This window comes from Synechococcus sp. PCC 7335 (genome assembly GCF_000155595.1).
GTDB lineage: Bacteria > Cyanobacteriota > Cyanobacteriia > Phormidesmidales > Phormidesmidaceae > Phormidesmis.
Genome location: NZ_DS989904.1, coordinates 595,822 through 711,164, shown reverse-complemented (window position 1 = coordinate 711,164; position 115,343 = coordinate 595,822). Strand labels below are relative to the sequence as shown.

Here is a 115,343-nt window from a genome sequence, read left to right as displayed (position 1 = left end):
GGCTCAATCATCGCCATGGTGGCGCTAGTGGGTACTTTGGGAATCTACGCAGTGCCCGGTGGTCCGCTCAGTCCCGGAACGCAGGCGGCGGTTGTTGATGAGCCGGGTGTAGGCCCACCGGTGACGACTCCCTCTGGTGAAGCTGAAGCTTTGCTAGCTCAGCACCTAACTGACATTGATGCGAAGATGTACGGCGCTTACTGGTGCCCTCACTGCCACGATCAAAAGCAGTTATTTGGTCGAACTGCTTATCAAGATATTCCGTATGTCGAATGTGCCCCTGACGGCAAGGCGTCTCAAACTGCACTTTGTCAGTCCGTTCCAGAGATTACTGGGTTCCCTACCTGGGAGGTAAATGGTCAGTTCCTCTCTGGTTCCCAAAGTCTACAAGCTTTAGCTGAGGCTTCCGGCTATGACGGTCCGACTAATTTTGTCAATACTGACGGATAGTAGAGGCTAGCTCATTGACAGGCGCTCACTAATAGACAAAAAGCCACTAGCCACAGGGCGACTATACACAGAGCGACTTCACCTCGTAATCATACCGCTGACCCCTAACGGTTCAAAGAATCGCTAGGGGTTGCTTTTTGCCCATCTTTGTAGCTCTAGTTTTGTCGCTAGCTCTTGACGTATCTGCTGCATGATCGAATCTTCGTCTAGCTCACTAAGAATCTGGGCGACGACAGCTTTAGGGCCGCCCTTGCCCCAAGTTGCCCCGTTGGCTAGATAGGTTTTAGTGACTTGTGCGATCGCATAGGTAGATACCCCCGAAACTGTTGCCTGGGCCAGGGCTACTGACACATAGGGGCTAGCCGTCAGTCCACCTGTGGGGATCGCTGCTGCCGCCAAAACGCTTTTAAGCCCGCTGAGTCCAAAGGTAATAGCCAGCTCGCTAACCGTGAGTCCACCCAATGAAAGCGCAATCTTCTTCAATAGCTGGGCCGCACCTTTTTGCGTCATTTCAATGCCATATAGCTTGGCTAAGCCAACAATCAGCGCAATGTCAATCGCGGCGCCGCTGAGCAAATCGACGACTGTTAGCGGGTTGAGTGCAACTGCAACAGATTTGGTTAGAACGGTTTTCCAAATGGTGTCATCCGCAGCGCGATCACGTAAAGCTAGCTTTTTTTCTACGACCTGTTGATTGATATCATCCGCATACAGCAGCGTATTGAGCGCGACTAGTGCTTTACCCTCCTTCTGCAAGATCTCTAGGATTCTTAGCTTCAGAGCGCTAACGTCTGCAGGTCCTCGTTCTGTCAGTGTGATTAGCTGACCGTCTGACTGTCTAAGCGCTTTCTTGATCAAAGGTGCCGCAGCAGCAATGACAATATTTTCGGCTGGCAAGCGATCAGTAACATGAATGGTCTGAATCTTTTCTAGAATTTGGACACGATCACTTTGGGCATACTGATCGCTCTTGTTGAAGACCAGCAGAACCGGCTTACCGGCTTGGTAAAGTTCTATCAGCGCGTCGTGTTCTAGCTGGGTGAGATCGCTAGCTACTACAAAGAGAATAAGGTCGGCCTGGCGGGCGATTTTTTGGGCGATCACTTGCCTTTCACTACCTGCTACCTCATCAATTCCTGGCGTATCAATCAGTTCCACTCGCGCCGCTGCTTTACCAGAAGCGAGTTGATTACCCGTTTGATTGGACGAAGTATTTGACAGCGTAGCTGAATAGATCTGCTGGTCTTCTTCTACTTGCCAGGTAATCCCTTCTGCCTGCCGCGTTACCCCATGCAGCGGTCCAGTCTGAAAAACCGGTTGTCCTACTAGCGCATTGAGTAGAGAAGACTTGCCCCGACCGACCATACCAAACGCCGCAATATGTAGCACTTGGTCTTCTAGCTTTTGCAATACACTGTGCAAGTGGCCAATTTCTGCTTCTAGGCCCGCTTGCTCACGAGGCGAGAGATCCAAAGAAGCAATCAGTTTTTTGACAGATGCGATCGCCTGCTGATAGCGCAAATCATCGGTTAGCTGATCAAAGGTGTCCATAGCAAACGCGGATCTTCCCATAGCTCAAAGTATAGAAGTCTAAACACGAGATCGAGGTAGGGTTAACCCCCTCTAAGTCTTCGAAGACCAAGCATTTAATTCAGTATGGGGACGCCAAAGTAATTCAATGTGAAGTGATCTGATTAAACAGTGAGAGAATAAAAGTAGTTATTCACAACCTAAGTGTCCCTATGGAGTTTGAAAGTACTGCTCAAAGGGCCTGCTACAACAGAATCGTGCCCTGGATGCAGGATTTATTTGGTGAGGCGGCGGTCCTGTTTGAAGATGAGCCTTTATTCATCATCACTATCGGTTCAGCAGTTGCTTCTACTCGGGTCGTTCCTTGGGGAGAAAACGATGCGCTTATCACCACGCGCTCGTTTGTTGTCACTGACGTCTCGGTCACGCCTGAGCTCAGCTATTACCTGCTGAGGGCAAACAATGGTATTCACTTTGGCCGATTTGCACTTGATGGTGAAAACGACATTGTCTTCGAGCACAGCTTAGTCGGTTCCACTTGCGATCAAATTGAACTTAAGCACTCGGTTACCACAGTCATTCGCCTAGCTGATGACTACGATGACGAAATCGTGGCTCGTTGGGGCGGCCAAAGGGCTTTGGAACGCTGGTCTTCGTAATAGTCTTCATGGCGGCCAAATAGGCCATGCGAATGAGATGGAGGAAAACTTTGCTGGTCAAAGACTAACGGGGCGTTCGTTTAAGAACGAAGATCTGACTAGGGCTAACTTTAGGGGCGCTCAGATTCAGGGCACGAATTTTGCCGGCGCTATACTTACTAGCGCAGATTTCAGCACGGCTAGAGCTGGTGTGGGCTTTGGCCGTTTCGCTAGTGTGCTAGTACTAGTGGGTTTGAGTGGTTTCCTTTTGGGCCTATTTGGAACGGCGATCGCTGATACCGTCAACACCACCTACTTTAGGTTCTTAGGTCCTGTAGATGGCATTGTTGCTTTCTCTACGGTTGGCTTCTTTAGCGTTTTGCTGCTCCGTTGGGATCTTACCGTGGCGGTTTGGGGCACGATTCTAGCTGGTCTGGTCAACTGGATTGTGTTGTTTTGCTGGGAATACTTTCACTCTTTTGATTTTATAGATGCGCTACTGAGCCCTGATTCTGTCACAGGCGATGTGATTACTACCATCATCACCTTTTGGATTGGCACGAGCGTGATTACGAGTGCCAGCGCTCTATTGCTATCAATCGCCCACTTCCGCTCTAATCTACGCAGTCGATTTGGCTTGCTTGAGTATGCAGTCGCTACGGCGGCTGCCGTAACGGCTTTGCCTGGAACTATAGACCACGCTGGTTGGTTAGCAAAGATCAACACCCCCTTAGATACGGGTCTGCTCTTTTGGCTATGCTTACATACAACCCGGCGAATTTTGGCAGATCATCCTCGCTATCGCTGGCTGCGCGAACCTGCCTTGGCAATTGCCAGTATAGGCGGTACTTGTTTTCGAGGAGCTGATCTATCTCTGGCGAATTTTTCTAGAGCCCAGCTCAACGCCGTTGATTTTGTCGGCGCTAACCTATACAGGACAAAATTTTGGCGAGCACAGTCTTTAGACTATGGGCGGGTAGGTAAAACGCTTTTACACCCCACAGCGGTGCGATCACTGCTCACTAGCCTCGAAGGCAGTAACCGCTCGTACGCTGGCTGTAATTTACGCGGTGCCTATCTACAAGGAGCTGATTTGAAATCTGCTGATCTCACTGGAGCCGATCTGTCCGATGCAGACTTGACAGGGGCTGATTTATCGGCAGCGGATCTTACGCGATCGCAGCTAGCAGGAACTTGTTTGCACGGCGTACGGCTAACCGGTAGCTGCGTGGAATCTTGGAATATTGACACCTCCACTCAACTTGAAAACGTAGAGTGTGACTATATCTATCTCTTGGGCAATCGGCATGAGCGTCGCCCTAGCTATGGCAATTTTCAGCCAGGCGATTTCACTAAGCTGTTTCAAGATGTGCTGCACACGGTAGATCTTATTTTTCGTCAAGGCTTAGACATCTCTGCTTTTATGAGCGCATTTCAGCAGATGAGCGCTACTGGCGAAGTCATGACTGTACGCAGCATCGAAAATAAGGGTGATGGCGTAGTGGTTGTGAAGGTGGAAGTACCGGCCGCCGCTGATAAACCACAGATTCAGGCCGCGCTGACTCGCGAGTATGACCAAGCTTTGCAGCGATTGGAAACGCGCTATCAGGCGGAGCTAGCGGCAAAAGATGCACAGATAGACCTGTATAAGCAGCACCAGAGTGAGATCTCACAGCTGACTCAGCTATTGACTCAGAAAGCACCTCAATCGCTTTTACCGAAGGAAAAGCGAGTAGTGCTTAAGATAGCTCGGCAAGAGCAAAAAGGTATTCCAGTCACTGTGCAAATTGGTGACGAAGGGGCAACGGCTCAAGTAGAGCAATCGGCTTGGCTACCGAGTGCAAACCGATTACTAGAGAGTCACTGGCGTTGGCAGCAGGCTTATTGCCGAGCAGCAGAGCAACTGTCCCAGGATCTTCGAATCAGCGCGCTACCGGAGCAAGTGACTAACGTTAGCTACTTAGAACTATTCGATCGCTGCTCAGCCTTAGAGCAAGATTTATCTGAGCGTATCAATGACTGGCTAAACTCTGATTCATTTCGACCCGTGCGTGAAGCGTTGATGATGGCACTAAGGCAGGAAGATTCTACTCGGTTCTTTCTGCAGGCGAGCGATCTGCGAATTCGAGCGCTGCCTTTACATCTGTGGAGGTGGTTTGACTATTATCGACGCTCGGAGCTGGTACTCAGCGAGCTAAGCTACCGGCAGCTATCTACAGCTGATACTGAAGCTGATAGTACAGTCATTAGACAAAATGATCGCAAGGACAATTGCCTAGTAAGGGTACTGGCGGTTTTTGGCGACGGGCGTGGTTTAGATATCGAGCAAGATCGCCTACTCTTAGAACAGCTTACTGATGTCGCGTTAACTTGCGTGGTAGAACCAGGGCGATCGCATCTAAATGATGTTCTCTGGTCGCAGCCCTGGGACATTCTCTTCTTCGCCGGGCACAGTGCTAGTACTGGCGGCAAGCAGTCCCTTCGACTTAGTCCGACCGAGAGCTTGACCCTAGGCGAACTTAAATACGCTCTTAGAAAAGCGACAGAACGCGGCCTTAAGCTCTCTATTCTCAATGCCTGTGATGGTCTTCAGCTGATCCAAGACTTACAGGATCGTAGCGACCTGCCACCTACGATAGTTATGCGCTACCCAGTACCAGATGCCGTCGCCCAATCCTTCCTCAAGCATTTCCTCACTGCCTTTTCTCAGGGTAATCCTCTGCATCAGTCTGTAAGAGATGCTAGAGAGCAACTGCAAGGGCTAGAGTCTCGCTTCCCTTTTGCATCCTGGCTTCCTGTTCTGCATCAAAATCCGGCAACGCCACCACTAACCTGGTCGATGTTGAAGCATTAATAGCGTGTATCTGATTCATTAGGGACACGCGAGTCACGTCGCAGACGCTATTTTGTCGTAGTAATTGAATTTGGCCATAGTTTTGACGCCGCAAGATTACCCACGGTAGGTTTCTCTAAGCAGCTCGCCGGGCGATAAAGACCATCTATCGTGGCACTTCCAGCTAGTCGTGGAGGGCGATGTGGACTTCTCGCTCAGCCGTTCATAAAACCTCAGCTCCCGAGCGACCTTCGACGCGATATCAAAGGTCATTCGCTAGGGGCCTTAATAGAAGCGACTACTCGAAGTTGTGGTTAAGGACGCCCATAAAAAGCTCCATACTTCTTCTAAAGCATGGAGCTGTAAATCCGAATCTTGTCAGTCAGTCTAAGTCGGACAATAAGTAGGGTGACAAGCCCAAGTTGTTGGCCTACCGACCAACGCCGATGTACTGGAAGCCTGCTGCTTCTAGCGCTCTCTGGTCAAGAAAATTGCGACCATCAATCATCACCGGTGCGTTCATCAGCTTGGCCATCTTGCTGTAGTCCAAATTCTTGAACTTAGCCCAGTCAGTGACTAGTACCAGTGCGTCGCAGCCGTCTGCTAGCCGCTCGGGATCAGTCTCGACGATGACGCCAGAAAGACCTTGGCTAACGCCGCTTTGCGACACGATGGGATCGTAGGCCTTGACCTTGGCGCCAAGGCGATTGAGATTGTCAATCATGATCAGCGAAGGCGCATCGCGCATATCATCTGTATCTGGCTTGAAGGTAAGGCCTAATAGGCCAACGGTCTTACCTTTCAAAATCTTCAGCACTTGCTGGAGTTTTTCAACGGTTAGCAGGCGCTGCCGAGTATTGACGTTGATAGTGGCTTTTAGTAGCTCGGCTTCGTAACCATAGTCATCAGCGGTGTGAACCAAAGCCGATACGTCTTTGGGAAAGCAAGAGCCACCCCAGCCAATACCTGCTTGCAAAAACTTGCTGCCAATGCGAGAGTCTAGGCCGATGCCCGCAGCCACTTGAGTAACGTCTGCACCGACGCGATCGCAGATATTTGCTACCTCATTGATAAAGCTAATCTTGGTTGCCAAGAAGGCATTAGACGCATATTTGACCATCTCTGCAGAGCTCAGATCAGTCACTACGACAGGGACTGGCGGTGCAGAACTGTCTTCGGAGAACTGCCGCTCTACCAAAGGCGTATATAGCTCTTTCATCATGCCAATCGCTTTATCGCTGTTGCTACCTAGCACAATGCGATCAGGATTGAAAGTGTCATAGACGGCTGAACCCTCTCGCAAAAATTCAGGGTTGCTGACCACATCAAAAGCAGCTTCGCCACCCTCTCCTTTCTGCCGCTCATTCAACCCATCGAGCACAATCATCCGTACCCAGTCACCTGAACCGATGGGTACTGTTGATTTGTTCACAATCACCTTGTAGCCACCATTGAGGTTTTCGCCGATGCCTCTTGCTACCGCTTCTACATAGCGGGTATCGCTTTCTCCAGTCGGTAGTGCTGGCGTTCCGACCGCAATGAATAGAATCTCGCCGTGAGTTACCCCAGCATTAAGATCAGATGTAAACTCCAGATGACCAGATTCCATCGATGACTTCATCAGATCAGATAGGCCCGGCTCATAGATTGGTGATTGCCCAGACTTCATCAGCTGGACTTTCTGCTCGTTGTTGTCAACACACATTACATGGTGACCAATATGGGACAAACAAACCCCAGTTACCAATCCTACATAGCCCGTTCCGATGACACACACACGCATAGCGATACCACTCTTTTGATTACTGGTTAAATGAATGACTAGTGAAATGAATACTGGTCAAATGACGCCCGATGAGCCTGACTAACGACTCTACAAAAGAGGGTCAGGCTATCTTTGAATAAGCTGTTTCTAAAGGGAAACTTGGAAGACACTATTTTGGGATGAAATGAGCAGAGCTGCCAGAGAATATAGCTCTGTCTACATCTATGGCTATATCTGCGAATGCCTCTAATATCTCTGAATGCCTCTATTCCTACGACTTATGTCGATGCCTTTAAACTCTCGCTTAAGGTGCCAGCAGCGTCCATCCGGCTTCTAAAATCGGCAATGGTTTTTTCTAGCCCGGCTTCTAAATCTACAGTTGGCTGCCAACCTAACAGCTTCTCGGCTTTGGTAATATCAGGCTTTCTTCGTTTTGGATCGTCTTGGGGCAAAGGACGATACTGGACTTCTACATCTGGATTCACCATCTTTTGAATGGTTTGAGCTAGCTGAAGGATGGTGTACTCTCCAGGGTTGCCAATGTTGATAGGGCCTGTGTGCTCGCTGTTCATCAAGCGGATGAACCCTTCTACTAGATCGGAGACGTAGCAAAAGCTGCGAGTCTGTGAGCCATCGCCGTATACCGTCAATGGCTGACCGCTCAACGCTTGAACAATGAAGTTGCTGACTACCCGGCCGTCGTTCTCTAGCATGCGGGGTCCGTAGGTATTAAAGATACGCACGACTCGAATGTCAACGTCGTTTTGACGATGATAGTCAAAAGAGAGGGTCTCGGCCATGCGCTTGCCTTCGTCGTAGCAACTGCGGATGCCGATGGGATTGACACTACCTCGATATTCTTCGGGCTGAGGATGCACTTCGGGATCGCCATACACTTCAGAAGTCGAGGCAAGGAAGAAGCGAGCTTTAACTCGTTTGGCTAGCCCCAGCATGTTGAGCGTTCCTACCACATTTGTTTTGACGGTCTTGACAGGATTGTATTGATAGTGGACAGGGGAAGCAGGACAAGCCAAGTGATAGATCTGATCCACTTCCAAGCGAATCGGCTCGGTGATATCGTGACGAATTAGTTCAAAGTAGGGGTTGTCCATCCAGCGCAGAATATTGCGCTTGTGACCGGTGTAGAAGTTATCAAGACAGATAACCTCATGGTTTGCTGACATCAGTCGGTCGATCAAATGGGAGCCGATGAAGCCAGCACCCCCTGTGACTAGAATTCTCATAGGTTTCGATGTCTAAAGGTCGCTAGCTATAGCTCTCTACATACGTGAATAACTGCATAACATACTAGAGTAGGGATTAGGCTCTTGTATAAGAAGATTCCAAAAGCCTGATAGGAGTTGGCCAAGCTGACTAAAAATGTATCAAAAAATTGTTAAATGTACTTAACAGTAGTTTTAGGTTTTACTAAAACTTCAATTGATCTTATCTATCCCCAAATGGCTTATCTGACGATCAAAAATTCACAAAAATGACTCGTCTACTGTGATTGACAAGGCGATCGCTAAGATCTAATCAGTGTCATCAAGATGCATTTATTGTGAATATTGTGAAGCTGCTCGACTCAACTTATCGACTTAGCTTAGCTTTAGGTCAATTTTAAGACGGCCATAAAGGCTTCTTGAGGAACATCGACAGTGCCAATAGATTTCAACCGTTTTTTACCTTTGGCCTGTTTCTTCAGCAGCTTTTTCTTTCTAGAAATGTCGCCACCGTAGCATTTTGCCAGCACGTCTTTACGTAAGGCCGGAATGCTCTCACTAGCAATAATCCGGCTTCCGATCGATGCCTGGACTGGAATCTTGAACTGGTGACGCGGAATGAGCTCTTTGAGCTTTTCAGTCAGCGCACGGCCGACATAGTAGGCTTTATCGCGATGAACGATGGCTGCCAACGGATCGACGGTATCACCGTTGATTTTGACATCTAGCTTGACGAGGTTGTTCTCTCGGTAGCCAATCAGCTGGTACTCCATACTGGCATAGCCACGCGATCGCGATTTCATCTGGTCAAAAAAGTCTGTCACCACTTCTGCTAGCGGTAGTTCATACACCAGCGTTGTCCGTCCTGGCGTTAGATACTTCATATCTTGGAAATCTCCTCGGCGCGTTTGGCATAGTTCCATCAGCGTGCCGACGAATTCTTCGGGCGTAATGATATCTACCTTCACATAGGGCTCTTCAATTTTCTCTCGATACTGCGGCTCAGGTAGCAGACTAGGATTATCAACCTCAATGACTTCCCCTTGAACTGTGTAGACCCTGTAGATAACTGACGGCGCCGTCGTAATCAGATCGAGATTGTACTCGCGCTCTAGCCTTTCTTGCACAATCTCCATATGCAATAGGCCTAAGAACCCGCAGCGAAAGCCGAAGCCCATAGCGCTAGATGTCTCTGGCTCATACTGTAAAGCTGCGTCGTTGAGCCGGAGCTTGTCTAGCGCCTCGCGCAAATCCTCATACTGATCAGAATCGGTAGGGAAAAGGCCGCAAAAGACCATAGGTTTTGCTTCTATATAGCCAGCTAAGGGCTCTTCGGCAGGTGTCTTAACTAGCGTAATCGTATCGCCAACGCGTGCATCTTCTACCGACTTAATTGAGGCTGCAATATAACCCACTTCGCCCGCATGCAGCTCATCTACTGGCACCTGGTTAGGTGAAAGCACGCCGAGTTCGTCAATGTCGTATTCTTTGCCAGAAGCCATTAGACGGATGCGATCGCGACTTCTGATCGCACCATCCATCACCCGAAAATACACAATTACCCCGCGATAGCTGTCGTAATAACTATCAAAAATTAAAGCCCGCACAGGTGCTTGCGTATTGTCTGCTGGTGACGGTACCAAATACGTAATTGATTCCAAGATCTCAGTAATGCCAATGCCTTCTTTCGCCGAGGCCATCACCGCATTACTACAATCAAGTCCAACGACTTCTTCAATTTCCTGCTTCACCCTTTCAGGATCAGCGCCCGGGAGATCCACCTTATTCAACACCGGGATCACTTCTAGATCGTTTTCAATCGCTAGATAGACGTTGGCTAGCGTTTGAGCTTCTACCCCTTGTGAGGCATCGACGACCAACAACGCTCCTTCACAAGCAGCCAGCGATCTAGATACTTCATAGGTAAAATCTACGTGCCCAGGCGTATCGATCAAGTTGAGCACGTACTGCTCGCCATCTTTGGCGGTATATCTCATTCGGGCAGCTTGTAGCTTGATAGTGATACCGCGCTCTCGTTCAATGTCCATTGAATCGAGAAACTGTGCCTTCATATCACGAGCACTGACTGTGCCTGTTTCCTGTAGAAGCCTATCAGCCAGGGTGGATTTGCCGTGGTCAATGTGGGCGATGATAGAGAAATTGCGCAGTCGTGAGACAGGTACGTCAGTCATGAATGGGCCAATAAGGAAAAGTTGAAAGGAAACAGATAAAAAAGCCGTCGAGCGAGCCTGAACTTATACTAAGTCTTACTGCCAGTGTCTGAAAACAGAGATAGCCCTCAGGGCCTTTAGAAAGATTGAGTCGAAAGAGCAAATGAATGAATGAGTTCTTTCTATGGGCTTTATAGAATTCTATGGGCTTTATAGAAATGTGTAGATCGCTTTCACAAGTACACTAGATAATTTAGGTAACTGTCGTAGCAAGCGCAGTAATAAGCGATAACCTTGCATAACAGGTTGGTTCATATTCAAGCAGGAATAAGAATGAAGCGTTGCCAGTTATAAGGAGTTGCTAGTACAAATAGCGACGAGTTAAGACGCTAACTAGCAACTAAGCTTAGATATCACACCTTCCACAAGCTGCTTTGCGTTTCTATAGAACACATAGAATACAAAGATAAAGCACAAAAGTAAGCGTTTACCCCGTCTATAATGTCTCGGTCTGTCCATCCTCCCTCTAACTCAATCGATTTAGCTGTGGTCTCTGGTATCGGTTCAGCTACCAAGACAGCGGAAACTGGTGAGCAGTTAAATACGCTGGTCGTGGTTCATACGGTAGAAGGTGAAATTCTATCTATGCACTGGCCTCAGGCGGCCGACTGTATCGAGTACGTAGGCGAACAAGGCTCGGTAGATCAGTCGGTAGAGCAGTCGGTTGAAGTGCTGTTCGGGCCAGTTGCTGTTGTGCCTTATATGGAGCATGTCCGACAGGTGGTTGAGCAGCAATCACCCCAAGAATTTCAATGCGTTGTCCGCTGTGGGCATCAGCCAGTCGGATTTGATTTCGTGCTCAGCCCCTTGCCTGCCAATTCAGCAATTCCAAGGGGCGATGGGTTGCAGGTAGATGGAAATTCAGCTGTTGTGGTGGGCGTTGGCCGCCGCACTGTCCCTCAGCCCCTGCCAATCGTAACCACTAATTCTGTTTCTAACAATGGTGGCAGTGGTTATTATGCACTGCTAGCTAGCGTTGCCTCTGATATTCGTAAGACGCTAGATCTCAAGACAATATGGCAGCAGACAGTCAATGGTTTGGGGAGTGTGTTCAAGCTAGATCGCTGCCTAGTCTGTGATTATTCACAGGAAATGCAAACGGTAACGGTCGTCGCTGAATACTATCAACCGAACTTGCATCCTTGCCTGGGCAAAACGTTTGCGCTATCGGCCAAGGCTGACTTTTTGAATACGCTGCAAAGCTTAAAGCCGGTGATCAAAGATTTTAGACAAAGTGAAGGTGAGCTACCCTACACCGTATTGACTATTGCTACTTGCTATCGCGAGCAGCCTAATAGCATTTTGGTTTTGCAGCAGCCGCCTAGGCAGCCGTGGCAGTCATTTGAAATTGATCTGATTCATGAGCTGACAGATCAGGTAGGGACTGCGATCGCCCATGCCAAACTCTTTAGCGAAAGTGAAGCCATCACCCGTGAGCTGCGTACCAAATCTAGAGCCCTTCGCCAAACCAATAGCGAACTTACTCGCAAGCATCAAGAGCTAGAAGAAGCCAAGCGTCAAGCAGAAGAAGCCTCTCGGCGCAAAAGCGACTTCCTCGCGAATACTTCTCACGAACTGAGAACGCCTTTGAACGGCATGATTGGCTTTTTGCGTTTGGTCTTAGACGATATGGCTGACGATGAAGAAGAGCAGCTTGAGTTCATTCAAGAGTCACATAATTCCGCGATTCATCTGCTGAATTTGATCAATGACGTCCTAGACATTGCCAAAATCGAAGCCAACAAGATGGAGCTTGAGCTAAGCGCTGTCAGCTTGAAAGAGCTAATGGAAGAAATCGATAAATCGCAGCGGACTCATATTGAGAACCGGGGGCTAGAGTTTAATATTGTGCTCCCCGCCACCCTAGATGAAATTAAGCTCTACAGCAATTATCAAAGGCTAAAGCAGGTGCTGTTGAACCTCGTGAGTAACGCTAGCAAATTCACCCACGAAGGCAACATTACGATCACCGCCGAGATCAACCCTCAGTCATTTGAGTTCGACAAAAAGACGTGGCCCGGACTCGTCAAGATCAGTGTGGCAGATACCGGGATCGGGGTTTCGCTAGAAAAACAGGACCGGTTATTTCAAACCTTTAGCCAGGTGGATAGCGCTCGAACTCGGCAGTATGAAGGGACTGGCCTTGGGTTAGCAATTTCTCAACGACTCGTTGAAGCCATGGGTGGGAAGGTAAAATTTATCAGTATGGGTGAAGGGCTAGGCTCGACGGTGTCTTTTACGACAATTTTGTATCAAGAGCCAGTCATGGAGCTAGGGGCGACGTAGCGCATTCTTGCCAGCTTGGTTTCGTTTAGCTGATTGGCGATCGCACTCCAATCTTCTATTTCTAATGCTTGGATGGTGTGGTCGATAGCCTGGCGGTACTGCTTGAGTGCTCGTAATATTTCGTTCCGGTTGTACTGAACCATCATTAATCCTAGCTCTGGATTGCCACCGCCTACTCGACTGGTGTCTCTAAATCCAGAACTAGCAAATTTTTCAGCGAGTTCTCTGACGGTATCATCAGGTTCGCTGCTGGCTGAATGAATCAGATTAGAGCTGACCATCACAGGCAGATGAGAGATCCAGGCGACTGCTCGATCATGAGCTGTTGGTGTGCAGCGGTAGATCAGTGAGCCAAGTTGCGTCGCTAGCTGCTCAACCAGTGCGATCGCAGCGCTGTCGGTTTGTGACGAAGGTTTCTCTAAGGGAGTAATGACATAAGAATTTCCTTGAAATAAGCCCGCTTCGGCTGCCTCCAGTCCATTCTCACTTTTACCACTCATGGGATGACCGCCAACAAACAAAGGCCAGTGGTCTGTTGCTAGTTCAACGACCGCTGCTTTCACAGACCCCACATCCGTCACCACAGCCGTGGGCTTTAAGATCTTAGCGAGCGCTATCACTGTGGGCACTATAGTGGCAATCGGTGTGCATATGAACACAACATCGCAAGCAGCAAGACTTGTGAGGTGAACACTGGCATAGTGGACAATGTTGCGATCAAGCGCCTGCTGGCAAGTTTCTACTCGCCGAGCTACTCCGTATATCCGATGGCCAGCCGCCTTTAGGTCTATTCCTAGGCAGCCGCCGATCAACCCCAATCCAATAATTCCAATTTTCATTTCAACCCTCTATTGAGTCGCACTTTATTGACGCGATTCTCTCTGCTCGATAGCGCGCTTTCCCTTCAGCTAAATAGGCTCGATCCCAAGACGCTACTTCTCAAACAATGTGTCACAATAAAATCCACCCGAAGCCGCCGTCAACCAAGCGGTTCTGCACGCTTGCCACTTTACTTATACGCCTGTGATCGAAACAGAAGTTCATCAGCGCCTTCGGGCTTATCTACGAGAGCAGGGACATACTCAGTGGCCGCATCATCTGACTATGGCCCGGTTAGTGGCTAGAGCGCTAAGAGTAGGACGTAGCGCTTTGATCCAAACGGATAGCTTGAGTGCTTATCAGGGCACCCATCGCCTGAGCTACCTCATTCCAGCGCTACTGTGGCCTGAGCCTGCGATATTAGCACTTCCTGACAAGCTGCTAAAGCTGATGTTGCATCAAGACATTCCTGATCTGCAACAGAGACTGCCTGTGATCAAGCCGGTCCAAACTGGAGATAGATGGCCGGGGGAGTCTTTTCGAGGACTGCTGGTGACCTCGACTCAGGCATGGCTATGCGATCGCCTCTCTAGCGATAGGGTTTCTGGTCTGCCGACTACATCTGCTAACTTGGTCAGTCGCTTCCCGGAAGGTATTCCCACCATTATTGAGGGGGCTAGCGATTTAGAAACATGGATTAGGACCACACTGAGCACGACCTTATCTTCTCAAGACTGGGAGTTACTGACGCTTGCCTATCCAGCCCACTGCGAGCTGATTCGTGATTTGCGAGTGCGACTGACTCACACTATCTTGCAACATCCGGCCAATCCTTATGGCTGCCATTTGATAGATGTTCCTGAGCGGATGCTATTGAATGAACTACGCGATTTGCTAATCACCCACGGCGATGGTGATCAGATGCCTGTAGCCTGGCAGGTCTTTTGGCGTCAGTTCGACCAGCCTAGTCAGCTAGCCTGGAGCCAGATGAATCGCCAGGTTGGTAGCTTTGTACTATGCTGTGGCCCTACGGACATTGATTCCACGTTAGCCCCAATTTGGCAAAGGCAACCGATTGTCTTGGTCGGCGCAGCGCTAGATACGGACACTCGAGCCGTGCGATATCGAGAACGTCTCGGTCTTGGCGAAATGACCTGCCTAAGTTTTGGCCCAGATCGACATAATGATCTCATTCAGCTCTATCTTCCCGATCGCTTGCCCATGCCTAATACCAGCCACTTTAAGGCGGCTGCACTAGAGGAGATCAGGCGATTGCTCGGTGCCAAGCAGCTTATGGACGATAGCTCAACGGCTGGTCCGACAGTGGTGATTGTAGGTGATGTGCCTTTGAAGATACAGTTTGCATCTGTATTGGCCGCTGAGTTTGGCTCTAGAGTTCAGGTTGAATCTGAGGTAGATAAACACCAGGGAGTATTGATTACAGGCTGGGAGTACTGGCGATCGCACCAGTCTCAGTTTGCCACCCCAAGTTTGATGATCGTGACAACTTTACCTATTCCGTCTTTAGAAAATCCATTGGTAGCAGGGCGAGTAGCAATGTACAAGCGGCGACAACAAGACTGGTTCAAAGCCTATCTACTTCCTGAAGCACTCAGCACGTTACAGCATGCGGTGGCACCAGTGCGAGCATATGACTATGTCGGGAGTCCATCGCACTATCACCACCTAGACGATTTAAACGATTCCCATCTAGATAATCACTCCCTAAACAACTACGCCTTGCCTAGATACGCCGCTGATAGTGATGTCTCGGAACATAGGTTACCAAACGGGTCAACTCCTGGTGTGGTCGCAATTCTCGATAACCGCATTAACCATCGTAGCTATGGCAGACAGATTATCGCCGCGCTTAGTCCTGCTGCTCGCAGTAGCTATCTTGATGCCAGTTGGTTTGCACCTCATGCAGACTACTCTAAACATTTGCTTTAACTATTCCTTTGAGGGAGTCTACCTTTCTCTCTAGTAGCCTGCTCTCTAGTAGCCTGGTATTAGAATTTTCTTCTGAACTCTCTAAACAAATGATAATTTAGCCAGTCCTGATAAAAGCTCAGCAAGCAGGGCCGCTATGATGAACCCAAAATCAATAGCTAGTAAAGATAATTGACTCATGGGAGAATCCAGACGCCGTAAGCAAGAGCTAGGCGAAAAGTATGGCAAGCCCGAACCGATTATGCGTGGCGTGCCAATCAGCAAAGAAACTGCCGCTAAGTTTGTGACTTGGTCTAGCAGGGGCGCGTGGGCGGGTATTGTATTGATGGTCGCTGCCTGGTTAACAATTCGCTTCATCGGCCCGGGCTTTGGTTGGTGGACGCTTGCAAATTAGTGTTGTTGGCTAAGCAGGGTACACTTTTGGGCAGCAACTGCCTTAGATAGCAGCCATCATGTAATTTTGAAGTCTGGCTCTAGGACTTGTAGTGCCTTAGAGCACTATAGATCTTTGCCAAAGGTTTTCTCACTTGCCATAGACAAGTAAGGTGAGCATGTCAAGTTTTGTCATTTTTTTTGATCCCGTTCGCTCTATTTTCATCAATTGAACACAATTGCGTTAGAACGAAGTGACAACTTTTACAGAGCGATAGTCGAGCAGAGCGAAAATCTATATGTCCTTTGACGGATATTTTGGGCGACTTTCTGCAGGATTTGTCATTTTGGATTAGGATACAGGCGCTAGAAGTTAACATAACTTAAGATGCTAAGCTAGGACTGATAGTTTGAAACTGAGAGCGGGTAGGTTCAGTAGCGAGTGATTTGGTATCTACGAAATCCGCTCAGGCTACGAAAGGCTCAAACAGCCTTAATAAAATTATCGAGGCTATTCGGTTTTCAATTTCACCGCTTGCAGAACATTAAAAAAGTATTAAGCAAACCGTGTAAGATTATTTAGTGGTGTAGGAGACAGTCAATGTTTGTTAGACTTGCAGATCAGCACCGTCAGTTTGTTCAAGACCTCGTATTGAACTTGAAGGCAATGGCGATCGTGTTAGAGAAAAGGGGATACCTAGCCTCTTGCTACACATGTGGAGATGAGCTAAACAGTGCTTCCTTCATGGTGAGCTTAGGGGGGGATCATCTAATTAGATTCCTAGTCTCTGACTATGGAATTACGTGGACTGAGATGCGTGATGATCGCGAGCTGATGAAGCTAGAAGGAGCCGAGGCCATCAATCAGCTTCAAGAGCTTGCCAACTTGATTAAGTATCAGGTAAGTCCTGCTGAATGTGAGGCCATTGCCTAGTCGTTAGCTAGGTAGTCACTAGCTGAGTGGTCGTCTGAACGATCTGTTCATAGGTACTGTAGAAAGCACCATTATCATAGACATCTTTGCAAAGTCTAGACGAACTGTTGGTCTGGGCTTTTTTTATGTATCCACGACTGCTCTTTAGTCTCCCAGCGCTAAACAAAACACTGGATCTAGCGTTTCGAACTACTGGCTACTCGTCTTGTCCTCGGTTTTGTATCTAGTGCATTTTCTGTAGTTAGCACTGCTTGATCGTTTATAAAGATGCCAAAAGTTGAGACATAAAATCTCAATAGAAAGATAAGAAAACCTGTGAGAGATAATATATACGTACTAATATGGCTTTGATTTGTTTGATGCTATCTATTTGTTTGATGCTATCTAGTAGGAGAGGATTTGCTTTCTGAGCAGCCTCTAATGGTCGATACTGCTTCTCAAGAAGACTGCTATCAGCTATCAGCGTCTCGCAAATTCTGGTAGGTATAGCAAGTAAAGATGTAGAAGGAAAGATATATTCTTACTTTTCCAGTTAAGTTAGCTGTTAGCACTTGAGGCCATCATAGATATCCATTTCCTTAACCAAACTGGTAGACGCAGTAGAAAGTAAAAATATCATGGATCAACTTGCCAAGACGACAACCGAGCTAGCCATTGGTGTCGCAGGGCTAACTGACTATTTGAAGCTATTGCTAGAAGAAGATGCTCACCTGCACAAAGTATGGGTGGTAGGAGAGGTTTCGAGTGCTAACCACCACCGCCAGGGTTGTTTCTTTACGTTACAAGAGCCGGATGGATCGGCTGCAATCAGTTGTGTCGTTTGGAAGTCACAGCTACCTCGTCTGACTACGGCGCCGAAAGTTGGTGAACAAGTTACGGTCTTAGGTCAGATTCGCCTATATCCAAAACGAGGTACCTATCAGCTTACTGTTTGGCAAGTATTACCTGCTGGTGAGGGCTTGCAGGCGTTGCGCTACCGTCGGCTAAGGGCACGTCTTGCGGCTGAGGGACTCTTTGATGAAGATCGAAAGCGTCCGCTTCCTGCTTATCCTCGGATGCTGGCAGTAGTTACCTCTATCCAGGCTGCTGCCTGGGGAGATATTCAACGGACCTTAGTCCAACGTAGTCCTGGACTGAGGGTGCTACTTTCTCCAGCAGTTGTTCAAGGTCCGCAGGCGCCAGCTTCTATTGCAAAGGCGATCGCCCGAGTAGATAGAGATGGCAGAGCTGATGTATTGATGCTAGCTAGAGGTGGGGGCGCCGTAGAAGATCTTGCCTGCTTTGATGATGAGCGGGTGGTGATGGCGATCGCGGCTTCCCCTATTCCTGTAGTTACTGGGATAGGCCATCAGCGAGATGAATCACTCGCTGATCTAGTCGCAGATGCCTGTGCTCATACTCCAACTGCTGCGGCTGAAATGATTACGCCTAGCTTAGATGAGCTGTACCAAGAACAGGTGAATTATTTGCAAAGAGCTGGGCAGGTAGTGGCTAGGCGGCTGCAGCACGCTCAAGCGCAGGTACAATCATTAAGGACGAGACTTCAACGTCAGCGTGTGGACCGCCAGCTAACTCAGCATCAGAAATCACTAGTATGGCAGAAGCAGCAGCTGATCTCAGCTATAAATCAGCGATTACAGCACCAGCAGCACCAGCATCAGCTTTTGCAAGAGATACTCGTGACATTAGATCCTCAGGCCGTTTTGAAGCGAGGGTATGCAATAGTCAAAACGGCAGGAGAAATTGCTACAGATGCCAACCAGCTTCCTCCTGGTACCGAATTAGAAATTCAGTTAGGTAAAGGTAAAGTCAAAGCTACGGTGTCTGCTAATCGTTAGCCAGACTGTCTTAACTAAGCTGGCTCTCGTAAGCAAAAGTTGGCTTTGCCTAATTCTTAGCTGTTCCTTACACTCCTTATCTCCCATGCTTCTTGTTTCCTACGCCTACTGTTCCCTACGTCCACTGTTCTATGCCTCGCCAAAAAAAGACACCTTCTCTGCCTGACAATTGGGATTACGAAGAGACGTTAGTTCGCATTGAGTCAATTACCCAGCAGCTAGAGGGGGGAGAACTCTCTTTAGCTGAGGTGTTCGATCAATTTTCTGAAGCTGTAGGCGCATTGCAGCAATGCGATCGCTTCCTTCAAGAAAAGCAAAAGCAGGCCGCCTTGCTAATTGAAACATTGGTGGCCGAAGACGAGGCGCCTTAGTCCTGGCTGCTTCTTATGTTTGGTGATTTCTGATGTTTAGGAGACCAAAGTTCTATAGCTTTTGCCACTTCGCTCTACACATTTTCTAGGGCTGGAAACCTTTAACAGAAGCGCTAAGTAGTCAGCGATAACTGTAGGCTTTGCCTTCTCGCAGAGTATGCATCCAGCCCCGTTGCTATACGAGATCTCTATGAGATGGCAGCGGGTGTCTGTGCATTTACAGATTGGTCATTTACAGATTGGTCATTTACGGATTGATCATTTATAGACTGGCTGTTAGTCGTTCTAGCAGGCCCAAGACTTCTTCTGACAAAGCGATCTGCTTGCGCTATCGGTTTGGAGGCAGCTATCCGCGCTGATGAGGGTGGCTGAACGGGAAGTGCAACTTTGAAAAGGGTGTCTCGGTCTGGCGGACTTTCTACCATAATCTGTCCACCCATCCTCTGCACTAGTTGCTCTACTAGCATGAGATCTAGGTTTGCTATATCACTGTTAGTAGATGGGTGCGTTGATGGGTGGAAAGGCTCGAAGAGCCGATCGATTTCGGATTTGGGAATATGGCTACCTGAATCTTGGACGGTAAGGACGATAAAGTTCTTGCCATCAGGGACAGCGCTAACCCAGATTCGACCACGCTTAGCGATTCTTTTGATACTATTTTTGATCAGGTGAACAACAACTTGCTTGAGCTCGGCTTCTACTCCTAGAACGGTCGCGAGCCGATCGGGGATAGTATAAGCCAGCATAATATCTCGCTCTTGAGCAATGGGCTGATAGATACTAACAATGCCAGGCAGCAGTTCGCTAAGGCCAATAGGTTGGGGTGACTGGCTTGGCGTCATCTGGAGCTGCAAGAGTTCAATGATGCTATTGACAAGATTCTTCTGGCGATCGCACTGAGTCGCAATCATCTCTATGTAGCGCTGTCGTTGAGCCAGCTTGAGCGTGGGCGAACCCAAGAGCGTTAGGGCCGTTTTGATAGTGGTCAGCGGCGATTGCAACTCTTCTCTTGCTTGCCCAAGAAAGTCGGCATTGATCCTACGGGCACCAGAATTGCTCTTAGCCTCTTTGTGACTGCTACGACTTCTGTTGAGCTGGGATCGCAGGTCTTCTTGGCGCTGCAGCTGCCAGCTCAAGAAAGCGTCGGATAGCGGCAAGGTCCCCTGAGTCCATAGAGCCTTTGGAAAGTAACGCTCCCACTGACTAAGCACAGCGGCGCCGGCGATGGTCTGCTCGCATGAGCTGTCTTCAATCACAGCTTTGATATTGGTAGATAAAGCCGCGATTGTGCGCAGAGAAGTTGAACTATATAGCCGTAGTGTTCGCTTATCAGAAGCTGTTCCGGGTGCTACTCTAGCTGCCACTAGCGAGCCTACGAACTGATCACAAACAGCTAGGCACAGGTATTCACGCCTTAATTCAGGGGTCTGCTCGATAGGAATCGGTCGTAGACTAGCTGCTAAGCTGTCGGGCGGATCACCCGTTTGCTCGCCCAGGCTATAGATAGTACAACCTGCTGCCTGCTGAGCATATTGCCAGATATCTTGCCACCAAGCGTCGTCTTTTGGTAGTTTCACCCATAGAGTCGCACGAACCTGATGGGTGATTAAGAATTGAATGAAAGATTGGAGTGCGGCTTTAAACCCTCTTGGATCAACAATCGCTCCTGATGAAGGCGATAGGTTGACCGTGTGAGCTAGTAAGGACGGTAACGACATAGTATATTTGCTTGATTTATGAATATCCGCTCAGCAGCCCTCAAATGCTGATTGGGATAAATGCAAAGTTCCAAATCAGAAGTTGTGGAGCAGCGACCTGACGTATCAGTAGCTTCAGTTCTTTATAGTGGTGTGGGTAGCATGCAAAGTCTCTCTACGTCGAAACGCAGATTCTTGCTAAATGATGCATCCGATACTAGCTGTATGAAGGTCTGTGAAACTCTACGAGAAGCTTGTCGGATGGGATTTTGTTAATAAACACCTATTGGCTAATCTTGCTCTTACAGGAAACATCGAACAGTAGGTTGAGTTTATCTACTCGAATATGCCCACTTATCCGGCCATCTTTGCAATGGGTTCCGCAGTTTTGCTCTTAGGGTTTTTGTAAGCGCTCTTCAAGCGCTGCTCTAGCGTGTTCTCGATCGTCAAAATGAATTTTTTCGGTTCCTAAAATTTGATAGTCTTCGTGTCCTTTACCGGCGATGACAATGCCGTCTCCCGGCTGGGCATTCAAGATAGCGCTACGAATAGCGGCGGCGCGATCGCCAATTACCTGCTCTTCATCTAGCGGCCCTTCAATTCCAGCCACGACGTCTTCTAGTATCTGTTCAGGCGATTCTGTACGCGGATTGTCAGAAGTCACAATTACGAAATCTGACTGTTCGTAGGCAATGCGACCCATCTTAGGTCTTTTAGAGCGATCCCGATCTCCCCCACAGCCAAACACACAGATCAATCGACCCTCGATAAAGGGGCGAGCGGCCTTGAGCGCATTCTCTAAGCTATCTGGTGTATGGGCATAGTCCACGATCACACTAATATCTTGCTCTGCAACAGTATCTGGCTCTGCAACAGTATCTAGCTCTACAACAGCCTGTGCTGCCATACCGGTTGAGATTTGTACTCGCTCCATTCGTCCAGGAACGCCTTTAAATTCAGGGAGCGCCACCACGATTTGGTCTAGGGAGACGCCTAAATGTAGCGCCGCGCCAACGGCAGCTAGTAGATTTTCTAGGTTGAATTGACCGACAAGGGGTGAGCTAAAGCTAGCGTTTCCAGCTGGCGTGTGGATAGTGCCACTGACTCCTATTGGGCTGTATCTAAGATCAGATGTATAGAGATCGGCGCTTCTATCCGTGATGTCATAGGTCAAAGTTTTGTGCTTGCCAATTCGCTCAATCAACTTCTGCCCGTAGGGATCTTTTTGATTAACGATGGCATGCCCCTTCAGGTAGTCAGGGCTAAACAGTAGCGCCTTGGCTTCGAAATAGTCGTCAAGATCTTTGTGATAGTCAAGGTGATCTTGGGTGAGATTAGTAAAGACAGCTACCTCGAAGGGAATGCTCCAAGTTCTATGTTGAGCGAGCGCATGGGAGCTAACTTCCATGACGACGGTTTGACACTCTGCCTGGTGGGCGCTAGCTAGCTCTGCTTGCAAATCAATGGAAAAGGGCGTCGTGTGAACAGCGATCTTCTCGTAGCCTGGCCAGCGAGTGTAGAGAGTGCCAAGAATGGCAGTTTTTTGTTGGGCGTGGTTGAGAAAGTATTCGATTAGATGAGTTGTTGTCGTTTTGCCATTGGTGCCAGTAACGCCGACTATGTTCATCGCTTTGGCTGGCTGAGCGTAGAAACTCGCAGCTAGTTCGGCGCAGACTTTAGCAATATTACTAGTGGTAAGGACTAGCGCGTCGCTGGTGTTGGGTTTGCTAGCAAGAACAGAGGGTGAAACGAGCGCTGCGATCGCGCCTTTCTCAATCGCACTTTGCCAAAATTCACCGCCATCGACCCTAGTTCCAGGCATCCCAATAAACACCATGCCAGGTTCAATAGCCTGAGAATTGGTGGATAGGCCAGTGACTGCCTTAGTCCAGTGAGAATGATCGGCGATCGCCTCAGGAAGTTTAAAATCTTCTAGCTCAGATGCTTCTAGCCCAGTCAAAAGATCTCTTAGCAGCATCACAAAATATCCCCTAGCCAAAATTGATGCTGAAATTATGCCTCAAAGGGGCCAGCGTGCGTCTGTATTGTTTTGGCTACTTGCGTGGCTGATGCCCGTGGAGAAACCCGAGGCAAGGAGCGCTCTATAGAAGCACTACCAGATGTTTCGGTATAGCAAAGAACCGGAATCTCGTACTGATACTTTTGAAACCAGTCTTGGTTTTGGGTAATATCTCTGATCTCTAGATGGACAGGCAGCGTTTCTAATTTTTCCTGAAGTCCTTCGCAAAGATGACACCCGGGTTTGCTATACAAAATGAGCGTTTTCATAGGCATGCAAAAAGATCGTAAGTCTATTTCTATTTTTGAACGTTTGATTTATTGTCGGTTGATTGCTGTGTGGCTGGCCATAAAAAACTGAGAAATAGGTCAAGAAAACTAATGGCCGGTATTCCGATCGGAATACGGGTGTTTATTGGGGTAGGATTGTGAGGGAAACTTGGCGCGACCACTCTTAGGCGCAGGGGTTAAACAATATGGTTCAGTGTATAGAGGCCCCTGTAAGCGATCTATCTGCAATTGATGCAGTAGCCGCTTGCAACCCTAAACGATTTATTCAGCAGTTGGATCTAAACTTACTCAATCGGCGGTTTGCCCAGGCGAGCCCGCAAGAGATTTTGGCTTGGTGTACAACCCAGATTCCAACAGGACTAGTACAAACTACGTCTTTTAGTTTCTTAGCCATCTCGCATATGCTCTACGAAGAGCTAGATCAGCCAGTACCGGTCGTTTTTCTAGACACGCTGCATTTATTCCCCGAAACGCTAGAAACTGCTCGCAAAGCGCAGGTGCGTTATCAGCTTGATCTACATACCTATTCTGCTGTAGGTGCGAGTTCGCGTGAGTCTTTTGCTGCCCGCTATGGTGAAAACCTGTGGGAGACTGACATCGATAGATTCTATGAGCTAACCAAAGTAGAGTCCTTGCAGCGGGCTTTGAGCGATTTAAATGCAGTGGCTTGGATCACTGGGCGGCGGCGCGATCAGTCGGAATCTCGTAAAGATTTGCCTATCTTCGAGCGAGATGATCAAGGCAGATTAAAGATCAATCCATTGGCCCACTGGACACGCAAAGATATTTGGGCTTATATCTTTAAGCATGATGTGCTCTATAACCCCCTACACGACCAGGGCTACACTAGCATTGGCGATCAGCCACTGACGACTCGCACGAGCGCGGACGAAGACGAGCGAGCGGGACGCTGGCGCGGGACTGAAAAGACTGAGTGCGGTATCCATCTATAGGCTTTCTATTAACCGTTAGCTCGATCAGTTAGCTCAGTCAGTAGCTGTCTGCTCAGCAAGCGATAGTGCTTTTTGCTGCATCGTTTTGAAGATGTTGTAAAAACCATTGGCTCTAGATGGCGTTAGGCTGACATCTAACTGGGTCTCTTTGATGAAATCTGGGGAGAGCTTGATAATTTCTGCAGGTGAGAGGCCTTCTAAAGCAATGATCAGCATTGCTAGCAGTCCTTTTGTAATCTGCGCATCCGAATCACCTTGAAAACTGACTTTATCCTGATCGAGACTAGCCGTGACGTATACCTGCGAAACGCATCCTGGCACCTTGTTTTCAGCAGTCTTTCCCTCGGCTGGAAAAGCTTCTAATTTCTTGGCATACCAGAGCAACTGCTCATATCGACGTTTAGGGTCGTTGATACGGGCAAAGCGTTTGACAAGTTTGTCGAGTTGGGCAGGACGGGCAGCAGTACTCATTCGATGCGGCAAAAATTGCGGTATGTAACGAACCTCTCTCAACCATAGCGTGTAAGGCCTTGAACTCGCAGCGTTTCTATCCCACCTTTTGCTTAGTCCGTTTCCTGGCTGCTGCTAATGGCGACCACTAGGTTTGTCAGAAAACGGCGTTTCTAAACCTAATTCTGAACCTAATGTGGATAAGCTATATGTCTCTACAAGATTGTAGTGGGCTAAGCGGGTAGTAAGACGGGTTTATAGTGTTTTAAGGATCTAGCGAAACTTGGTTGATAGCTTGAAATGTCCTTAAACAGTTATGTCTGTGACCTGGTATCTCTGTCCTAAACGATGCCTTTCTTGCTGGCTTCTAGATTTGTAGCTAGCTTTTCTTTTACCATTTGTCTGCTATTTGTCTTATTTCTAATGCCCCTACTGTCCCAAGAGGTGCTTTGTGCAGCCAGTTGATTACACGACTCTATCAGCCGCCAGAGCAGGTCTGCGTGCCCATTGGCTGCCCGCTCGCTGTGAGCAGGTTTATCAGCGCGATCAATACACGCTGTTCATCGCACTCAGAACTATTGAAGAAAAGGGCTGGTTAGCAATTTCTTGGCATCCGCAGGCAGCGCGTATCCATATGGCCTCCCCACCGCCCAGGCAACCGGACACCTTTACCTTCTCTCAGCAGCTCAAGCATCAGCTGGGTGGATTAGCGCTCACTCAGATCAATGTCTTATCGCCGTGGGAGCGAGTGTTAGATCTACAGTTTGCTCAGCGTCCTGATGAACCGGCGCTGTGGCATCTCTATGTAGAAATCATGGGCAAATATAGCAATGTGATCCTAACTACCGCAGATAAATTGATTGTGACCGCAGCTCATCAGGTCAGCGAGCAGCGCTCTAGCGTTAGGCCGATTCAAACGGGTCGACCCTACGTGCATCCGCCGAGGATTCGAGGTAAGCTCCCCTCGCTAGCAGAAGGGTTTGAAGATTGGCGCGATCGCATCTCTTTGATTCCTGGCAAGCTCAAGAAAATGCTGGTAAAAGCCTCTAGTGGTGTTAGCTCGTCAGTTGCTACCCAGCTAATTTGGTCTGCTGATCTATCGGTTGATATTAGGACTTCCGAACTAACAGAAGACAACTGGCAGCGTCTATTCAAGGCGTGGCAGCATTGGTTGAGCTGCCTATCTACCGAAACATTCGCTGCAGCCACCATAGAAACTGGCGGCTACACGGTTCTATCAGATCTGCTGGTCAACAGCGACCAGGTTGTTCTATATCCTGTTCAAAATGAACAGACGCTTCTAGAAGATTATTATCGCTATCAGTTCAATCAGGAAGCGTTTCGCCGACTGCACCATCAGCTTAGTCAAACGCTTAGACATCGCCAGGCAAAACTTAAGCAGAAAGCCAATACGTTTACCGCTAGGCTACAGCAGTCTGACCAGGCAGAAGCGTATCGCCGACAGGCCGACTTGCTCATGGCGCATCTATCCAAGTGGCAGGTAGGGATGAGCGAAATCGAGCTGCGCGACTTTGACTCTGATCAGCCGGTTGTGATTTCACTAAATCCTGAGAAGAACGCGGTGCAGAACGCGCAGGCTTTATATAAAAAGCATCAGAAGCTAAAGCGATCGCGGATTGCGATCATGCCGCTGTTAGCTGAAGTCAAGGCTGAAATCGATTATCTAAATCAAGTCGAAGACAGTTTATTGCAAGTGCCTGCCTACCAGAGCGAGGCCGATCTAAAAGCGTTGGAAGAAACTTACTTAGAGCTGATAGCCCAGGGGTATTTGCGCGATACGAGTGGGCGATCACCATCTACCCAAGCCGCTCAAGCTAAGAGTCGTCATCGAGAAGACATTGTAGATTTTCGTCGCTATACGGTTCCTCAGGGTCTCGAAATTCTTATCGGTCGCAACAACAGTCAAAATGAACAGCTCACCTTCAAGCAGGCCAGCGACTACGACCTTTGGTTTCATGCCCAAGAAATTCCAGGAAGCCATGTGCTGTTGCGCCTGAATGCTGGGGAAGTGCCCACAGACGAAACCCTACAGCTAGCTGCCAGTTTCGCTGCCTACTACAGCCGCGCTCGTCAATCGGACCAGGTGCCCGTCGTCTATACCGAGCCCAAAAATGTATACAAGCCCAAAGGCGCACTCCCTGGCATGGTGATTTACAAGCACGAACAGGTCCTATGGGGACAACCGCAGCAGGCGCTAGACTTTATGAGTAAGTAACCAGATGAGTAAGTAATCAGCTGCCGCCTATGCATCTTTTGAGCATCGCTCCCATGATGGATCGCACCGATCGCCACTACCGCTTCTTCATGCGGCAGATCACCCGGCGTACGCTGCTCTATACCGAGATGGTCAATGCGCAGGCAATCTATTACGGCGACCTCGACCGGTTGATTGGCTTTACGCCTGATGAAAATCCACTGGTACTACAGGTGGGCGGTGATGACCCGAAGCTGCTGGCGAACAGTGCGCGGCGGGCGGCTGAATTTGGCTACAGTGAAATTAATTTGAACGTTGGGTGTCCGAGCGATCGCGTTCAGAGCGGCAACTTCGGTGCGTGTCTGATGGCGCAGCCAGAAAGGGTAGCAGATTGTGTCTCGGCGATGATAGCTGCCTCAGCGCTACCGGTAAGTGTGAAGCATCGCATCGGCATCGACGATCAAGATAGCTATGAAGACATGGCCAACTTTGTCACCATCGTCTCGGCAACCGGCTGCCAAAGGTTTAGCGTTCACGCTCGCAAAGCCTGGCTGCAGGGCCTAAGTCCGAAAGACAATCGCAACATTCCGCCGCTGCGCTATGCCGATGTGCATCGACTTAAGCAAGAATTTCCTCATTTACAAATAGAAATCAATGGCGGATTCAAAACGCTTGCCCAAGTGAAAAATCAGCTGCGAGCAGTTGATGCGGTAATGATTGGCAGAGCCGCCTATGATATTCCTTTTCTGTTTGAAAAGGCCGATCAAGAGATATTTGGTGAAACGACTGAGCCTCAGACTCGATATCAGGTAGTAGAGTCAATGCTGCCCTATATTGACTACCACACCCAGAAGCTAGGAACCCGATTGCACAGCATCACTCGCCATATGCTGCATCTATTTCATGGACAGCCAGGAAGCCGCATTTGGAAGCAAACATTAACAGAGGAGGCTAGGCAGCTGAACTCAGGTGTGGAGGTTGTAGCAGATGCGCTAGAAAAGGTGCGTGATGCCGCCGAACTAGCTTTATACCATCATCAGAACCATCGTCAGATAGCGGACCACCGTCAGATGGCGGATAGTGCGATCACGTTAGACGTGATCGCCTCTAAGCAGAACGTCGCGAGAGCTGCCAGAACAAACTAGACGCAAAATTAGTCACTATGTGCGCGGTAATTGGCACCAGTAGATTACCGGTTGCGATTACGCTTGCCCCTAACAATAGCCCAACTACCGAAGCCCAAATTGCGTAGGCCCACTGCTCACGCCCAGACATGTGCAAAACGCCAAAGCACAGGCTAGATACGACTAACCCTGTTGCATTTAACCCAACGGCTGGAAGCATCACCCCTCTAAATAGAAGCTCTTCACTCATTCCTGGCAATAACCCGATCCATATGGAGTCAGAAAGAATCAACGGTGCCAGCACAAATTCTAAGTAAACATCGGCGCTCCTTTTATACGTCGGCCACAATCGATAGATCAGCGCACTCGTCGTAGAGATACCCAGTCCAAGTGCCATACCGAATCCCAGCACCTGCCAGGTAAATATCAGAGGGAAACGAAACGTTTCGAACAATAGCCAGACTCGGGCTACTAGCAGCAAGATAATCGCCGTCGCTGCCATTGCTACTAGCAGCTCAACCCTACCCAAAGGCTCTATTTCTGGATGTTCTGGAGAGTACTTAGCCACCCAATTTCCTATATCTACGACGTGCTGTAATTAGTCACTCTTGAATCTTACTACCCAGTCAACAAACACACTGGGAAAAACGTTCTACTGAGTAATATAAGCGACACAAACAAATCTAACAGAAATCTAAAGAAATCTATTCCAGTTGGCTTTAATCTAGCAAAGCAAAGCTCTTAGAGCTTACATACGCTACCTTCTTTCAATAAAAGCTTTCTAAAAACTAACCGCTAAAAGTGGCCACAACCGTTCTATATACGGACTTATGAAAGTATCTATCTTTGTCCGTATCTATTTATATACTGTTTCAAAAAGACATCTATGACCATTGACATACTTGCGTATTCAAAACAGTCTATCTAGGGAATGACAGCATTTTGTCTTGTATAAAATAGTCACCGAAGATTGTACTTATTAATGCATTTTTAGAGCAGGAAATATTGCCTATATCAAGTTAATAAAGTGTTATCTATCGCTTTCTTAAGGGAATTCAAAAAGTACCTGAATAAAACATTTATGTATGTTTGAAAGTGCCTTCTCAAGTTCAATTTATGTGAACTTAATGCTTAGAGATTTTTTTAGACGTACTCCTCTTGAAACCTACTTTTACTAACCATGAACAGCTCACCAGATTTACCGCCTGATAATGATGTTGGCATCTACGAGTGCGAGGTCCGCCTTAAATTTCGCATTATCGAGGAACAGGTAGCTATGACTGACAAAGAGCAACTGGTGGAGACGTTAGTGGATGCCTTTGCTTACGGAAGCGACGATTATTTAGAGCCATTAGATAGTCAAGTAGCGATCGCACATATTCAGGACGTTGCTCAAGCCTCGCCTAAAATGCGCAGACAGCTTATCCGCTTACGTAATTCCAGCCGTTTGTTATAGACATGCTGGTTGACAGGCTTAGTCGAGCCCATGGAAGAAGGTGAATAGGAAAGCCGAATTAATCTAAGCCAGCGTTAACATCTACTAGGAGCTGACGCCTCTATTGCGTAACTACACTGTGTAACTACTAAGTGCACACCTGACGCTGGCCTCAAGCAGAGAAAACGAAGGTGATCGAGGCTGATTCTAATGCATGTGATTAGGTTGAGATGTGCTGCATCCTGGGGTTCAAGAGAGTTCTTTGGGTGTGGCTCTATGACTTTTCTATCTTTGTAGATTTACGCTAGTTGTCTGTCGACTTTTCAGCAGGTGAGCGCTGCTGCATTTAGTTTGACACTTGGTGCGAGCACCGGGTATCTTTATATAGGTCCAATGACATACGCCCCCATCGTCTAGAGGCCTAGGACACCTCCCTTTCACGGAGGCGACGGGGATTCGAATTCCCCTGGGGGTATGTAAAAAGGGAGCTCACTAAACATAGTGAGCTCCCTTTTTGTGCGTGCTGCTAAGCGAAAGACCTAGGAATGCTCTACATAACCATAAACTCTATATACTCTGAATACTCTGAGCATAATCTGATCGCTTGTTGTTAGTACTATGAGCTGACCTCAAGCGTCCTTTTGTGGATTGCCAACAAGTTAGTGATAAGGTTGTTGCGAAGATGACGCTCAATCAGCGAAGCTGGCATAGCTGCAGGCGGTTTGACCAGCAGCTCGTAGGATAACCGTGTTCCCTGGTCAGTAGGCTCTAGCCGCCAGGCACCTTCAAAGCGCTTGAAGTCACCTTCTCTCATTAGAAAACCGACTTCATAAGGAAAGTTTTCGCGCATGTCTAGGACGACGCGAGCGCAGAACTTGACCTTTAAAAAGCACTGAGAACCGACTTGCTCTAGGCGAGTGCAGCCTTCTGAATTAGGTATAAGCTTACTGATAGTAAGACTTGGGATAAAGTCAGCAAGTTTTTCGTAATCGGTAATAACCTGCCATACGTTTTCGATTGACCGAGGAATGATCACAGAGGCTAGAATCCTGCGCTCCTTTGCAGGTCGTTTCTCTGTAGAAACATTGACGACTGCTGAGCCCAAAAGAGGTGAGATAGCGCTATCACCTTTGATCGGTAACGTCGGCGCATCTACTAGCTGCCCATCTGCGTCAGACGAATTGGGATAGGATAGCGTGTTGTTTGTCACAGGCTTTAAAGACTTTTACTTATTCTAAGGTTAGGTGATTGCTCGATATATCCCTTTGTACGCCTTGTCTATAGCGTTTTTATATCGCTGCAAGATTGATCCGGTCTGCACTGGCTGATACAAAGGTATTTTAGATGGAGTAAGCATATTTGCTTAGACTCATTGTAGTAGCTAGTGTAGGTGATGTGCCTTCCGCAATCACACTACACTTCATTCCAAGTAATTGTGAGAAATACAAGGCTCTATACTAGCAGTTAGTAACTATGTATTTATAAAGCGTGCGAACCCTTGCTATAACTGCTATAAGAATCTAGAGAAACGTTGTGTTCGATTAGGTTGTCATGGTTGGAACGGTTAAGTCTTCGATGACGAGTCAAGGCGCTTTAAAAACTGGCGTGATTGGAACGGTGAAGGGACCGGGTGAAAATGGCAATCAATATGTTTTTATAACATCAGATAGTCGCCAGGTGAAGATTGGCGAGTTTGTCTACTATGAGGTAAATGCGCCGAATGGTGAAAGTTCTTTTCAAGGTGGCTCTCTACAGATACTAGGCAAGATTTCTGATCGTCGCTTGAGCGATCACTTGCCGGATCGGATGTTAGCAGATGCCGAGATTAGTCCTGATGCGATCGCGGCTCTGATTGGCTTTTCACACCCTAACCCCGAAATCTATGAGGTTACTGTTGATGTCATCGGCTATTTCAATCCAGCCTTAGGCTTTATCAATCCGCGCCTAACGCCCGCCCCTGGCTCTAGAGTCTCTATCACTGACGACGATACCTTACGGCAGGTGGTGAACAAAAAACAGCCAGGTGAGATTGGTTCAGCGCAGGTAGGTTCTTTGCTGTTACGTCCAGGCAATGCGGTGCCTGTTGCGTTAGATGTGAAAGAACTCGTCAGTACGCACATGGCGATCTTGGCCGGTACGGGCTCTGGAAAAAGCTACACGGCCGGTGTACTGATTGAGGAGTTTCTACAGCCGTACAACCGAGCGGCAGTGCTGATTTTTGACCCCCATGGCGAGTACGGTACGTTAGCTGAAATGCGCGGCCATCCTGCGTTTGCCTCAACAGATGGCTACGCGCCAGACGTGCGAATTCTAACGCCGGACGATATTACGATTCGGATTTCGTCTTTGGACTATCACGACGTACTGACCCTGCTACCGGAGATGAGCGATCGCCAGCAGGCTATTCTCAACAAAGCTTTTTTGATCTTGAAGCGGCATCGCAGAGGTGACTACCGCTGGAATGTCGATGACCTGATCGCTGCTGTCAATGAGGCGGATACCTCTGAAGACGATGAAGGCAACTTAAAGATTGGCTCGTCAGCGCCAGCGATTGAGTGGAAGTTAGATCGCTTTGCTAGTTCGCGATATTTTCATCAGACAAATCATCTATCACCACAGGATTTGTTTGAGCCGGGGCGGGTGACGGTGCTACAGATGAATGAAATTAGCCAAGAAGAGCAGCAGGTGATCTGCGCGGCGGTGCTGCGACAGAGCTACCTAGCCCGGATGAATACGGCCAAAGAGAAGAATTCGCCAGGAGATGAGAATTATCTTCCCTACCCTGTCTTCACGCTGATTGAAGAGGCCCATCGGTTTGCACCTGCAAAGGAACCAGCTAGATGTAAGGCAATCTTGCGAACCATTTTGAGTGAAGGCAGAAAGTTTGGTCTAGGGGTAGGGTTGATCACGCAGCGACCCGGCAAGCTAGATTCGGATGTACTCTCGCAATGCATGAGTCAGTTTCTAATGCGGATTGTGAATCCGGTGGATCAAGAAAGTCTAAAGTATGGCGTAGAAGCAGCAGGCCGCGATCTACTTAAAGAGCTGCCGGCGCTGACAAAGGGGCAGGTGATTATCTCTGGTGCCTGTGTGAATACGCCCGTCATGTGCCAAGTGAGACAACGATTGACGAAGCATGGTGGCGAAACGTTGAATGCACCCACTGAATGGCAAAAGCACTTTGATAGAAGCCGGGTGCGATCGCAAACCATAGAACGAGCCCCGGTTACTGCTAAGCCTAAAGCAAAAACATTACGTGGAATCAGCTTGGAATAATCAGCTATAGAGCCGCAGCCCTTTCGAGTGCGGTTTTGCTGTTAGCTGAATAGACGCTAACCCGATCTTGAGCGATGGCGTATTGCTTAAGATCGGGTGGGATCTGAGCCATGAGATCGGCTGCTCGCTGCCAGCGAGCGGCTAGATCTAGCCACTCAGCCGCCGTCGCTGCTGTTTGCCCATCGATAGACGCCTTTTGCGCAATGCGTACGGCGGCTGTGAAAGCATCGGTGCTATCAGCAGAATCACCAGTTTGACTGGCCTTTTCTGCTGGCGCCGTAAGGATTTCGACGGTCGGTGAGGCAGCAGGTGATGGTGTATCAGGGGTTCTGTCTGCGGCGTCTGGAGCGGGAATGGACCCAGTAGTGGCGGCAGTCTGGGCAGGCGAGGCGCTCTTTGAGCTAGTCACCTCAGTTTTCGTAACTACCAGGTCAGGGTTGCCCTGCTGAAGCTGCAGGATATCCTCTCGAAATGTCCACCCTGTCACTAGCGCTAGCGCCGCAATACCAACGCTACCAATACCAAGCAATTTGCTAGGAAGACTATCCGGCATTTTGGCATGAGTGGTTCTGCCCAGGAAGAGGGCTTTGGGCATAAGATGGCGATCGCGAATCCATCGCTGCATAGCGAAAGGGTGCTGCAATGTGACGACTTCAGACCATAGCAGTGTGTTCTCTGGGTCTTTGCTGATTTCATCTAGCCATAGCAACTGCTCTTCTTTGACAATGCGGCTATTGATTTTGACCTTTTTGATATGGCGAGGGCGGATAGTCTCTAAAACTCGACGTACTTTTTCAACGACAGCTTTCTTTTCTAGTTGATCTGGTGAAGCCGCTTCGCATAAGAGCTGGAGTATGCCGCTATCGATAACTGCACGAATGCGAATGCCTGAATCGGCCAGACGTTCATTGAAGACTTGAATAATGGCAGCAACGCTTCCCTGGCGTGCCTGCTCAAGCGTCTCAGTGAGGGGGTTGCTCATGGAAGTAGCAGGTAGGTGCGGAAGGTCTTGATCCCTTTATTGAGGATGATACCCGATCTTGGGGGACCAAGCTTCAACGTTGCTTATTTGCCCAAAGCTGAAAAATTGCCGGTCAGGACTAGCCAGTCAGGATTAGCCAGTCAGGATCAGCTAATTAGGTGAGAGTAGTCGTTAAAGCGATGGATTATCCAGTGTTCAGGATTGAACTGGTCTGCGTCTAGGTCTGTTCCTGGCTCTGTGCTTGAGCTCTGCCAGTAAGTTTGAGATAGCCAGAATTCGAAGCGGGCAGTGTGATGGATAGGAATTTTCCAGGTGCGATCGCATCCTAGAATTACCGACACTATCTGCTGCATGATACCCGCGTGAGAGATTGCCCAGATGACTTCTCCTGGCCGATGCCGATGTCGAATTTTATCGACCCAGAGGTTAGCTCGGTTTCGAGCAGCTGCCGGAGATTCAGCGTGAGGGACAGGTTGCCACTTTCTAGTGTTTAGAAGTTGATGGCAAAGCTGAGGATATTGTGCTTGCGCTTCTAGCCAAGTCAGTCCTTGAAAAATTCCTTGGTGAATTTCTTGAAGATCGCTAGAAAGCTGGTATGAATCTTGAGCCAAAGACGCTGTGAGAATTTCTGCGGTCTGAACAGCTCTAAGGCTAGGGCTGCTGTAGACAACAGACGGTCCTAGCGCAGGCTCAGTGTGTAGGGTGGCACTAAGCTGCTGGGCTTGGTGAATGCCTTGGTTTGAAAGTGGAGTAGAGCTTTGGCCTTCCATGATTTTTTGAGCATTACCTATAGATTGCGCGTGACGAACGAGGATGAGCTTTAGATAGGTCAATACAGTCAAAGGGTTAGGGTCCGTGTGCTCTAGTCGGTGTGCTCTATATGATTGGGGCTCTAATTGGGGCTCTATATGAATATATCAAGCAGCTATTGAGCATTCGGTATATCTACTGGTAGCCAAGACACGTATTGTCTGTAGCGTAGATAGATGCAGTAGACAGGCGAGCGTCTACAATAATTACTTACAAAGATGATTGATAGAGCAGCTACTATCAAGCGCAAGTTCTGGTAGTAGGCTGATGTTTATCTGCTGAAGAAAAAAGCCCTAAGAGTCTTTATTTATGCTGCTAAAATCCACTACTCGCCACATTTTGATCTATGCGGCCACAATTCAGAACAACGAGATTGTTCCTAGCGATCAGCAACTGACGATAGATGTCGATCCTGAAAACGAGTTTAACTGGAGCGATGAAGCCCTACAGAAGGTCTATCGCGAGTTTGATCGGATGGTTGATGATTACGCTGGAGAAGCACTGACGGACTACAATTTGCGGCGAATTGGCTCTGATCTAGAGCATTTTGTTCGGGCGCTGCTACAGTCCGGTGAAATCAGCTATAACTTGCAGAGCCGTGTGCTCAATTACAGCATGGGCTTACCTAGAGTTGTGGATGAACCACTATCTGATCAAGATGCGTCTATAGAACCAGCGGCCAAGTAGAAATGGCTACGAAGTACCTGTGCTGGCGCTATGACTATGTGGGCACTTTAACTCTTCAATGTATGTTGTGGTCTAGGTCAAGTGTTTAGTGATTAATTGCCCCAATCCTAACTGTAATACGGATAATTCTGAGGAGGCCGTTGACTGCCGGGTTTGCTCTTCGGCGCTGCCTCATTACTATTTGTGGGGGGCTGGCGAAACGTTGGCTACGTTGAAGCCAGGGGCAATGCTGAATAATCGCTATCTGCTAAAGCATGATCGCATTTTTTTAGACACAAAGCCCGGTCTTGTCCCCGAAGCGCCAGTAGACATTTCGGGGATGGCGCTGCCCTACTTGTACTTGTCCGTCTATCCACTCCATGTGCCGCGACTATACGCTGCTTTCGAAACGTCAAAAGGCGATCCGGTGCTGCTGTTGGAGTCAAGTGCCTTCTCAATGGCGGACTCGACGACTGCTAATGTCAGCACTCCTATGCTTTTGCCGACGCTAGCGACAGCCTGGACCAATGCGCCTCCTCTACGGCAGCTAAGTTGGCTATGGCAGATTGCTCAGATGTGGGAAAGTTTCCAAGATGAGGGGGTAGCGGCGACGCTACTAAACGACCATCTGGTGCGAGTGGATGGATCGGTGGTGCGGTTGCTAGAACTCACAGCCGACTTAGGATGCTTAGCGCTAGATCAAGATGGATCAGGCGCACCCACACTGGTGAGTTTGGCCCATACCTGGCAGCCCTTGGTGACAACCGCTCATCTATCTGTGCGTGCTTTTTTAGCCGAGCTGTGTGATTGCCTAGAGCAGGGGCAGCTCAATGCTCAGCAGCTATGCGACCAGTTAGCGCTAGCGATCACAATCTGCGCCGAAGAACAGAGCGTCGCCTATGACTTGGCCGTCTATACTGACCAAGGGCCTACTCGAAAGCGCAACGAGGACGCCTGTTTCCCAGAAAGTGGAACCAGTTTGACGTTGAAGAGCGACCAAACAACAGCTGCGCCGCAACTGCTGATTGTCTGTGATGGTATCGGCGGACATCAGGGTGGGGATATCGCTTCCAAATTGGCGATCGCAACCATCAAGGTCCAGCTAGCGCCAATCATGTCATCCGCGCTGTCATCCGATAGTACAGATCTCAGCTCGATAGAGATTATGCTGGCGATTGAACAGGCAATCTGCGCTGCGAATGACGAGATTTCAGCCCAGAATGATCAAGCGCACCGGCAAGCTCGCAATCGCATGGGCACGACTCTAGTTTTAGCACTTATTAGAGGCGCAGAGGTCTATATTGCTCATCTTGGCGACAGCCGAGCCTATCGGATCAGCCAGCATAGCTGCCAGCAGGTCACCCTCGATGACGATGTCGCCTCTAGGCAAGTTCGTCTAGGCGGCAGCCTTTATCGAGAAATGCTGATTCAGCCGGGCGCCGGGTCGCTAGTTCAAGCGCTTGGTATGGGTCCCTCAAAGATGTTGAGGCCAACGGTGCAGCGGTTTGTGCTTGACGAAAGCTGTGTCTTTCTACTGTGTTCGGATGGATTGAGCGATAGCGATCGCGTAGAGCAATTTTGGGTCAGCGTACTGAAGCCTCTAGTCGATGGAGGGAAAAAAGTAGACGAGGTCGCTCAGCAGTTGGTTTCACTAGCCAACGAGTATAACGGTCATGACAATGTCACCGTAGGACTGCTAGCTGCTCGGGTTCTACATAACTCTGAGCGAATGGTTCCGACCACCTTAGCTACCCAGCCAAAGGCAGCGCACGCGCCAGGCGAGACGGTTGCTTTGCCTCATCCTCACTCTAGCCAAATGCAGCTTGAGCAGCCAATCACCAAGCGGCTAGAGCCTCGATCGGTATCTTCTCAGCCGCCTGCTGAATCATCTCCTGTAGAAGGCGCTGCTCTAAATCGAAAGACTAGCCAGGTCATCCTACAGAAGGTCGGGCTGATTGTTTTGCTGCTAGGTGTTTTGGCCGCGTTAGCTTACACCCTACTGCCTGGTCTAAGGCGGTACCTACTGCCTGCGAGCCCCGATGAACCGCCTGCTGAGACTAGCAATGCCGATGCTGGACCGTCCATCCTCCCTGTTCCAGAGTCTCCTATTGCCAGCATTGACTTTGTGGTAGGCGACTATCTACGCATTCGTCAGTCTCGCTTTGCAGAGCCTATTACCGATTTGCAATCTGAACAGATAGGAAGTTGTAACTGATGGCACGTCAGGATGCTTTAGGCCTGTGGGTCGCAGTAGATAGTCTACGGTTACAGCGCGATCGCTTTGCTATTTGGGTGCTGCGATCGCCCCACCCTAGCGGTCATGTTCACTACGACTGTGACTGGAGCCCGCAGCTAGCCGATGCCTGGCAGAGCTGGCAATCCGTTTTTTCACTACGGAATCTACCTCAGGTGCCGCATATTCCTTCGGCCTATATTCCTCAGTTCTTGAACGAAGGCGATCTATCGACCGCAAACTCGGTTGCTCCTGTCACGAATCAACCGGCCAGCTACAGCAGTCGCTACATGCAACATCTAGGCATGAATCTTTGGCAGTGGTTGTTTTCAGGGCCTGTCAAAAGTAGCCTAGAACGGGCGCAAGGGATTGCGATTGGTCAAGATTTACCGCTGCGATTGCGCCTAGAGATTCGCGATCCAGAATTGATATCGCTGCCCTGGGAAATTATGCAGAGGCAAGCGGGTAGCCGGGCCCTCTCACTGAAGCGCAAGATTCTATTTAGCCGGACTAGCAGCGATGTTGATTCGTTAGAAGCAAGACCGTTGGATCGAGCGCTAAGGATTTTGTTGGTCTTAGGAAAAGACAGTCCAAACGACGCTGAAGAAAGATCCACAGCTGGCCAGCTCAAGCTAGATCAAGAAGCAGCGCTGCTAAAAAAGATTCTAGAGAAAAACAGTCATTTGAATCTGCGTCCGACAGCTCGGCGGCGGGTGGATATGTTAGTGCAGCCCAGCGCCGTCGAACTATCGAATGCGCTAGAAACAGGTAGCTACAACGTCTTTTTCTATTCGGGGCATGGGATGCCAGGACCAGATGGGGGTCTACTGTTTTTATCGGATACGACCTTAAGTGGTACTGAGCTATCGCAAGTGTTGCTAAGGGCGAAGGTGCGGCTAGCCGTATTCAATACCTGTTGGGGAGCACAACCAGAAGAAAGCCAGGCGCGATCGCTGCCTCGGAGCAGTTTAGCTGAGGTCTTATTGCATCACGGGCTGCCAGCTGTAATTGCCATGCGGGATTCGATTGCTGATGAAGAGGCTGTTAGCTTTATTCAGGCATTAGCTCAGGCATTAGCAGAGCGGATGGCGGTGGATGAGGCAGTTGCGATCGCTCGCCAGCACCTGCTTACCCTCTATCATTTCAATCAGCCAGCCTGGACATTACCTGTCCTCTACATGCACCCTGACTTTGACGGCAAGCTGTTACTCTCCGAACAAACCACCCAGATCAATCAGCACACCGCTTTTCGGCTACCCGCTCGGCAGGCCATGCTCAGAGATGCCGATGATCCTAAGAAAGTCTGGCCAATCTACAGTGACGTTATGCGCATCGGCCGTAAGCCAGGACTAAACGATCTAGTTATTTCTGATCCATGGGTATCTAGTAGCCATGCTGAGATTTTTCATCGTCGGCAGCAGGCTAGTGACGGTTTGGCGATGGCTTACTTCCTTCGAGACAACTCTCGCTACGGTACATTTTATCGACGAGACGGCAGCTGGCAAGAAGTTCATCGCCAGGAAGTTGCTCTACGTCCTGGCACTCAAATTCGATTTGGCAGTCAGTCTGACGGTCAACTTCTAGAATTTGTCATCGAGTCTTAGCGTAGATGCGGAGCTTCATCTTTAGTTAAATCTTTGATGTGGCGTTGCAGGTTTTGTCATAAATAAGGCGAACTATGCGGAACAACCAAAAGCCTCGATGTATCCTTCCTTTGTCACACAAGCCATTCTCAACCATCAGGTAAGCGCGAATTATGACCCATGTATCTTCATCTCCCGGCGATATGGATAAGTCAACCCCATCTACTACTGAGTCTGAACTGCTACAAACCATTTTGGATCCGGAGCAAAGTTCGCCTTGGGTAGCGGTAGAGATAGCCGCTGAGTACGAGCAGAAACTCTCGGCTGCTGGCGCGTTATTAGAAATTTCTGACGCAGAAGCGGCGCAAGGTTGGGAAAGCCTGTCAGCTCAGCTCGATAGCGTGTGGAGCGGCGTGGAAAATAGTTTGCTGGTTCGGCTACAGCAGAAATTTGCACAGCGACTGCCCGCTGATCTGCTAGCGATAATTGCAGAAAAGGCACAGCAGATGGCTAGTAGCGGTCAGCCGATGATGAAGCAGATGATCGGCTGTGTGCAAGACTGTTTGAGTGATGTAGCAGAAGCAGACCTGCGAGTGGTTGCTAGACCGATGGCATTAGCAATGCGTGGCAGTAGCGCTGATGAATTTGTAGAAGCGACTATCTTGTCGGTACGTCAGGCCAACTGGGCAGACTTATCGGCAATTGAACAAGCTAAATTAAGCTTGGCGGCGGCTAGATACGCAATTTCTGAACTAGATTCTTAGTACTGCTCTCTAATTATGTTCTCTAATTCTAAGCACTCCTTCGCTTGAGTAAATGAGTCAAGATTGGAATGGGAAGGCTTAAGAAGATGGCATCTCTAGGTTCTATGAGCGGCTTTCGAGGATATAGATTGATGTCTATATAGGTGACTACGTTCAAGACGATATCCACGCGAAGGCATCAAAAGACGTTGTGGCCTTGCTCGTCAGCCGGTAGTGCGCCGACTTAGTCTAAGTGCAGGCCCAATCGTTGGCTTTGAAATCACCCAGTTTTTGGCCCGGTTGACCCATTGATAGTCGAGGGTCTCGACTGTGGTTTGCGGCGGATTCCAAATATCTGCGGGTGGATCGCCAAAATGTTGTTGATAAAGCGTCAGTGCCCTATCGCACTGACGATAATATTTCATGCCTTCTTCTTCACCGCCGAGCCCTGGGGTATGGTGAATCTGGCGCTTGAGCAGCTTTTCGCAAAAGTCAATCCAGTAAGACTGGGTATAAAGGATGTGTTGATGCCATACGCGATCGATTACGGTGGCCGGGGATAGGCGCTGCTCTGAGACCATGATCAGGAAAATGAATTTCTTGTATTCACGAATGGCCCGAAGGGTAAAGACGCCTGACCAGCCATATTGCCAGGCGAGTTTGGTAGAAAAAGGACAAAGTACGCCAGGCTGATCGAGTTTGAATTGGACGATTTGGTCGTACAGTAGCTTTTGCTCAGGAGTCATGTTGCTCAATTAACCTTTTATAGACTGAAGAAAGACAAGTTAGGAAAGAGCTAGCTAGAAAAAGGTTGAGTTAGCAGCCGCACCCGCCTGTGCTGGTGGCGGCAACGGTGACGATGGGCATGGGATAGATGGTTTGTAGCTCTAGATCTAGGAAGTCGCTGAGCTCTTGACCAAGCCACCAAAATTCGGCAGCGGACAGACGACTGTGACCAATAGGATATGAGAGTGTACCTGCGTGAACGGATAGTTCAGGTGGGACGCCCCCTTTGCTCTGCGTAACAGTGTTATCTCCTTCTTTGTAGCTGTTGAACTTATAGCCAGGGTTGTATGCCAACAGGTCGAGGGCCTCGTAGCGAGAAGTTCGCTGGTCCCACTCCACGGCTGTTCGGTCTTTTCTTTGAGTGCCTGTACGAATGCCTTGCTTGCGATCGATCTCAACTATCGTTTGTTGCTGGTTCGAGTTTGGTCGGCTTCTAAAGTAACAGCTTAAAGATGACTCAACGCCTGCCCTCAGGACAAGAGATAGAGGCATAACAATAAAACGGAGGACTGGAACATAGGAGACTACAACTATGCCTATCTTTAGAGCAAAAGTCAGAGGCAGAATGTTAAAGAGTAGGACGGGGAAATAGAAAAGTGCAACTATATAGGTTAAGGCAAAAACACCATTTCCTGCCTGCCTGGGTAAGCGACTTTTGGGTTTGTCTATTGAAATTCGTAAGCGATCGCGCGTTCTCTCTACAACTATTTCTGTTCCTTCAGGCTTCAGATGCTGATAGTGCCCCTGATTATGTTCTTTTGCCTCCAGCATAGCCAGAGCTTGCTCGGCAGACTCTATTCTCTGGTTGAGGCTGGGATGAGTCATTTTCTCTAACCATCGAGTGAAGGCAGGTTGAACAGAGTGAGAAGGCAGCTGAACTTTGCCGTTGATATGAGCCATATCAGCAGGATGAGTACCTGTGACCAGATAGATCAGAGTCATCCCTAAGCTGTATAGATCAGAAGCAGGAACAGCCTGTCCAGCGAATTGTTCTAATGGGATATAGCCGTAGCTGCCCACAATGGTAATGGTGTCACTCTCTTTTGTCAGCTCTGTATGGATTGAGCCAAGGTCAATTAAATAAACATCACCAACGTGATCGTCAGCACTATCCTTGGATGATCTAATCTCTTTAGATGAACCGATCAAGATATTGCTGGGTTTGATGTCGCGATGGACGACTGGCGGTACTTGCATATGGAGATAGTGCAAAGTGGTGAGCAGTTGCTTAGCAATGTCTAATACTTCGCTTTCTGAAAATCGTCTGCCTGATTGGAGAAGCGCTTCTAAAGAATCTGCTTCGAGATAGCTTTGCACCAGCACAAAGCTACGAATGCCCTCAACGTCTGTTTCAAAAGCGTCTTTGTACTTTGGTAGCGCTAGATGATCTAACGTTTGCAGAATGTTGCTTTCTCGTTCAAAAAGCTTGAGTTCTACCCATTGATCGGCGGTGTGAATAGCTTGATCTAACCGAATGATTTTGACGACAACAGGTTCTTGCGTATTGGTATCTCTTGCTAAGAAAGTCTGTCTACCGGCCTTTCGTCTTTCTTCCGTACTTAGCTCTTTTTGTAGACTATATTGTTCTATCTTTTGAATGACAGTTTTCATCGGTTCCCTTCTATTCGCGCTGAATTTCTGTTCGAGGTTGGCTTTACTTTGCCTTTCCTTTTATCCTTCTGTTCTTTCTCCGTTCAACCTGACCACTACATCTGGTCTACTTTCCCTGGGCCAGTAGGGTGAATTCTTTGCAAAGGCAGCCCTAAAAAACTGTCTAGTTCTTTGTCAATCCATAGCTGTTCTGCTTTAGAAAGAGATTTGCCTTCGATAGAGTATTCTTGCTTCTCTGCATGAATTGATAGTTTGGGCGGTAGATGAATGTGACTAGGTGAGACAGTAAGCTTTTTCTTGTTGTAGTAGTGGGTGAAGGTATAGCCAGGGTTATAAGTTAAAAGCTTGATGCTGCTAAATGGAGAAGGTACGCATATTGGCTTAATATCAGACAATTGACTGTGGTGATGTCCTCTTGCCGTTCCTACACAAATGCCTGAAGCGCGGCTGATAGATATCACGTTGTATTCATTTGCGCCCTGCCGGTGCCTCTGGAAAGCGTCTAACAGAATACTTCCGTTCAAGATAGAGAAAATAATGATCGCTGCAGGCGTCCCTGTGAAAGGAATTACCATTGAAACCAAGAAAGGCGTAAGGAGAAGGCAACCTAATGAATCAAGGTATGGGTTTCGAGACGATGATTTAGAGATAATCTTGAGTTCGTCTTTTTGGCGGTAGATATGCAGATGAGACGAGTCAGGTCGCAGATGGGAAAAATAGCAGCCAGACCCATCGTCTTTGGAGTTGAGTGCTAAAAGGGCGATCGCAGCCGACTCAAAGCGCTGATCCGAATAAGGTGCGCTCATCTGCGATAGCCAACGAATAAACCAATTGCTTAGACCTACCGTTCTACCTACTTGGTCAATCTGAATGCGGCCATCTATTTGGGGTAGTTCTGACGGATGCATACCAGTTACTAAATAAAGCAATGTCATTCCTAGACTGTAGAGATCTGACACAGGCGTAGTTTGTCCTAAAAACTGTTCTAATGGCATGTAGCCATAGCTGCCGACGACGGTGACTGTACCGCTGCTTTTACTAGCGGTGACCTGTACAGCGCCAAAATCAACTAGATAGACGTTTCTTTCTATGACATCTGCGGTCTTAGCAGCAGCTCTAGGAGAAGGTTCGCTAATAAGAATGTTGCTAGGCTTAAGATCGCGGTGGATAACCGGGGGTAGCTGTTGATGCAAGTAGCTCAGAGTTGTGAGGAGCTGTTGGGCGATCGCAGTGACTTCCGCTTCGGAAAATAATTTGCCCGTTTCGACTACCTTTTGCAGTGACGGCGCTGGAATATAGGTTTGCACGAGAACAAAGCTATGCACGCCATCGATTTCAGCTTCAAAGCTGTCTTTGTATTGAGGAATAGCGGAATGATCCAACTGTTGAAGAATGTCAGCTTCCCTTCGAAACAGCTTTAGCGCATCCCATTCAAACGCTCTATCGAACTGAAGAATTTTGACGATGGCGGGCGTTTTGGTATAAAGATCTCTGGCTAAAAATGTTCGTCTACCAGCTTTGTGGCTCAGCTCTTGCTGAAGGGCATAGTGACGGAGCTTTTGGGTGGCTAGTTCCTTCATGCAAGCTTTCCTGAGAATAAAACAGTGCTGTCTAAGTAACGATTGAGTAAATGCTATTTGATTGACTAATGTTTGTCAATAAATTGCCAACATAAAGGCTAAGTGAGTAATGAGCGATAGGATGAAGCGGTGGAGTTTTAGGGTCTTATGGCTAAGCCTTCTTTGCAGGCTTCAAAGGAAGGACAGCGGCTGGCAGCGCAATCGCTGACGCTGGCTGGACTGACTAAGACTAGCCTAAGTAATGCGGTGGGCTGTAGCCGCCAGCCGGTGACGAATTTCTTTCAGGGGGTGGCAATTGAGCAGGGGTTGTTTTTACGACTGTGCGATCGCCTCGATTTGGACTGGCAGGTGATTGCAGGATTGACCCAGTGTCCAGATGCCACAGTAACGCCTAAGTTATCCCAGGAAACAAAGAAGGTAGAAAGACTCGATGAGCTAGAAGAGACAACAGATATTGACTGGCTGGTGCGATCGCTTCGTCAAACCGCCGCCGAAAGCCTCTATGAGCGCTGCGGCACTATGCGCGTACTCGACATGTCCCAACCCGTTGGGCTGGGGGAACTCTACACCAACGTCAACATCCTTGAACAAATCAGTAGCCACCAGCGCCGACCGCTGCAAGATTTGCTTGTCCAAGCTCAAGCCGGAGACTTTGACCGCTTAGGATTCGGTCAGGTTTTGCAGCCGCGTGTCCCTGTGATGGAGGCAGTCGCTCAACACAAAAAGCTGATTGTGCTAGGAAAACCCGGTGCCGGTAAAACCACCTTTCTAAAGCACCTGGCCATTCAGTGTATCGATGGCCAATTTGAGCCGGATCGCCTGCCCTTGTTTATCAACTTAAAACAGTTTGCTGAGAATCCAAATCGGTTAGGATTGCTCTCTTTTTTAAGTCACCGGCACTTAAAAAGTCGGATAACGGCTTTGAGCGAGACAGAAATTGAAAAACATCTGTTGCAACTAAAACAGGTGCTTAGTGCCGGCCGAGCACTGTTGCTGTTGGATGGTTTAGACGAGGTAACCCAAGACGCGCATGACTGGGTACTGCGTGAAATTCGGATTGTATCTGAAGAGTTCCATGACAATCACTTTCTAATGACCTGCCGAGTCGCTGCCTGGGAATATACCTTCGAGCAGTTTACAGAGGTGGAGATTGCCGACTTTGATGCTGATCAGGTAGAAGCGTTTGCCCATCGGTGGTTTGCGAACAAGCCAATACTACCGCAGACGTTTTTACAAAGTTTGTCTAAGCGGCCTCGACTAGTAGAGCTAGCCGTAACGCCTTTGTTATTGACGCTGCTGTGTTTGGCCTTTGAAGTATCAAGTTCGCTACCTAGTAGCCGCAGTGAACTGTATCAGGAAGGGATTGAAACACTGCTCAAAAAATGGGACTCATCACGGGGAATCCATCGCGACCAGGTGTATAAGAAACTATCGCTTAGGCGCAAAGAAGATCTGCTCAGTCAGATCGCACTAACCACATTTCAGCAAGCACAGTACTTTTTTCGTCAGCATGATTTGGAATATCTCATTACCCACTACATTCGCAATTTACCTGAGGCGAGCGATGATTTAGAGGTGCTACAAGTAGACAGTACAACAGTGCTGCATTCAATTGAGGCGCAGCATGGTTTGCTGGTGGAGCGGGCAAAGCGCTGCTACTCATTTTCTCATTTGACGTTTCACGAATATTTTGTTGCCAGAGAACTGACGCTGAATAGCGCTAATCTTAAAGAGACAATGGCACGGCTAGCCGATGAACAGGCGCTACAGCCTCGCTGGAGAGAAGTCTTTTTGCTGGCCAGTGAGCTGCTAAGAGATGCGAATCTGCTGCTGTTTCCGCTAGCGGCCAAAGTGTCTTCTCTTCTGGCAGAATCATCTAGGCTACAAGCGTTCTTAGCAGATGTCACTCAGCAGGCCAATCAGCCATACTTTGAAAGCTTCAAACCATCAGCGGTACGAGCTTTTTTGTTTGATATTGATTTTGATATTGATGAGAATCGGGCGGTGGCAATTCGGCTAGACCAGCGAGCAAATTTGCTGGTTTGTGCAAGTTTTTTGACCCGAATGCTCGAAGGTGTAAGTCTAGAAGCTGCGATCGCCCGCGTCAAGCAATACGATCAGCAAGTCAGTGAGCCGCTCAAACAAATTGCCCAGTGCAAGTCTGCAAATGAGGCCATGATGATTGCCATTGGGATTGTACTCGATTCTAAAAAGTTGAAACCTAGTGAAGATAAAAAGTTGAAAGATATTATCGAGCGCTTTCACATCGAACAATTTTACCCAGAAACGGCTGAAGTTGAAGCGATCAAAGACGTCGCTGATGCAGCCCGCCACGTCGCCAAAAATCGCCATCATATTCGTCAAAAATGGACCTTCAGCGATGATGAAAAACAACTGCTCAAGCAGTATTATCGCGCTGCGAAGTTGTTGGTGGATTGTCTCTACAGCGACGGCTGTATGCTAGAACCAGCTCGTCGCCGAGCGATCGAGAAAATTTTGTTTAGTCCGGCGGTGGTAAGCGATGTCGATTAATATCTGTTCTTTTGATACCCTATCATCTGTTCTTCTAGATCAGCCTCTTGTTAATCAAACGGATCACGCTGATTGTGCCACCAGAGTGACCAGTAGAGCGGACCGATCGACACAGGTAAGCTTCTGGAAAAACGAAACGTTGATGCTACCGGCAAAGGGAACGCATTTTGGCTTTGTATGGCAGGGCAAAGCGCAGCTAAAGCAAGCGACGCAGCCACTAACTTTCCCGCTGTTAGCTGGAATGTATTTTTCTACAACTGGAGCGACTACCGTTGGCGGTCACAATACGACGGGAATAGTCATTAGCCAAAAGACGCACTCAGGGCAGTTTTTGATCGGTGGTCCGATCGAATCGACAGGCCGCTTTCCCTATATCGATGGTGGCACGACAAGCCTTTTGGTCGCACCGATGGCGGTCGGTGATCCTTGCTTGCACGCGCTGTACATGCCGCCAAATGTGGATCAAACGATGCACGCTCATCCAAGCGATCGCATTGGCATCATCATCAGAGGTAGCGGTCAATGCTGCGATCATGAAATTTGCCATGACCTAACACCAGGCAATTTGTTCTACATTTCATCTGACCATCAGCATCGATTTGTAACGGACAGTCAGGGATTAGATTTAGTGGTGTTTCATCCAGATAGTGATATGGGGTTTAGCGGTCGCAGCCACCCGATGCTCAGCCGCACCCTAGTCGATGGCATTCGCGCCACAGAGCTACCCCAGATTCAAACGTCTCCCTAGGCTTGTGTCAGTCATCTAAATCATCAAGCTAATGACCGAATTTCGATGGTCCCAGAGCTATGTGCTGTCTCTGTCGATTAGCCAATCCCACGCCCGCTCGAAAAGTGGTTCCCCTATGCCCACGACAATGGCCAAAAAGAAAAGAAATTGCCTCATTGATTGCGGAGCCGTCTCGGTATCGTAGAGTCCTAGAACAAAGGCTCCTGCACCGAATGTGATCGCTTGGATCGCACCGCGACTAAGTGAGCGAATGATAAGTTCGCTTTGACTGACCGCCGCTTCTTCGTTCCACCATATGAGCGCAACCTGGGTGTAACCGCTGAGTAATCCACTGAAAAGACCAGCTGCTATACCAAAGAGAACTGTTTTATCGGCTGCGGTGAAATATTCCATCGGCGACTCAGTAGAATTTACGGCTGGTTGCTGTCGTCAGAGACGGTTTGGCGCTGAGCTAAAGCGACTCTAATTTGGCTACTGATGGGTGTGACAACACTGAGGAAGATGGCGGTTTTGAAGAAGAAGGGAACAATGCCTTCGGGAGCTATATTGAGCGATCGCACAGGCTCCCAGTTCGCAATCAAAGCACCCCCTAAGCTGAACAGCGCTGCTAAACTAAGCGTACTGAAAGCGAATTTGCGGATGGTAAGCGTCCATCCTAGCCATTCTTTGTTGATTAGATAGTCCAAGCTGACTTCTTGTATTGTAATCAAGAAACCACTGATAAATCCGAGTGCCGTGACTATCAGAAGGGACTGTGTGATTGGCATTGGTATCTACCTAGAATGCTTAGGTTAGAGGGCTTGAGCTAGCGTGCTTAAAAAAGTCACAGCTGTAAAAAAGCATACATCTACAGACGGAACTTTATCTAGCAACCAAACCAAGTTACTGACGAGTCAAAATAGTTTTATTGATAGCGCGCTAAGCCTAAAGATTCTTGTCGAAATCTCTTTGGTAGTATCAACCAGCACAAACTTGGACCAATCCGTCTTCTAGCTTGTTTACAAGTCAGCTGCTCGCTAGCTCAGCAGAATCGGACAAGCTTATGCATTATTCGTTTGATTTCTCGGTCATCTGGGATAACTTTGGCGTCTTGATAGCAGGGGCGTGGCTAACGCTAAGACTATCGCTACTGGCCGTGGCATTTGGTCTAGTGATCGGTATCATAGGGTCTTTGTTTAGAACGTCTGGTAACCGCTTGCTCAATGGTATTGCCCTGGCCTATGTAGAGATTATTCGCAATACGCCTTATTTAATTCAGCTCTTTTTTATCTTCTTTGGTTTGCCAGCGCTGGGGCTAAAGCTCTCGGCAGAACAAGCGGCGATTGTTTCTTTAGCCATCAACTTTGGTGCCTATTCGACGGAGATCGTCAGAGCGGGCGTAGAAAGCATCCCAAAAGGACAAGTCGAAGCAGGTCTGGCCATTGGCTTCAATAAGCTAGATGTGTTTCGTCATATTGTGATTCCGCCTGCCCTTGCCAACATCTACTCTTCGCTAGTGGGGCAGGTCATTCTAGCAGTTTTGTTTACTAGCGTGGTTTCTCAAATCGCGGCTGAAGATCTCACCTATGCCGGCAACTATCTAGATGCTAGAACATTTCGTAGCTTTGAAATTTATTTCACCTTAGCGATTCTCTATCTTGCAATTGTTTGGATTGTCAAAGCGCTAGCCTATGTCATAGAAGCTCGCTTTTTCGAGTTTGCTAAGTATAGGCAGTAGCCGTCGTAGACGGAGAGCAGAGTATCTAAAATCTAACTTTACTTGTAAAAATCTATTTCCCTAACAACCAACTATTAAGGAAGGTAGCCATGGATGAGTTTACGCTATCTCGTATTTTTATCAATCTCGTGATAGCTACTAAGTGGACAATTATTCTATCCCTGATTGCATTTGTTGGTGGCGGACTAGTCGGCGCTTTGATCACACTGATGCGGATCTCTTCTAACAAGCTGCTGAGTCGAATTAGCTGGCTATATATTGAATTTTTTCAAGGAACGCCTTTACTCCTACAGCTATTTCTAGCCTTCTTCGGTTTCTCGGTTGTCACTGGCATCAACCTCTCACCGCTAGTCGCCGCAGCCATAGCACTCACCGCTTACACCAGCGCCTTTCTAGGTGACATTTGGCGTGGCTCTATTCAAGCTGTACCCAGAGGTCAGTGGCAAGCAGCCTCTGCGATTGGCTTTGGCTATTTCGATCAGTTGCGGCTAATCATCTTGCCGCAGGCGGTGCGATTGGCGATCGCGCCTACTGTCGGTTTCTTGGTTCAGGTAATCAAAGGCACCTCACTCGCCTCTATTATCGGCTTTACCGAACTCTCTCGGGCGGCCTCTTTAATCAACAACGTCACCTTACAATCGCTGCTTATTTTCGGCTTAGCTGGGTTAATTTACTTTGCCCTTTGCTATCCGCTTTCGACCTGGAGCCAGCGGCTAGAGAAGAAGCTGGCCTATAAGTAGACGTCCGAGCACTTTAATTGGCCAAAATTAATCAGCCAAAAACCTAGAAAGAACAACAGCTAGGAGAAACCCGGAGATAGAGATGGTATTAGAACTGCTAAGTGCGATGTTTTCAAAATGGCAGAAGTTTGTTGCATTCTGCCTCTTTAGCTTTTTTCTGACCGTCAGTATTGCTGCATGCGGTGGTGAACCGACTTCAGTGGGTTCAAAAGCTCAGATTACGCCTGAAGATATTGCTCGGCTTCCGGTCGAAGCCACCTTAGAACAGATTCGAGAATCCGGCCAGGTTAAAGTCGCGGTGCCTTCGGATTTTCCACCCTTTGGATTTGTGAACACTTCTATGGAGCCGATCGGCTATGACATTGATATGGCCAAAGAAATTGCCAAGGGATTGAATGCTGAGCTGGAGATTATCCCTGTCGTCGGTGGCTATCGGATTCCATTTCTCCAAACTGACCGGGTAGACATGATTATCTCTAGCCTAGGAAAAAACGACGAACGCGATTTGATTATTGATTTCTCTGAACCCTACGCACCATTCTTTTCTGCAATCTACGGTGGGCCAACCGCAGATATCTCTACTATCGAGGATCTCTCAGGGCGATCAATTGGAGTGGCACAAGGGTCGTTAGAAGATCTAGAAATCTCTAGTCTGACCGAGGATATCAGCAATGTGGATATCAAGCGATATGCCAACAACAGCTTGACTGCCTCAGCGCTGGTGTCTGGTCAGGTGGATGCGATCGCTACTGGAAACGTCGTAGCAGCCAAGCTCATTCGCGATAATCCTGGCAGCGAAATTACTAGCAAGTTCATCTTGAAAGATTCTCCCTGCTATGTCGGTGTTAGAGAAGGCGATACCGAATTTGTTGACGAAATCAACGAAATTATCGCGTTTACCAAACGCTCAGGGCGACTCAACGAAATGTCAAAAGAGTGGTTTGGCGAGCCGCTACCTGAGGCGATCGCTCAAACGGCCTGAGTCCAAACTATACGAGATTCCAAAAGATATCCAAGGTCGAACGATGTACCGGTTCAACAACCGAATTGACAAAACGAGCTGACGGTATCTTTTCTGCTACTCCAAGCCATCTATTACAACAGGAGCCCCACAATGACAAGCCTACAGCCCGGTTTGAACAGCGCAAGCACAGCCACCTTAGAAAGGTCGCCGATTATCGTCGCCAAGGACGTTGAAAAAACCTATGACAACGGCTTCAACGTTCTAAAGGGCGTGAGCCTAACGGTTCATAAAGGAGAAGTGGTCGTACTGATGGGGCCGTCTGGCTCAGGTAAATCCACCTTTATTCGGACATTCAATGGCCTAGAGCCCTATCAAAAAGGCAGCATTGAGATCGATGGCACGCCGATCTCTCATGGCAAGAAAGGAATTGAGCTGGTTCGCCGCGAAGTCGGTATGGTCTTTCAACAGTTCAATCTATTTCCGCATCTCACGATTCTCAAAAACATCACTATCGGACCCATAAAGCTGCGCGGCTTGTCCAAAGCTGACGCTGAGCGAGATGCGATGGAACTGCTAGAAAGAGTAGGTATTGGCCGCCAGGCTGAAAAATATCCAGGTCAGCTTTCTGGCGGTCAGCAGCAGCGAGTGGCGATCGCCAGAGCCCTAGCGATGAAGCCCAAAGTGATGCTATTCGACGAGCCAACGTCTGCGCTCGATCCTGAGATGGTGCGCGAGGTGCTAGACGTGATGAGATCGCTCGCAGAATCTGGCATGACAATGGTGTGCGTCACTCACGAAGTTGGGTTTGCTCGCGAAGTTGCCGACCGTATCATCTTCTTAACAGAAGGCAAGCTCATTGCCGATACTACCCCCGATCAATTTTTCAACAACCCCGAAGAAGAGCGGCTAAAGATTTTCCTCTCCCAAATACTGCATTAGAGTTACTGTGTTAGGAATGCTGCATTAGAGATTGGGTTTCTTCGCCAGGAGTTTTCGTGCCGCTCCAGACATAACATTAAACCTTCTCATATGAAGGGTGAGAACTAGTTTTGGTATCCAATTTGACAACTTTTTACACTGTATTTAGTCGTCAAAATAAGGAACCGAACAAATGAAAACTGCCGCTGCTCCCGCCTTCCAACTTAATCAGGCCTACTGGCCCCTACGTCGTACTTCGTACACATCAAATCAAGGCCAATCAAATCTCTGGCGCCAGCTGAAAAATCTGTTCAGCACCCTCCTCGCCCAGATGGAAGGAACTGCTGGCCCGCGAGTATGGGTCACTAGAGATGCTGCTGGCCAAACGCTGTGGAACGCCTACGATAGTGCATCTGGAAGAACTATCCACCAAGTGTCAGAGACAGAGCTAAGAGTTTGGTTAGAGAGTCGCTATCAGTTTTGATTCTTAGGTGAAGTGAGTCTCAATAGACTAGGTTTAGTCTCTTGCAGGATAAGCTGACTAACGCTCAGTAGAATCAAGCTTTGAAGAATCAAGTTCTGAAAGCTCTTGGCTAACCCCTTCTATCTGCTCTGTAAAATAATCCACTCGTAGATCTAGTCTGTCGGCGAAAACTAGACCCTGCTGAAAGCTTTTAAGGGCTTCGGATAGCTGACCCCGCTCTCTGTAGATTTGTCCTAGGTTGTCGTAAGCGTTCATCATGCCGTAGTCGTTGTAGGCTTGGCGCTCGACTAAGATCAGCAACTCATAGGAGAGCAGGGCTTCCTCTAGATTATCGACAGCTCTATAGAGCTTGCCAAGTTCGCGCAAGGCTTTTGCCGAAAAGCTGTACTGCCCTAACTTTTGGGCAGTAACGTAGGCAGAACGATAGTATGTAATTGCGTTGTTGGGCTGGTTTATCGCCTGGTAGTTTTGGGCGATCACAACTAACAGATTAGGGAGTTTCTCTTCTTCGCCTAGCGCTAAGTACCTATCCAACAAGTCGGTTTGCGATCGCAGTGCGTTCGATAAAGACTCCGCCTGCTGATAGCTATATGCAAGCCTCTCAAGATAAAAGATCTCTCTATCCGTTTTGCCCTCTGCTCTTGCTTCAGCCAGCAGATCCAAATAGACATCCGCTGCATCCGCAAACTTAAACCATTCTAGATTCAGCTCCGCTAGTGCGATCTGCTGGGAGGTAGTCGTTTGCCCCTCCGCTTTGTCTAATGCAATGAGCTGCTGATACACGCCCACTGCCGAATCGATGTCTCTTAGCGTAATAAAAATCTCCGCTAGCGAGCTCAGCGCTATCTTATCCGCAGACAGTACGCCAGTGATTGGCGAATCTTCTGGGCTACCTAAATCCACACCTCCAAAGGTAGGCTCAAACTCAACGCCTAAGTCGGTCTGTGCGGCATTCCAAATCTCTCGGGCTCTTAGCGTCAATAGCTGTATAGCCACCGGACGCTGTCTTTGCCATGCTAGCGCTGCTACACGCTCAAGGGCTTCTAGTTCCGCTTCTAAGCCAAACAGTCGTCTTAGCTTGACCTCTCGCAGTAATAGATCAAAAGCTGGATCGAGATCCAGTTGGGTATTTCCAGCTTGCAGCAAGGCATTAGCCTGGCGCTGAAGCTCTTCTAGATCGGCCGCCAGCGTTCTTAGTTCTAGCGGGCTAAGAGATCTCTCGACGACTAAAACCGGTAGCAGCGGGTCGCGTGGCTCATCTAGAGGATCTGCTAGAAAATCCTGTCTTGCTTGAGGATCAAGCTGCTGCGCCTGCGCGACTAGAGTCCCTAACCCTATGGCAATTACTTTTGATCCTATTGTTTTTGACTCCCTATCCGATTGACTACGATATCTACCTGCTATACCGCCCAGCAGCAGGTTGTTGAGGGGCACACATAACCAAACGATGCTTGATAGCACGCCGAGAATTACAGCCCTCTGTATTCGTTCTGTTTGTAAGGGAGTGTTCACAGTTGTTTATAGAACTTTATGCTTTAGCAATAGCGCGCGCTCTAATTGGGATATTCTGGTGATCTTGCGCCAAAAAGCCGCAGCCAAGTCACCATAGCAAACGCCCGCTTTAGTATGTCTTCTAATGTTGCCACTCGGACCATCCGGATCGGTTCTCGCAAAAGCCAGCTAGCCCTGGTTCAAACCCACTGGGTCCAAGCTGAGCTTAGCAAAGCGTTTCCAGATATCACCTTTGAGGTGAGCACAATGGAAACTCAAGGCGACAAAATTCTAGACGTTGCCCTCTCTAAGATTGGCGATAAAGGTTTATTTACCCAAGAGCTAGAAGACGATATGCTCAGCCACAGAGTTGACTTTGCAGTGCATTCGCTCAAGGATTTACCAACGCAATTGCCAGAAGGATTGATGTTGGGATGCGTGACTGAGCGCGAAGATCCAGCAGATGCTTTGGTGGTACACGAAAAGCACAAAGATAAGCAGCTCGATACGCTACCAGAAGGTGCGGTAATTGGTACGTCTTCTTTACGCCGTCTAGCCCAATTGCGTCATCATTTTCCGCATTTCCAGTTCAAAGACATTCGCGGTAATGTCAATACCCGTCTGCGTAAGCTCGATGAAGGTGAGTACGATGCAATTGTGCTAGCAGCGGCTGGGCTCAATCGATTGGATATGAGCGATCGCATTCATCAACTCCTACCTGCCGAGATTTCTCTGCATGCAGTTGGCCAGGGTGCACTTGGAATTGAGTGCCGTAGCGGTGATGAGGATATCTTGACAGTCATCAAAGCGCTAGAGCATTTGCCGACTGCCCAGCGCTGCTACGCTGAACGTGCCTTCCTAAGAGAGTTAGAAGGCGGCTGTCAGGTGCCAATCGGCGTGAATACCCGCATCGAAGGTGACACGTTGACCTTAGTCGGCATTGTGGCTAGCCTAGATGGACAGCAGCTCATCAAAGATACTGTGCAAGGTGCGCCTGCGGATGCGGAAAGTATGGGTAAAGAACTAGCAGAGCGTTTGCGTGAGCAGGGTGCACAGAAGATTTTAGATGTCATCAACGCAGAGAATCGGTCGTAAGTTAAGCTTCGAGTAGCCTTAACTCGACCTATGGGGGATGCTTTGTAGAAGGCGATCGCCCAAATTAATAAGACTGTAAGCCAACCGTTTTATCCAAACTATTTTATCTATGAGAGTTCCTCCCGAAATTTCCTACCGAGGCGTCAATAAAACTGAGGCTTTAGAAACCCTAGTTGCCGAAAAGATTGCCAAGCTAGAAAAGTTTTACAGAGAAATTAGCAGCTGCCATCTGGCGATCGAGAAAGTTCATGATCACCCTAATAGCGGCTCTCCCTACCGGGTTCGGCTTGATATCACAGTGCCCGAAGATCGAGAAGTCGTTGTCGATAAGAGCCCTGATAAAGGTGTGCAATACCAGCCGCTAGAAGCGATCATCCGTGACACCTTCGACATTGCTAACCGTCAGCTCAAAGAACTGAACGAGCAGCAGCACAACCACATGAAAACCCATATCCCTGGAGAGCGAGAGATCCTTCTAGATGAGCTAGAAGAAGAAGTCGCTATTAAAGCACCTCCGGCTGATACTACTGTCGAATAAAGCCACTAACAAAATCGTTTGAGCTACCACCAAGCCAACAGCTAGCCTCTTAACTCTTTTTATAGATTGGATCACCTCACTATAAACTTGAGATGAGAGGCAGTGATCTATATAAATAAGGCTTGGATATGAAAATTTTGTTTGTGGCCGCCGAAGCCGCACCGCTTGCCAAAGTGGGCGGGATGGGTGATGTCGTCGGAACATTACCCAAAATCTTGCGGGCGATGGGCCACGATGTTCGCGTTTTTATGCCTTACTACGGGGGGGTATCTAGCCAAGTTGACGTGCCCGCTGAGCCAATTTGGTGGGGCTATGCCATGTTCAACTCGTTTGCGATATACGAGAGTAAGCTGCCTGATAGCGACGTGCCGCTCTACTTGTTTGGTCATCCTTGCTTCGATCCTGAAAACGTCTACGGCGGTGATGACGAAGGCTGGCGGTTCACTTTCTTTTCTAATGGTGCGGCTGAATTTGCCTGGAACCATTGGAAGCCCAACATTATTCACTGTCATGACTGGCATACCGGGATGATTCCAGTCTGGATGCACGATACTTCTGATATCGGCACCGTTTTTACAATTCACAACCTGGCCTACCAAGGACCTTGGCGCTGGTGGTTAGAGCAAAACGCCTGGTGCCCTTGGTATATGCAGGGTCACAACGTAATGGCCGCAGCTCTACAGTTTGCTGATCGCGTCAATACGGTCTCGCCTACCTACGCCCAGCAGATTCAAACACCTGAGTATGGCGAAGAGTTAGAGGGACTGCTTTCTTTTATCAGCGGACGGTTAAGCGGCATTGTCAATGGCATTGATCTAGATTCCTTTGATCCTTCAAAAGATAAAAAGATTGACCATCCCTATAGCGTAAAGACGCTAGATGTGCGCGATAAGAACAAAGCGGTCGTACAAAAAGAGATGGGGGTAGAAGTCAACCCGGACAAGTTTTTGATTGGGATGGTCAGTCGTCTGGTAGAGCAAAAGGGGATTGACCTGATCTTGCAGACGATGGACCGCTTTTTAGCCTACTCAAACGCTCAGTTTGTGCTGTTGGGCACAGGCGATCGCTATTACGAGACTCAGCTTTGGGAATTAGCCGCTCGCTACCCAAATCGGGCCTCTGCTTATCTGATGTATAGCGATGCCCTAGGTCGCAAAATTTATGCTGGCTGCGATGCATTTCTAATGCCGTCTAGGTTCGAGCCCTGCGGTATTAGCCAGATGATTGCAATGCGCTATGGCTGTATCCCGATTGTTCGTCGAACTGGCGGGCTAGTAGATACAGTTAGTCACAACGATCCGATCAACGAAGCCGGGACCGGCTACTGCTTTGACCGCTACGAGGCGCTAGATCTTTTCACCTCTATGGTTAGAGCATCAGAAGCCTACCGATTCAAACCACAGTGGAAAGCGCTACAGCAGCGGGCAATGGAAACAAGCTTTAGCTGGGAGAAGTCGGCCGTAGAGTACATTAAGCTGTATAGCGACGTAATGAACTTGCCCCACGAGACTCAGCTCCCGCCAAAACACGGCGGTACACTAGAAATGTAAGTGATATATTCAGTGTCGTAAACGGGCCTGACGGGATTCGAACCCGCAACTTCCGCCGTGACAGGGCGGTGCTCTAACCAATTGAACTACAGGCCCTCAGCAGGGAAAAGGCTTTCCTCTCTCAGGCGATCTCCATTGTGCGGAGTTGAGGCCGCTTTGTCAAACGAATTCCCAAACGATTTTAATCCCTTCACCTGAAAGCACAAAGAAAGCCCAGAGCGATCACCTGGGCTTGATAATCCATTGTGACTACCTTTTGCTTTGTGCAAGGGCAAATGGAACTCATGCTTGAAGTAGAGTGGCTAATGTATCTCTACGCGCCGCTTCTCTACGTACCGCTAGCTGACTAGTTTTTAACAACCTCTTTCATGTCGTCGCTACTGGCTTTTTCCATTGGATTCTCAATGTATCGGAAGTTCTCGTCAGAGTTCCAAGGTCCTCGATGATCCGTGCCATCCTCGCCTTCAGTAGATAAATTGTAGTAGATGTCTACTGTCTCGTCGGGCTGCACATTTCCAAAGAAAGGATCGTCTAGTTTACCCAACGAATCCAGTGCCTTCATGAACATCTTCGTATGAGAAATCTCACGGGTCAGCAAATGTACCAAGGTATCTTTGGTACCAGCATCAGGGGCAATCTTAATTAGCGACTCGTAGGTTTGACGAGCGCCCGCTTCAGCGCCAATGTTAGCGCGTAAATCACGAACAACATTCCCGCCTTCGTTTAGATAGGTCGCTGTCCAAGCCGAACCCTGTGAATCCAAGAAGTGAGGACCAATGCCTCTTACTGCGAACAAGCTACTGTTAAAGGCCGCTTCTTGGCCAGCTTGCTTTGCGTTTTTCGTATGGACTTCGATCAATTTGCCCACCATTTCCAAATGGCTAAATTCTTCGATTGCAATGTCTTGTAGCATGTCTTTAATGCCTTTATTCTCGACATGAAAAGACTGTACCCAGTACTGCAAGGCGGCAGTTAGTTCACCTGTTGCACCGCCAAATTGTTCTAATAAAAGCTGAGCAAACATAGGGTCGGGCTCATCTACCTTCACCTCTTTCGCAATCAACTCTTTTTTGTGAAAAAACATAGTTTAAATCCCTAATAATCCATAGGCAGTCAGCAGCTTGGTCATGTCAAAGTTCAAGCCTAACTTTACCGGTGGTGATGCTCTAAGCGTAGGAAAGCTAGCTGACTATTTCCTCTACCTCCAGGAGCACGTTCAGGTTGCCATCTTTTAGAAACGGTCTCTTAAGAGGTAGAAGCAAAAGAAAAGTATAATCGTCAAAACTCTCAACCCCTGCGATAGAACCATGGCGCTTAATACTTCTCCTCGCAGGTTATCAATAGGTGAAACCCTCTCCATTGATTGGAATGCCGACTGGAACTCATAGCGAGTACTTGACTTTCTTTCTGTCTAATCATGGATGCAAAGAGATTAATCTAATGGCAGATCTTCCGAACCACTTTTATCTTGTAAGACGCTGTAGATATCAATCTCTAATGAAATCTGATAGATCTCTCTTTTGGATAAGTCGCTATGTTGAGCTAGGTTGCGACTGGCTTCTGTTCGAGATTGGCCCTGTGCTAAGAGGCTTTTCAATTCTGTTGTGATTTCTGCTTTTGAAAGAGAGAAAGGTGTAGACGTTGGTGCGAGCAGCAGCGTGAATTCTCCTTTTGAAGGGACGGATTGATAGTGGGTAATTGCCTCCTCAATGGTCCCTCGCCAAAATTCTTCGTAGCGCTTGGTGAGTTCGCGGGCAAGAACAACTTGGCGATCGGGTCCTACAACAGCTTCTAAATCCGTTAGCGTTTTCAGCAGACGATGGGGGCTTTCGTAAAAAACAGCAGTGCGAGGTTCGCTCTTGAGTGCTTTGAGGCGAGCCTTTCGATATTTGCCCTTCACTGGCAAGAACCCTTCAAAGACGAAGCGATCGCACGGTAATCCAGCAGCGGTGATCGCTGTGATGACTGCCGACGGTCCCGGAATCGGTACTACCGTAATATCGGCTTCTACGCAGGCGCAGACGAGTTCGTAGCCAGGATCGGAGATACCGGGTGTGCCTGCATCAGTAACCAGGGCGATCACTGCCCCCGCCTGTAGTTTTTTCACTAGCTGCGGAATTCGCTGTTGGGTATTGTGATCGTGATAGCTAATCTGCGGTGTGCTCACCTGAAAATGATGCAGCAGCTTACCTGTGTGCCGCGTATCTTCAGCCGCAATTAGATCTGCCTGTTTTAGCACTCGCAACGCCCGAAAGGTAATGTCTTCCAAATTGCCGATAGGCGTACCAACCAGGTAGAGCGTGCCGGAAGCAACCGAGTGCGTTTCTGTCTCCAAATCTATCACCAGAACGAGCCTAGATAAGCTTTATAGTAAAAAGCCTAGCAGCAACCACCGTCTTACATCACGCGACCATACGCCATAGACCATTCATCACAGACCAGCTATGACAGGCAATCAACCAGGCAATCATGGGCTTTTTGTAGGCGTCACTACGCTGGACTGTATCTACCAAGCCGACCATCCGCCTAGCGCTAACGAAAAGGTAGCCGCAACGAAAAGCCTGATAGTGGCCGGCGGACCTGCGACCAATGCTGCGGTTGCCTTTGCTCAGCTCAACAGCCGGAACCGAGCAACCCTAGCTTCTGTGATTGGATCGCACCCGCTTACTGGCCTAATTACTGAAGACTTGCTGGGTCAAAGGGTGATTCTAGCTGATCTAGACCCACAGCGGCTAGCGCCGCCGCCGCTGTCTTCTATTGTCGTATCGGCAGCAACTGGAGAGCGCGCAGTGGTGTCGCGCAGCGCCGAGGATGCCAAAATCGTGGCAAGCGGTTTTTCTGCTAGTAGCCTAGATAATGTCGATATTGTACTCATCGACGGGCATCAGATGGCGGTGGGGGCGGAAGTTGCCCAGTGGGCGAAAACGAAGCAAATCCCAGTAGTGGTGGATGCGGGTAGTTGGAAGTCGGGTTTTGAGACTGTTTTGGCGCTAGCAGATGTGGTGGTAGCCTCTGCTAACTTTCTGCCCCCAGGCTGCGAGACGGCGGCTGAGGTCATGGAGTGGGTGCGATCGCTGCACTCTGCCACAAACAGCTCCATCACAAACAGCTCCACCACAAACGGCTCCACCACAAACGGTACCAAAGCGGACAGCCCTCAGATCGCCATTACCCAAGGCGCTGCCCCTATTCTCTACCAGACAGGCGATACCATCAGCGAGCTTGAGGTGCCGCAAATCCGCGCGGTAGATACACTTGGCGCTGGCGATATTTTCCACGGCGCGGTTTGTCACTTTTACCTAGCTCACACTTTTGAAGAAACGCTGCTAAAGGCCAGTCGAACGGCTTCTATGGCCTGTCAGTATTGGGGCACCCGGGACTGGGCGAAAATTTATCGTATAGCTGAGGATACTGACGATGAAGAAACCACAAACTAAGTGCTACCTTTTTTGAAGTTCGCTCAGTGGCTCGTAGACTAATGAAGGTTTTTGGTCAGGATGCCTATCTCGAAGTGCTCAAGTTCTTTATGAGATAGGTCCTCAAAATCGACCTTTCGTGAAGCACTGTAATTAATTTCTATTATCAGGGAGAATTTCTATGGCTTTTGAACAAGAAAAAGAAGTTGCCGTGGCAGCTGCTACCGCTGCTGCTATCGTCTGTGAAAAAGTCCGCGCAACTATGGTGCCAGAAGCCATTGAAAAGAAAGATAAGAGTCCGGTAACTGTCGCCGACTTTGGCGCTCAAGCAGTAGTCTGCAAGGCGCTGATGGAATCTTTCCCAACCGATCCTGTCGTGGGCGAAGAAGATGCCGCTGAGCTAAAAGCGCCCGAGATGGTTGAGCGGCTAAAACAGGTGACTAGCTACGTTCAAGAAGTCATTCCCGAAGCTTCTCCAGATGAAGTGACTCGCTGGATCGATCATGGTAATGGCGCAGTTGCCAATCGCTACTGGACGTTAGATCCAATTGATGGCACTAAAGGCTTCTTGCGAAAAGACCAGTACGCAGTGGCTTTGGCGATGGTGGCCGACGGTGAGATAAAAGTAGGTGTCTTAGCTTGTCCGGCGCTGACACTGGAGCTAAAAGGTGGTTCTGCGACCGGTATCTTGTTTGTCGCAGTGCGGGGTGAAGGTGCGACAATGCAGGCAATTGACGGCGGTACGCCTGAAACGATCAAGGTAACTAGTTCTGAAGACAAGGCGCATTTTCGCTTTGTCGAGAGTGTAGAGTCTGGGCATGGCGATCAGAGTTTGCAAAGTGCGATCGCTCAAGCTGCAGGCGTCACCACCGAATCTATGCGCATGGATTCACAAGCCAAATACGGCGCAGTCGCCTCTGGCAATGCAGTCCTGTACCTACGCTTACCCTCTCCAAAATATCCTGGCTATCAAGAGAAAATCTGGGACCACGCTGCAGGTGTGATCGTGGTTGAAGAAGCCGGTGGTCGCGTTACCGATATGTATGGTGAAACGCTAGACTTTTCCAAGGCAGATAGACTGAGCACCACAGGGGTTGTGGTTAGCAATGGAGAGATTCACGACAAAGTTTTGGCAGCGTTGAAGGCGGCTGGATAGACTCACACGAACTCTACGACTCATATCGATAGAAGAAACGCCCTTCCTTGATGAAAGTACGGGCGTCACAGGAGAAGACATGCCTCGGCCGCCTCATAACAAAGATAGTCGTTATCTGATGCGAATTGGAGAACGACTTAGAAAACTATCAAACATACTGGTAATCCCAATGGTTGTTGGGCTAATTGTGTTCGGCTTAGCCTACCTAAGTACTAGTCCGGTGGCGGGCATTTTTCTGTTGATATGTGGCGTAGTCGGTACTATTGGACTACTTTTGGTGAGTCGACAAAGCGGTGGCTAGCAATTACTCTTCTACCTATTTTTTTATTCACTCTCTTTTCCTATTCACTCTCTTTTCCTATCACAGCTACTCTTATTGCAGCTACCCATTGCGGCATCCCCTGATGGAGCTGGCAAAATCCTTCCTGGCAAAGTCCTTCAATAACATAAAGTCCTCGAATACGCTACGCTGGTGAAGTAGTTTCCGGTCTTTAGTCAGTTTGTCAACTGCACGGCGCGATTTGGCCAACTCCGTCAGTACAGCGCAGCTTGAAATAGCGCAGCACAAATCTGCCTTTGAACCCTTGTGGATCACTGACCACATGCTGTTTCAATATCACCGATGTCGCCGCCGCGTTTACCTTGACACCTACGGTGATCTATCCCAAAAAGACCCTCCCAGTGACTATTTTATTAAACTGCGACAAGACAGCGCTGCCCATCGGCAGTCTATCCTAAACCAGTTTTCGCCGCTTAGTCGCCCTGTCTATGAGCGCCATGACTGGCAAGCGGCGGCGGCGGCTACCTACCAACTAATGAGCGATGGTGCTGATTCGATTCATCGCGGCGTCCTCACTATCGAAGGTCCCAATAGAACCTATTACCGGACCGAGCCTGATCTGTTAGTTAGGCAACCTGGTGAGTCTTGGTTAGGCGATTGGTACTACGTTCCCTACAATATAAAATTCGGCAAAAAGTCTAAGCCCGAATATCAGCTTGCTGCTGCCTTTAGCGCCTATCTTCTCGCCGAAGTTCAAGGTGTGTGGCCTGAAACGGCTTGGCTTTTCCTCAAAGATAAACAATACAGCGTCAACTTAGAACGCTACGTGCCTAAGCTTCAAGCGGCACTAGACGATTGTCATAAAATTATGACGTCTAACACTGCTCCAGAAGTTTTTATTTCTCGCAACCGCTGTGGCCTATGTCCATGGCTTAGTCACTGTTACGCTGAAGCAAAAGCGACTAAGCATCTCTCATTACTTCCAGGTGTGACACTGGCTCGCTATCCTACGCTAGTAGAGCTAGGTCTGACGACAGTAGAGGCCCTTGCAGACGTCAGTGCGCCTCGGCTCACAACTGCGCTTGGCACTGATCACCACATCAGCGAAAAGCTAATCTATCAAGCCCAAGCAACTGCTCGCAATACTGCCATCCCCCGACTTCATACTGGGTACTTTCCACTAGAAGCGTACCAGGTCCCAACTGCTGATGTGGAGCTGTATTTTGATATCGAAGCTGCCCCTGATAAAGATTTGATCTATCTTCATGGTGTGCTTGTTGTGGATAACCATAAACAACAACAAAATTTTCATGCGCTTCTTGCCGAACACCCAGAAGAAGAACAGAAAGCTTGGTTCGAATTCCTCTCTCTGGTTAATAGCTATCCTGATGCTCCTATCTATCACTTTTGTCCTTATGAGGTGCAGACAGTTGCTCGCCTAGCTCAGCTCTATGGTACGAATGGAATAGATATCAGTGCGCTGCTGAACAGGTTTGTTGATATTCACAAGCGAATTATAGATTCTGTTGCATTACCGGTAGAAAGCTACGCGCTCAAGCATTTGGCCCGTTGGATGGGCTTTGAGTGGAGAGATGAAGATGCCAATGGAGCGCAGTCGATCTGTTGGTATGACGACTGGCTGACAACAGGCGATCGCACTCACTTAGACACTATCTTGCGCTACAACGAAGACGACTGCCAAGCCACCTACCGGGTCAAAGACTGGCTAATAAAATTCGCCAGGCCCTTCTGGCAATAGCTGCCTCACGCCATTGTCATCACATCGTGAAGGTGAAGATATAGATGTGGCCTGTCTGCGCCGAGACACCGACCCAACCATGTGCCCTACCGGATAGAACGCTAGGTTCGTAAAACTGTAGCGCAGTGAAATCGTCGCTAGCAATCCACCAATCTACAGGTTGAGCTGGGGCCTGATCGGGTGCGTTGTAGTTGGGCGTTGTGGTAAGTGGTGTGAGAAGTTGTGTCCACTGTGCGATGTCTTTGGGGGCTACCTCGATAGAGTAAAACGCCCAGTAATCTGATGGCCCGAAGTTACCGTCTCCCAACTGCTGTTGGAGGAAGTTTGCATCTAGAATGGCGGTTGGTGGCGCCGTATGCTCGCCGATAATGGCTGATACGCTAGCGATTCTTTCAGTGCGATCGCCTTCAATCTCATAAACCGAAACCTTAGCCGCCCTGCTTTGGGCCGTGCTAACCTGACCACAAGCTGCCAGGATTACAAGACAAGCGATGATAGTGAGTCTGAACATAGCACTCTTATAATCAGCAGGTCATGGTCAGCAGAAACATCTGGAGTAGCACGATGCTAAGCATAACTACTCAATAAAAAAGCAGAGCCATAGCTCTGCTTTTCAAGTTTAAACTATTAAGAAGACTCAGCTTTTAGCCTAGCGCCTCAGCGCCGCCGACTACCTCAAGAATTTCTTGGGTAATCGCTGCCTGACGCGCTTTATTATAGGAAAGCGTTAAAGACTTCATTAGCTCTTTAGCGTTATCGCTAGCGCTGTTCATCGCAGTCATTCGTGACGCAAGTTCACTAGCCGCAGATTCTTGTAGCGCTCTAAGGATCTGGTTGTTCAAATAGAGCGGTAGCAAAGCATCTAGAATCTGGGCAGGGTCTTGCTCGAAGATCATGTCTTTGGGGAACTCACTGACTTCTACGCCAGGAGCCTCACTGCGTTCTACAGCTAGGCGACCCTCTCGGCTAGTCAACCGGAAAATCTCATCGTCTTTAGCTTCTAATCCTTGAGGATCTAGTGGCAGCAAAGTTTGTGTGACCGGGCGGTTACTCACCAAAGAAATAAACTTGGTGTAAACCAGCTCTACTCTATCGACGCTTTCTGCTAAGAACAAAGACAGTAGCTCATCTGCTATCGACGCAGCTTCGTCAGCGGTAGGGATTTGCTCTAAGCCGATATACTTTTCGTCAATTGGCTGGCTGCGACGCTCAAAATATTGAACGGCCTTGCGGCCAACTAGGACATAAGTGAAATCCACGCCCTCAGCTTTAAGCTCTTTGGCGCGGTTCTCGGCTCGGCGAATAACGTTGGAGTTGTAGCCACCACACAGACCTCTATCACCAGAAATGACAAGTAGCGCTACTTTTTCAACATCGCGCGTTTGCATGAGTGGCAGATCAGTCGTGTCTTCAAACTTAAGACGACTTTGCAAACCGTAGAGCACTTGGGCCAAACGGTCGGCAAAAGGGCGAGTCGCATTCACCTGAGCTTGGGCGCGGCGCACTTTGGCTGCAGCCACTAGACGCATCGCTTCGGTGATTTTTCGAGTATTTTTGACCGACTTAATGCGATCGCGAATCAGTTTCAAATTAGCCATAATCGTTTCCTCACAAGGCCGCTTGCTCCATCACTAAAAAAGTTAGCTGCTCATCTAATGAAATTAGCGACCTTGTCTATGCGTCTCCCTACGCTGCTAAGAATGCTTGCTTGCTTTCGTCAATTGCTTCTTCCAAAAGCTTGACGGCATCATCTGTTAGCTTCTTAGTGTTCATAATCTCATCGACGTAAGCCTTCTTACTCGTATTGACATAAGCGATCAGCTCACTGACATAATCGGCTACTTTATCTACTGGAATGTCGTTGAGCTTGTCATTGACCCCTGCATAGATAACTGCAACCTGCTCAGCCAAAGATCTAGGAGAGTACTGCGGTTGCTTTAGAATCTCGCGTAGACGCTGACCCTTAGCCAGTTGCGCTTGAGTGGCAGGATCAAGGTCCGATGCAAACTGAGCGAATGCCTGCAATTCATCAAACTGAGCTAGCTCCAGCTTCACCTTACCAGCAACTTTCTTGATTGCTTTCGTCTGTGCAGCCGAACCTACCCTAGATACTGAGATGCCAGCATTGATCGCTGGGCGCAAACCCGAGTTAAACAAGTCAGAAGAAAGGAAGATCTGACCGTCGGTAATCGAAATTACGTTGGTAGGAATGTAGGCTGAAACGTCACCTGCTTGGGTCTCAATAATGGGAAGCGCGGTCATGCTGCCTTCGCCTAGTTCGGGGCTGAGCTTAGCAGCACGCTCTAGCAACCGTGAGTGTAAGAAAAACACGTCACCAGGATACGCTTCACGACCGGGTGGACGACGAAGCAAGAGAGACATCTGACGATAAGCCTGAGCCTGCTTGGTTAAGTCGTCGTAGATGATTAAGGTTGCTTTGCCTTTGTACATAAAGTACTCAGCGATCGCCGCGCCCGTATAGGGAGCCAGGTACTGAAGTGCTGCCGGGTCATTAGCATTCGCTGCAACGACAACGGTGTAATCTAGCGCGCCTCGCTCTTCTAGCACGCCGATGACTTGGGCAACAGAAGAAGCTTTCTGTCCAATCGCGACGTAGACGCAAATCACGTCTTGGTCTGCCTGGTTGAGAATGGTGTCGATGGCGATCGCCGTTTTACCTGTTTGTCTATCACCAATAATTAGCTCGCGCTGACCACGGCCAATCGGAATCATCGCATCAATTGCGGTAATGCCTGTCTGCAAAGGTTCATATACCGATTTGCGCTCGATAATGCCAGGTGCCATTGATTCGATCAAACGACTCTCAGACGTATTGATATCCCCCTTACCGTCGATCGGACGACCTAGCGTATCGATTACACGACCCAACATTGACTCGCCCACCGGAACAGAAGCGATTTTACCGGTAGACTTGACCGTACTGCCTTCTAGAACCTGGCGACCGGTTCCCATCATCACCGCGCCGACGTTGTCTTCTTCAAGGTTTAGGGCAATGCCGATAGTGCCATCATCAAACTCTAATAGTTCACCAGCCATGGTGTTATCGAGTCCATAGATGCGGGCAATCCCATCACCTACTTGTAGGACAGTACCAACACTATCGGCCTTAACGTCTTGGTCATACTGCTCTATCTGCTGCTGAATAATGCTGCTAATTTCGTCCGGTCTAATACTTACCATTAGGAGTCGCTCTACTAACTACGGATATGTACAAATGGAAAAGGCTGATTGGAAGGCGGTTCTGTGACTAACTGCTCTAACGAGACACTTCCTTAATTATGGTTTGAATCAATCAGTGGTTTTAGTTCAATAGTTTCTGATAAACAGCTCTGATCAAACGCCTAGCTGTAAGCTGATGCGGCGAAGCTGTCCGCGCAAGCTAGCATCTAAAACCTGAGAACCGATCTGAATAATAACCCCACCTATCAGGTCAGGATCTACACTTGTTTCTAGATCGACGGCCTTTGCCTGGGTTATTCTTTGCACTTTTTGACGAACGGTTTCCCTTTGTTCGTCGCTAAGTTCTACGGCTGAAATGACTTCAGCTAGAACCGTTTGCTTCAGTTCACGCACCTGAGATTGAAACTGTTTCAAAATCGGTTCTACTAGATAGATGCGATCCTTATCTACTAACAAGAGCAAAAAGTTTCTCATCTGAGCATTAGTCTCATCGCCTAACACCTGATTGATCACGCCTTTCTTAGCGTCCGCATTCGCAATGGGGTTTGTCAAAAAGTCTGAAAGACCTTCTGATTCTTTGATTAAAGCCAAAAAATCAGATGCAATTTGACTAGTTTCGTCAACGGAATCTTTTGACTTAGCAATCGAAAGCAGCGCTTGGGCGTAAGGAGCGGCAACCTCTGAAGTAGCAGTACTCATTGTTTCTATTCTCCTAGCTGGGAAATACTTTGATCCACTAGCTTAGTCTGTACGTCCTGGTTGAGGATATCAGGTAGACGCGATCGCACCTTTTCCATTGCCATTGCCGAGACTCGTCGCCGCAATTCCTGCATCACCTTATCCTGTTGAGAAGACAAATCCTGGGCAGCAGACGCTTTAATCCGTTCAATGTCTTTGGCAGACTGCGCTAAAACCGCTTCACGAGCCGCTTCAGCATTTGTCTGGGCTTCTGCCTTGATACGTTCAGCCTCTTTCTTTGCCATCTGAAGCTTTTGCTGCTGCTCAGCTAGAGATGCTGCCGCTTTCTTCTGACGCGCTTCCGCATCCTTGATTGCCGTCTCGATTGCTTGGCGACGCTCTTGGAGTTTGCTACCCAAAAAGCCCTTACCAAAGTAGATAAGAACGCCAATAACAATAGCCAGGTTGATGATATTCGTTTCGAGGATGTCGAAATTCAACCCGAACCCTTTAGTTTCAGAGGCTAGCAGCCCCCACGCTTGCGTTAACACTTTCGATACCTATACTGCTTCGTCTCTTTTTGCTTGTGTCTGCCGCTAGACGGTTCGTCCTTTAGCGATCAATCTCTTTCCAACTCAGCTTTTCGCCAAGTCCCCGCAATTAAGCTGCTGAACCTAGCAACTTACCTAGAATCTGATCGCTCAAGGAATCGACCTGCTGCTCCAGCTGACTGAGCGCCGCTGCTTTCTGCTCGTCTAATTCCTTCTGTACTGCTTCCCGCTTGCTAGCTGCTTCTTGCTGAGCCTCTGCCTGCTTTTGCGCGGCAATCTGCTGCGCGTCTGCCTGGGCTGCTTCAATGACGTTGCGAGCTTCTTTGCGAGTATCTGCCAAAGACTGCTCATACTCAGCGGCTAGCTTTTCGGCTTTAGCCAGACGCTCTGAAGCGCCCGATTTTGCACTACGTATGTAGGCATCTCGCTCATCAATAGCGTTGCCTAAAGGCTTGTACAAAATAGCATTGAGTACCGCCATCAAAATCAAAAACTGGATCGCCATCAAAGGAAGCGTGGCGTTTAAATCAAATAACCCGCCCGCTTCTTCAACTGCTTCAACGCTTTCAACAGCTAATAGTGTCAGTCCTATCCACATGTTCTTTACTTACCCTCGCTGAAACTTACTCAGCAAGTAACTCCCGATTGAATAAACAGGCAATTTTGACTGTGGCCGTTTCTTGCTGACTTATCCTAAGCGAATTGGCCCATTTGGCCTCGATAGATAGTAGCAAGCTGGCACACATGACAAAGCTGGGTAGAAAAGAAAGGGGCTTCTTACTCTTCCCAGCTTTATGAATGCTTATGCAAAGGGGTTAGCAAACAAGAGAACAAGCGCGACAACGAGACCGTAAATAGTCAATGCTTCCATAAATGCCAAGCTAAGTAGCAAGGTGCCACGGATTTTACCTTCAGCTTCAGGCTGACGAGCAATACCTTCTACAGCTTGGCCTGCTGCATTACCCTGACCAATACCAGGGCCGATAGCCGCTAGACCGATAGCCAAAGCAGCCGCGATAACAGATGCACTAGCAATAGTAGGATTCATGATGTTTTTCCTTGTGATGTTAGAGTGTCTTGTCCAAGCCTTTTACTATTTCAAACCAAAGCCAAGAGAGTTCTCCAGCGATGTTCTCCATAAATAGGACGGCTAGCCCAGAGTGAGATTAACGAGAGTCTCCATCTCTCAAGACTTAAAATACGAAAAATACAGAGTTTAGATGCTTAGAACGTAGCAAACTCTAATGACCCTCCATGGCCTCACCAATGTAGGCAGCCGCCAGCGTAGCAAAGATCAAAGCTTGGATGGCACTAGTGAACAGACCTAGCACCATCAAAGGCAGCGGAATAAATAGAGGAACTAGCAGTACCAATACACCGACCGCCAGCTCGTCTGCAAGGATGTTTCCAAAAAGTCGGAAGCTGAGTGAGAGCGGCTTGGTGAAGTCTTCAAGAATGTTGATAGGCAGCAAAATCGGCGTTGGCTCAATGTATCGTTTGAAGTAGCCTAGGCCGCGTTTGCGAAATCCTGCGTAGAAGTAGGCTAGCGAAGTCAGCAAAGCCAAAGCGACAGTTGTATTGATGTCGTTGGTCGGTGCTGTCAATTCACCGGATGGAATGTGAAATAGTTTCCAGGGCACTAGCGCGCCGGCCCAGTTAGACACAAAGATAAAGAGGAATAGCGTGCCGACAAACGGAACCCAGGGGCGATATTCCTTTTCTCCGATCTGATCTTTGGCCAAATCGCGAATGAAATCCAGAGCATATTCCATCAGGTTCTGCAAACCAGAGGGAACGCGCTCTACTTTGCGAGTAGCTAGAAAAGCGACACCAATCAGAGCAGCAGCCACAAACCAAGAGGTAATGAAAACCTGTCCGTGAATGTTTAGACCGCCAATTTTCCAATAATAGTGCTCACCTACTTCTAGTTTGGCTAGGAGTGGCGCGTTGAGGAAGTGAAAGGTGTTTAGCATCGCCATTTAGATCTCTAGATTGCTGTTGGCCACTTTGGAGTCAAACTTTGTTGTCTGTGCTACAAGGCCGATGAATTGAACCAGTTATTAAACTAGTGGAAACTTGATAAAGCTGCTTGGGTATTCGACAGTTGATGCTCGACTATTGAAAAACTCTACAGGTTAGCCGCACAGGCCAGCAGGGTCAGCTAACGACTACACTAGCTCTTCTGAAGCTACTGACTTGTCTGGCATCACGGCCGTCCACAGCACAAAACTAATCAACGCAGCTTTGTAAGTTAGGAAGCCTAGAAATACCGGTAGTACAGAAAGCTGCTGCCATTGGGTAGCAACCACCATAACGCCGATAAAAATGGCTATCCTACCGCTGCTTGGCCCACTAGAAGTCGTCGGCTGCTGGCGGCCGATGTTACCTACGCTCTTCGCTAGCATTCTGAAGTAGACGATACCGGTGACTGAGCCCACTATATAGTTGAGCGCAGTATTAAGCGAGTAGGTGCCCCAAACAGCTAAGAAGATGACGACGGTGAAAACCAAGGTCAGCTTGAGCAAGTCTTGCTGTAGTCGGTAATACTCCTGCATCGAGGTTTCAGACGCGGGTGGTAGCGGCGGGCGACCCGACACTGCTTCGGTCTCTCCTTGAGCGGCAGCGGCTTGAGGAGCTGCTTCAATCGTCTCTAGCTCAGCGATGGCTGAACCAATATTCTCTTCAGCGGTCGCCGAGAGATTGAGAGAAACATCAGCTGTTTTTTCCCCAGAAGTCACGTTAAAAATGGTGCCAAGAAGTATTAATTGCCTGCTGATTTGTCTGCCTCTTCCTGTTTGCTTTTTTGCGATCGCCCGAAAGAAAATATCGATCAAACGGAACGCTTCAAAACAGTTGAGTAGCTAGAGTTAAGTTCTGTGAAACCAAGGGCAATCATATCACGGCAATAATACTTATTACAGAAAGATTTAATAGCTAGCAGTGGTTTATTTCTCAGTCGTCGCTAGCATGATCAGCTGCCGATTCTGCAGCGATCGCACCATATCTAGTCCCTCAGTTCGTGCCTGAGTGTCTATCTGCGTCAGAATTTCAGCGACCGATTGACCCTGATCCGGATCGCACTTTTCCATAAAGGCGAACTCCGCTTCGCCAATCGAGACCACCTGATAGTCATAGTTGAAAAAACTACGGCTAGGCCAGCCCTCTATACAAGGGTGCCGCTCGGGAATAGCTGTTAATAGCGTCTCATCATTATCCCAGTCGATTTGCTCCAAAGGTGGGCGGCTCAAAAAGAACTCGAAGTGAGTCAGTTCTGGATCGAGAACTTCTATCAGGCGATAGCGATCACGCTCCTCCATTTCTGCTGCTCTGTCCATTAGATCGGGCGCTGACCCAATTAGTCTAGATAGATCCCAATACTGCGGATTTGAAAAGCCTACGAAGTCTAGTCCTGAGGCATCTATGAGATCAAAAAGCGTTTTAACGTTGTAGTCGATCTCTTGAGGGTGGACATACATATCGGCAAAGCACTCATCGCGCTGATTTTCCAATGCCCAGCGTGTCTCTTCTCGTTGGCGTAGCCGATTTTCTTTGGGTAAGGCGGAGAAGAGGTTGCGACCAATAGCGACGCCATTTTTGTAGTCACCGCGTTGGTCGCCTTGCAGCAGCGCGATCGCCTCTTGAGTCAGCTGAATCTCCCAGCGCCCTAGCTCGGCGTAGACAAAGATATGAAAAATGCCGCCGGGCTTGAGCTTTTTAGCGAGGGCCTGAATGCCACGAATAGGGTCCGGCAGGTGGTGAAGTACGCCTACACAGTTGATTAGATCAAACTTACCGGGGATTTGTTCAACGTCGTAAATGCTGGTGTTGTAAAAGCTAGCCCTATCTGCACCGGAGCGTTGACAGCGTTCTTTCGCAACCGCAATTGCGCCTGCACTTAAATCGATGCCTACGACCTCTGCTTCTGGATTTAGATGCACCAGGTATTCCGTGCTTACTCCCGTCCCGCAGCCCGCATCTAGAATCCGTACGCTGTTTGTTTCGGGCTTCCGCCCTGTGCAGAAACTGTATGCCGCAGGCCAAGTCCAGCGCCAGTTGTAGCCGGGAGGAGCTTCATCTAGCAAAGGCTCAGGTGGAAAGGGATAGGCGTCATACAACTTCGCTACCGCAGAACTTACGGTTGCGGTATCAGTCTCAGTCTTGGACGAATTGGATGAAAGTCCAGGCAGGTTAGTTTGTGGGTTGGCAGGCGGCTGAGTGGACTGCATATAGAGTTATAAGTTTAAGGATATTCTAAGTTGAGACATGAATCTCAAAGGTGGCTAAGGTGGCTCAACGGAAAAGAATACAGATGAGCCTGCTCTTTCTAGCATCGCCTATTTATCCAGTATCCAAAAAGCTTCGCACAGGTGTACCGAACGAGACACACCAGACAAAATCAAACATTACAAAAGTTCACACTCTTCTCAGAGAACGCTACTAATCTTTTATGATCGGCTAGGCTGATTCGGTATCAAAGGTATCAAAAAGCGTGCTTCACCTATCAGCTCCTGGCTTTTGGGCTTTTTGTGTTCAACAAACGTCCAACAAACAATACGGTTCTTAACAATCCAGGATTTGCGATTCCAAATCGTTTTAATCTGAGAGCAGAACCTCAGGAAACACAAACTTTTTAACGAATCCTAAGTACTTAATATAGGGAGTCTTTGAGAACCCATGACAGTGACAGCTAGCGGCGGAAGCTCTGTAGCACGGCCCCAACTTTACCAAACCTTGCCTGCTTCCACGATTTCTCAGGCGGAGCAAAAAGACCGCTATATGGAGAACACCGAACTTGGTGAACTCAAGACTTTCTTTAATTCTGGAATGAAGCGAGTGGCGATCGCCCAAACGCTTACTCGCTACTCTGAGCTAATCGTATCTCAAGCGGCCAATCGCATTTTTACGGGTGGCTCTGCGCTAGCTTATCTAGAAAAGTCAGCAGACGATGCCCCTCAAGAGATGACGCGGGGTGGCGTTCCACTTGACCAAAAAGAAGCTTCTAAGCTAGGAACGGCCACCTTTGTTGCGGCTAACAGCGATGGTAATGGTAGCAGGGGCGGCATCTTTAGCGGTCTTCGTAATCTGCTAATTAACGATCCCGATGCCGGCGTCACCCCTCCCAACTTCAGGCCGATCAATGTGGCTCGCTACGGCCCTAGCAATATGCAAAAGTCTCTTAGAGACATGAGCTGGTTCCTGCGCTATCTCACGTATGCCGTTGTCGCGGGCGATCCGAATATTTTGAAAGTAAATGTCCGGGGACTACGAGAAATTATTGAGAATGCCTGTTCAACCCCGGCTACTATCGTTGCGATTCAAACGATGCGTGGAGCTTCAGTGGGTTACTTCAAGGGCGATCCAGAAGCGCAAGATATTCTGCGTCAGTACTTTGACATCATGCTGAGCGAGTTTAAAGGGCCAACCCCTTCAAAGAAACTCCGTCAGCGTTCCTCAAAAGATCAGCAGGGTCTGCAGCTACCGCAGATTTACTTTAACGCTTCAGAGCGTCGGCCTAAGTACGCGATGAAGCCTGGGCTTTCGCGGCTAGAAAAGAACGAAGCGATCAAGGCTGCCTACCGTCAGGTATTCGAGCGAGATATTACTCGTGCGTATTCGCAGTCCATCTCCGATCTAGAATCCAAAGTCAGAAACGGCGAAATTTCGATGAAGGAATTCATCCGTCGCCTAGCGAAGTCTCCTTTATATAGAAGGCAGTTCTTCGAACCGTTTATCAACAGCCGAGCCTTAGAGCTGGCTTTTCGTCATATTCTTGGGCGCGGGCCAAGCTCTCGCGAAGAAGTTCAAAAATACTTTGCTATTGTCTCTGAAGGCGGCTTGTCTAAGCTGGTTGATGCTTTAGTTGATTCGCAAGAGTATGCCGACTACTTTGGCGAAGAGACCGTTCCCTACATTCGCGGTCTGGGCCAAGAAGCTCAAGAGTGTCGAAACTGGGGTGCGCAGCAAGAGCTATTCAACTACAGCGCACCGTATCGCAAGATCCCTCAGTTCGTTACGCTGTTTGCCTCTTACAATCAGCCCCTACCTGACCAACATGTTTATGGCTCTGGCAACGATCCGCTAGAAATTCAGTTTGGCGCAATCTTTCCGAAAGAGACTCGCGATCCGAGTTCGAGCCCGGCGCCGTTTAGTAAAGACACTCGTCGGATTCTAATTCATCAAGGTGCTGGCATCAACAATCAGCTCAGCAATCCTGCTGCTCGTCCTGTTGCGCCGGGTTCTTTGGGCGCGAAGGTGTTTAAGTCTTCTGAGGCTAGCAAACAGACAATTATTAGCGCGGTTTACCGTCAGGTGTTTGGCCGTCCGGTTTATGCAGGCCAAGAAATTAGTAAGGCAGAAAGTCGCTTTAACAATGACGAGATTAACGTTCGTGAGTTCGTTAAGGCAGTTGCAAAGTCAGAATCGTTTAGAAAGATCTACTGGACTTCACTATATGTGATGAAGGCGGTGGAATACATTCATCGGCGTTTGTTAGGTCGTCCTACTTACGGCCGACAGGAGACTAACCAGTACTTTGATATCTGTGCTAAGAAAGGTTTCTATGCGCTGATTGACGCCATTATTGACTCTCAAGAATACACTGAGTGCTTTGGTGAGGATACGGTTCCTTACGAGCGATATTTGACGCCAGGTGGTCAGGCGATGCGATCGCTCAGAGTTGGCAGCATCCAAGAGACGGGTGCTCGCCCAGAAGAAAAGACGACGCCTCGATTTATAGAGCTAGGTGCTGTCGATAAGAATCGGCCAATCCCTGAGGTGCAGCAGCGAGTTAACCAAGGGGTGAGCGTACAGCGTGAACAAACCAAACGCTTTAAGCTGACTACTCAGGAAAAAACCGCCGTATTAACTGTTGCTCAAGCTGCCTATCGTCAGATATTCGAGCGTAACATCGACCCCTACGTAGTCAAAGGCAGTGAATTCTCTGAGCTAGAAAGCAAGCTGGTCAATGGTGAGATCAACGTTAAGGAATTCATCGAAGGCTTAGGTAACTCCCAACTTTATATCAAAGAGTTCTATGCCCCTTATCCCAATACCAAAGTTATTGAGCTAGGGACCAAGCACTTCTTAGGCCGTGCTCCTCAAGACCAAGGGGAAATTCGTAAGTACAACAGAATACTGGCATCAGAAGGCATTCGTGGCTTCATCCGCGCCCTGGTTGACACGCCAGAATATGCTCAGTACTTTGGCGAAGATACCGTTCCCTATCGCCGTTTCCCCACGCTACCGGCTGCGAACTTCCCTAATACGGAAATTCTATACAACCGTCTAACCAAGCAAAGTGACGATGTTGTTGTTCCTAGCTTCGATGCGTTAAATCCCTCCACATCGGTCTCTGAAAAGCTACCGCTGATGGCTGGTGCGTTAGAAGACTAGCTGATAGCTTCTTGAATCGTAACAGGATGCACATTCACCCTCTGTGCATCCTGTTTTGCTTACCCAAGGAAAACCATCTTTTGTCGACCTACCGAGCGATCGCCTTTCGGAAAACTGAGGATTTAGATTACGAAATGTTTCTAAACCTCTAAGAAGGTAAGCTAAATACTGGAAAATGTTTACAGAAAACTGTTGCTGAGCAAGGCCAGAGCAGCTTCTTAAAAGGAATATTTCTGTTGCTTCTTCTCTAGTTTGTTCGCAGGCCAGAAAAGTAACAAAGTTTATACCTTTCGCTGCTCGTAAGACTTCATAATAGTGTTGTCGGTACCGCATACTGTGCCCAAAGCTTTGGCAAGGGCTATGTGCGATTACCTTAGAACAGCATCGAAGTCTTAAAACTAAGGCTCAGCTGTTTGATCTTTCATCTGTTTTTACACAGAACCAGTGAAACTCATCTGGTTTATTCTTTCGGAGGAATCCATTAATGAGTATAGTCACGAAGTCAATCGTGAATGCTGATGCTGAGGCCCGCTACCTCAGCCCCGGTGAATTGGATCGCATTAAGGGGTTTGTGACCTCTGGTGAGCGTCGTGTTCGTATTGCTCAGGTCTTGACTGAGTCTCGTGAGCGAATCGTCAAAACTGCCGGCGACCAACTTTTCCAAAAGCGCCCTGATGTTGTTTCTCCTGGCGGCAACGCTTATGGCGAAGAAATGACAGCCACCTGCCTACGCGATATGGACTACTACCTACGCCTTATCACCTATGGTGTGGTCGCAGGGGACGTGGCGCCTATCGAAGAGATTGGCCTGGTCGGCGCTCGTGAGATGTACAATTCGCTAGGTACTTCTATCCCTGCGATGGCAGACTCCATTCGCTGTATGAAGAGCGTTGCTGGCTCTATGATGTCTGGTGATGATGCGCTTGAAGCTGCGTCTTACTTTGACTACGTTATTGGTGGCTTGCAGTAAGCCATCTATGAGCTAGTACCTAGAGCTAACACCTGAGAGATCTGTTGTTGCTCATTTGTCCATATCTGTTCTAGTCCACTTTTAGGAAGCAAACCCCATGCAAGATGCAATTACTGCTGTAATTAATGCTTCAGACGTGCAAGGTAAGTACCTTGATTCGTCTTCTATGGATAAGCTTAAAGCTTATTTCCAAACTGGTGAACTGCGCGTTCGTGCAGCAACCTCTATCAGCGCTAACGCTGCTGAAATCGTTAAGGAAGCAGTTGCGAAGTCTCTGCTTTACTCAGACATCACTCGTCCTGGTGGCAACATGTACACCACTCGTCGCTATGCTGCTTGCATTCGCGACTTGGACTACTACCTGCGCTACTCTACTTACGCCATGCTCGCTGGCGATCCTTCCATCCTCGATGAGCGCGTGCTCAACGGTTTGAAAGAAACTTACAATTCCTTGGGCGTTCCTGTTGGTGCTACCGTTCAGGCCATCCAAGCAATCAAGGAAGTTACTGCTAGCCTAGTTGGTGCTGACGCTGGTAAAGAGATGGGTGTTTACCTCGACTATATCTGCTCTGGCCTGAGCTAGGTCCTGAGTTAGGCATAGCTAAGTAGATACAGTTAAGTAATTCGGTTCCACTTTAGATTCACGAAGGCTAATTCTTAGTCTTTTGACGAGTCTTAATCCTCTCTAGAAGTCTGGAGTGAGTGTTAAAGAATTGAAGGCTTAGCGGATGTCCAGAGTGATGACTAAAAGCGACCTTTGGATATCTGAGAGGCTTCGAAACATTAGCATTGATTTATCAGACTTCTAGATTGCTCTTACTTCCGTAAAGGAAGCTTTTAAAAAAGTCCTGATACGAAAGTTTAGTAAGAGGCCGCTGATAAAGTAGTTCTAATCAAAAGCACAGTATTTGCGAGGTGTAGTAGGTGGTTAGATTACTTTTATAAGCGCCTGACAAGCATGAGATTTCAGTGAAAGAAAACAGCTGGTGTAAGTGTTGTAAAACAAAAGCTCGTAAGTTTCTGACTTGATATCTGTTGCCCTTATGCATTTCAAGGACCCGTTTCAGATAGCAAAAGTGCTTAAGTCAATCCTTGCGTTACGAGCGCTGACTCAGCGACAAAATTTTAGATTTAGACCCTTTAGATTTAAACACCCAAGAGGCCATTACCATGCGAATGTTTCGAGTCACTGCCTGCGTCCCTAGTCAAACCAGGATTCGAACTCAGCGCGAGCTCCAGAATACTTATTTTACCAAGTTAGTTCCCTATGATAACTGGTTCAAAGAGCAGCAGAGAATCCAAAAAATGGGTGGGACTATCGTGAAAGTAGAACTTGCTACTGGTCGGCGCGGTGCGAATACTGGTCTAGCATAGGCGCTCATTCTTAGGTAGCTTTGTCCAAAGCCTATCTACCCTTACAAGTTAACGATGAAAGGCTGTACGAACTAACGTATGAGGAAGGCTGCGCATTCACTGCGCAGCCTTCTCTGTCTTCTATAGTAGTTATCCTTAGGTGAAATGAATCAAGGTAGGAGGTATCCTTCTCTTGCTATTCGCTGTGGGCTTCATTGAGTAGTGAGTGAACGGATGGAGGCACAGAAAATTGACATTACCTATAGCCTAATGCAGTTGATACCCTGTCCGTAGAAGGGCTGAGGCTAGCTCTTGAGTGGGTTCTACTAGCTACTGCCTACTACTGCTCAGTGCTGGACCAATAGTTCTTTTGAGCACGCATCCGACGCTGTTGTATTTCGAGCTAATCGCCTGTCTATCGCCTGCGACTAATTGCGCTGAAGACTCAATGCAACCCTATCCAAGTGAAGAAGTCTTGTCCTGTGAACAGCTCTAACAGCAGTAGTGCGACAAATCCAACCATAGCGAATCGACCATTGATTTGTTCTGCATATTGAGTCCAGCCAAAGCCAGGTTGTGGTTGTTCAGGCGATGCCAATGAGTCTGTGGAATCCGGTGTGTCTAGAGAAGGTCCTGCCATTGAAAGATAGCTAGTTAAAGTCTATTGTCTGTATATTATCGGTTAATCGATACATTGGAGAGGCTTTCTTGAGTACAAATTAAGTCAACGGAATGGTGTAGAGAAATGCTGGTAAGAGTGCTTGTATAGGAGCGCTGAATGAAAAGACGCGTAGTATCTTTTATAGGAAGAGGGTAGCAGCCCATCTATCACTGTTAATTTCACTGTTGTGTTTTCGATGTGTTTTGGAAGTGCTATTTGAAATGGCATTTAAAGAAGAGTGCTTTTTTTAAAAAGGGTTTGCCATTTGCTCAAAACCATTCTGCCGTAGACTATAGATGGCTATTACGATATAGCAAACTGATAGAATGATTAGTGGAGAGTGTGTTGATGAAGTCGCAATAGTTGGCTAGACTTTGATAGATGTTTTGGTATTCTTGATGAATATTTAAGCGGTATCATCATTAATAAATTGCTGTCAAGATTGATCTCTGATTAAAGTATTGTTTGTGACTTCTACTTGTTGCTAATTGTTCTGATCTTGGGTTATCTGATGAGACTGGACATGATCACTAGATAGTGAGAGATATTAGCTGTGAGTACCTTGTAGTTAGCGAAATCTAAGCTAGATGAAAGAGTGCTATGGCGAATAAAAACCATCCACTGAAGGGAAAGTCTCTCCTTCAGAAAATCAATGAACTCGCTCATCTATCTAAGCGTGAAAGTGCCCAAGCATGTGGCTATTACACAGAAACGAAGGATGGTCAGATAAGGGCAAACCTAGCGGACTTTTACGATGCGCTGCTAGAGGCTAGGGGAATTTCGCTAAATCCTGAGGGGACTAAAGATGGGCGGGGACGAGAGCCAACCTATCGAGTGAGTGTCCACAAGAATGGTCAGATTGTAATTGGTTCAACCTACACGCAGGCTATGGGTCTAAAGCCTGGAGATGAATTTGTTATCAAGCTGGGCTATAAACATATTCGGCTCGAACAGGTGGGTAGTAGTGATGATGACAGCGAAACGGACCAAGGCTGAAACTGACTAGCAGTGAAGCCGATTAACAAGTGAAACTATCTGAAAGATCCGGCATGCATGATTGATATGATGACTGATAAATCAGCAGCGATGCTTGTTTTCTCTTTCAACTGTTTGCTCTAAATAATTGCCCATCGATAGCGTCATTATGGTGATGGGATTAAGTGGCAAGAATCTGGTCAGTGGTCCAACCGGAATTGAGCGTGAGATATTAGCTTGTATTAGCTGATGTTGCCAGGTGTGTTTGATTCGTTTCGAAGTTAATTTTTGGCTATCTTTCGATCTCTCTATCGTCGACTTTACTGCTGTCTCTGTATCTTCTTGGTCGAGCCAACTGATGACTTCCGCGACGTTTTCTACGGTAGCTAGGGCCAGAACAATTCGCACTGGGTGATGAGAATTGTTCTTTGAATTGTTCTTTGAATTGATAGTGTGGTTGCGCTGAAAGTGTTTATGAAGATAGCTGAGGATATCGGTTAGGCGACCGCTGCTTCCGCCGATAAATACTCGATCTGGGGTGGGTAGCTGTGAGAGGGCATCGGGCGCTTTCGCTTGGACAACTTGTATTGGACCAATTGCTAGCTGCTTTACATTGTGTTTGATTAAGGCTGCGCCTATTGCCGTTTTCTCAAGTGCATAAATCCGCGCTGCCGGACAGAGTCGACTGAGCTCTATGCTGACAGAACCTGTCCCAGCACCAATATCCCAGATAACTTGGTGTGGTAAAGGGGCGATCGCCCCTAAGATCAAAAGTCGAATCTCCCGTTTGGTCATCAGCGTCGGCCGATCTGGAAATCCTTTAAATACTGAATCAGGTAAGCCAATGAGTGGCAGACTTTCTATACTGGCCGAGTTGGATTCAAGCTCACGCAACATCACTACGACATTTAAGCAGCTGTAGTCTACCCCTTGCTCGCTGCTATACAGGCTGAGCCGCTCTGACTTAGCGCCCAGATTCTCGCAGACCCAGATCCGATAGCGTATGGGCAGCTCTAAGGCCTCGACAAGACGGGCGATCGCGCTGGGTGTCAAAACAGAATCTGTCAGCACCGCGATCTTCTCGTCACCTCTTTTTAGTGCTTTGATTAGAAGCGCTTCACCTCGGCCATGAACACTGACCAAAGTCGCTGACTGCCATGGAATCTTCAGACGGCTAAAGGCCAGCTGAATAGCACTGAGTTGGGGATGGAAGGCCAGCTGCTCTGCTGGAAAATATTCAAGGAGCAGTCGCCCGATGCCAAAGAAGAGCGGATCTCCAGAAGCTAGAACGACGATACGCGCATTCGGATGGTCAATCAGATATGAGCGTAGCTTGTCAAACGCTTCAGAGAAGTTGCCTAGCGCCCATCTTTCTACTTCCCACTCTTTTGCTCCTTGGCCAGTTGCTGCCTGACTAGCTGTGGACTTTTCAAGCTTTTGAAACCCGTCTAGATGCCGCTGACTACCTAACAGTACCGTTGCTGATCTGACAATCTCTAGAGTCTTCGAGTTTAGGCTATCAGCGCCGTCTAGGCCGACGCCAACAACCTGAATTTTTGGTTGTCCCAAAGGTGTCTGACCCAAAGTGCTACTTATGCCTCCCAAGCCCAGATCATGACTGCGTTCAGAATCGCTGCAGCTACTGCCGATCCACCTTTTCGGCCTTCGACTAGGATATGGGGGATGCTCAAAGTTGAGAGTACCTGTTTTGATTCGACCACGTTAATAAACCCCACTGGCGCGCCGATCACTAGAGCAGGCTGCCAATAACCTGCTGCAACCGCTTGGCAAAGCACCATCAGAGCGGTGGGCGCATTGCCTATAGCCACAATTGCACCAGGATGGCTTCGCACGCAGCTAGCCATCCCCATAGCACTACGAGTCTGAGCTGGTGTGACTAGATCTAGGTCAAAAGAAGATCCAACGGCAGAGTGAGAAGCCTGCTGAACCGCAACAGTAACTTGAGATTGCCAGGTGCGCTCAACGACTGTCCCGATGCCAGCAGCCACCATAGAAACATCAGTGATGATGGGTGCGCCTGATCTAAATGCGGTAATTGCGGCTTCTACTGGCTGATAACAAAATTTTATCAGCCGCTTAAACTCAAAATCGGCCGTTGTGTGGATAACTCGCCGGGCGATCGCATATTCTGCTGCTGTAAACGGGTGTTCGCCAATCTCTCGATCGATCTGCTCAAAGCTAGCTAAGGTGATTGCATGCTCGCTGTAGGCTGGCACTAATTAACTTCCCTCCGGGCGGGTGAGGGCTCAGCAGTGCCGTCAGCAGCGCTATCAGCAGCCCTGTAAGCGTGCTCTTCTAGATAAACTTCGCTAGCATCGACTGCCTCGATCACAATTGCCTCATGTTTTACAATTCCTGACACCGTTGCGATCTCGCCTACGTTAGGATCAGATTGGCGCGTCAAAACCCACAGACTGCCTGTATCGTCTTTAATTTGATAAATCCAGCCATCTAAAGTCGCGACTCGCTGCGTTACCCTACCAGAGATAGAAACATTATCCTCGGCCCGCTCAGCGCTCAGTGAATCAATCGCTATTGGCTGATCGGGTAGTCGTAGACCGGGTAGCCTCATAGAAGGCAGAGGGACTTCCGAACCAGACGGCACACCAGGACCGGTCTCAGCTACCGCGCAGCTGCCCAATAGCAGTGCTAAGAGAACTAATCCTCTGAGACCCAAGGCTAGTCCAGGTAGTTTTATGAGCTGGTTGCTGGTTGCGAATACTTTCATAAAAAGTCTCTAACAAGAACTAAAATTCGAAGGATAGCTGAAGAATGAGCCTCGTTACTTTTGCTACATTACTTTGGTAATCTGAGCTCTGGTAATCTGGTTTTAGAGCTTTATTGCCAGCAACTCGATTCGGCTTGTAAGGCCAGTAGCGTACTCTAACATTATGGCCCAGCTCCTCGACGGGAAAGCGCTCGCAAAACAGATTCAAACAGATCGCATATTAGCTATTCGAGCTTGGACCCAGCAGGTTGGGCGGCCGCCGGGACTAGCGGTGCTAATGGTTGGGGATAATCCTGCTAGCGCCGCCTATGTGCGTAATAAAGAGAGAGCCTGCGAACGAATAGGCGTTGCTTCTCTAGGAAAGCACCTACCCAAACAAATCAGCCAGAATGAGGTTGCCCGAGAAATTCTGACGCTCAACGAAAATCCGAACGTAGACGGCATTTTGGTGCAGCTACCTTTGCCTAGTCATCTAGAGCCCTCTAGTCTGCTAACTCTAATCGATTCTAATAAAGACGCGGACGGTCTACATCCTCTTAATTTAGGCCGGCTAGTCAGAGGTGAACCGGGGCTGCGTAGCTGTACACCCGCCGGGATTATGCGACTGCTGGCAGCCTACGATGTGCCCTTGGCTAGCAAGCGAGCTGTGGTTTTGGGCCGCAGTATCTTGGTGGGTAAGCCGATTGGGCTAATGCTGCTAGCCGCAAATGCAACACCAACGTTTGCTCATTCTAAGACAGAAAATTTGTCTGAACTGACGCGCTCAGCCGATATTCTTATAGCAGCGGTCGGTATCCCTCAGTTGATCACTAAGGGGATGGTAAAGCCTGGAGCGACAGTGATTGATGTCGGTATCAATCGTGTAGAAGACGAGACTACTAGCAAACCTAAGTTGGTTGGCGATGTGGACTTTGACAGCGTAGAGCCGATCGCTGGAGCGATCACCCCGGTTCCGGGTGGGATTGGTCCTATGACGGTGACCATGCTGTTAGAAAACACAATTAAGAGTTATTGCGATCGCAACCATATTCCCTTTAGCCCATAAGTAACCCATAAATAGCCCACAAGCTAATTGCCAGCTCTGAACTATCGCCTTATCGAAACACTATTTGACTATACCTAGCTTTTCAGAATCCTGTTTCATAGTCTGAAGTTACTATCCTTCGAATTCAGACGCTTCCAAAGTCAAAATCCTTTAAAGACATCATCCGTTAACACCTTCTCCCATCTCCTCTCATGGCGACCACCAATCTCGATAGCCCCAGCACTTTCGATCTCAAAAGCTATCTTAGCGATCGCTCCTGCCAGGTTGAAGCCGCAATCGATGCAGCTTTGCCAGTAGTCTATCCCGAACAGATCTATGAGGCTATGCGTTACTCCTTGCTAGCTGGGGGCAAACGACTACGGCCGATTCTATGTCTGGCGACCTGTGAGATGCTTGGCGCTAGTGCGAATATTGCGATGCCCACTGCCTGTGCCCTAGAGATGGTCCATACCATGTCGCTGATTCATGACGATCTGCCTGCTATGGATGATGACGACTATCGCCGGGGCAAATTGACCAATCACAAAGTGTACGGTGAAGGGGTGGCGGTATTGGCCGGTGATGCCCTGCTGACCTATGCTTTCGAGCACATTGCAACCCAAACGCCGCAGGGCTCAGACGGCGCCGATCCACAACACATTTTAAAAGTAGTGGCGCAGCTCGGCCGGGCAGTGGGCGCAGAAGGGCTAGTCGGTGGGCAGGTGGTTGATCTAGCTTCAGAAGGAACGCTCGTCGATGAAGAGACACTGACATTCATTCATATGCACAAGACGGCGGCGCTGCTGGAAGTGTCGGTGACTAGTGGCGCCATGCTAGCCGGCGCATCCGAAGCTGTCGTCGATCGGCTGCGGCGATATGCTCAACGGATTGGACTGGCCTTTCAAATCGTCGATGATGTGTTGGATATCACTTCTACGCCTGAGACGTTAGGCAAATCTATCGGTAAAGATATTGCAGCTCAAAAGGCGACTTACCCTAGCCTATGGGGGTTAGAAGAATCTCAGCGGAAGGCCGAACAGCTAGTGGCCGATGCGATCTCAGAACTCTCAGAATTTGGCGAAGGGGCTCAGCCTTTAGTGGCGATCGCCCAGTTCATCACTGCTCGTACGCATTAGCTTTTGATTTTCAAGCCCGTACTCACCATTCCTTAACTTGCCACTATCCCGACTCATGCAGGACTTCAGCGACGTTTTTCAAAATCATGTGCTTTGGGTGGCCCTTGTCGCCTGTCTTTCAGCTCAAGCCCTCAAACTAGTGTTCGAATTCGTCCAGCACCGCTCCATCAATCCTAAGGTCTTAGTCGAAACTGGCGGTATGCCTAGCGCCCATTCTGCATTAGTCACTGCCCTTGCCTGCGGGGTAGGTCAAACGATTGGCTGGAGCACACCTGCTTTTGCAGTGACCTCGGTGTTTGCTGTAATCGTAATGTACGACGCTGCAGGGGTGCGGCAAGCAGCAGGCAAGCAAGCTAAGATCCTCAACCAAATTCTAGATGAGCTGTTTCAAGAGCATTCAGAATTTAATGAAGATCGACTGAAAGAACTACTTGGCCATACGCCTGTACAGGTGATTGTCGGTGCGATGCTAGGGGTGCTAGTAGCTTGGCTATCTACCCCTGGCTGGTTGAGTTAGCGAGTTCTATTCATCGTTGGTCAAACTTCACGGTGGGTTGACTTCACGGCTGATGCTAGCTAGTTGGGTAGATAGAATAACTTGGCTGGTGACAGGAGTTAGTTGTTAGATATAACAACTGATTTTGAGATTTGTACAACTTCTTGCGCATCGACTACCACGGCAGCTAGCTGGGCATTGCTAAGTTCTTGTAAAGTTGTCGCGGCGGTGTCTTCACTCTCGCTATAGCTTGCCAATAGATATGGACGTTGCTGATAGACAGCTAGCCCTACCGAAGAGACGAGCTGACTGAGAGTTTCGGCAATCTCCGGGTTACTGCTGTAATCGACCAAAACTGCGTAGCCCGTTTCTAAGCGAGTCGGCTCAAAGGTAGGGGTAATAGGCGCAGCAGCAGATTGCGTCTCCGTTGCTTCTGGGCTAACGGTTGCTTCTGGCGCGGTTTCTGGCTCAGTTTCAATTGGCGCGGTTGCTTCTGGTGCGGTTTCTGACTCAGTTTCTGGCTCAGTTTCTGGCTCAGTTTCAATTACCGGCGCGGTTGTTGTCTCCGGTACGGTTTCGGGCGATGTACTGCCGCTAGCTACGGTCTGATCGTTAATTTGGTCGCCAGGTCGAATGACGAAGCTTTCGTAGTCTGCTTCTGAGCTCATATAGCTAGCCCAGGCGTTAACGGTTTCTAATTGAGTAAAGCCCCCTGCACGTACTAGCACTTCGTCGAGATATCGGCAAATGATTACAGAGCTTTCGACGGGCAGTATAGATGCAATATCACTGCGCTCGGCTTCGTCTTCGCCACGTACTAGGAGTAGGTATTCTTGGTCGCCTGGAGGTGGACAGACTGGTGGATCTGACTGTGCGGACGCTAGTGTTGTCGCCATTAGTAACGGAGCAAAGAAGGCAGAGGTGCCCCATAACAAAGTCGCTAGTGTCGAACGGTAGAACGGTTTCATGATCGCCTTTTTACAGAAAAAGATGCGCTAGAGCAGTAGAAAAGATCTGAAGCAGAGAGAGCGGAAACGACCGATTAAGCGGCGGTTTCCAAAGAGGCTAGCGGATGGGGAATAGTCTCAGAAGGCGCTTCAAATTCGCCCTTGGCAACATATTCTAGGCGAAGCTTTAGCCAAGTAATAAATGTTTTGTCAGTAGAGACCACAGCAGCTACAGGCTGAGGGCACTTTTCTTTGACTTCAGCTAGTTCGGGCGCCTCTAGAAACGCAGGTTGTTTGATTAGCCAAAAGTCAGGTTCTTTCTCTTGTGACTGGTACTGGCGGTAACGCTCTTCTAGAACCTCCGCGAAGGGCTCTTCTTCAAGTAAAAAGCGCTGGCTAGCAGCTATGAAGTAGTAGGTTGTCATGATTGAGCTGTATGGCTTCTTGATTAGAGTAGCCTATGAAGAGAACTCGTCAGAACTCAATTTGACTACTAAATTCGACGACTAATAGCTAGCTGTGCAGACTGTAGCTATAGAGAGCTATAGAGTCTGGTGATCGCCTCCTGGTGAGTAAAGTAATTTTGCTAAAAAAAGTACCTCTCGGACTTCTAGAATATCCTCACACCAGGCTGATATAGAAATCTATACCAAGCAAATACTTAGTCTAATTAAATCCAACTAGCTTAGGCATCATGCAAACCATATCAGAACTGAGCGCTAACTGTTGGCAAATAAGACCGCTCTAAGTCCTGTCACAATCAACATCTCTGCTGTGGACCAATCACCTTAATGAATTCAATCTCTAAACTATTCGCTTCATGCATTGGCCTTACTGTTGGATACGCTGCACCTGCGATCGCCCAAAGTAATACCTACTATGCAGGTCAGGCAACGGGTGGTCAGTCAGTTGTCGTCGACTTAGACTCGATCTATAGCATTGACCGTGACGATACTCGGTTTATTTACTTCTTTGCAGGTGAGCCAATCCCTAGTCAAGCGCATTGTGCAGGTGGAGGCGCTTGGACAACATTAGACGATGGGATTGTGCGTACCCCGCAGTCACAAGCTACTAGGAATATGTTGAATGTCGTTTGCAGCTACTCAACCTATGAAAGCGCTGCGCCTAGCGTTGTCTCGCGTCAAGCTGCGCTCGTTAATGCGCCTCCCTCGAATATCAGAGCAACGCCTAATGGCCGTATCCTCTGTACTATTCGCACGCGCTCATACATTGATGTCTACGGATATTCTGCCGGCTGGTACAGCACGGATGCCTGTAGCCAAGCAGGGGTAATTCATGAAAGCCAAGTTCAGTTCTAAGTAGTCAATGGAGATCTCATGCAGAAGGCTAAGGCCAAAGAGATGAACGTCTAAGAAGGCATCAAGCTGCAGTCAGGACGTAACCTCTAGTGATTGGTATAAGCCATTCTACGAAAGCGATAAGTGCGGACTGCCATCATTTTTTGGTCAAGGAAGGGCTTTACAAACTGACCTCATTTACTGAGCATAGGAAAGGTTAAAAGCAGTTAGGAGTCTTAAGCCGTGGAAAAAAGTTTCATCATGATCAAGCCCGATGGCGTTCAGCGGGGTTTGGTGGGCGATATCATCAGCCGGTTCGAGACGAAGGGATTTACCCTAGTGGGTATGAAGCAGATGTCTGTATCGCGTGAATTGGCTGAGTCTCACTATGCTGTGCATAAAGAGCGGCCTTTCTTCAGTAGTTTGGTTGAATACATCATCTCAGCACCGGTCGTAGCTATGGTTTGGGAAGGTGAAGGTGTAATTGCTTCTGCCCGCAAGCTGATCGGCGCAACCAATCCTTTAGAGGCTGAACCAGGAACGATTCGCGGTGATTACGGCATTACGATTGGCCGCAACCTAATTCATGGCTCCGATGCATCCGAAACCGCACAAAGCGAGATCAAGCTATGGTTTGGTGAAGACCTATGTAGCTGGGAGCCCACTATGAAGCCCTGGTTGTACGAATAAAGCGCTTCTAGATACAAGTAGCCTGGATGAGCAAAAGATCATCCAGGCTTTTTAAGTGTTTTCTATTCTTAATTAAGAGTCCTATTACAGGCAAAGACTCGTCACATATTGGCGCGGGCGTCTTTGACAGCTTCTATGAATGACAGGATGCCGACTGGAATGCTAAGCGCTAGGATGACAGCGGTGGGTGCTTTGCCCCAGTCTGGATCACCGGAAGAAAGTTCAAACATTGAGCCGACGGCTGCGATCGCAGTCAAACAGGCCACACCCAACAACGCACCACTTTTTGGAGTCACAGAATTTTCCTTTTGTTATGAAGTTTGCTTTTGAAGCTTAATCTCTTAAAGCTCGCTCTAAAACTATTTGGCTATGAAGTGATTTGGCTGAGATATTTATCTAGAGCAAATTGCAGCACGACTATTAATAAATAGAAAAGCCAAAATAACTGCAACCAGCATCATTCCACTTCTATTTCACTTTCTGAACGTGTTTGATCGCAAAGCCGTTCTTTTGCAGCTCCTGATTGAGCGCAATCGTATTTTCCACCCTATCTACAAACAGCACACCATTTAGGTGATCCATCTCATGCTGAATCACCCGAGCAAGCAGATCATCCGCCTTCAGCTTACGGGGTCGACCATTCTCATCTTTGAAGCTAACTTCTATGGCGGCAGGACGAATTACATCTAGATAGACGCCCGGGATGCTCAGACAACCTTCCTGACCAGCGGCTAGCTCGTCACTGTAGCGAATAATTTTGGGGTTGACCAATACCAGAGCTGAAGCCGCTTCATTTTCAGGGTCAGCGTCTATAACGAGGAGCTGCTTATTCACACCAACCTGAGGGGCAGCTAAGCCAATACCGTCCTCGCTATACATTGTCTGCAGCATCTTGCGGACAAGATCGCGCAGAGCGTTGTCTATCTTGGCAACCCGTTTGGCGGGCTGGCGGAGGACACGATCGCCCATCTGGTGAACGGTGAGCGGCGGTTTCTTCAGCTTTTTCTTTTCAACGTCGATGACTGCGGCCATGGGTCTTCGTAACTAAGTCCAGTTTGAGCAATGTTCTTCCCCACATTGTAACAACTCACACCGACTTCGCTGTAGCGACTTCAAGCCGATAATCCTTAAGCTACAGGTTCAGCCCCAAAGTCAGTCGAGTATTCCCTCAAAGAGGCTCCTTCACAGATGTAGGCGGATTAGTCAACGACACCTTATGTTTCACACTCAGATGTAAATGTATCAACTCAGATTGATTCAGGGCATCTTGATTGTGATTGTCTTGTGTCAAAACGCTAAGAACCTACCCTATGCTCTTGCGCCCAAAATCTGTGCTGAAATCTTTAGCTAGAACAGACTATTTATTTCAAGAGACCTTCAGAGGGTTGCAGCGCGGCGGCTGGATGAATTGGGCTGCTATCAGCACGATGACGGTCTTACTTTTTTTGTTTGGGACTAGTCTGCAAGTGAGCTGGCAGGTTGAAGGAATGCTAAACCAGTTCGGTTCACAGCTGGTGATTTCAACCTATCTAGAAAGTGGCGTAGGTGCTGACACTTTGACTGAACAGGTGAGTCAGTTGCCGGGCGTTGTCAGTGTAGAAGCGGTAAGCAGGGAGCAGGCTTGGTCACAGCTAACTTCGGACTTAGGACTGTCTAATATCTCGAACGCGATTGATCAGCTCAATGGTAATCCACTGGTTGACGAGCTGAAGGTAAAAGCTAGAGATACCCAGCAGGTTCCTCAGCTGGCAGCGACACTAAAGAATTTACCTGGCGTCGATGAAGTGCTGTATGTAAGTGAAATGATTCAGCAGCTTCGAGATCTTAATATAGGATTGCAATGGGCAAGTCTTGTGGTGGTGAGCCTGCTGAGTATTGCCGCGACCACAGTGGTGACGACGACAATTCGGCTGATTGCGATCGCCCGCCGGCAGGAAATCGAGGTCATGCAGTTAGTCGGTGCCACTCGTATCTGGATTTACCTACCATTTCTTATTCAGGGGGCGGTCTTTGGCATCATTGGTGCTGGCGGTGCGTGGGGTCTCTTACTTGCGGCTCAACAAGGCTTAAGATCTGTATCTACTGGTAACGGTCAACCTAGCTTCATCGAATTTTTAGCGAACGGTCTCCAGCTCTCATCTCACCAATGGATGGTACTACCTTGCTCATTAGTGCTACTAGGCACCGGACTAGGGGTGCTAGGCAGCCTGTTAGCCGTCGAAAAAGCTGTCGCAGCAAGATAGAGTTCGGCGTAGTTACTAGGATGTAGCTGCTAGAGGTCATCGCCAAAAAGCCTTCGCTAATCTTTGACTAGCGAAGGCTTCGATGAAGTTTGTCGAAGGTGTTGAAGGCTTTCAATGGGGTTTTGTAGGAGCCTTAACTAGGCGGCTGCGCTTATAGATGTCTCTAGTAAGCTAAACCCATGCTCCGACTGGTCTCTGCACCTAAATAAACACGGATGCTTAGAAAGTCGGTTGGACAAGCTGTTTCGCAACGCTTGCAGCCAACACAATCTTCTGTGCGGGGAGAGGCAGCGATCTGCCCAGCCCGGCAACCATCCCAAGGCACCATCTCTAAAACATCGGTAGGGCAGGCACGGACGCACTGCGTACAACCAATACAGGTATCGTAAATTTTGACTGAATGAGACATGAAGTACAGACTCCAGAATTATTGTTGCAATATCGCTAAGCGAGTGCGAGCAAGGGTTCCCCGACCCACCAGCAGTGTATCTCGCTGGCATCAGCCATACCTTAACAAGGTAGGCAAAAATTTATGGAACGTAATATTCGCTTCACATCAAGTTTTAATCTCACCGGAGAGATAGGCGGAGTAAATTACCGGGTGTCCCGCTTTCCTATAAGATAGTGAAGCTTAAAAATGCAGACTGCTAGAAACGGTCGTCGCTACAGACGTAAAGGTTTTTAACTTAAAGAACGGTTTGCCTGTTTGATAAAAAGCTACTTGACGTCCTTGGGATGTAGCTGGTAGTTTCGGCTGGTTTTTGCACTTTTTGCTGCTGTTTGAAGGTAAGTATAGTAATGAGTGAAGAGATTTTAGGGAAAGTTCAGAAGATCGTTTCTGAACAGCTCGGTGTAGACGAAGCGGAAGTAAAACCGGAAGCTAGCTTTGCTAACGACTTAGGGGCTGACTCTTTAGATACCGTTGAGCTAGTTATGGCGCTAGAAGAAGAATTCGATATTGAAATTCCTGATGAGGCAGCTGAGAGTATCACAACCGTGGAATCGGCAGTTGAATTTATCGAAAAGGCACAGGCATAAGCATCTGATAGCTAGGCCTATGTAGGCTGTGATATCTACTGGCCATAGTACTTACTTCTAGGTGTAGAGCTAGCTGCTAAGGCTAAACTGCTAAGGTCAGAACTATTTCTGAGCTATGGAGCTTAGACTATCAGACCAGCTTGTAGGGCTACCTAGCTAGCTGCTTAACGATATGAGTGGCCCTGTCCTACCAAAGCTATCAGCTTCAAATCGATACCTAAGCCTTGATACACGGCACCTAAGTCTTGATACACGGCCATAGCGGTATGAATCCTAACTTTCATTTGCTTTTTGTCTTTATCTTTCTTGGTGCAATGATTGCAACGATCTAGGTAGTACGATCTAAGCAAGTGAGTGTTAGCAAGTTACTTCTGCAAAGTTTGCTTTGAGCGGTGTGATTCGACGTTTGAATGATAGCTGGTGTTCGGCTATTCCCCCGATGTTGTCCTTAGAACTATGGCTGATTTAGAAGATAAGCAAGAACGAAAGCGGGTTGTTGTCACAGGTATGGGCGCAATTACGCCGATTGGCAATACGCTAGCTGATTATTGGCAGGGGCTGCTGGAGAGCAAGAACGGCATTGGCCTAGTGACGGCATTTGATGCTTCTGCGCATGCTAGTCAGATCGCCGGCGAAGTCAAAGGTTTTGACCCGCTCGACTATATGGACCGTAAGGATGTGAAGCGAGCGGCGCGGTTTGCTCATTTTGCGATCGCCGCTAGCAAACAAGCGATCGCCGATGCCACCCTAAAGATCACCGATCTAAACGCTGAACAAATCGGTGTAATGATCGGCACTGGTATTGGGGGTATTCAGGTGATGGAAGAGCAGCAAGAGATCTATTTAAACAAAGGTCCTAGCCGCTGTAGTCCATTCATGATTCCGATGATGATTGCTAACATGGCCGCTGGCCTGACTGCGATTCAAACCGGTGCAAAGGGCCCTAACTCCTGTTCTGTGACCGCGTGCGCTGCGGGTTCAAATGCTATTGGAGATGCCTTTCGTCTAGTTCAAAACGGCTACGCCCAGGCCATGATTTGCGGTGGCACCGAGTCTGCCGTTACGCCTTTGACCTTCGCGGGCTTTTCTTCTATGCGAGCAATGTCTACTCGCAACGACGATCCTACTCATGCTAGTCGTCCCTTTGACCAGGATCGAGATGGCTTTGTCCTGGGTGAAGGGGCAGGCATCTTAATCTTAGAAGAGCTAGAACATGCGCTGAGCCGAGGCGCTCGTATCTATGCGGAGATCGTCGGTTACGGTATGAGCTGTGATGCCTATCACATGACCGGTATCGCACCGGGTGGTGAAGGCGCAGTGCGAGCTATCCGTCACGCTCTAAAAGATGGCAATCTGTCACCGGATGAAGTGAGCTATATCAATGCTCACGGCACTAGCACCCCAGTCAACGATCCGAACGAGACTGCCGCGATTAAGACCGTCCTTGGCCAGCATGCCTACAACATCACCGTAAGTTCGACCAAAAGTATGACGGGCCACCTACTAGGTGGATCAGGTGGTATCGAGGGCGTGGCAGCAGTTATGGCTGTTGCTAATGATAGAGTGCCGCCTACAATCAACCTAGAAACCCCCGACCCGGACTGCGATTTAGACTACGTTCCTGCTCAGAGCCGTGAGCAAGAGGTCACTGTAGCGCTCTCAAATTCCTTTGGCTTTGGAGGGCATAACGTTACCCTCGCTTTCAAGAAATTTCAAGAAATACAGTGAGTAGAAACGAGTTTGCCAGACGGGTCTGCCAGATGGGTTCTTCAGAATAAGTGCATTACAGCGGTAGTGAAGCAGCCTTCAAGATAAGGCTATGCCTACGTTCACCCTGAGTTCATCTAGCTAGCTGTTATATAGGCTTTTGACTAACAAGGTATACTTCAGCCAGGTGGCCATGGCTTGACTATAGCTGACTATAGTTATAGTGAGAAAACGCTGACGAGTTCTCATCAAACGGTCACAGATGTTACAAATTCATCGGTATAATGCTTGGAAATTCTCAAGTCTTTTTAAGCACTTTTTGTAGAGTAAACCTCACACTGTATAGAGTTAGTAGACCTAGCATCAGCATCCTATAAGTTAGCAGGCCGTAAAGCTAACAGACATCTTCTAGGCAGATTGGCTGCTAGCTTTTGTCCATCGCATAGGGTTCGCTTTTCACTTTCTATTTCTTTTTATCAACCTTCTTACTGTCCACCTCCTCACTAAAAAGACCATGGCTGTTGCAACCCAATCGCTCGAAACACTTTGTATAAATTCCATTAGATTTTTGGCGATTGACGCCGTCAACAAATCCAAGTCAGGTCATCCTGGTTTGCCAATGGGTGCTGCGCCCATGTCGTTTGTGCTGTGGGATAAGTTCATCCGGCACAATCCTAAGAACCCTCAATGGTTTAACCGCGATAGATTTGTGCTTTCGGCGGGGCATGGCTGTATGCTGCAATACGCCATGCTCTATCTCACCGGCTATGACAGCGTGAGCATGGACGATATCAAGCAGTTTCGTCAGTGGGGCTCTACGACACCTGGACATCCCGAGAACTTTGAGACTGCTGGTGTTGAAGTAACCACTGGCCCGCTAGGTCAGGGCATCTGCAATGCAGTGGGTTTAGCGATGGCCGAGGCGCATTTAGCAGCTAAGTTCAACAAGCCCGACTGCGCAGTAGTAGACCACTACACCTACACAATCATGGGTGACGGTTGCAACATGGAGGGCGTCTCGGGTGAGGCTTGCTCTTTGGCTGGTCACTTGGGCCTAGGGAAGCTGATTGCTCTATACGACGATAATCATATTTCGATTGATGGTTCGACTGATATTGCCTTTACTGAAGATGTGAGCAAGCGCTTCGAGGCATATGGCTGGCATGTGCTGCATGTAGAAGATGGCAATACCGATTTGGATTCGATTGAGAAGGCGATCGCCAAGGCTAAAGAAGTCACTGACAAGCCGACGATGATCAAGGTGACCACTACCATCGGCTATGGCTCACCCAACCGAGCAGGGACCGGTGGCATTCATGGGGCAATGCTGGGCGACGAAGAAACCATTGCTACTCGTGAAAACCTCGACTGGAAATACGACTTCTTTGAGATTCCTGAAGATGCGCTTAGCCGCTACCGCCAAGCAATTGACAAAGGTGCTAGTGCTGAAGCCGAATGGAATGAAACCCTAGCGACCTACCGCACTAAGTACGCTGAAGAAGCCAAAGAGCTCGAGCGCATGCTATCCGGCAAGCTTCCTGAGGGCTGGGAAGATGCACTGCCTACTTACACTCCAGAAGACAAGGCACTTGCCACACGGAAAAACTCGGAAGCGACCTTAAATGCACTTGCCCCTGTCCTACCTGAGCTAATTGGCGGTTCGGCGGATTTAACCCACTCAAACCTCACTGAGCTAAAAGTGTCTGGCGACTATCAAAAGGGCGCCTATGAGAATCGCAATATTCACTTTGGCGTCCGCGAACACGGTATGGGTGCAATCTGTAATGGCATTGCCCTCCACGGCGGTGGATTGATTCCCTACTGTGCCACCTTCCTGGTCTTTACTGACTACATGCGTGGCGCTATCCGACTCTCAGCGCTATCCGAGGCTGGCGTTATCTATGTGATGACCCACGATTCTATTGGTCTAGGTGAAGATGGCCCTACTCACCAGCCTGTCGAGACTGTCGCTTCCTTGCGAGCGATTCCCAATCTCTACGTCATTCGCCCAGCCGACGGCAACGAGACTTCTGGTGCATACAAAATCGCAGTCAATAAGCGCCAAGCTCCCACTCTAATGTGCTTCTCCCGTCAGGGTTTGCGCAACCTACCGGGTTCCTCTATTGATGCGGTTGCCAAAGGCGCATATATCATGTCAGATTCGGACGGTACACCTGATTTGATTTTGATTGGTACGGGTAGCGAAGTGCAGCTCTGTGAAGATGCTGCTGAAAAGCTACGCGGCGACGGCAAGAAAGTTCGCGTGGTGTCTATGCCCTGCTGGAAGCTTTACGAAGAGCAAAGTGCAGAGTACAAAGAGTCAGTCCTACCTAAGTCCGTGAAGAAGCGTCTGGTTGTTGAAGCGATGAGCAGCTTTGGCTGGGCTAAGTACTTCGGTGATGAAGGCGATATGATCTCTGTTGATACCTTCGGTGCTTCGGCGCCGGGTGGTGTCGTTATGGAGAAGTTCGGCTATACCGTTGACAACGTGGTCTCTCGTGCGAATGCACTCATGAGCTAGTAGCGTTCTAGAGCTAAATAAAGCCTCTGCCGATAAATGGATTAGCAGAGGCTTTTGCGTTTGTACTAAGTGGCTCAGTCGTAGGATACGAGCCTTTTTAATACATTGAGTAGTGAAGGTCTCGTTGGCTATAGGTCTTGTTGGTTATAGGTTGTACGCTTGACTATAGCGATAGCTCTTCTAGTAACCCCTTAATGACCTATTTGCTGCGCATCAGATCCGAAGCGGAGTTTGATATGCAAGATGCATACCAATATTACGAGAAAAAAGAGTCTGGTCTTGGCTCTGAATTTGTTCGCGCTGTTGACGCTTGCCTTTCAAAGGTTGCTCGCAACCCATCCGCTTATCCGCCAGTACATAGTCAGTACATAGGTAGATCCGCAGAGCTTTAATTCGTGGGTTTCCTTGCGGTATCTTCTACATTATTGAAGACAGTACAGTTGTTGTTCTAGCTTGCTTTTATGCCAAACAAGATCCGAAGGCATGGCGAGATAGACAGTAAATTAGATTCGCAACCTTAAACTTATGCCACTATACGATTGCATTATTGTAGGTGCTGGACCGGCAGGCGCGAGTGCTGCTTACCATTTGAGTAGAAAAGGACATCAGGTGCTGCTGATAGAGAAAGCAGCACTGCCCCGGTATAAGCCCTGTGGGGGTGGGGTTTCACCGCAGGTAGCGCAGTGGTTTGATTTTGATTTTGAGCCGGTGATTTCGCAGAAGGTGACCCGGGCTCGGTACACATGGCACTTGGGCGAGGCCATCGAGGTTGACTTAAAAGCGCCGATTTGGATGGTACGGCGAAATGAGTTTGATCATTATCTAGTACAGCAGGCTGAAAAGAGGGGAACGAAACTACTAGATAAGACGAAGGTTGTAGCGGTTGAGTTTGTTTCAGGTGGTCAGACAGACACTACTAGGGATGACGCTAATAGGACTGATGGAGGTGACCAAGTAGATCGCTGGAAGGTGATGACGAGTAGGGGCGAGACGTTCGAGGGTCAGTATCTGATTGCTGCGGATGGGGGACGTGGCCCGATGGCAAAATGGCTAGGGTTTGGCGATCGCAAAGCCAGTATCGCTGGCGCTATCGAAATCGAGCCTAAAGGTGAAGTCGAAAACAGCCATGTCGTGCATTTCGAATTTGGTCTGCTAAAAAATGGCTATGTGTGGAATTTTCCTAAGCGAGATGGCTATTCAATCGGTAGCGGCGTCTTTCGAACAGATAGGCGAAAGGGTAAAGATTTGGTAGCGCCGATGGCTGAGTATGCGTCAGCGTTTGGAGTAGATGGGGAGGCGGAGCCAAAGTTTGGGCATCCGGTGTATATCTGGAAGGGCAACCAGCGACTACATACCCAAAACGCTGTGCTAGCGGGCGAGGCTGCTTGTGTGGTCGATCCGTTAACGGCTGAAGGAATTCGCCCTTCTATATTCACCGGAATAAAGGCGGCTGAAGCAGTGAGCGATGCGATCGCCGGTAACCCTTCGGCTTTGGCTGAGTATACAGATATTATTGCCGAGGAAATTGGCCGCGAAATGAAGCTGGCGACCAAGCTAGCAAAAGCATTCTACGCCGCTCCTTACCTAAGCTATCGCACGATCATGCAACAGCCGTCTGCTACCTGGGCAATGGCTAGAATTTTTGCAGGTGAGCTGAAGTATGCCGACATGGTGCAAAAAGCGCTGCGGCGATTGAGCGGAGGGCTGCTCGCAAAGCGTTAAGTCTCTGTATGCTAAAGCCTCTATATAACGAACGCTACATGAAAGCCGCCGCTCCCTAACTGCCACGCCGGTCCCAAAGCCTCAAACGGTTAGGGGTTCTCTAGTCGGAGCGCCTCCATCGGTATCAGAGCCAGTTTTACTATTTCCCTGGCCGCTGCCGTTTTCCTCACTGCCGTTGAGAGAGACTTTACCGAGCCCTGGCAACAGTCTTCTTGCCATCTCTGGACTCTCTTCTTTAAGGAATGTTAGGAAAGTTTCGGCGACAATAGAGAGCTGTTTACCCGCTAGGTGAGCAACATACCAATCTCTTTCGATTGGGAATCCTTGTACATCGAGAATGGCAAACTCGCCTGTTGTTCCTTCTGAGATAATAGTGTGCTGCGAAAGGACAGAAATACCTAATCCACCTGCGATCGCTTGCTTAATCGCCTCGTTACTGCCGAGCTCTAAGCTCACATTTACAGACACATTATGCTCTTCGAATATCTTTTCTACCGCTTTACGAGTGCCTGAACCTGGCTCTCTCATGATGAAAGCCTCATTATTGAGTGCTTCAATCGGGATGTTTTGCTTCCGAGCTAGCGGATGGCTAGTAGGCGCTAGTACAATCAGCGGATTTTCTAAGAAAGGATGAATGGTGAGATCGGGCTGCGTTGGCGCTTGACTGATGATGTATATATCGTCTTCGTTGGCCAACATACTCTCTTGTAGACGCTGGTGGTTAGTGACTTTCAGCGAAATGTCGATGCCGGGATAGCGCTTACAGAAAGGCCCCAAGATTCTGGGCACGAAGTATTTTGCTGTGGTGATCACCGCTAGTTTAAGCTGACCTTGCTTCATACCTTTTAGATCGGCTACAGACATTTCAAACTGATCTAAGCCAGTGAAAATATCTTGGCAAGTTGACAGTAGCTTCTCTCCTGCCTCCGTCAGATAAAGTCGCTTGCCGATTTGCTCAAATAGAGGCAGGCCAACCGCTTTGGTGAGCTGCTTTACCTGAATTGAAACGGTAGGCTGCGTAAGATAGAGCTCCTCGGCAGCGCGGGTAAAGCTACCGTGACGAGCCGTCGCTTCAAATACTTTGAGCTGATGGAGTGTTGCGTGAATCACAGCTTGATGGCCTCTATCTATGTCAACTGATTTATTTTGTATAGTCTGATACAGGCTGAGAAATATCAGGCTGCATAGAAGTAAGTCTATCAAATAATCAAAGTAATGCCGACATTTTCAATGATAATCACCAAAAAAATAAGCGCGTATACCTGTATTCGGTAATACGCGCTTATTTAAGTTGCTATTTCAGTGTCTAGATTGAGATAGGTCTATGAATTTCTCGTCCGGCTTTGCTCTTAGCTTTACCCTTGATAAATGCGAGGAAGTTAGAGCTTCACCACACTTTTAGCTAAAGCGCTTGCTTCGAACTAATCGAATCGTACTGACTCATGTCAGCCGCGTTTTATCGACTAGATAGTCTACGGCTGCTATAAGCATCCCCACTATAAGCAGGCGTTCTAGTTGCGTAGTTAGTGGGCTGGCCCGTAATGGGTACGGCGATCGCCTCGAAAGATTCAGATCGCCAGTTGCGCTCGTGAATCGGCTTAGTCTGCTCACCCAAGAAGTAGGTTTGCGTGCCAATTAAAGCAACGGCTACCCAACCTGCAATGAAGAGCGTGACTAGAATTGTGGTCATCATGGTGATGCCTCCAATGTGTTTGTGTTATGTCTGTGTAAATAATTGTAACGTAAGTTTTTAATAAATGTATATGTCTCTTGACAGAGCTTTTTGGAAGTAGTAAGGAAGTACTTCAGTCTGTTTGCAGAATTAAAGCTCCGAGCGACATCGTCGATTGAACCTATCTACATTGAACCTTTACATTGAACCTATTTCCTAGAAGGAGCCGATGAACTATGCCGATCTACTTCTTCTGGGGTGAGGATGAGTTTCGGCTGAAGCAGGCGGTGGAGAATCTACGCGATCGCACGTTAGCTCCGGCCTGGGCCACTTTTAATTATGACCGTATCTCGCCCGATGCTGCTGACGCTGCGATTCAGGGTCTAAACCAGGCAATGACACCTCCTTTTGGTGAGGGTCAGCGCTTCGTTTGGCTAGTAGATACTCCTGTGGCCCAGCGCTGTTCAGAGTCGACCCTAGCAGAAATGGTGCGGACCTTGCCTTTGGTGCCAGAGTCGACAGTGCTGCTGCTGACCAGTTCAAGTAAGCCAGACGGTCGGTTGAAATCGACAAAGTTGTTAAGGAAACATGCGGACATGCGCGAGTTTTTGCCAATCGCGCCCTGGCAAACCGATCAGCTAATTAGCCAAGTGCGGCGAGTTGCCCAAGAAATGCATCTGCGCCTAAAGCCAGAATCCGCAGCGCTCTTAGCCGAAGCCGTGGGTGCCGACACCCGCAGACTATACAACGAACTAGAAAAGCTAAGCGTGTATTGGAGTTCTCTGGGGCAGGTGAAGACGGATCCTCTGCCGCCAGAAGTGATTACTCGGCTAGTAGCGGTGAGCACCCAGACGAGTTTTCAGTTGGCAGAGTCTTTGATCGCAGGGCAAACCGATCAGGCGCTAGGACTAGCCACAGATCTGCTGGCCAATAATGAGCCTGCGCTAAAGGTAGTTGCAACGCTTGTAGGTCAGTTTCGGCGGTGGCTGTGGGTGAGTTTGCTGGCACAACAAGGGGAAATAGATGTGAAGGCGATCGCAAGGGCAGCAGAAATCAACAACCCCCGGCGAGTCTACATTTTGCAAAAACAGGTTCGAGGCTGCGCACCTTCCCAGTTTGAAAAAGCCTTGTCACTGCTGCTGGGTTTGGAATTTAGCTTAAAGCGCGGCGCACCCGAGCAGATCACCTTGCAGACTAAAGTGATTGAAATTGCAGCCTGCTTTGGTGCATAGTCTTAACCCTATTACTGGCTGTAATATCAATATATTCGACCTCTCTTAATCCGATTGGAACGCTTCTTTTATGTATCAATCTGGTTAAGGATTTACCAGATTGCGAAGCCCTTAGTTCTATCTAGTAAGGAGCGTAGCTCTAGGTAATGGGTCAAGCCAAGTGCAGAATTGATAGACAAACTAAAGTATGAAAAGGAATTGAACTCACCATGACTTTGACGTGGCTTCGCCTTCGCCGAACCTGGTTAGCACTTGCCTTTGGCACACTAACGTTGAGCCAAATTGGTTTTCTTCTAGCTGACAGAGATATTCCTGCTGCCTACGCCCAGTCCTACAGCGATGACGAAGTCGCCAACTACGCTCGTGCGGCAGCCAGTATTGAAACCGAACGGCTTGAGGCCTATGAGCTAGCCAGCAATATCTTAACGAACGCTGAGGGCGAACTTAGCATCGTAGAAACCCCACTTAGCTGTACCAGCACTCGTTTAGCTGACATGCCCGATATCCCAAGAGATAGCAGAGTTGAGCTACGCGATGTGCTATTGGCTTTTTGCAATAGTGCCAGTCAGATGGCCGAGGAGAATGATCTCACACCTAGAGCGTTTAATCAGATGACAGCCGCTCACCGTGAAGACGCGGAACTCTTAGATCGAATCAAGGATGCGATCGCTGCTTTATGATCCAGACCCTAAGGGCATGAGGAAAATCAGGTTAAAATGAATGCCCTACAATTAGATGCCTCTCACTACAGCGCTCCACAGTCACTCCACTACAGCGCTCCGCAGTAAGTGCTCTAGAATATATCGCTTCTCTTCTTTATCTATGCAATTTATTGACCAGGCCGAAATCGAAGTAGAGGGTGGAACCGGTGGTGACGGTTTAACTGCCTTTAGAAGAGAGAAATATGTGCCTGCTGGAGGTCCTTCCGGAGGCACGGGTGGTAAAGGCGGCTCAGTCATACTTGCGACCAATACCAACCTACAAACCCTATTAGACTTTCGCTATGCACACCGTTTCAAAGCAAAAGATGGCGAAAAAGGGGGACCCAAGAACAGAACTGGCGCGAATGGCGAGGATTTAATTGTTGAAGTGCCCTGTGGTACTTTGGCATTCGACTTAGATACGGGTGAGCTGATTGGTGATTTGACTGAGCCCAATCAGTCGCTGGTGATTGCCCCTGGTGGGAAAGGTGGCCTTGGTAATAAGCATTTTTTGAGCAATCGAAATCGTGCACCTGAGATGTCTCAGCGCGGCATCGGCGGTATGATTCGGCGCGTGCGTCTAGAGCTGAAGCTATTGGCAGAAGTCGGCATTATTGGATTGCCGAATGCAGGTAAATCGACACTGATATCAACCCTTTCAGCGGCGAAGCCCAAGGTCGCTGACTATCCATTTACTACGCTCGTTCCAAACCTAGGTGTTGTTCGTAAACCCACTGGCGATGGGACTGTTTTTGCTGATATTCCCGGACTAATAGAAGGTGCCCATGAGGGGCAAGGCCTAGGTCACGACTTTCTACGTCATATTGAACGAACGAAGCTATTGCTGCACTTAGTCGATGGGACGGCTCTAGATCCGGTGAGCGACTATCAGACGATTCAGCAGGAGCTAAATGCATACGGAAGAGGGCTTGTTGGTCGGCCTCAGATTTTGGCGATCAATAAAGTAGACGCGCTTCTAGACGAAGAGATAGACGAGATTGCGTCTAGGCTTTCTTTACTTACCGGTGAGAAGGTGTTTCGAATTTCGGCGGTAAGTCGTCAAGGAACGGATGAGCTGCTGCAGGCAATTTGGCAACTTCTAGATGAGACCAACCAGGCGATCGCCGCCGAAGCAGCCCGCGCCGCCCAAGCGGTCATCGATTTCAATACGCCTGTTCTACGCCCATAGCCTGATCATCCTAGCTTTCTTCGAACTAGGTATTGGGTTTTTGCCTCTACAATCTTTCAAAACTCTAACGTCGTGAGAGTATAGACACCAGAGATAGAGAAAAGTGCAATGAAGGATTTAATCAAAGGACTACGCGAGTTTCAGAGCAATTACGTTCCAGAACATAAAGAGCTGCTGCAAGAGCTAGCTCGTGGTCAGCATCCTCGCGTTCTATTTATCACCTGCTCTGATTCTCGTGTTCAGCCAGAGTTGATTACTCAGTCAGATTTAGGTGATTTATTTGTGATTCGCAATGCGGGTAATATTATTCCCCCTTACGGTTCTACTAATGGCGGCGAAGGAGCAACGATTGAATATGCCATCAAGTCTCTAGACATTCAGCACATTGTGGTCTGTGGACACACAACTTGTGGAGCAATGAAAGGCTTACTGCAAGTAGGCGAGCTAGAAACGACAATGCCGCTAGTCTACAACTGGCTAAAGCATACGGAAGCAACCCGTGAGCTAGTAGAAGAGCACTACGGTTATCTACCAAAAGCTGAGAAGCTCTCAACTTTGGTCGCAGAAAATGTGCTGACACAAATTGATAATTTGAAGACATATCCTTCGGTGCGATCGCATCTCCATAGAGGTGAAGTTCAGCTCCACGGTTGGATCTACAACATTGTCGACGGCTCTGTTCTGACCTACGACCGGGCGAATCACTCGTTTATGCCGCTATCGAGTTCGACCAACGAAGACATTCAAGACATTCCAGTAGCTTATCAAGCCAGCGGGTCTTCTCGGCTTTCTCAAGGGCAACGCGATCGTATCTTCAGGGGCTCTCCTGCTTTCTACAACCAATAACAGCGGGTAACTATAGGCGGCTAGCGGGTAACTATAGGCGGCTAGGCAATAGAGGTAACTAGGCACTAGAGGTGTAACTATGTAGAACGTTCGTTCTCGACGGCAATGTCAAAGTGTAGAACTTCTTCTTTGGTGCCGAGTTTTGTGTAGAGTGCAATCGCTGGCTCATCCTCAACACTAGTATCGGCTTGGACAAATATCACACTAGCGCCGCGTATAACTGCTATCTTTCTCAGTTCTTCAATCAAGGCTGTTGCGATGCCTTCGCGTCGATGAGCTGCTGCGACGGCCAAGTCATATAGATAAATCTCGCTGCGCTCTTGTTCATACTTTCTCAATTCGTAAGCTGCAATACCACCTACTACCTTCTTGTTCTTGAATGCAACCAACGCTATGAAGTAGTCACTTTCAAGTAACCGACGCATGTAGTCAGCGCTTGGGTGTTTATCGACATAGGCTGCTTCTGCAAAGACCTTGCCGAAAAGGGCTAGCAGCGCGTCCATCGTTGATAGGTCACTAGAAGTAAGCTGTTGAATCCTACAGGGAGTTGAAAGGGACATAGTGACTTCGCTGCGCGCTTAACTATGGCGTTCGCCATCTATAGCCACCTACGCATTAGCTTGAGCCATATCTGGGCTATATTCTTTGTCTCGTGTAGCGCTATGTGTAATCACTCCACTAATGCGTCTAATGCATTAGCGGATAGTGCACCAGCGGATTGCCATAGCTCAATATTTAGGCTATCTATCTCTTACGACTCTTTTCTAGCTCATCATAGACAGCTTCTACAATAGCCTGATTACCAGAGCTTACTCCTAGAGGCGCTAGGTGATTGCCGAGTCGCGATTTTTCAACTGGGACGCTACGAAAATCAAGTAAAGTCTTCTTCAAAATCTGTTTTAACTTGACGATTGAATCTTCAGCAACTCGGCTGTTGAATGCAATGATAGACGTCAGTGCGAATAAATTCGAGTTTCTGACCAGGCAGAAAGTCTCTTGTCTGGAGGGCAAAACTTGAATCAGACGACTAAGCAATCGCTGCAAAGGCTTAATTGGAACGGCACTGTCCAAATCAGAAATTACTGGGTCTAATAGAATAGAAGGTTGGTTATATAGCGATATAGATGCTAGAGACGACTTATCGATCTGAGTGCTGATCCGTTCAGCCTGCTGAGGTCCTAAGCATTGAATCAAGGCGTTCTGCTTATCAAAGATCTCAAAGTCAGTCAGCAGCTCCATCAGGGCAATGTATTTGCATCCTAAACTATGGCCCATCCAATACTCCTTTATCTTTGCAGTGTTGATTTTGGCTTCCTGCTCGTACAACACAGTTTCAAATCCTTGCTTTTGAGCTTCTTCCTGGATCTCTCTACGAATATCATCCTGATTTTCAAGTAGGCTCAATGCAATCGACCAGTGGCGGAGCGAAAACCTGAAGGGTAGCGCGATAACTGTATAGCCCCTATAGAAGAGACTTTTCAGTAGAAAACGGTAGAACAGCGTTGGGAAAGAGCCGAAGAAAGCACCTCCAATGAAGTAAACAACGCCAATCGGTCGAGGATGGATAGCCGCCCAGGTAAACCTAGTTGGAAAAAAACGAAACTTGAAGGGTTTCGTAGCTATTGAATCTTTCATAGTCCTAGCTTCTATAACTTTGCGTAGCAGAAGATAAGGAATATCTCTCAGTTGCTAGGAAAGATATTCCTCACCCTGCTATCACGGTTCTCTTTAGAACAGATAGTCAGTAATAGATTGAGTACGAGCTACGTCATCTCAAATCTAGCTTTGACTGACCGCCAGGCCATTTTCGATAGATTCGATTCTCTCTGCCATTGCGTTCAAAATTTGTGGCAAGTCTGCCTGTACAGATGCTCTGTCAGCGCCGTTGCTATCAGCCAGACCAGATGCTGTAGGCGAGACGGTAGTAGGATTTGGAAGGGGGATAGGGATAGGATTTGGAAGGGGAATATGAGGGATAGGAGGATCAAAGATAACGTCAACTTCCATGAGACTGGCGCCCGTGGAGGTAGGCAAAGACACGGCTAGCTGATCAAATTCTCCATTCCCACCAGGGGAGGGTAAGAATGTTCCGCGATGCTCAGGCGTCAAGAGTAGCGAAGCAGGATTTCCAAAAAAGAAGGGAACGACAATAAAGACTTCGACAAAGCCTCTGACTTCTACTTGATCTGTTGCTGGATCGAGATTGAGAATATCGGGCTGTAAAATGAATAAGCCTGTGTCGCCAGCGCTCAGTGAAAAATCATATCTAAATCGATTAGGCCCATCCGCAACTAAACTTCCGGCAAAATTATTGGTACCTCCTGTGTCTAGTATGTCTAGAAGTTCTGCTGGATTAATTGATGGAGTCGTCGCATTGAATCTCAGACGGATTCGCAAATTACGGTTGGTTGGGTTGGCAACGTTCAAAAAGTAACCTTGAAGAATGCCGCGATCCGATCCGGCAACGGTGCCTGGGTTGGGTGTAATTGGCTTTAGCAGTAGTTCAAATGTCGAAAGTAGCATGTATCGATTCCTCTTAAACTGATGTTAAAGATGAACGATTTGGCTAGTAGAAGGGGATACCCATCGGGGTGATTCTATGAACGGTTGATATGGCGCGATCGCAGATAGTTCGTAATTCTGCTTCTGTTTTTACTTTATATCGCCTGTTCTTATACCACTTTTGCCTATAGCGTGACTGAAGAATTGACATAGACAGTCGGTTTTTCAATCGTGAATTGGATGTTGGATTTTATTAGTTGAGCCTGAAAGGGTGACACAACGTCTACAATCCAGTGTCAGTAAAGCGTGAACAGCCCAGATAGAAGAAAAGATAGGCTAGTTTTGCGAACTCCACCTATCTACCCGATGATATTCCAAAGCTATCAAGCTCCGCTCAAGTCTCACCTCAGCGCTCGTCAGTATCTGTTGCTGAGCCTGTTGGTGACCGTTCTGCAGACCTGTCGCGATGTTCGATTAGAAACGCTTGTCGAAGCCCTACCGCTGCCGATTGTGTTCGAGTCCCGCCGAAAAAAGTTCAACGGTTCCTTACACTGGGTGTCTTTAACCTGAGAAATCTGTGGATGAGCGTATTTGAGGAATTTGTTCACCATCACCTCACGCCATGTCGTCCGGTCGATAGCTACATAGACCGGACGACATAGCGTGAGATTAACGTGCTAATGGTCAGTGTGGTCTAGATAATCCTATGTAGAACTGCAACGCAAGTCTCGAAGTATTGCTCTCCCAGTAAGGCCTCAAAACGAAGGCAAGTAAGGCCTTAAAACGAAGACAGTAAAGGCTCAAAACGAAGGCTGAAAAAAGGCAGCTAGCTAACCTAGTGCGACTTCTTCTTGTGGTGAGGTGAACGTTCCAGAGCAAACTACTCCGTTACTTACATCTAGCGTCACAATGGTGCCATTTCGGATGATCTCGGTGGCCCTATTTACCCCGACAATTACCGGAATTCCTAGTCGCAGACCCAACACCGCCGCATGGCTCGTTAAGCTATCATCCTCAGTGACGATGCCACCTGCTCTACGAATCGCATCGACATAGTCCGCACTTGTTCGTGGTACCACCAAAATCTCACCCGTATTAAAGTCTTTGATTGCTGCTGTATCGTGGGCGACGCGGGCTCGACCGCTCACGGAGCCTTCGCCAACGCCTCGACCAGAGCCAATCACGGCTGTTACCACCTCGACTTTGATCAGGTCGGTAGACCCAGAAACACCCTGTAGCGTACCTGCTGTCATCACCACGAGATCGCCGTCATTAAGCAATCCATCTTCTTGAGCTACGTTCATCGCCGCCTGGAAAGTTTGCCCTGAAGAATGCAAATCAACAACTAGCAGTGGATTCACTCCCCAAACTACCTGAAGCTGCCGAGAAACATCTACTAGCGGTGTTACCGCCAAAATGGGAGCTCGTGGTCGGAACTTTGATACGTTACGTGCGGTTGCGCCTGATCTAGTCAGTGTCATGATGGCTGATGCATCTAGCTGAGCCGCAATCTGCCCTACCGCCTGACTAATCGCATTCGGAATCGTATGACTTTTGTTAAATTCGTCAATAGAGCGCACTTGTTGCTCTTGTTCGGCCCGGAGCGCAATTCGTGCCATCGTAGCAACGGCTTCTACTGGATAGTCACCGACAGCTGTTTCATTCGAAAGCATCACCGCATCGGTCCCGTCAAAAATAGCATTTGCTACATCCGAAACTTCTGCCCTAGTTGGCCTTGGGCTCTCTACCATACTATCTAGCATCTGAGTAGCTGTAATCACCGGAATGCCCAATCGGTTTGCTGTTGCGATTAGTCGCTTTTGCAAGATCGGCACATCCTCAGCCGGCAGCTCTACACCGAGATCTCCCCGAGCCACCATAACCCCGTCTGAGAGCGACAGGATTGCGTCCATCTGCTCAATCGCTTCGTGCTTTTCAATCTTTACAATTACCGGCACCCGGCGATTCGTAGAGCTTTGGATGATCTCTTTAATTTCTAAGACGTCTTGGGGATTACGTACAAAGCTCAGCGCTACCCAGTCCACATTCTGATTTAGACCAAACTGTAGATCTTCTTTATCCTTTTCGGTGAGCGCCTTGATCGATAGATAAACGCCCGGAAAGTTGACACCTTTGCTATTTGAAAGCTTCCCACCAACGACAACCTCACACTTCAAGTTGCGCTGTGCGATGTCTTTTCCAACTACCTTCATCTCTACTTTGCCATCATCAAGCAAGATAGTTGCGCCTTCTGGAACTTCTTCGACTAGCGGCTCATAGGTGACCGAGCTCTCAGTTTGAGTGCCTGGAATTTTGCGACTAGTAAGAATAAAGCTATCTCCTTTAGATAACCAAATAGCTCCCTCTTCGAATTGCCCTAGGCGAATTTTGGGTCCCTGAAGATCCTGTAAGATGCCTACTGGCTGCTGCAACTTAAAGGAAATTTGACGGATTAGCTGAATGTTTTGACGGTGGTTCTCTTTGTCACCGTGCGAGAAATTTAACCGAAGGGTCGTTGCGCCTGCCTCGATAATTGCTCTAAGTGTGTCAGGGTCCTGGGTGGCAGGGCCTATGGTTGCGACGATTTTGGTTCGACGCAAGGCTGGGCGTGCTGTCAGCGCCTTTCCCAGATGAGATCGCATACGTTTATGGGTGGAAATATAAGAACAGATATCTGCTCAAACGATACCACTGCGAGGTCCGCTACAAAGCAGCAAGCCGTTCAAGAAGCCCGTCAAGAATTGCTGTGCAGATACGGGCATTTCTTAGCCAGAGGCGATCGCTCTATTGAAAAGAAAAAAGCTGGAAAGGAAAAAGCAGCGATAGAATACGTAATTGATATAAGTGTCAGTTTTCAAGAAGTTTCTACTTATAGATAGCTTTTAAACAGATTTTGTACACCCATAGGCTTGAAGTCTACGCTACAGTCTCATCTACAGATAGCAAACTCTATTTACCTCTATCTACGGCCCGTTGAAGAAACGTGGTGAAAAAGGATTTCCTGTATCGGATTTCGGTTGATTTGACAATAGGGAATGGTGCTTTCCTTCAACTTTTCAATGAAAGTATTGAACGGATTTAATTCTCGCTTCTGCGCAGAATCTTTGTTTGAGAGACCTGACTGTATTGAAGCAGATCATCAGTGTACGAATGTATAAAAGACCGACCAGCACTGCATTTCACGCACTTGGAAAAACTTAAAAGAACGTCATAAAACTTTATTATTTATCAAGGGTAGCGTATACTACCGAAGAACGGAAATTCTAAAAAGCGGTGTCAAGGAGCAATTGTATGGTGTCGGCGGCAGTAGAGCCCCTAGTGGTACCGGTAGCGGTTACCCGACGTGTCCCTAAGCGGTTTCTAGATGCCGATGGTGGTGTGAGCCCTAATCTTCTCATCTTCTGTGGAGCTGTTTCTCTAGTTGTTTTTTCAACAGTAGGATATTTTTCTTGGCAGTGGCCTCACTGGTGTTGCTTTATACTAAACACCTTGGCTTTGCATTTAGTCGGCACCGTCATCCACGACGCTTCACACAACTCAGCTCATAAAAATTCAACCATCAACGCGGCACTTGGACATGGCAGCGCCCTGATGCTGGGATTTACCTTTCCGGTGTTTATGCGAGTACACCTGCAGCACCATGCCCACGTAAATGACCCAGAAAATGATCCCGACCATTTTGTTTCTACCGGTGGTCCTCTCTGGCTAATTGCTGCTCGTTTCTTCTATCATGAGATTTATTTTTTCAAGCGCAAGCTTTGGAAGAATAATGAACTTACGGAGTGGTTTCTAAGTCGCCTGACGGTTGGTCTATTTATTTATACGGCCTATCACTTTGGCTTTATTGAGTATCTACTAAACTATTGGTTTTCACCTGCGCTTGTAGTGGGATTAGCCTTGGGTTTGTTCTTTGACTATCTACCTCATCGTCCTTTCAAAGAGCAGCATCGTTGGCGTAATGCCCGCGTCTATCCTAGCAAGATTTTGAATCTGCTGATTATGGGTCAAAACTACCACTTGATTCATCATCTATGGCCTTCTATCCCTTGGTACAAGTACAAGCCTGCTTACGAAGTGATGAAGCCACTACTAGATGAAAAAGGATCGCCTCAGTCATTAGGGCTTCTAAAGACAAAAGATTTCTTAGGCTTTTTGTACGACCTATTTTTGGGTATCCGTTTCCACTCGAAGCCCCAAGGTGGAAAGTAAATGGTGGAAAGTAAACAAGCAAGCGTTCTGAAGAACTAACCAAATTTACTCAACCCCCCTTGTTGCAAGCCAACAGGGGGGTTGAGTCTAGAAGTTCAACACACTGCTTAACGAACAACTATCTAGTAGGTCAAGAGCGCGTATTCTCCTTTGAAGGCAACAGTCAAGCTAAATGCAGATTGCTGTAGATACCTCTAACTCTTACGCACCCATATCAACAACGCAGTAGCGTAAAAGAGTAATTTGTTGGTTGAAATCAAGAGCAGTTATCTTGTTGAATACCTGTGAGGTAGCGCCAGACATTTCGTAGTCATCGGGAACAGGAATGACGTCTCCGGCGGCCATCCCTTCTGATAGCTGATACCAAAATACCAGCTTGTTGTCTGCCTCAAAGGTGCTGTAAGTCTCTGTATATTCAGTCTTTTTGTTTTCGACTAGATCTCGCATGAATGCCATTTGGTCAGCCTCTTCCATGCCTTTGACTGAGTTAAAGAGATTTGCTGTAAACTGAGGACCTGCTGCTCTAGGCGCAGCAGGCGTAATTGAGCCACCCATATTTTCATATACGACCCAAAGAAGACCTAGCTTTTCGTCTGTGGTAAGCGCTTTGAAAGCAGCGAGTTCTTGAGAGATATCGCTAGGGACTTCTTGACTGGTAGAAGATGTAGAGCCGGTAACCATATTAAATATTCCTTTTGTACTTTAGGTATGACAAAAGAAATGTTAAGGCGCTAGATGCTCTCTCTTGAATAGTCTCTAGAAGGACTTTGCGCAGTTGATGCTCCTTCAAAAGTACGATGCGAAGCTATAACAAACTTTATGGCTGCGCCTGACCAAGCGCCCCTTAGAGGACCTTCAGGGTTCTAGGCACAATTGCGGCTATGCTCTCTAATCAGCTGCCAAGCACAGGTCAGGCCTTAGCTTCTGTGCTCCACGCAAGTAGATATGGTTAACATCAGTATGGTGGATTGGTAGATAAATGTGCAACAGGAACCGGATACATTTTGGTAAGCTGCCTTCAACGTGCATTTGCTGAACGTCTAAGAGGGGAACGCTGTCCCATGCAGGACGTTTGCGGGCGATCGCGGCTGGGAACACAGCATCTAAGTCCCTGGTCACCGAGAACGTCACACTCACGATCTTGCTGGTATCGAGTGGGTTATTTGACTCTAGCGCGTCAAGTAGTTCATTGACCGCTATAGCCATCGCCTCTGTCGAATTCTCTGAAACGGTGGTTGCCCCCCGAATGGCGTGTATCTGCCAGTCCACAGCGATACCTTCCTTCTGTTACCTATCGTCTACCTATCGTCACCATTTAACCATTAGTGGCGTCCCGATTCGTGGTGTCTCTGTCCTACCTAGAAAGCGGTCCTCGAATTGTGGCTGGTTGATACATCCATAGCGGTACTCCACTGGTCTCTATCTCAAATTCTATTCGAGCCATAGTTGCAGGCATAGCTGCTGGTAAGAACCCTAAAAGCGCATCGTTTCCAGGGAGTACTCGGCTCAAAAGCGGCTTTTTCTCTTCAAAGGTGAAGCATTCCGCTTTCTCTGGATCGAGTCCACTTAGCTCAGCGGCCCATCGCCGCGCGTCTTCTTCTGAGCCCAAGCGATCTACCATGCCAAGTGCTAGCGCCTGCTCACCAGTAAATACGCGCCCGTCTGCAAACTCGCGTACTTTGGCTTCAGGTAAGTTGCGCCCTTCTGCGACCGTCCGAACAAATTGTCCGTAGCTAACATCGATTAGCTCTTGTAGAATCGTTTCTTCTTCGGATGTGAGCGGTCTGTCAAAAGCCAAAATATCTTTGTAGGGCCCTGATTTAACGACTTTAAAAGAGACGCCTACCTTATCTAGCAGCTTCTCTATATTGTTGCCGCGCAAAATCACACCAATAGAACCTGTGATACAGCCCGCATTCGCGACGATATGGTGAGCACCCACACCGATATAAACGCCTCCTGAGGCAGAGATATTTCCATAGCTAGCAACAATTTTGACTTTCTCCTGCAGCTTTCTAAGGGCGCTATAAATTTCCTGCGAGTCACCAACGGTCCCGCCTGGACTGTCGATGCGGAGAAGCAAAGCTGGAAATTTCTTCTCTTCAACCTCTTTAAGTGCTTCAAGGACTCGCTTACGAGTAGAGCCAGCGATCGCACCAGAAATCTCAATCCGAGCGATCTGTTTACGGTATCGACGCTTAAAAGGCCAAATCATGGAATCTCTGGGTGCGCTGGGCTTAACATTACTTTAGAGTAAGTATACGCCTTGTCTCACCCTTATACCTTTCTAAAGAATGGATGCTCCTCAGACTAAAGACGCTGCTCAGTCGCCTGTCCAGTCGCCCAATGAGGAGGCTACGTCATCGGCCATCCCAGTAGCTAATGAAGTGGCTAAACAGCCGCTAGGCATCCCTTCGCTCCTTCAGCCAGTCGCGAGTCTGGCGGCCAGTCCGCTAGTGCTAATTTCTCCCTTTTTCCTATGGGGGACTGCGATGGTAGCGATGAAGGGTGTCATGAATGAGACTAGTCCGCTATTTCTGGCAAGCATGCGACTATTGCCAGCGGGTGCGTTAGTCGTCTTGGCGTCGGTGGTGCTCGGCAGGAAGCAGCCAAAAGGATGGTCAGCCTGGCTTTGGATCGGGCTGTTCGCGCTAGTCGATGGGACGCTGTTTCAAGGATTTTTGGCAGAAGGACTTGAGCGTACGGGGGCTGGGTTAGGTTCTGTGATGATCGACTCGCAGCCGCTAGCAGTGGCGATCATGGCAAGATTGTTGTTTAAAGAATGGATTGGGCCGTTAGGCTGGCTGGGCCTAAGTGTTGGCCTACTTGGAATCAGCTTTATCGGCTTGCCTGACGAGTGGATTTTTTCACTGTTTCAAGGCGAGTGGTTTAATGTCAGTATTGCTCTTGAACAAGAGATTTGGACAGTGCTTTTTCAGCAGGGCGAGTGGTTGATGCTGATGGCGGCGCTGTCGATGGCGGTCGGTACAATCTTGATTGGATTTGTGGCCAAAAAAGCTGATCCCGTTGCAGCAACAGGCTGGCATATGATCTTAGGCGGAATTCCGCTGACGGTTGCCTCAGCGCTGAGTGAGCCGGCTGCTTGGCAGGGCATTTCGCTATCGGGGTGGTTAGAGATCGGCTATGCGACGGTGTTTGGCAGTGCGATCGCGTATGGTATTTTCTTCTACATCGCGGCCCAGGGTAATCTGACGAGTCTTAGCGCCCTTACCTTCCTAACGCCCGTTTTTGCTTTGCTGTTCAGCACTTTGCTACTAGCCGAGAGTCTTAGCTTTTTGCAGTGGTCGGGTGTCATGCTGACCTTGATCAGCATCTATCTAATCAACCAGCGGGTACAGCTATCTACTTATCTATCAGAGCAGCTTGCGCTTCCTGTTGGCCTCCCAAACAAACGCAAGGCCCAAGCAAACGCAAGGCCCAAGCAAACGCAAGGCCCAAGCAAACACAAGGATAGATAGCTAAGGCTAAGTCCTAGATCTTGAAATCGAACGGCTCGACCTATAAGACTACCCAGTAAGGACTACCTAGTTTGATCAGCTATGGACATGAGCGCAGTCACATAGCAGTCGATAATTCATCTGTCAGTTAGTCAGGCTAGCCGCGGTTCTACGACGGTTGTAGCCGATGATAGCGTCTCAATTAACCTAGCAGATTGCACCTAGCAGATTGCACCTAGCAGATTGCAATAGAACAGATGCAATAGACTAGAGATCTAGAATTCGTGAGCTGGGGCCTAGGAACTCTGACAAAGCCGCTCAAAATACTGTTTCTCTCCACGCCAGTGGGTCCTCTAGGCTCTGGGTTAGGCGGCGGCGTCGAGCTGACGGTGATCAACCTAGTACAGGTGATGAGAGCAAAAGGTCATCAGATTGATATTGCTGCGCCTGAAGGATCTAGTTTGCCCGTAGCAGTGCATCCACCGACAGCGCTAATTCAGATACCCGGTAAGTGGCAGCCAACGGCTCAAACGCAAGACCGCTTAGCGCCTGTTACTGTCAGCTCAGCCCTAGCGAATGCTTGGGTCTATGCCAGAGAACATGAGTCAAAGTATGACCTGCTGGTGAATTTTGCCTATGATTGGCTGCCATTTTATCTTGCATCCTTTCTCAAAACTCCAGTAGCCCACTTCGTCAGCATGGGTTCTTTGAACGATGCCTTAGATCACGCGATCGCTCAGACCGCTGTTCAATTTCCTGGCACGCTTGGTGCCTATACGCGATCACAAGTCCAAACCTTTCCTATGCCTGAGCGCAGTTGGCGCCTCTTTGGCAGTGCAATCGATATTCGCCAGTACGACTACTGCGATCGCCCAGAAGATACCCTTGCTTGGATTGGACGCATCTCACCTGAGAAAGGGCTAGAAGATGCCATTGCTGCTGCCGACGCAGCCCACCAGCCGCTGAAGATATTTGGCAAACTAGAAGACGCTAACTACTGGCAGCGGCTTCAGCCTCTGATTCATCAGGCCACCGTTCCCATCGAATATAGTGGGTTTCTCTCAACATCTGCGCTACAAAAAGCCCTTGGACTTTGTCGGGCGCTACTGGTCACACCAAAATGGACAGAAGCTTTCGGCATGGTGGCCATTGAAGCTCTAGCCTGTGGCGTACCCGTGATTGCATACGCGCGCGGTGGACTAGCCGAGATAGTGCGTAATCACCAGACAGGCTGGCTGGTATCGCCTGATGATGTAATGGATCTAGTCGGTGCGATTGCCAAAATCGACCAGATTAACCGTGCTGACTGTCGTCGACAGGCTGAGTGCCTATATGATCTGCCTGCTTGGGGTGAGCGTTTTGAGCAGTGGTTTGGCCAGATTCTTTCTGGCACCGTATCCTCAGGCGCTGTTCCTTCTATCGTCCGGCCTAATAACTCTACAGCTAGTTAGCATGGCATCTTCTGATGCCGCGTTTTCAGGCTGATACGGTGTCTTCTGGTACTGTAGTTTCCGGTCCTACAGTTCATGGTTCTATCAACATCTGACATGATTCTCCTAACTTTTGAAGAAATCTCTCAGCTAACGGCCTGTTTGGCTGACTATCCTGAGGCAATCGCAGCGCTTCAAGAGATAGCAGATTGTGATGGTGATATTGAAGATGCTGCCATCTCTCTAGCGCTGCGAGCTGGCCAGGAACCGGACACTAACGATCAGTGGCTAGCTAGCTTTAGCAAACGCTACCGTCATATTGCCTGTCAGGCTCAATTCCGCGATGCGCTGATTGCTCATCAGCCGGGCACGCTAGTTAACCATCTGACTCAAGAAACCGACTGTCCGGCTCTACTAGCTGCGCCCGTTGCCATCTACATCTTTAAATCAGGCGTAGATAGCTTTTGCCATAGCTTCGACTATGCGCGGGTACAAAGTGAAAATCCAAACTAAAGACTAAATGCTCTTTAGAAGGAACCTTTCTGCTTATGAATAAGCTCGTAGCTCACCTGCTATGTAGAAAGCCGCTCTTCAATGACTCGGTCAATTAGGCCATATTCTTTAGCTTCTTCCGCGGACATGAAATTGTCGCGATCGCTATCTCGCTCAATTTCTTCCACAGTTCGACCAGAATGGGCTGCCATCAGTTCATTTAGCTCGCGGCGCACCTGGACAATTCGCACCGCCTCAATTTCAATATCAGTCGCCTGACGACGACCTACCCCACCGGAAGGTTGGTGAATCATGATCCGCGAATGGGGTAGTGCTAGCCGCTTGCCCTTAGTGCCCGCATTCAGTAGAAAAGCGCCCATGCTTGCAGCGAGACCCATACAGATAGTCACCACCTCGGACTTGATGTACTGCATGGTGTCGTAAATTGCCATACCCGCTGTGACTGAACCACCCGGTGAGTTGATGTAGAGATAGATTGGCTTAGTAGAGTCTTCAGAATCGAGATAGAGCATGTAGGCAACGATAGCGTTAGCAATGCCATCGTCTACCTCTTCAGTCAAAAAGATAATTCGCTCCCTGAACAGCCGTTCGTAGATACTAATCCACTGTTCGTAGGTGCTGCCAGGTAGGCGATAGGGGACACTAGGAGTTCCAATAGGCATGGCAAAAAGTGAAATAAAAGGTCGTGTTCAGGCTTCGGATTTAGGCTTCGGATAGTGCTGGAACGGAGGATCTAGCTAGAGCCGGATTCTCAATGACTCGATCGATCAGTCCATATTCTTTGGCTTCAGTCGGAGAAAGATAAAACATCCGCTCCATATCTTTCGCAATCTTTTCAGCACTTTGACCAGTACTGTTTGCTAAGATCTGCTGAATCAGCTTACGCTTGGCTAGCACCTCTGTCGCTTCTAGATTGATGTCGGTCGCTTGTCCCCGAGTTAGGGTAGTCGGGTGAGTTAGCGCAATGCTGGTATGAGGTAGCGCTGCTCGCTTCCCTTTTGCACCTGCTGCTAGCAGCACTGCCGCCATCCCGTAGGCTGTTCCCATACAAATTGTCAGCACTTCTGACTTGATATGTGCGATCGTGTCATAGACCGCTAACCCTGCTCGAATCGAAATCATTCCAGCAGACTCATCTGCCTGCCCAGACATCACCG

108 protein-coding genes and 2 tRNA genes (2 of these 110 only partly in view) are annotated in these 115,343 nt (G+C 48.4%); 57 read left to right on the top strand and 53 right to left on the bottom strand.

From position 1 onward, the window contains the following. Positions 1–450, top strand: partial view of a vitamin K epoxide reductase family protein gene (locus S7335_RS03245; protein WP_006456841.1) — the final stretch only. 492 nt of this gene lie to the left of the window's left edge; the window shows 450 of its 942 coding nt (coding positions 493–942); the start codon falls outside the window, past its left edge; its stop codon occupies positions 448–450. A 123-nt stretch (positions 451–573) separates the two neighbouring features. Here the strand turns inward: S7335_RS03245 and S7335_RS03240 are convergent, their stop codons facing one another. Next, positions 574–2,022, bottom strand: a complete 1,449-nt coding sequence (locus S7335_RS03240) for a DUF697 domain-containing protein (RefSeq protein WP_157620065.1) — start codon at positions 2,020–2,022, stop codon at positions 574–576. Between the two features lie 170 nt (positions 2,023–2,192). On the opposite strand from S7335_RS03240, the gene S7335_RS03235 reads away from it, so the two are divergent. Beyond that, entirely contained in the window at positions 2,193–2,639 is a 447-nt protein-coding gene (locus S7335_RS03235) for a YbjN domain-containing protein (RefSeq protein ID WP_006454023.1), read from the top strand. Next, positions 2,581–5,472 carry a pentapeptide repeat-containing protein gene (locus tag S7335_RS25645; RefSeq protein WP_198011339.1) on the top strand — a complete coding sequence of 964 codons (2,892 nt, stop codon included), beginning with the start codon at positions 2,581–2,583 and terminating at the stop codon, positions 5,470–5,472. The genes S7335_RS03235 and S7335_RS25645 overlap by 59 nt, the downstream gene beginning before the upstream one ends. Before the next feature lie 96 nt (positions 5,473–5,568). Here S7335_RS25645 and S7335_RS27655 read toward each other — a convergent pair whose 3' ends face one another. From S7335_RS27655 to lepA, 4 genes are all read right to left on the bottom strand, one after another. Continuing rightward, complete coding sequence (locus S7335_RS27655; protein WP_157620063.1) at positions 5,569–5,724, bottom strand: hypothetical protein; 156 nt, start codon at positions 5,722–5,724, stop codon at positions 5,569–5,571. A gap of 157 nt (positions 5,725–5,881) precedes the next feature. Next, positions 5,882–7,234: a UDP-glucose/GDP-mannose dehydrogenase family protein gene (locus S7335_RS03225; RefSeq protein WP_038015537.1), complete on the bottom strand. Its 1,353-nt coding sequence runs from the start codon at positions 7,232–7,234 to the stop codon at positions 5,882–5,884. A 260-nt stretch (positions 7,235–7,494) separates the two neighbouring features. After that, entirely contained in the window at positions 7,495–8,460 is a 966-nt protein-coding gene (locus tag S7335_RS03220; protein WP_006453803.1) for a UDP-glucuronic acid decarboxylase family protein, read from the bottom strand. A 365-nt stretch (positions 8,461–8,825) separates the two neighbouring features. Beyond that, complete coding sequence (gene lepA / locus S7335_RS03215) at positions 8,826–10,631, bottom strand: translation elongation factor 4 (protein ID WP_006455883.1); 1,806 nt, start codon at positions 10,629–10,631, stop codon at positions 8,826–8,828. 480 nt (positions 10,632–11,111) lie between these two features. Between lepA and S7335_RS03210 the strand changes: the two genes are divergently transcribed. After that, a complete protein-coding gene (locus S7335_RS03210) occupies positions 11,112–12,956 on the top strand; it encodes an ATP-binding protein (protein ID WP_006454018.1) in 1,845 nt (614 codons plus the stop codon). Here S7335_RS03210 and S7335_RS03205 read toward each other — a convergent pair. Then, complete coding sequence (locus S7335_RS03205) at positions 12,923–13,795, bottom strand: prephenate/arogenate dehydrogenase (RefSeq protein ID WP_006455658.1); 873 nt, start codon at positions 13,793–13,795, stop codon at positions 12,923–12,925. The two genes, S7335_RS03210 and S7335_RS03205, sit on opposite strands and share 34 nt — an antisense overlap. A gap of 184 nt (positions 13,796–13,979) precedes the next feature. Between S7335_RS03205 and S7335_RS03200 the strand changes: the two genes are divergently transcribed. The 5 genes from S7335_RS03200 (at position 13,980) to xseB (ending at position 19,240) form a co-directional block, all read left to right on the top strand. Further along, positions 13,980–15,725 carry a hypothetical protein gene (locus S7335_RS03200; RefSeq protein ID WP_006455576.1) on the top strand — a complete coding sequence of 582 codons (1,746 nt, stop codon included), beginning with the start codon at positions 13,980–13,982 and terminating at the stop codon, positions 15,723–15,725. A 178-nt stretch (positions 15,726–15,903) separates the two neighbouring features. Beyond that, positions 15,904–16,119: a DUF2839 domain-containing protein gene (locus S7335_RS03195; RefSeq protein WP_006455539.1), complete on the top strand. Its 216-nt coding sequence runs from the start codon at positions 15,904–15,906 to the stop codon at positions 16,117–16,119. Positions 16,120–16,698: 579 nt separating this feature from the next. Further along, a complete protein-coding gene (locus S7335_RS03190) occupies positions 16,699–17,031 on the top strand; it encodes a DUF1815 family protein (protein WP_006457423.1) in 333 nt (110 codons plus the stop codon). Between the two features lie 617 nt (positions 17,032–17,648). Then, positions 17,649–18,869 (top strand): exodeoxyribonuclease VII large subunit, encoded by a 1,221-nt coding sequence (gene xseA, locus S7335_RS03185; RefSeq protein ID WP_006455862.1) that lies wholly within the window; start codon positions 17,649–17,651, stop codon positions 18,867–18,869. Positions 18,870–19,000: 131 nt separating this feature from the next. Further along, on the top strand, positions 19,001–19,240 hold the full coding sequence (xseB, locus tag S7335_RS03180) for an exodeoxyribonuclease VII small subunit (protein ID WP_006453941.1): 240 nt from the start codon (positions 19,001–19,003) through the stop codon (positions 19,238–19,240). Between the two features lie 188 nt (positions 19,241–19,428). On the opposite strand, the gene S7335_RS03175 is transcribed toward xseB, so the two are convergent. The 3 genes from S7335_RS03175 to S7335_RS03165 all read right to left on the bottom strand — a co-directional run bounded on the left by S7335_RS03175 (position 19,429) and on the right by S7335_RS03165 (position 23,232). After that, a complete protein-coding gene (locus S7335_RS03175) occupies positions 19,429–20,958 on the bottom strand; it encodes an ATP-binding protein (protein ID WP_006456829.1) in 1,530 nt (509 codons plus the stop codon). Positions 20,959–21,331: 373 nt separating this feature from the next. After that, positions 21,332–22,915 (bottom strand): UDP-N-acetylmuramoyl-L-alanyl-D-glutamate--2,6-diaminopimelate ligase, encoded by a 1,584-nt coding sequence (locus S7335_RS03170; protein ID WP_038015534.1) that lies wholly within the window; start codon positions 22,913–22,915, stop codon positions 21,332–21,334. A gap of 35 nt (positions 22,916–22,950) precedes the next feature. After that, a complete protein-coding gene (locus S7335_RS03165) occupies positions 22,951–23,232 on the bottom strand; it encodes a glutaredoxin family protein (protein WP_369791672.1) in 282 nt (93 codons plus the stop codon). Between the two features lie 200 nt (positions 23,233–23,432). On the opposite strand from S7335_RS03165, the gene cysH reads away from it, so the two are divergent. Continuing rightward, positions 23,433–24,200 carry a phosphoadenosine phosphosulfate reductase gene (gene cysH, locus S7335_RS03160; RefSeq protein ID WP_006456709.1) on the top strand — a complete coding sequence of 256 codons (768 nt, stop codon included), beginning with the start codon at positions 23,433–23,435 and terminating at the stop codon, positions 24,198–24,200. A gap of 33 nt (positions 24,201–24,233) precedes the next feature. Here the strand turns inward: cysH and S7335_RS03155 are convergent, their stop codons facing one another. Beyond that, positions 24,234–24,671 carry a SufE family protein gene (locus S7335_RS03155; RefSeq protein ID WP_006457629.1) on the bottom strand — a complete coding sequence of 146 codons (438 nt, stop codon included), beginning with the start codon at positions 24,669–24,671 and terminating at the stop codon, positions 24,234–24,236. Between the two features lie 430 nt (positions 24,672–25,101). Between S7335_RS03155 and S7335_RS03150 the strand changes: the two genes are divergently transcribed. After that, positions 25,102–26,886 (top strand): NFACT family protein, encoded by a 1,785-nt coding sequence (locus tag S7335_RS03150; RefSeq protein WP_006454901.1) that lies wholly within the window; start codon positions 25,102–25,104, stop codon positions 26,884–26,886. 29 nt (positions 26,887–26,915) lie between these two features. Then, positions 26,916–28,010, top strand: coding sequence for a tRNA dihydrouridine(20/20a) synthase DusA (gene dusA / locus S7335_RS03145; RefSeq protein ID WP_071776903.1), 1,095 nt, complete (start codon positions 26,916–26,918; stop codon positions 28,008–28,010). Here the strand turns inward: dusA and S7335_RS03140 are convergent. After that, positions 27,973–28,557, bottom strand: coding sequence for a CPBP family intramembrane glutamic endopeptidase (locus S7335_RS03140; protein WP_006453473.1), 585 nt, complete (start codon positions 28,555–28,557; stop codon positions 27,973–27,975). The genes dusA and S7335_RS03140 overlap by 38 nt on opposite strands. A 612-nt stretch (positions 28,558–29,169) precedes the next feature. Here S7335_RS03140 and S7335_RS03135 point away from each other — a divergent pair. Both S7335_RS03135 and S7335_RS03130 read left to right on the top strand, forming a co-directional pair. Continuing rightward, positions 29,170–29,445: an Npun_R1517 family heterocyst differentiation transcriptional regulator gene (locus S7335_RS03135; RefSeq protein WP_038015531.1), complete on the top strand. Its 276-nt coding sequence runs from the start codon at positions 29,170–29,172 to the stop codon at positions 29,443–29,445. Between the two features lie 381 nt (positions 29,446–29,826). Further along, positions 29,827–29,899 (top strand) — tRNA-Glu (locus S7335_RS03130). Positions 29,900–30,040: 141 nt separating this feature from the next. Here the strand turns inward: S7335_RS03130 and S7335_RS03125 are convergent. After that, the gene (locus S7335_RS03125) at positions 30,041–30,634 is read right to left on the bottom strand and encodes an SRPBCC family protein (protein ID WP_006453764.1); all 594 of its coding nucleotides are present in this window, start codon (positions 30,632–30,634) and stop codon (positions 30,041–30,043) included. A 341-nt stretch (positions 30,635–30,975) separates the two neighbouring features. Between S7335_RS03125 and S7335_RS03120 the strand changes: the two genes are divergently transcribed. Next, positions 30,976–32,700, top strand: a complete 1,725-nt coding sequence (locus S7335_RS03120; protein WP_006457655.1) for an ATP-binding protein — start codon at positions 30,976–30,978, stop codon at positions 32,698–32,700. A gap of 4 nt (positions 32,701–32,704) precedes the next feature. On the opposite strand, the gene S7335_RS03115 is transcribed toward S7335_RS03120, so the two are convergent. Next, complete coding sequence (locus S7335_RS03115) at positions 32,705–33,682, bottom strand: hypothetical protein (protein WP_006454429.1); 978 nt, start codon at positions 33,680–33,682, stop codon at positions 32,705–32,707. Positions 33,683–33,828: 146 nt separating this feature from the next. Next, positions 33,829–34,524: a histidine phosphatase family protein gene (locus tag S7335_RS03110; RefSeq protein ID WP_006456523.1), complete on the bottom strand. Its 696-nt coding sequence runs from the start codon at positions 34,522–34,524 to the stop codon at positions 33,829–33,831. A 277-nt stretch (positions 34,525–34,801) separates the two neighbouring features. On the opposite strand from S7335_RS03110, the gene S7335_RS03105 reads away from it, so the two are divergent. The 4 genes from S7335_RS03105 (at position 34,802) to S7335_RS03090 (ending at position 39,738) form a co-directional block, all read left to right on the top strand. Continuing rightward, on the top strand, positions 34,802–35,179 hold the full coding sequence (locus S7335_RS03105; protein ID WP_006455052.1) for an NAD(P)H-quinone oxidoreductase subunit M: 378 nt from the start codon (positions 34,802–34,804) through the stop codon (positions 35,177–35,179). A gap of 88 nt (positions 35,180–35,267) precedes the next feature. Next, entirely contained in the window at positions 35,268–37,373 is a 2,106-nt protein-coding gene (locus tag S7335_RS03100) for a protein phosphatase 2C domain-containing protein (RefSeq protein ID WP_157620061.1), read from the top strand. Then, positions 37,373–38,995 (top strand): CHAT domain-containing protein, encoded by a 1,623-nt coding sequence (locus tag S7335_RS03095; RefSeq protein WP_006455014.1) that lies wholly within the window; start codon positions 37,373–37,375, stop codon positions 38,993–38,995. The genes S7335_RS03100 and S7335_RS03095 overlap by 1 nt, the downstream gene beginning before the upstream one ends. A gap of 152 nt (positions 38,996–39,147) precedes the next feature. After that, entirely contained in the window at positions 39,148–39,738 is a 591-nt protein-coding gene (locus tag S7335_RS03090; protein WP_050765759.1) for a hypothetical protein, read from the top strand. A 203-nt stretch (positions 39,739–39,941) separates the two neighbouring features. On the opposite strand, the gene S7335_RS03085 is transcribed toward S7335_RS03090, so the two are convergent. The 3 genes from S7335_RS03085 to S7335_RS25640 form a co-directional block, all read right to left on the bottom strand. Then, on the bottom strand, positions 39,942–40,463 hold the full coding sequence (locus tag S7335_RS03085) for a hypothetical protein (RefSeq protein ID WP_006454497.1): 522 nt from the start codon (positions 40,461–40,463) through the stop codon (positions 39,942–39,944). Positions 40,464–40,533: 70 nt separating this feature from the next. Continuing rightward, complete coding sequence (locus S7335_RS03080) at positions 40,534–42,114, bottom strand: serine/threonine-protein kinase (RefSeq protein ID WP_006453747.1); 1,581 nt, start codon at positions 42,112–42,114, stop codon at positions 40,534–40,536. Positions 42,115–42,209: 95 nt separating this feature from the next. Beyond that, the gene (locus S7335_RS25640; protein WP_006456490.1) at positions 42,210–43,694 is read right to left on the bottom strand and encodes a serine/threonine-protein kinase; all 1,485 of its coding nucleotides are present in this window, start codon (positions 43,692–43,694) and stop codon (positions 42,210–42,212) included. A 147-nt stretch (positions 43,695–43,841) separates the two neighbouring features. Between S7335_RS25640 and S7335_RS03070 the strand changes: the two genes are divergently transcribed. Then, complete coding sequence (locus S7335_RS03070; RefSeq protein WP_038015527.1) at positions 43,842–46,226, top strand: NACHT domain-containing NTPase; 2,385 nt, start codon at positions 43,842–43,844, stop codon at positions 46,224–46,226. After that, a complete protein-coding gene (locus S7335_RS03065) occupies positions 46,216–46,974 on the top strand; it encodes a cupin domain-containing protein (RefSeq protein ID WP_006454098.1) in 759 nt (252 codons plus the stop codon). Before S7335_RS03070 ends, S7335_RS03065 begins: the two co-directional genes overlap by 11 nt. Before the next feature lie 57 nt (positions 46,975–47,031). Here the strand turns inward: S7335_RS03065 and S7335_RS03060 are convergent, their stop codons facing one another. Further along, positions 47,032–47,367, bottom strand: a complete 336-nt coding sequence (locus S7335_RS03060; RefSeq protein WP_006455564.1) for a hypothetical protein — start codon at positions 47,365–47,367, stop codon at positions 47,032–47,034. A 17-nt stretch (positions 47,368–47,384) separates the two neighbouring features. Further along, entirely contained in the window at positions 47,385–47,741 is a 357-nt protein-coding gene (locus S7335_RS03055; protein ID WP_038015525.1) for a hypothetical protein, read from the bottom strand. Positions 47,742–48,016: 275 nt separating this feature from the next. Between S7335_RS03055 and S7335_RS03045 the strand changes: the two genes are divergently transcribed. From S7335_RS03045 to S7335_RS03025, 5 genes are all read left to right on the top strand, one after another. Beyond that, positions 48,017–48,691: an amino acid ABC transporter permease gene (locus S7335_RS03045; RefSeq protein WP_038016890.1), complete on the top strand. Its 675-nt coding sequence runs from the start codon at positions 48,017–48,019 to the stop codon at positions 48,689–48,691. 89 nt (positions 48,692–48,780) lie between these two features. After that, positions 48,781–49,431, top strand: coding sequence for an amino acid ABC transporter permease (locus S7335_RS03040; RefSeq protein WP_006453598.1), 651 nt, complete (start codon positions 48,781–48,783; stop codon positions 49,429–49,431). 82 nt (positions 49,432–49,513) lie between these two features. Further along, a complete protein-coding gene (locus tag S7335_RS03035) occupies positions 49,514–50,413 on the top strand; it encodes a transporter substrate-binding domain-containing protein (RefSeq protein WP_006454801.1) in 900 nt (299 codons plus the stop codon). Positions 50,414–50,545: 132 nt separating this feature from the next. Further along, positions 50,546–51,334, top strand: a complete 789-nt coding sequence (locus S7335_RS03030) for an amino acid ABC transporter ATP-binding protein (protein ID WP_006454349.1) — start codon at positions 50,546–50,548, stop codon at positions 51,332–51,334. A 172-nt stretch (positions 51,335–51,506) separates the two neighbouring features. Then, a complete protein-coding gene (locus tag S7335_RS03025; protein ID WP_050765758.1) occupies positions 51,507–51,797 on the top strand; it encodes a hypothetical protein in 291 nt (96 codons plus the stop codon). Between the two features lie 57 nt (positions 51,798–51,854). Here the strand turns inward: S7335_RS03025 and S7335_RS03020 are convergent, their stop codons facing one another. Further along, complete coding sequence (locus S7335_RS03020; protein ID WP_083785034.1) at positions 51,855–53,309, bottom strand: lipopolysaccharide assembly protein LapB; 1,455 nt, start codon at positions 53,307–53,309, stop codon at positions 51,855–51,857. A gap of 114 nt (positions 53,310–53,423) precedes the next feature. On the opposite strand from S7335_RS03020, the gene hemC reads away from it, so the two are divergent. The 3 genes from hemC (at position 53,424) to glgA (ending at position 56,471) form a co-directional block, all read left to right on the top strand. After that, on the top strand, positions 53,424–54,383 hold the full coding sequence (hemC, locus tag S7335_RS03015; protein WP_006456789.1) for a hydroxymethylbilane synthase: 960 nt from the start codon (positions 53,424–53,426) through the stop codon (positions 54,381–54,383). 109 nt (positions 54,384–54,492) lie between these two features. Next, positions 54,493–54,921 carry an HPF/RaiA family ribosome-associated protein gene (locus S7335_RS03010; protein WP_006457639.1) on the top strand — a complete coding sequence of 143 codons (429 nt, stop codon included), beginning with the start codon at positions 54,493–54,495 and terminating at the stop codon, positions 54,919–54,921. 128 nt (positions 54,922–55,049) lie between these two features. Then, complete coding sequence (gene glgA, locus S7335_RS03005) at positions 55,050–56,471, top strand: glycogen synthase GlgA (RefSeq protein ID WP_006455169.1); 1,422 nt, start codon at positions 55,050–55,052, stop codon at positions 56,469–56,471. Positions 56,472–56,493: 22 nt separating this feature from the next. Here the strand turns inward: glgA and S7335_RS03000 are convergent. From S7335_RS03000 to rsmI, 3 genes are all read right to left on the bottom strand, one after another. After that, positions 56,494–56,567 (bottom strand) — tRNA-Asp (locus tag S7335_RS03000). A 250-nt stretch (positions 56,568–56,817) separates the two neighbouring features. Then, the gene (locus S7335_RS02995) at positions 56,818–57,555 is read right to left on the bottom strand and encodes a manganese catalase family protein (protein ID WP_038015521.1); all 738 of its coding nucleotides are present in this window, start codon (positions 57,553–57,555) and stop codon (positions 56,818–56,820) included. A gap of 348 nt (positions 57,556–57,903) precedes the next feature. Next, complete coding sequence (gene rsmI, locus S7335_RS02990) at positions 57,904–58,806, bottom strand: 16S rRNA (cytidine(1402)-2'-O)-methyltransferase (protein ID WP_006454070.1); 903 nt, start codon at positions 58,804–58,806, stop codon at positions 57,904–57,906. 109 nt (positions 58,807–58,915) lie between these two features. Between rsmI and S7335_RS02985 the strand changes: the two genes are divergently transcribed. From S7335_RS02985 to S7335_RS02975, 4 genes are all read left to right on the top strand, one after another. Then, positions 58,916–59,908 (top strand): PfkB family carbohydrate kinase, encoded by a 993-nt coding sequence (locus S7335_RS02985; RefSeq protein WP_006457326.1) that lies wholly within the window; start codon positions 58,916–58,918, stop codon positions 59,906–59,908. A 160-nt stretch (positions 59,909–60,068) separates the two neighbouring features. Beyond that, on the top strand, positions 60,069–61,043 hold the full coding sequence (locus S7335_RS02980) for a 3'(2'),5'-bisphosphate nucleotidase (protein WP_006454494.1): 975 nt from the start codon (positions 60,069–60,071) through the stop codon (positions 61,041–61,043). Positions 61,044–61,122: 79 nt separating this feature from the next. Continuing rightward, complete coding sequence (locus tag S7335_RS27645; protein ID WP_006456030.1) at positions 61,123–61,344, top strand: hypothetical protein; 222 nt, start codon at positions 61,123–61,125, stop codon at positions 61,342–61,344. A 199-nt stretch (positions 61,345–61,543) separates the two neighbouring features. Next, positions 61,544–63,082 carry a TM0106 family RecB-like putative nuclease gene (locus S7335_RS02975; protein ID WP_227499938.1) on the top strand — a complete coding sequence of 513 codons (1,539 nt, stop codon included), beginning with the start codon at positions 61,544–61,546 and terminating at the stop codon, positions 63,080–63,082. Positions 63,083–63,101: 19 nt separating this feature from the next. Here S7335_RS02975 and S7335_RS02970 read toward each other — a convergent pair whose 3' ends face one another. The 10 genes from S7335_RS02970 to S7335_RS02925 all read right to left on the bottom strand — a co-directional run bounded on the left by S7335_RS02970 (position 63,102) and on the right by S7335_RS02925 (position 71,738). Next, a complete protein-coding gene (locus S7335_RS02970) occupies positions 63,102–63,593 on the bottom strand; it encodes a hypothetical protein (RefSeq protein WP_006456187.1) in 492 nt (163 codons plus the stop codon). Positions 63,594–63,726: 133 nt separating this feature from the next. Further along, positions 63,727–64,680, bottom strand: coding sequence for a F0F1 ATP synthase subunit gamma (locus tag S7335_RS02965; RefSeq protein ID WP_006456541.1), 954 nt, complete (start codon positions 64,678–64,680; stop codon positions 63,727–63,729). A gap of 88 nt (positions 64,681–64,768) precedes the next feature. Beyond that, positions 64,769–66,283, bottom strand: a complete 1,515-nt coding sequence (atpA, locus tag S7335_RS02960; protein ID WP_006453845.1) for a F0F1 ATP synthase subunit alpha — start codon at positions 66,281–66,283, stop codon at positions 64,769–64,771. Between the two features lie 153 nt (positions 66,284–66,436). Then, positions 66,437–66,982, bottom strand: a complete 546-nt coding sequence (atpH, locus tag S7335_RS02955) for an ATP synthase F1 subunit delta (RefSeq protein ID WP_006453627.1) — start codon at positions 66,980–66,982, stop codon at positions 66,437–66,439. A gap of 5 nt (positions 66,983–66,987) precedes the next feature. Next, positions 66,988–67,512: a F0F1 ATP synthase subunit B gene (locus S7335_RS02950; RefSeq protein ID WP_006457643.1), complete on the bottom strand. Its 525-nt coding sequence runs from the start codon at positions 67,510–67,512 to the stop codon at positions 66,988–66,990. 109 nt (positions 67,513–67,621) lie between these two features. Then, positions 67,622–68,098, bottom strand: a complete 477-nt coding sequence (locus S7335_RS02945) for a F0F1 ATP synthase subunit B' (protein WP_369791685.1) — start codon at positions 68,096–68,098, stop codon at positions 67,622–67,624. Positions 68,099–68,314: 216 nt separating this feature from the next. Next, a complete protein-coding gene (gene atpE, locus S7335_RS02940; protein WP_006454566.1) occupies positions 68,315–68,560 on the bottom strand; it encodes an ATP synthase F0 subunit C in 246 nt (81 codons plus the stop codon). 193 nt (positions 68,561–68,753) lie between these two features. After that, the gene (gene atpB / locus S7335_RS02935) at positions 68,754–69,491 is read right to left on the bottom strand and encodes a F0F1 ATP synthase subunit A (RefSeq protein WP_006456283.1); all 738 of its coding nucleotides are present in this window, start codon (positions 69,489–69,491) and stop codon (positions 68,754–68,756) included. Positions 69,492–69,680: 189 nt separating this feature from the next. Further along, positions 69,681–70,250: an ATP synthase subunit I gene (locus S7335_RS02930; RefSeq protein WP_227499937.1), complete on the bottom strand. Its 570-nt coding sequence runs from the start codon at positions 70,248–70,250 to the stop codon at positions 69,681–69,683. A 207-nt stretch (positions 70,251–70,457) separates the two neighbouring features. Next, positions 70,458–71,738, bottom strand: coding sequence for a class I SAM-dependent methyltransferase (locus S7335_RS02925; RefSeq protein WP_006456310.1), 1,281 nt, complete (start codon positions 71,736–71,738; stop codon positions 70,458–70,460). Positions 71,739–72,186: 448 nt separating this feature from the next. Here S7335_RS02925 and S7335_RS02920 point away from each other — a divergent pair, with 448 nt between their 5' ends. From S7335_RS02920 to S7335_RS02905, 4 genes are all read left to right on the top strand, one after another. After that, a complete protein-coding gene (locus S7335_RS02920; RefSeq protein ID WP_006453887.1) occupies positions 72,187–74,904 on the top strand; it encodes a phycobilisome rod-core linker polypeptide in 2,718 nt (905 codons plus the stop codon). A gap of 484 nt (positions 74,905–75,388) precedes the next feature. Next, entirely contained in the window at positions 75,389–75,874 is a 486-nt protein-coding gene (locus S7335_RS02915) for an allophycocyanin subunit alpha (RefSeq protein ID WP_006456136.1), read from the top strand. A 97-nt stretch (positions 75,875–75,971) separates the two neighbouring features. Further along, on the top strand, positions 75,972–76,457 hold the full coding sequence (gene apcB / locus S7335_RS02910) for an allophycocyanin subunit beta (RefSeq protein WP_006456852.1): 486 nt from the start codon (positions 75,972–75,974) through the stop codon (positions 76,455–76,457). Between the two features lie 587 nt (positions 76,458–77,044). After that, the gene (locus tag S7335_RS02905; RefSeq protein ID WP_006455322.1) at positions 77,045–77,248 is read left to right on the top strand and encodes a phycobilisome linker polypeptide; all 204 of its coding nucleotides are present in this window, start codon (positions 77,045–77,047) and stop codon (positions 77,246–77,248) included. Positions 77,249–77,672: 424 nt separating this feature from the next. On the opposite strand, the gene S7335_RS02900 is transcribed toward S7335_RS02905, so the two are convergent. Beyond that, positions 77,673–77,867: a chlorophyll a/b-binding protein gene (locus S7335_RS02900; RefSeq protein WP_038015517.1), complete on the bottom strand. Its 195-nt coding sequence runs from the start codon at positions 77,865–77,867 to the stop codon at positions 77,673–77,675. Positions 77,868–78,488: 621 nt separating this feature from the next. Here S7335_RS02900 and S7335_RS02895 point away from each other — a divergent pair. Continuing rightward, positions 78,489–78,884, top strand: a complete 396-nt coding sequence (locus tag S7335_RS02895; protein WP_006456406.1) for an AbrB family transcriptional regulator — start codon at positions 78,489–78,491, stop codon at positions 78,882–78,884. Between the two features lie 81 nt (positions 78,885–78,965). Here S7335_RS02895 and S7335_RS02890 read toward each other — a convergent pair whose 3' ends face one another. The 3 genes from S7335_RS02890 to S7335_RS25635 are packed head-to-tail and all read right to left on the bottom strand — an operon-like array spanning position 78,966 to position 81,612. Continuing rightward, the gene (locus tag S7335_RS02890; protein ID WP_071776952.1) at positions 78,966–80,432 is read right to left on the bottom strand and encodes a bifunctional cobalt-precorrin-7 (C(5))-methyltransferase/cobalt-precorrin-6B (C(15))-methyltransferase; all 1,467 of its coding nucleotides are present in this window, start codon (positions 80,430–80,432) and stop codon (positions 78,966–78,968) included. 23 nt (positions 80,433–80,455) lie between these two features. After that, complete coding sequence (locus S7335_RS02885) at positions 80,456–81,100, bottom strand: precorrin-8X methylmutase (protein WP_006455700.1); 645 nt, start codon at positions 81,098–81,100, stop codon at positions 80,456–80,458. Next, complete coding sequence (locus tag S7335_RS25635) at positions 81,100–81,612, bottom strand: hypothetical protein (protein ID WP_006454445.1); 513 nt, start codon at positions 81,610–81,612, stop codon at positions 81,100–81,102. Before S7335_RS25635 ends, S7335_RS02885 begins: the two co-directional genes overlap by 1 nt. Positions 81,613–81,775: 163 nt before the next feature. Between S7335_RS25635 and folD the strand changes: the two genes are divergently transcribed. The 3 genes from folD to S7335_RS02865 all read left to right on the top strand — a co-directional run bounded on the left by folD (position 81,776) and on the right by S7335_RS02865 (position 84,289). Next, the gene (gene folD / locus S7335_RS02875; protein ID WP_006455464.1) at positions 81,776–82,657 is read left to right on the top strand and encodes a bifunctional methylenetetrahydrofolate dehydrogenase/methenyltetrahydrofolate cyclohydrolase FolD; all 882 of its coding nucleotides are present in this window, start codon (positions 81,776–81,778) and stop codon (positions 82,655–82,657) included. A 191-nt stretch (positions 82,658–82,848) separates the two neighbouring features. Then, positions 82,849–83,772, top strand: a complete 924-nt coding sequence (gene crtE / locus S7335_RS02870; protein WP_006455205.1) for a geranylgeranyl diphosphate synthase CrtE — start codon at positions 82,849–82,851, stop codon at positions 83,770–83,772. A 55-nt stretch (positions 83,773–83,827) separates the two neighbouring features. Continuing rightward, positions 83,828–84,289, top strand: coding sequence for a divergent PAP2 family protein (locus S7335_RS02865; protein ID WP_006454077.1), 462 nt, complete (start codon positions 83,828–83,830; stop codon positions 84,287–84,289). Positions 84,290–84,387: 98 nt separating this feature from the next. Here the strand turns inward: S7335_RS02865 and S7335_RS25630 are convergent, their stop codons facing one another. Further along, a complete protein-coding gene (locus tag S7335_RS25630) occupies positions 84,388–85,236 on the bottom strand; it encodes a hypothetical protein (protein WP_006454689.1) in 849 nt (282 codons plus the stop codon). 74 nt (positions 85,237–85,310) lie between these two features. Continuing rightward, positions 85,311–85,640 (bottom strand): MgPME-cyclase complex family protein, encoded by a 330-nt coding sequence (locus tag S7335_RS02855; RefSeq protein WP_006456887.1) that lies wholly within the window; start codon positions 85,638–85,640, stop codon positions 85,311–85,313. 366 nt (positions 85,641–86,006) lie between these two features. Between S7335_RS02855 and S7335_RS02850 the strand changes: the two genes are divergently transcribed. Beyond that, the gene (locus tag S7335_RS02850) at positions 86,007–86,534 is read left to right on the top strand and encodes a hypothetical protein (RefSeq protein ID WP_006457241.1); all 528 of its coding nucleotides are present in this window, start codon (positions 86,007–86,009) and stop codon (positions 86,532–86,534) included. A 222-nt stretch (positions 86,535–86,756) separates the two neighbouring features. After that, a complete protein-coding gene (ndk, locus tag S7335_RS02845) occupies positions 86,757–87,203 on the top strand; it encodes a nucleoside-diphosphate kinase (RefSeq protein WP_006457483.1) in 447 nt (148 codons plus the stop codon). A 101-nt stretch (positions 87,204–87,304) separates the two neighbouring features. Here the strand turns inward: ndk and S7335_RS02840 are convergent, their stop codons facing one another. Both S7335_RS02840 and def read right to left on the bottom strand, forming a co-directional pair. After that, positions 87,305–87,499, bottom strand: a complete 195-nt coding sequence (locus tag S7335_RS02840) for a hypothetical protein (RefSeq protein ID WP_006454952.1) — start codon at positions 87,497–87,499, stop codon at positions 87,305–87,307. 172 nt (positions 87,500–87,671) lie between these two features. Continuing rightward, a complete protein-coding gene (gene def, locus S7335_RS02835; protein WP_006456258.1) occupies positions 87,672–88,235 on the bottom strand; it encodes a peptide deformylase in 564 nt (187 codons plus the stop codon). Positions 88,236–88,513: 278 nt separating this feature from the next. On the opposite strand from def, the gene S7335_RS02830 reads away from it, so the two are divergent. Beyond that, positions 88,514–89,446, top strand: coding sequence for an ABC transporter permease (locus tag S7335_RS02830; protein ID WP_006454942.1), 933 nt, complete (start codon positions 88,514–88,516; stop codon positions 89,444–89,446). A 163-nt stretch (positions 89,447–89,609) separates the two neighbouring features. On the opposite strand, the gene psaC is transcribed toward S7335_RS02830, so the two are convergent. Further along, on the bottom strand, positions 89,610–89,855 hold the full coding sequence (gene psaC, locus S7335_RS26585; RefSeq protein WP_071776901.1) for a photosystem I iron-sulfur center protein PsaC: 246 nt from the start codon (positions 89,853–89,855) through the stop codon (positions 89,610–89,612). A gap of 389 nt (positions 89,856–90,244) precedes the next feature. Here psaC and acpP point away from each other — a divergent pair, with 389 nt between their 5' ends. The 4 genes from acpP to S7335_RS02805 all read left to right on the top strand — a co-directional run bounded on the left by acpP (position 90,245) and on the right by S7335_RS02805 (position 96,434). After that, entirely contained in the window at positions 90,245–90,484 is a 240-nt protein-coding gene (acpP, locus tag S7335_RS02825) for an acyl carrier protein (RefSeq protein ID WP_006455895.1), read from the top strand. A 456-nt stretch (positions 90,485–90,940) separates the two neighbouring features. Then, complete coding sequence (fabF, locus tag S7335_RS02820; RefSeq protein ID WP_038015514.1) at positions 90,941–92,212, top strand: beta-ketoacyl-ACP synthase II; 1,272 nt, start codon at positions 90,941–90,943, stop codon at positions 92,210–92,212. A gap of 493 nt (positions 92,213–92,705) precedes the next feature. Beyond that, positions 92,706–94,712, top strand: a complete 2,007-nt coding sequence (gene tkt, locus S7335_RS02815; protein ID WP_006454760.1) for a transketolase — start codon at positions 92,706–92,708, stop codon at positions 94,710–94,712. Positions 94,713–95,237: 525 nt separating this feature from the next. Continuing rightward, positions 95,238–96,434 carry a geranylgeranyl reductase family protein gene (locus S7335_RS02805; RefSeq protein ID WP_006454891.1) on the top strand — a complete coding sequence of 399 codons (1,197 nt, stop codon included), beginning with the start codon at positions 95,238–95,240 and terminating at the stop codon, positions 96,432–96,434. An 81-nt stretch (positions 96,435–96,515) separates the two neighbouring features. On the opposite strand, the gene S7335_RS02800 is transcribed toward S7335_RS02805, so the two are convergent. Beyond that, the gene (locus tag S7335_RS02800) at positions 96,516–97,541 is read right to left on the bottom strand and encodes a LysR family transcriptional regulator (protein ID WP_304412078.1); all 1,026 of its coding nucleotides are present in this window, start codon (positions 97,539–97,541) and stop codon (positions 96,516–96,518) included. A 349-nt stretch (positions 97,542–97,890) separates the two neighbouring features. Then, entirely contained in the window at positions 97,891–98,127 is a 237-nt protein-coding gene (locus tag S7335_RS02795; protein WP_006456891.1) for a photosystem II protein, Psb35-related, read from the bottom strand. 215 nt (positions 98,128–98,342) lie between these two features. Here S7335_RS02795 and holA point away from each other — a divergent pair, with 215 nt between their 5' ends. From holA to S7335_RS02775, 4 genes are all read left to right on the top strand, one after another. Next, complete coding sequence (gene holA, locus S7335_RS02790) at positions 98,343–99,338, top strand: DNA polymerase III subunit delta (protein WP_006457334.1); 996 nt, start codon at positions 98,343–98,345, stop codon at positions 99,336–99,338. Positions 99,339–99,547: 209 nt separating this feature from the next. Then, on the top strand, positions 99,548–100,018 hold the full coding sequence (locus S7335_RS02785) for a DUF4168 domain-containing protein (protein WP_006455234.1): 471 nt from the start codon (positions 99,548–99,550) through the stop codon (positions 100,016–100,018). 142 nt (positions 100,019–100,160) lie between these two features. Next, positions 100,161–101,228, top strand: a complete 1,068-nt coding sequence (gene obgE / locus S7335_RS02780; protein WP_006455656.1) for a GTPase ObgE — start codon at positions 100,161–100,163, stop codon at positions 101,226–101,228. Positions 101,229–101,336: 108 nt separating this feature from the next. Beyond that, positions 101,337–102,074: a carbonic anhydrase gene (locus S7335_RS02775; protein ID WP_006453450.1), complete on the top strand. Its 738-nt coding sequence runs from the start codon at positions 101,337–101,339 to the stop codon at positions 102,072–102,074. Between the two features lie 77 nt (positions 102,075–102,151). Here S7335_RS02775 and S7335_RS02770 read toward each other — a convergent pair whose 3' ends face one another. The 3 genes from S7335_RS02770 to S7335_RS02760 form a co-directional block, all read right to left on the bottom strand. Further along, the gene (locus S7335_RS02770; protein WP_038015506.1) at positions 102,152–102,634 is read right to left on the bottom strand and encodes an AAC(3)-I family aminoglycoside N-acetyltransferase; all 483 of its coding nucleotides are present in this window, start codon (positions 102,632–102,634) and stop codon (positions 102,152–102,154) included. Positions 102,635–102,818: 184 nt separating this feature from the next. Next, positions 102,819–103,709 carry a DUF1350 family protein gene (locus S7335_RS02765; protein ID WP_006454529.1) on the bottom strand — a complete coding sequence of 297 codons (891 nt, stop codon included), beginning with the start codon at positions 103,707–103,709 and terminating at the stop codon, positions 102,819–102,821. Positions 103,710–103,853: 144 nt separating this feature from the next. Then, positions 103,854–104,597: a hypothetical protein gene (locus S7335_RS02760; RefSeq protein WP_006453715.1), complete on the bottom strand. Its 744-nt coding sequence runs from the start codon at positions 104,595–104,597 to the stop codon at positions 103,854–103,856. Between the two features lie 345 nt (positions 104,598–104,942). Here S7335_RS02760 and S7335_RS02755 point away from each other — a divergent pair, with 345 nt between their 5' ends. After that, positions 104,943–105,146, top strand: coding sequence for a hypothetical protein (locus tag S7335_RS02755; RefSeq protein WP_006456909.1), 204 nt, complete (start codon positions 104,943–104,945; stop codon positions 105,144–105,146). A 260-nt stretch (positions 105,147–105,406) separates the two neighbouring features. On the opposite strand, the gene pyk is transcribed toward S7335_RS02755, so the two are convergent. Continuing rightward, a complete protein-coding gene (pyk, locus tag S7335_RS02750) occupies positions 105,407–107,194 on the bottom strand; it encodes a pyruvate kinase (protein ID WP_198011402.1) in 1,788 nt (595 codons plus the stop codon). 673 nt (positions 107,195–107,867) lie between these two features. Between pyk and crtR the strand changes: the two genes are divergently transcribed. Further along, on the top strand, positions 107,868–108,785 hold the full coding sequence (crtR, locus tag S7335_RS02740; RefSeq protein ID WP_006454718.1) for a beta-carotene hydroxylase: 918 nt from the start codon (positions 107,868–107,870) through the stop codon (positions 108,783–108,785). A 201-nt stretch (positions 108,786–108,986) separates the two neighbouring features. Here crtR and S7335_RS02735 read toward each other — a convergent pair whose 3' ends face one another. From S7335_RS02735 to sppA, 3 genes are all read right to left on the bottom strand, one after another. Continuing rightward, positions 108,987–109,466, bottom strand: coding sequence for an orange carotenoid protein N-terminal domain-containing protein (locus tag S7335_RS02735; RefSeq protein ID WP_006456897.1), 480 nt, complete (start codon positions 109,464–109,466; stop codon positions 108,987–108,989). Between the two features lie 207 nt (positions 109,467–109,673). Beyond that, on the bottom strand, positions 109,674–110,054 hold the full coding sequence (aroH, locus tag S7335_RS02730) for a chorismate mutase (RefSeq protein ID WP_006457397.1): 381 nt from the start codon (positions 110,052–110,054) through the stop codon (positions 109,674–109,676). An 85-nt stretch (positions 110,055–110,139) separates the two neighbouring features. Continuing rightward, positions 110,140–111,000 carry a signal peptide peptidase SppA gene (gene sppA / locus S7335_RS02725; RefSeq protein WP_006455625.1) on the bottom strand — a complete coding sequence of 287 codons (861 nt, stop codon included), beginning with the start codon at positions 110,998–111,000 and terminating at the stop codon, positions 110,140–110,142. Positions 111,001–111,079: 79 nt separating this feature from the next. On the opposite strand from sppA, the gene S7335_RS02720 reads away from it, so the two are divergent. From S7335_RS02720 to S7335_RS02710, 3 genes are all read left to right on the top strand, one after another. Beyond that, the gene (locus tag S7335_RS02720) at positions 111,080–112,264 is read left to right on the top strand and encodes a DMT family transporter (protein WP_006456326.1); all 1,185 of its coding nucleotides are present in this window, start codon (positions 111,080–111,082) and stop codon (positions 112,262–112,264) included. Positions 112,265–112,527: 263 nt separating this feature from the next. Next, positions 112,528–113,694, top strand: a complete 1,167-nt coding sequence (locus S7335_RS02715) for a glycosyltransferase (protein ID WP_006455567.1) — start codon at positions 112,528–112,530, stop codon at positions 113,692–113,694. 75 nt (positions 113,695–113,769) lie between these two features. Further along, entirely contained in the window at positions 113,770–114,186 is a 417-nt protein-coding gene (locus S7335_RS02710; protein WP_006453907.1) for a hypothetical protein, read from the top strand. Positions 114,187–114,245: 59 nt separating this feature from the next. On the opposite strand, the gene S7335_RS02705 is transcribed toward S7335_RS02710, so the two are convergent. Both S7335_RS02705 and S7335_RS02700 read right to left on the bottom strand, forming a co-directional pair. After that, on the bottom strand, positions 114,246–114,848 hold the full coding sequence (locus S7335_RS02705) for an ATP-dependent Clp protease proteolytic subunit (RefSeq protein ID WP_006455371.1): 603 nt from the start codon (positions 114,846–114,848) through the stop codon (positions 114,246–114,248). 40 nt (positions 114,849–114,888) lie between these two features. Continuing rightward, positions 114,889–115,343: the 3' portion of an ATP-dependent Clp protease proteolytic subunit gene (locus S7335_RS02700; protein WP_038015503.1), read on the bottom strand. 220 nt of this gene lie beyond the right edge of the window; 455 of the gene's 675 nt are visible here — the last part of the coding sequence; its start codon lies beyond the right edge, outside the window — the gene reads right to left on this strand; the stop codon is at positions 114,889–114,891.

What these genes read in the sequence shown, in the direction of transcription:
- S7335_RS03025 (WP_050765758.1), top strand. Translation starts at nt 51,507, where the DNA reads ATGAAAACTGCCGCTGCTCCCGCCTTCCAACTTAATCAGGCCTACTGG.
- S7335_RS03120 (WP_006457655.1), top strand. Translation starts at nt 30,976, where the DNA reads ATGGTTGGAACGGTTAAGTCTTCGATGACGAGTCAAGGCGCTTTAAAA.
- S7335_RS25640 (WP_006456490.1), bottom strand. Translation starts at nt 43,694, where the DNA reads ATGAAGGAACTAGCCACCCAAAAGCTCCGTCACTATGCCCTTCAGCAA.
- S7335_RS02705 (WP_006455371.1), bottom strand. Translation starts at nt 114,848, where the DNA reads ATGCCTATTGGAACTCCTAGTGTCCCCTATCGCCTACCTGGCAGCACC.
- S7335_RS03105 (WP_006455052.1), top strand. Translation starts at nt 34,802, where the DNA reads ATGCTGCTAAAATCCACTACTCGCCACATTTTGATCTATGCGGCCACA.
- S7335_RS03170 (WP_038015534.1), bottom strand. Translation starts at nt 22,915, where the DNA reads ATGCTGCTAAGAGATCTTTTGACTGGGCTAGAAGCATCTGAGCTAGAA.
- S7335_RS25630 (WP_006454689.1), bottom strand. Translation starts at nt 85,236, where the DNA reads ATGAAACCGTTCTACCGTTCGACACTAGCGACTTTGTTATGGGGCACC.
- S7335_RS25645 (WP_198011339.1), top strand. Translation starts at nt 2,581, where the DNA reads ATGACGAAATCGTGGCTCGTTGGGGCGGCCAAAGGGCTTTGGAACGCT.
- S7335_RS02865 (WP_006454077.1), top strand. Translation starts at nt 83,828, where the DNA reads ATGCAGGACTTCAGCGACGTTTTTCAAAATCATGTGCTTTGGGTGGCC.
- S7335_RS03135 (WP_038015531.1), top strand. Translation starts at nt 29,170, where the DNA reads ATGAACAGCTCACCAGATTTACCGCCTGATAATGATGTTGGCATCTAC.
- S7335_RS03095 (WP_006455014.1), top strand. Translation starts at nt 37,373, where the DNA reads ATGGCACGTCAGGATGCTTTAGGCCTGTGGGTCGCAGTAGATAGTCTA.
- S7335_RS02970 (WP_006456187.1), bottom strand. Translation starts at nt 63,593, where the DNA reads ATGTTCAGACTCACTATCATCGCTTGTCTTGTAATCCTGGCAGCTTGT.
- S7335_RS03205 (WP_006455658.1), bottom strand. Translation starts at nt 13,795, where the DNA reads ATGAAAATTGGAATTATTGGATTGGGGTTGATCGGCGGCTGCCTAGGA.
- S7335_RS03085 (WP_006454497.1), bottom strand. Translation starts at nt 40,463, where the DNA reads ATGACTCCTGAGCAAAAGCTACTGTACGACCAAATCGTCCAATTCAAA.
- atpH (WP_006453627.1), bottom strand. Translation starts at nt 66,982, where the DNA reads ATGAGTACTGCTACTTCAGAGGTTGCCGCTCCTTACGCCCAAGCGCTG.
- fabF (WP_038015514.1), top strand. Translation starts at nt 90,941, where the DNA reads ATGGCTGATTTAGAAGATAAGCAAGAACGAAAGCGGGTTGTTGTCACA.
- S7335_RS02855 (WP_006456887.1), bottom strand. Translation starts at nt 85,640, where the DNA reads ATGACAACCTACTACTTCATAGCTGCTAGCCAGCGCTTTTTACTTGAA.
- S7335_RS02755 (WP_006456909.1), top strand. Translation starts at nt 104,943, where the DNA reads ATGATATTCCAAAGCTATCAAGCTCCGCTCAAGTCTCACCTCAGCGCT.
- S7335_RS03070 (WP_038015527.1), top strand. Translation starts at nt 43,842, where the DNA reads ATGGCTAAGCCTTCTTTGCAGGCTTCAAAGGAAGGACAGCGGCTGGCA.
- S7335_RS27645 (WP_006456030.1), top strand. Translation starts at nt 61,123, where the DNA reads ATGCCTCGGCCGCCTCATAACAAAGATAGTCGTTATCTGATGCGAATT.
- crtE (WP_006455205.1), top strand. Translation starts at nt 82,849, where the DNA reads ATGGCGACCACCAATCTCGATAGCCCCAGCACTTTCGATCTCAAAAGC.
- lepA (WP_006455883.1), bottom strand. Translation starts at nt 10,631, where the DNA reads ATGACTGACGTACCTGTCTCACGACTGCGCAATTTCTCTATCATCGCC.
- S7335_RS03010 (WP_006457639.1), top strand. Translation starts at nt 54,493, where the DNA reads ATGAGAGTTCCTCCCGAAATTTCCTACCGAGGCGTCAATAAAACTGAG.
- sppA (WP_006455625.1), bottom strand. Translation starts at nt 111,000, where the DNA reads ATGATTTGGCCTTTTAAGCGTCGATACCGTAAACAGATCGCTCGGATT.
- S7335_RS03235 (WP_006454023.1), top strand. Translation starts at nt 2,193, where the DNA reads ATGGAGTTTGAAAGTACTGCTCAAAGGGCCTGCTACAACAGAATCGTG.
- S7335_RS27655 (WP_157620063.1), bottom strand. Translation starts at nt 5,724, where the DNA reads ATGACCTTTGATATCGCGTCGAAGGTCGCTCGGGAGCTGAGGTTTTAT.
- S7335_RS03090 (WP_050765759.1), top strand. Translation starts at nt 39,148, where the DNA reads ATGACCCATGTATCTTCATCTCCCGGCGATATGGATAAGTCAACCCCA.
- S7335_RS03225 (WP_038015537.1), bottom strand. Translation starts at nt 7,234, where the DNA reads ATGCGTGTGTGTGTCATCGGAACGGGCTATGTAGGATTGGTAACTGGG.
- dusA (WP_071776903.1), top strand. Translation starts at nt 26,916, where the DNA reads ATGCATCTTTTGAGCATCGCTCCCATGATGGATCGCACCGATCGCCAC.
- folD (WP_006455464.1), top strand. Translation starts at nt 81,776, where the DNA reads ATGGCCCAGCTCCTCGACGGGAAAGCGCTCGCAAAACAGATTCAAACA.
- S7335_RS03240 (WP_157620065.1), bottom strand. Translation starts at nt 2,022, where the DNA reads ATGGGAAGATCCGCGTTTGCTATGGACACCTTTGATCAGCTAACCGAT.
- S7335_RS02775 (WP_006453450.1), top strand. Translation starts at nt 101,337, where the DNA reads ATGAAGGATTTAATCAAAGGACTACGCGAGTTTCAGAGCAATTACGTT.
- S7335_RS02905 (WP_006455322.1), top strand. Translation starts at nt 77,045, where the DNA reads ATGCGAATGTTTCGAGTCACTGCCTGCGTCCCTAGTCAAACCAGGATT.
- acpP (WP_006455895.1), top strand. Translation starts at nt 90,245, where the DNA reads ATGAGTGAAGAGATTTTAGGGAAAGTTCAGAAGATCGTTTCTGAACAG.
- S7335_RS03165 (WP_369791672.1), bottom strand. Translation starts at nt 23,232, where the DNA reads ATGCCTATGAAAACGCTCATTTTGTATAGCAAACCCGGGTGTCATCTT.
- S7335_RS03030 (WP_006454349.1), top strand. Translation starts at nt 50,546, where the DNA reads ATGACAAGCCTACAGCCCGGTTTGAACAGCGCAAGCACAGCCACCTTA.
- S7335_RS02720 (WP_006456326.1), top strand. Translation starts at nt 111,080, where the DNA reads ATGGATGCTCCTCAGACTAAAGACGCTGCTCAGTCGCCTGTCCAGTCG.
- apcB (WP_006456852.1), top strand. Translation starts at nt 75,972, where the DNA reads ATGCAAGATGCAATTACTGCTGTAATTAATGCTTCAGACGTGCAAGGT.
- S7335_RS03190 (WP_006457423.1), top strand. Translation starts at nt 16,699, where the DNA reads ATGTTTGTTAGACTTGCAGATCAGCACCGTCAGTTTGTTCAAGACCTC.
- S7335_RS03220 (WP_006453803.1), bottom strand. Translation starts at nt 8,460, where the DNA reads ATGAGAATTCTAGTCACAGGGGGTGCTGGCTTCATCGGCTCCCATTTG.
- S7335_RS02830 (WP_006454942.1), top strand. Translation starts at nt 88,514, where the DNA reads ATGCTCTTGCGCCCAAAATCTGTGCTGAAATCTTTAGCTAGAACAGAC.
- S7335_RS02925 (WP_006456310.1), bottom strand. Translation starts at nt 71,738, where the DNA reads ATGCAGTCCACTCAGCCGCCTGCCAACCCACAAACTAACCTGCCTGGA.
- psaC (WP_071776901.1), bottom strand. Translation starts at nt 89,855, where the DNA reads ATGTCTCATTCAGTCAAAATTTACGATACCTGTATTGGTTGTACGCAG.
- S7335_RS02770 (WP_038015506.1), bottom strand. Translation starts at nt 102,634, where the DNA reads ATGTCCCTTTCAACTCCCTGTAGGATTCAACAGCTTACTTCTAGTGAC.
- S7335_RS03040 (WP_006453598.1), top strand. Translation starts at nt 48,781, where the DNA reads ATGGATGAGTTTACGCTATCTCGTATTTTTATCAATCTCGTGATAGCT.
- tkt (WP_006454760.1), top strand. Translation starts at nt 92,706, where the DNA reads ATGGCTGTTGCAACCCAATCGCTCGAAACACTTTGTATAAATTCCATT.
- S7335_RS02785 (WP_006455234.1), top strand. Translation starts at nt 99,548, where the DNA reads ATGACTTTGACGTGGCTTCGCCTTCGCCGAACCTGGTTAGCACTTGCC.
- S7335_RS03045 (WP_038016890.1), top strand. Translation starts at nt 48,017, where the DNA reads ATGCATTATTCGTTTGATTTCTCGGTCATCTGGGATAACTTTGGCGTC.
- holA (WP_006457334.1), top strand. Translation starts at nt 98,343, where the DNA reads ATGCCGATCTACTTCTTCTGGGGTGAGGATGAGTTTCGGCTGAAGCAG.
- S7335_RS02735 (WP_006456897.1), bottom strand. Translation starts at nt 109,466, where the DNA reads ATGGTTACCGGCTCTACATCTTCTACCAGTCAAGAAGTCCCTAGCGAT.
- S7335_RS03210 (WP_006454018.1), top strand. Translation starts at nt 11,112, where the DNA reads ATGTCTCGGTCTGTCCATCCTCCCTCTAACTCAATCGATTTAGCTGTG.
- S7335_RS03175 (WP_006456829.1), bottom strand. Translation starts at nt 20,958, where the DNA reads ATGTCGTTACCGTCCTTACTAGCTCACACGGTCAACCTATCGCCTTCA.
- S7335_RS02710 (WP_006453907.1), top strand. Translation starts at nt 113,770, where the DNA reads ATGGTTCTATCAACATCTGACATGATTCTCCTAACTTTTGAAGAAATC.
- S7335_RS02760 (WP_006453715.1), bottom strand. Translation starts at nt 104,597, where the DNA reads ATGCTACTTTCGACATTTGAACTACTGCTAAAGCCAATTACACCCAAC.
- S7335_RS03035 (WP_006454801.1), top strand. Translation starts at nt 49,514, where the DNA reads ATGGTATTAGAACTGCTAAGTGCGATGTTTTCAAAATGGCAGAAGTTT.
- S7335_RS03060 (WP_006455564.1), bottom strand. Translation starts at nt 47,367, where the DNA reads ATGGAATATTTCACCGCAGCCGATAAAACAGTTCTCTTTGGTATAGCA.
- obgE (WP_006455656.1), top strand. Translation starts at nt 100,161, where the DNA reads ATGCAATTTATTGACCAGGCCGAAATCGAAGTAGAGGGTGGAACCGGT.
- S7335_RS03080 (WP_006453747.1), bottom strand. Translation starts at nt 42,114, where the DNA reads ATGAAAACTGTCATTCAAAAGATAGAACAATATAGTCTACAAAAAGAG.
- xseA (WP_006455862.1), top strand. Translation starts at nt 17,649, where the DNA reads ATGGATCAACTTGCCAAGACGACAACCGAGCTAGCCATTGGTGTCGCA.
- S7335_RS02915 (WP_006456136.1), top strand. Translation starts at nt 75,389, where the DNA reads ATGAGTATAGTCACGAAGTCAATCGTGAATGCTGATGCTGAGGCCCGC.
- atpE (WP_006454566.1), bottom strand. Translation starts at nt 68,560, where the DNA reads ATGAATCCTACTATTGCTAGTGCATCTGTTATCGCGGCTGCTTTGGCT.
- S7335_RS02985 (WP_006457326.1), top strand. Translation starts at nt 58,916, where the DNA reads ATGACAGGCAATCAACCAGGCAATCATGGGCTTTTTGTAGGCGTCACT.
- hemC (WP_006456789.1), top strand. Translation starts at nt 53,424, where the DNA reads ATGTCTTCTAATGTTGCCACTCGGACCATCCGGATCGGTTCTCGCAAA.
- xseB (WP_006453941.1), top strand. Translation starts at nt 19,001, where the DNA reads ATGCCTCGCCAAAAAAAGACACCTTCTCTGCCTGACAATTGGGATTAC.
- S7335_RS03155 (WP_006457629.1), bottom strand. Translation starts at nt 24,671, where the DNA reads ATGAGTACTGCTGCCCGTCCTGCCCAACTCGACAAACTTGTCAAACGC.
- S7335_RS03115 (WP_006454429.1), bottom strand. Translation starts at nt 33,682, where the DNA reads ATGAGCAACCCCCTCACTGAGACGCTTGAGCAGGCACGCCAGGGAAGC.
- S7335_RS02965 (WP_006456541.1), bottom strand. Translation starts at nt 64,680, where the DNA reads ATGGCTAATTTGAAACTGATTCGCGATCGCATTAAGTCGGTCAAAAAT.
- cysH (WP_006456709.1), top strand. Translation starts at nt 23,433, where the DNA reads ATGGTTCAGTGTATAGAGGCCCCTGTAAGCGATCTATCTGCAATTGAT.
- S7335_RS03065 (WP_006454098.1), top strand. Translation starts at nt 46,216, where the DNA reads ATGTCGATTAATATCTGTTCTTTTGATACCCTATCATCTGTTCTTCTA.
- S7335_RS02795 (WP_006456891.1), bottom strand. Translation starts at nt 98,127, where the DNA reads ATGATGACCACAATTCTAGTCACGCTCTTCATTGCAGGTTGGGTAGCC.
- glgA (WP_006455169.1), top strand. Translation starts at nt 55,050, where the DNA reads ATGAAAATTTTGTTTGTGGCCGCCGAAGCCGCACCGCTTGCCAAAGTG.
- atpA (WP_006453845.1), bottom strand. Translation starts at nt 66,283, where the DNA reads ATGGTAAGTATTAGACCGGACGAAATTAGCAGCATTATTCAGCAGCAG.
- S7335_RS02895 (WP_006456406.1), top strand. Translation starts at nt 78,489, where the DNA reads ATGGCGAATAAAAACCATCCACTGAAGGGAAAGTCTCTCCTTCAGAAA.
- S7335_RS25635 (WP_006454445.1), bottom strand. Translation starts at nt 81,612, where the DNA reads ATGAAAGTATTCGCAACCAGCAACCAGCTCATAAAACTACCTGGACTA.
- S7335_RS02765 (WP_006454529.1), bottom strand. Translation starts at nt 103,709, where the DNA reads ATGAAAGATTCAATAGCTACGAAACCCTTCAAGTTTCGTTTTTTTCCA.
- S7335_RS02920 (WP_006453887.1), top strand. Translation starts at nt 72,187, where the DNA reads ATGACAGTGACAGCTAGCGGCGGAAGCTCTGTAGCACGGCCCCAACTT.
- S7335_RS02980 (WP_006454494.1), top strand. Translation starts at nt 60,069, where the DNA reads ATGGCTTTTGAACAAGAAAAAGAAGTTGCCGTGGCAGCTGCTACCGCT.
- S7335_RS02900 (WP_038015517.1), bottom strand. Translation starts at nt 77,867, where the DNA reads ATGGCAGGACCTTCTCTAGACACACCGGATTCCACAGACTCATTGGCA.
- S7335_RS02850 (WP_006457241.1), top strand. Translation starts at nt 86,007, where the DNA reads ATGAATTCAATCTCTAAACTATTCGCTTCATGCATTGGCCTTACTGTT.
- def (WP_006456258.1), bottom strand. Translation starts at nt 88,235, where the DNA reads ATGGCCGCAGTCATCGACGTTGAAAAGAAAAAGCTGAAGAAACCGCCG.
- crtR (WP_006454718.1), top strand. Translation starts at nt 107,868, where the DNA reads ATGGTGTCGGCGGCAGTAGAGCCCCTAGTGGTACCGGTAGCGGTTACC.
- S7335_RS02805 (WP_006454891.1), top strand. Translation starts at nt 95,238, where the DNA reads ATGCCACTATACGATTGCATTATTGTAGGTGCTGGACCGGCAGGCGCG.
- S7335_RS03195 (WP_006455539.1), top strand. Translation starts at nt 15,904, where the DNA reads ATGGGAGAATCCAGACGCCGTAAGCAAGAGCTAGGCGAAAAGTATGGC.
- S7335_RS03055 (WP_038015525.1), bottom strand. Translation starts at nt 47,741, where the DNA reads ATGCCAATCACACAGTCCCTTCTGATAGTCACGGCACTCGGATTTATC.
- S7335_RS02995 (WP_038015521.1), bottom strand. Translation starts at nt 57,555, where the DNA reads ATGTTTTTTCACAAAAAAGAGTTGATTGCGAAAGAGGTGAAGGTAGAT.
- atpB (WP_006456283.1), bottom strand. Translation starts at nt 69,491, where the DNA reads ATGGCGATGCTAAACACCTTTCACTTCCTCAACGCGCCACTCCTAGCC.